Here is a 115,343-nt window from a genome sequence, read left to right as displayed (position 1 = left end):
GTACCCTGGTAAGCTACTTCCACGGCTCCAACGACGGGCAGAAGGGAGTGGGGCTGATTATGCTGGTGTTGATTGGCATTGTGCCTACCTACTTTGCCCTCGACCATAGCAAGAACCCTCTGGACATGCGCGATTCGCTGGTGAAGATCGAGCAGGTGATGCAGAAGGTAAATGCGGCCGAGCTGAGCGCTAAGGACCGGGAAGCGGTAGCCAACATTAAGGTGCAAACGAATTCCCTGGACAGCATCTTCGCCGGTAAAACCCAGGTAGCCCAGTTGCCGCAAAACGCGCGTTTTGAAATCCGGAAGGCTATTCTGCTGCTGGGTAACCAAGCCAAAACCGTACTGGGCAGCGACAAAGTGAGCCTGAGCACCGCCGACCGGGAAACGCTCACCGCGGGCCTTTCCAACATGAAGGGCTTCACGGATTACGCTCCGTGGCAGGTGCTGGTAGCCGTGAGTGTGTCGTTGGGTCTGGGCACCATGATCGGCTGGCAGCGCATTGTGAAAACCATCGGGGAGCGTATCGGCAAGGAACACCTGACGTATGCTCAGGGCGCTTCCTCAGAGCTGATTGCCGCCGCCATGATTGGCGCCAATACCCAATTGGGCTTACCTGCCTCCACTACCCACGTGTTGTCGTCGGCTATTGCGGGCTCCATGGTGGCCAACCGCGGCATCAAGAACCTGAACCCCCAAATGGTGCGCAACATTGCCCTAGCCTGGGTGCTCACCTTGCCTGTAACCATGGCCCTGTCGGGGGGCTTATTCCTGCTATTCCGGGCCATTATGCCTTCGTAAACACTTCTTGGAATAAAACAAAAAAGCCACTCCGATTGAGGGGTGGCTTTTTTGTTTTCTACTTAAGGATCAGGGCATTCACTTGCTAGTGGTTTTAGCTCTCAAAGTGGGAAAGGTTGTTGAAAACTCCCGGCAATGAGCACCTTATCAACTTATCCACACCAATTTCTTGCGTTTTTGTGGATAACCTAGCGTTAAGCGGGCCACTGCACCTCTAAATCATCGTTGATAAACACGCCGAAGTTGACAAACTGCAGTTGTTCCTCGTCGAAGTAGAGGTCAATCATTTCCTTTTCGTAGGAAAGGCGCATCTCGCCAGTGTCCATTTTCTCGACTTCGCTCTGCTCGTGGCCGTGGCGCTTCATCAGGTCCTGGATTTCTTCCGGGCTCTTGCCGTGAATAGCTTCCCCGTACAGGCGAATGCCAGGGTGGTCCGTTTCAATGCAGCTCAGGCGGTAGTCGTCTTCCCGGTCGAAATACAGGGAGTAACCTTCTTCGAGGTAGTTCCAGGCCTGGTGCTCAAACTCATCGTCGTCTTCCGACTCCTCAATTTCTTCGGGCTCTCCCATCAGGGCGCGTACTTCGTCCATGGAGGCGCCAAACTTAAGCGGCCCCATGCCGATGCCGAGGGTAATTTCGTTTTCGTCGGTGCTGGAGGATTGGGCTGGTGTCTGCATAGCCGTCTGGGGTTCAAAAGTGAAGAAGAGTTCAGGGAAAGTAAAGGTAGGGGTTCTCGGGGGTCATTTGCCGTAGCGAGCCTCAAATTCGGCCCGCTGCTGCACGTAGCTGGGGTGTTGCTTGGCCTCGTCCCACTTGCGTTTGAAGATGGCGGCAGCCTCTGCTTTTTCCGGGTCTTCGGGGGTGCGGGGCAGTTCGTCGCGGCCGTGGGCACCGCTCTGACCTTTTTTGTCGTCGGGTACGGGACCGTCGTACTTCTTGCCGCCCTTGTGATTGGCGTAGCGCCGGGCCCGGGTAAAGCCCATCTGGAGGAACTTCCGGGCCATATCGGCTCCCACAAAGTCCTGCTCTTTTAAATACGCCTCAAACAGCGCGTATATCTGCTCCGAAGACTCCCGGGCCAGTTCTGGCGTGCGGAAGCGCCAGTGGGGCAGAATCTCCCCTTTATAGGGCTGTACTAATAGTACGCCCTGCTCGCCTTTGCCCACGCGGTACAGTTCCGGGTGCTGGCGGAAATCAACGGTTCGAAAATCCAGGGTGTAGTCGAACGGCATAAGAACTAGCAGCGCGCTTGCGGGAGAGTGGGCCTCTCTATACGCCACATCGGGCCCGGCGGCTGCATGTTTTCCCCAAGCACAACAAACGGTGTGGATAAACGCACGTTTTCGGTGGATAACTGCCTGATTATAAACACTAGCTGTACCCAAAAAGTAATTTCCGCTGGGTCCAGGGCCTAAATTTTCCTTTTGCGCTAAGAAAAGCGACCGGCAGCCTTGCTACATACTTAACCGAAAAATGCACCGCTAAGCCAGCCAAAGCACCCTGCCCAGCCCGCCGTGGGACGCTAACTCCTGCCTCGCTTTTTTGCCCGCTGCATTTTCTGTACTGCTCAGCTACCCGAAGTTCCGACCTGCTTGTTTTCTGCCCTTGCTCCCGAACAGGGAAACGAGAGCACCGGCTCGCTTTTCCACAGGGTTAATAACTTTTAAAATTCTTCTTTAAATAAATTCTCTTTTGTTATCCGTCGTTAGGGCTGTGCATAAGTGGATAAGAAAAAGGGGTTATGCACACCGGGGATAACATGTGCACAACAACCCAGTTATGCACCGTCTATCCACAGGGTGTGTTGATATTAAATGTCTGATTATTAGATACATATGTGAGTTTTTAACAATCCATATAGCTTGTGCACAAATCCACAATTCACATCCACAGCCCTGTGTGGATTGTGCTTTTTTCGGGGGATAGTTATCCACCCTTATCCACCGACTTTGCACTGCGCCAAGGTGCTGCTGTGGGTTGACCACATCCAAAAAAACTTTTCCGCAAGTTCTCCACGGGTTATCCTCAGGTTTCCCCACTATTATCCACAGGTTACGCGTGCTTCGCTTCAAGCAGTGGAAAACTATGTGGATTGCAAACTAGCAGGGCGCAAAACAGGCCGCTCCAGTAAGTAGGCCCATATTCAGCCTGTGGATATCTATTCAGGCCGGATTCTATATAGTAGGAAGCATAAGTTTAAGCGCGCTACTCAGCGCTAGACTTGCTTACCTCCGGCCGAGATTACCTCAGCCTTGCAGGTTAGGCCATGCGGTGCTTGCTACTCATTATATACAGCAACGCCCAACTCCGGCATTGGAGTTAGGCGTTGGAGCAGTGCATTGGGGCTATAGATAGGCTAGAAGCTAAGCGTTTCGACGTTATCAAAGTTGGAGCGAACCTGAATGGCCTTTGGAAACAGATAAACGGGTTCCGGCGGCCGGCGTAACTGTGGGTCGCCGCCCTGCCAGCGGCCGTCTTGGTTGGTATCAATCAGCACCCGCACCCGGTAGGTGCCTGGCTGCAGGTTATCAAAGCGGTAGGTACCTCGTGGGCTGTCGAGGGTAGTAAGCACCTGCCCATTGGATTCCAGGAGCTGAACCCAGTAACGAGTGGCCTTGGTTTGGAGCGGACCGCTGAGCGTACCCGTAGCAGTCTGTTCGGACACGCGCAAACGCAGGGGTTTCAGCCCCAACCGCTGCCCGCTGATGCTGCTGATAACCGTGCTGTCGAGCAGGAACGTGACTGTTTTGCGAGCATTGGTATTTAGGTTCAGCGCCAACGTAGTTCGGTCAGGACTCAGGGTTCCGTCCTGGGGTAAGCGCAGCGGCCGGCGTTTCACGGAGTCCTCCACCAGCGTACCTACGGGCTTATTGGGCGCCAAGCGCACGGGCTCAGTGAATACAAACTTCACCTGGCCCTGCCGATATACTTCCCGCGGGCTGCCCTCCACGGTATAGGCTGCCCCCCGCCGGGCGGGCGGATTACCTTGGAACCGGACGTTAATTGTGTCGCGGCCCACGTTGCCGGCGCTATCCGTCGAAGCCAGCAAATAGCGGCCTTCCGTGAGGGCCGGAGTGCGGTAAAGTAGCGCGGTGCGGCCTTTTTCCGTGAGCTGAACGGCCTCGCTCAGGGCTGGTGAAACCGGGGCCGTTCCCAGCGGGGCCAGCGTTATGCGTTCTACACCCTCATTAAAGCTGATGCGAAAGTCCGTTGGGTTGGTCTTCTGGGTAGTTACGAGGGGGCGGCGGGCATCGGGCCGAGTGAGCAGAAACTGAAGGCTGTCTAGGCCGGGTCGCACGGTGAGTAGTTCGGGCAGGTAGCCAATTTTTTCGCCCTCCTCATAGCGGTTGCTCTGGTTTTTATCGGCCAGGGCAAACGCCCGGTAGCGACCTTCCTTCAGGTTTTGCAGCTCAAAGCCACCCTGCTTATCGGTGCGGGCCAGGTAGTAGGGCCGGCCCCGCCGAATATTGGCCGTATCCGCTTCCGGGTACAGCACTACGGCCGTATTCTCGGTGGGCTGGCCCGTGAGCAGGTCGCGCACCACCCCCGGACCGAGCCGGAATCGAGGCGGGCCCCGGTGCTGAAGCTCAGCACTACTTTCTGGGCCGGGTTGCTTTCGGTAATGTCGCTGATCGAGTTGCCGAAGTTAAACGAGTAGGTAGTGTTCGGGGCGAAAGGCCGGTCGAAGGTCAGGGTAATAGCTGAGCGGTCTTCCCGGATTTTGTAGGTGTCCTTGTCGCCGAGCACCGGGGCCACAATCAGGTTTTTCTGCAGATCCTTCAGCTGCACCTGCTCCGAAAACTCCAGCCGCACCGACTGCCCCGTTACGTTGCGGGCCCCGTTGGCGGGCGTGGTGCTCACCAGCTTAGGCGGGATGGTGTCACGGGTCCCGCCCTCGGGCGAGCTAATGGCCGCGCAGCCACCCAAGCCCGCCGCAGCCGTTATTAATAAAAAGATACTCGCTCGGGCAGGTAGGGCCATAGAGAAATAAGTCGGGAGAAAAAGCAGCATCGGCCAAAGCAGATTACGCCAGCCGAAGGTACAATGCACAACGCTGGAACAGCCAAAAACTGTCATTCCGAGCCCGGCACGAAAGTGGAGTAAGCCTCGCGGCGCTACTTCAGCTTTCGTGCCGGGCTCGGAACAGCAACTTCTTTGCTATAAGAACACTAGCCTCTCCCCTACCCCACTGACTAGCGTTTCTGGGAAACGTAAATCAGGCTGGAGTACTGGCCTTCGTGGCTGGCGGCGTAGCGGTTCGACTGGTAGCCCGCCTTGAGCACGGTCAGCATGCCGCCGCCCCGCTCGGCCCGGTGCTTTTCGCTGAGCATGCTCACGTAGTAGGCATCCAGGGGCATGGGTAGCACTTCCTTGACCTGCATCTTGTGCTTTTTGAGCAGCTGGGTCATGGTTTTGGGGCTGAAGTGATACAGGTGGCGCGGCACATCATAGGCGGCCCAATCCTGGCGGTAGTGCTGGGCATCGAGGCTGTCGACGTTGGGCACGGCAATGATGAACACGCCGTCGGGCTTCAATAGCCGGATGAGCTGCTGCAAGGTATCGTTCAGCTCGTGAACGTGTTCCAGCACGTGCCAGAGCGTAATGGCCTCAAACGATTCGGCGGGTAGCTGGCTAAGGTTGTCCAGGTCCAGGGGCTGGCCTACCCGTTGGGAGGCGTCCTGCCGGGCCCGGGGTTGGGCTCCCAACCCGCCACCTGCCAGCCGTTGCTCTTAGCCGCGGCCAAAAAATGCCCCGTGCCGCACCCGTAATCAAAAAGGCGGCCTTTGCGGGGCGCCAGCTTGTTCACGAGCCCTACCTTGCGGCGCATGGTGAAGAAACGGGCCACCTTGTAGGCCTGGTTGATCATGCCCCTGCCCCGCTGTTATGCGACACGTACTCCTCCGACTCGTAGTAGCGGCCAATGTGGTCGGCATCAGGCCGGGGATTGGTAAACTGAAACGAGCAGGCCGCGCACTGCTGAATGGCAAAACTCTCCTTGCTGACTGACTTGTCTTCTACAACCAGTTTATTGCGAAACTCCGTTTTCCCGCACACCGGGCACTTCTCAAGTCGCTCGTAAATCACAGATGCTCGCTTATTATATTGATTTCGCTGATTGCGACGATTGACCTGCGCAGAGAAGCCAGCCGCAAGGCGAAGGTACAAAACGAAGCTGCCACAAATTCACGGAGAATTCGGGGCAGATGTCAGGCAACAACGATAAAACCATAAATCACGCGGCCACTACTAACGCAAGCACGTCATCCTGACGAAGGAAGGACCTTACCACGCCAGAACGAGTACCCTTAGTACCGCTCGTGCTTTGTGATAAGGCCCTTGCTCCGTCAGGATGACGTGCTTGGTTGAAAGGATATGCGTCTTCTTACCGACCCAGGTACACCATCAGCACCGACACGTCGGCCGGCGAGACGCCGCTGATGCGGGAAGCTTGGCCTAGGGTTTCGGGCTGAATCTTGAGCAGCTTTTCGCGGGCTTCGTGCGAGAGGGCCGGCATGGCCTTGTAGTCGAGGCGGCCCCGGATCTGGAAGTTTTCCAGCTCCTGCACCCGGGCGGCCTGCTGGTGTTCCTTCACCAAATAGGACTCATACTTTACCAGAATTTCGGCCTGCTCCAGGGCCTCCGGACCGTAGGGCGCCAGGGCCAACGTGAGGCCGGGCAGCACCCGCGTGAGGGCCGGCAAGTCCACGTTGGGACGGCGCAGCAAATTCACGGCGCGCGTTTTCTCGTGGATGATGGCCGAGCCTAACTCCGTCAGCCAGTCGTTGATTTCCTGGGGCTCGATAGAGTAATTTTTCAGCAGCTTGGCTACCTCCTGGGTCTGGCGTTCTTTCTCGCGCACCAGCTCCATGCGCTCGTCGGAGGCTAAACCTAGGGCATGGCCCAGGGGGGTAAGGCGCAGGTCGGCGTTGTCCTGGCGCAGGAGCAGGCGGTGCTCGGCGCGGCTCGTGAACATGCGATAGGGCTCGTCGGTGCCTTTGTTGACCAGGTCATCAATGAGTACGCCGATGTAGGCTTCGCTCCGCTTCAAGATGAAGGGTGGATTGCCGTGCACCTTGTTGTGGGCGTTGATGCCGGCCATCAGACCCTGACACGCTGCTTCCTCGTAGCCCGTGGTGCCGTTGATCTGGCCCGCGAAGTAGAGGTTCTGGATGCGCTTGGTTTCCAGCGTCAGGTGCAACTGGGTGGGTGGGAAGAAGTCGTACTCAATGGCGTAGCCGGGGCGGAACATCTTGGCGTTTTCGAAGCCGGCAATTTTGCGCAGGGCGCGGTACTGCACATCCTCGGGTAGGCTGCTCGAAAAACCATTCACGTACACTTCTACCGTGCTCCAGCCTTCGGGCTCCACAAAAATCTGGTGACGGTCCTTGTCGGCGAAGCGGTTGATTTTATCCTCCACCGAAGGGCAGTAGCGCGGCCCCAGCCCCTTGATGCGGCCCTGAAACATCGGCGACTTCTCGAAGCCTTCCTTCAGGATTTCGTGCACCTCAGGGTTAGTGTAGGTGATGTAGCAGGGGCGCTGCTTAGTTAGGGCGGGCGTATTGAGGTAGGAGAATTTGCTGGGCACCTCGTCGCCGGCCTGCTCCTCCATTTTGGAGTAGTCCAGGCTGCGGCCATCTACGCGGGCGGGGTGCCGGTTTTCATGCGGCCCGCCTCGAAGCCCAACTCTATTAGCTGCTCCGTAATGCCCGTGCTGCGGCTTTCGGCGGCGCGCCCCCACCAAACTGCTTCTCGCCAATGTGGATAAGGCCATTGAGGAAAGTACCGTTAGTGAGTACTACCGCTTTACCGCGAAACTCAATGCCAAGCTGGGTCTTTACCCCTACTACCGTGTCGTTTTCAACTAGCAAGCCCATTACGGCTTCCTGCCAGAAGTCCACGTTCAGGGTTTGCTCCAGCGTATTGCGCCACTCCTCGGCAAAGCGCATACGGTCCGATTGGGCCCTTGGGCTCCACATAGCGGGACCTTTGGAGCGGTTCAGCATCCGAAACTGAATCATGGTTTTGTCGGTGATGATGCCCGACTGCCCGCCCAGGGCATCTACCTCGCGCACAATCTGGCCTTTGGCTACCCCACCCATAGCCGGGTTGCACGACATCTGGGCAATGGTGTTCATGTTCATCGTCACGAGTAGGACCTTGGAGCCCATGTTGGCCGCGGCCGCGGCGGCCTCACAGCCCGCGTGGCCGGCACCTACTACAATAACGTCGTACTCTTCTTGCTGAAACATGAATCACGGATTTAAACGATTGTGACGGATGACGCGGATTGTGGGCGGCTGCCTAACGTCTACTGGAAGGTAGCCGCCGCCGGCGCTGACCGTTGGAAGGAAACAGGAACTAGGAAGGGGAAAGTTCGCAGCTTCTCAAACAGAAAACACCCGCAGTTAAGCGGGCGTATCTGTCAGGCAATGCTCTTCCACAACTCGGGCGCAACCCGCTCAAAACGTGCGCAAAGATAGGCACTTGTCTTCTTTTTTACCTGGCCTCGGTGCCTATAAGCTCCCAAGGCTGCCCCGGAAGCTTGTCCGCTGGCGGGCCGTTTGGCAGCTGAGCTGCTTGCTTAGCTAAAGTTGTCCTCGGCCAAGTCTTCCGGGGCCAGCCCGTCAGTAGCTCCGCGGAATGGGCCGCAACGGTGTTCCAGTTAAAGGGTAGCCAGCCTCCGTTCAGGGCATCAAACACCTCCGTAGCCGCCAAGCAGGGGAAAAGCTTGTAATCAAATTTGGAGTAGCCGTGCACCAGGTAGCCGGGGTAGTAGTACGTCTTCTGATGCAGGCGGGCGTAGTTAGTTTTTAGCAGCATGAGGTACTTTCCCAGGCTGTAACGGCGGTAGGCCGGATGGTAGAAGTTCATGATGCCCGCCAAGCTGCGGGCCCCACTGTCGAAAATGCCAACGGCAATTAGCTGCTCCTTATCCCGCACCTCCAGTACGTGGGTGCTGAACACGTTGTGCGTGGCTCCGGCCAGCAAAAAGGCCTCTACCGTTTCGGGGGCATCAAACGTAATAGTGCTGCGGTAGAGGGCGTACAGGGCCTCATACTCGGCAGTGAGCTGGAACGGGCGGATGGTTACGATGAACGGCTCGTTGAGGCGCAGAAGCCGCCGTTGGGCCGGACCGTAGTGCACCGCAGCCAGCCGCAGCCGCAGCCAGTGCACGGTATACAAGTCGTCGTCGAGGGGTAGGAAGCGGCAGGTAAATAAATCCTGATGCATCCGGTAGTAGCCCTGACTCAGGTAAAAATCCAGCGCATCGCCTCGAATAATAGGATGTTGCGGAGGGGTAGCGGCCATTATGGGAATATACTAGGATGTGTAGGTAAGCAATATTACCTATCTGGTAAGAATATTATTCCGAGCTCCGCCCAATAAAAACGGTCATTCCGAGCTTGTCGAGGAATGACCGTTCTTTTGTTATAGCCGCGCGGCACATGGTCATTTACGACACTATTCGCCTACTCCCTTACAAGCTCCAAACGTCAGCACCGTTAACCAAATAGGTGTCTCCGGCGTTGAAACGGGTCAGGAAGCTGCGACGCAAAAACGCCCGCTCAGAGGCGGGCGTTTCAGTGATAAATGGCAAACCTGCTCTGCTTAAAAAGTACGCAGGAGCAGACAGTCGTCCTCTTTCTTGCGCATGGCAGTCTGGCTGAGTAGGTCCTTATCGGCGTAGCCCAGCAGGTGCAGTACGCCGTGAATCATGACGCGGTGCAGCTCGTCGCGGAAAGGAACACCCAATTGCACGGCATTTTCCCGCACCCGTTCTACCGAAATGAAGATGTCGCCTTCGATGATGTCGGCGTCGTCAGCATTATCAAAGGTGATGACGTCAGTGTAGGTATCGTGCTCCAAGTACTCCAGATTGACCTTGTGCAGGTACTCATCAGAGCAGAAGATGTAGGTAAGCTGCACAATTTCGTGCTCATGCACTTCCGCCACCCGCTCAATCCAGGAAGTCAGGTCTTGGGCATCGGCCAACTCAAAGTCAACATCCTCCACCAGAAACTCAATGCCTGGGCCTTCGTCGCGGCCAAAGTCATCTTCTTCCTGATCATCGTGCTCGGGGGCAGGTCGCTCATGGTAGCAAAAGCAACTAGTGAATGGCTGTTTCGGCACCGTTAATGGTAGCGCCAGACTCAGGAGCCGAGGGCGTAGGCAGCATGAACGTCAGCTGCACGTTGCGGCCATCCTTGGTGAATTCCACGTCATCGGCCAGGTGCCGAATCAGGAAGATGCCGCGGCCACCGGGGTTTTCCAGGTTTTCGGGGCCGTGGGGTCAATGAGGTTGGTGTAGTCGAAACCGGTGCCTTCGTCCTCGATTTCAAACTTTACCCGGTCTTGGTCTACGAACAGCGACAGAAAGACATTCTTGTCTTTGTCAAACTTGTTGCCGTGGCGGATAGCGTTGTTGACTGCCTCCGTGACGGCCACCATGATGTTGCCGTAGATGTCGTCCTCGATGTGAAACGTATCCTTCGAGTTGTCGATAAAGCTCTCCACTACGCGGATGTTCTCGACCAGGGAAGGAATCTGAATTTTAACCTGCTTCATAGGAATTGAAAGGGAAGGCGGCGTAGGGGCGGTAAAAGTAGCTGAACGCTACTTCATTTTCTGAAAATATTCACTCACCTCGCGCTGATAGTAGGGCGTGAGGGCCGGCGGCACGGTGCGAAGGAGCTCCGTCTGCCGGTTTTGCTGGCGCTTATACTGCTGAAACGCCGGCGGAAACACGGGCGGACGGTTCTGGGCCGTCTGCGCTTCGCGCTTCTCGTCCTGGTCCCGCTCCCGGGCCGACTTCTCGGCTTCCAGCAAGCGCGTCAGGATTTGACGCTGGCGCATAATGGTCTGCTCCGTCAGCCGCTTATTTACGAGGTCGGTTTCGGTTTGTTCCATCAATTTTTTCACATCTCCGAGGCCTCCGGCACCGTCCTGGCCTTTGCCATCTTTGTTATTTCTGGGTTTGCCCCCGCCCTTCTGCTGCATGCGCTCCAATTCTTGCATGGCCTGCCGGAGCATTTGCTGCTGTCCGGCTAGCTTGGCCAACTCCTCCGACAGGGCCCTTCCTTGCTTGCCGCTTTGCTGGAGCTGCTGAATCTGCTGGTTGAGCTGCTGCTGCATGCGGCCCAGTTGGCCTTCGCCGGCGGAGCTGCCCTTCTTCTTTTTGCGGCCCGACTTGCCCCCGCCCTGCTGCTGCTGCTGGCTCTGGCTTTGGCGCTGCTGCTCCTGCATTTGCTGCAAGGCATCGTTCAGCATGAGGGCCAGATTGTTCATGCTGGTCATGGCTAGCTGCTGAGAACTGGTAGCCCGCCCAATATTGCGCTGCCGGATCTGGTCGAGGCTTTCGTCCATGCGGCCATTCATTTCGCCTACCTCCCGGGTCACGAAGGACTTGATCTGGAACACGCGCTTGGCCAGGGCATACAGTGAATCCTGCACCACGCGGGCGTCGTCCTTGAGCTTGCGCTGAGTCTGGCCGAGCTGCACGAAGCGCGGGTCTGACTGGTCCACGGTGCGGAATTGCTTCATCAGGTTTTCCTCGTCGAAGCTCAGCTTGAGCAGGTTTTCCAGGATGTCGCGCAGGTCGTCGATGTTTTCCTGCTGCTGGTCCTGCTCCTCCTCGTTCATTTGCTGCTGCATCTTCTGGGCCATCTGCTGCATTTTTTGGGCGGCTTGCTTCTGGCTCTGGCTGGCTTTCTGGTTCTGGTTTTTGCCGAGCTGCTCCTGGCTGTCCTGCTGCTGCTCGTCTACCTCCTGCTGTTCCTGCTTCATCTCGTCGGCGCCGTTTTCACCGTCGAGCTGCTTGTCCAGCTCCTTCATGTCCTTGAGGTCTTGCTTCAGCTCCTCAAATTTCTGCTGCTGCTCGCTCTGCTGCTGCTTTAGGTCCTGCTGCTTTTGCTGCTGCTGGTTTTTGTCATGGGGCGCTTGGGGCGAGTTCTTATCGTTCTTCTGGGTTTCGTCGGCCAGCTTTTGCTGCTCCTGGGCTAGTTGCTGCAGCTTTTCCAGGGCCTGATCCTGTTTCTGCTCAAACTGCAGCTGCTTGAACATTTCCAGGGCCCGCTCCAGCTCTTTCTGCAAGGTGTTTTCCTTGTTTTCAAGCTGTTGGAGCAGCTTCTGCATGTCGGGCTGGTTTTGGTCCTGCTGTTGTTCCAGCAGCTTCTGCAGCTCTTCGTACAGCTTCTTGGTTTCCGGGTCGAGCAGAGTTTCCATGAGCTTTTTCAGCTCCTCGGCTTTCTGAGCCAACTCCTCGTTTTTCTGCGGATCGAGCTGGTTTTGCTGCTCCTGCAACTGCTCAAACTGGCGCTTCAGCTCATCCAGGGCCTGGTCCATCTGCTGTTTCTGGTCCAGCATGTCGCGCAGCTGCTTGCGGTCCTGGAAGTTCAGGTCGCGCTTAACTTTCAGCTTGTCATCGGCCTTGGCCAGCTCCCGCTCCATCTTCTTGCTTTGCTGGGCGACCTGGCTGAGCTGACTTTGCACGGCTTGGCTCTGGGAGGCCAGCTGCTGCCGCAGCTCCGTGCGCGAGGGCAGGCGGAATTCGGCGGTGCGGCTCCGGGCTGACTTCGGCCCGTGCACCCCGTCGTTGTCCCAGACTTGCACGAAGTACTCCAGCCGGTCGCCGGGGCGCAGGTTCAGGGGGCGCACGTCCCACTGGTAGGCGTAGCTCTGGCTAGGGCCGCTGCTCAGGGGTAGGGCGCGGGTTTGGTAGGCGGCGTTGGGCCGAGCTTTGCTCAGCACGCGGTAGTGTAGCTGCAGGCGCGAGAGGCCGTAGTCATCCCGAACATTACCGCCCAGGGCCAGGTAGCGCAGGGAGGTAGTATCCTGAAAAGCTTCCAGCGTTACGTCGGGCGCCTGGTCCGGAATAACGGTGAGCTGATATTCGATGGGGTCCCGGTTGGGGCTGTTGGCGTTGCGCAAATGCACCGAGTACTGCTGGCTGCGCAAGGCCCGGCGGGACAGGCGGAACTGCTCGTCGTCGGGTTGGGCAGTTACTACCTCATCGGGGTTGCGGAACTTGAGTTGCAGTTGGTCGGTGGCTTCGGTGGCAAACTCCCAGCGCAGGTCTGAGCCTTCGGGCACGGTCAGGTTGCCGGTGTTGCGAATGGTTTCGGCGGGTTTGCCGAGGTAGGCGGGGTAGGAAACGCGCACGGCAAAGTCGCGCAGGTTGGGCCGGGCCTTCACCGTCAGGTCGTACTCTGAAGAGGTGAAGCCAGCGGCAGCCAACTGAAACTCGACGTTTTGGCGGAGCTGCCGAAACTCGTAGCGAAACCGGTTGCCCGATTCGCGCACCAGATGCCGCTCCCGCCCGTCGTAGACAATGCTGATTTCGTTGGGTAGGGCTTCGCCTTCTACCGTCACGTTCAGCGTGTAATCTTCGCCCTTGAACGCCGTGAGGTTTTTGTTTTCCACCACGAACCGGAAGGGCGCGGGCGGACTGTACTTCCGGTCGTAATTAAGAATTCGCTCGGTGCCTTGCACAAACAGGCTGGGGTAAATCAGCAGCACCAGCACCACTACGGCGGCCGGAATGGCTACGTACTTCCACAGGGGCTTGCTCTGGGCCTGAATGTTAATGCCTTGGGTAAATTCGACGCCGCGCAGCTGCCCGGCGCGCTGCTCCAGGCTGGCGGCCAGCAGGGCATTTTCCTGGGCCTGCCCGCGCAGCTGCAGGGCGTTCAGGAGCTTGTCCTGCACATCCGGAAACAGCTCCCCTACCCGGCGCGCGGCCTGCTCATCGCTCAGCATCCGGCGCAGGTTGATAAGGGCCGCCAGAGGCTGCCAGATCCAGCGCCCAAAGGCGTAGAGCATGCCCGCCACGAACCCGAACAACAGCCCCGCCCGCACCCAGGTGGGCAGGTACAGGAAGTATTCGAGCAGGTTGAACACCAGAAATAGGCTGAGCAGCAGGCCGCCAGCCACGAAGGCCCCGCGAACCAGCAGGCTCAGGTAAAACTTACGCTTGAAAGCATCGAGGCGGGCCAGCACATCGTCCAGAGCCCGAGTCGTTGCAAGATCTTTCTCCACTACCATAGGTTTGCCGCCTCATATGGGCTTGGGAAAGATACGTATTTCGCCCGGCGGCTGCATGTACGCTACACGCGGAACTAGGCAAGAGGTTCCGTAAACCAACAAGGCACCCACTGGTGGGTGCCTTTGACGGCTGCGCTACCCAGCGCAACTACCGCTATGCGCCTTACTACTGCGCTAAGGCATGGTACCACGGGCGGGGGCAGCATCAAAAAAAGCCCGAATCCAATGGATCCGGGCTTTTGAGTAGGATGGAAAAGCGAGGATTACTTAGTGTCCTCTTTGTCCTTCTTGGCTTTGCGCTTTTCCTTTTTACCGTCGGCGTCTTTGGTCTTGATTTTCATCTTCTCATTCTCGGCCGGCGGGGTTACGCTAACGGCTGGCGCAGCCGGGGTAGTGGCGGCGGGAGCCGCCACGCGGTTGCCATCGGCATCCAGTTCTACTACCTCGTAGCCCAACTCCGAGAGGCCGGGGAAGGACTTCGCCCGGTCGCCTACTACCACGATGTACATGTTATCGGCGGGCAGGTACTTCTGGGCAATGCCTTGCACATCCTCCTTCTTAAGGTTTTTGAGGATGGTGCTCTGCTGCTGCACGTAGTCTTTCGACAGATCGTACTCCAACAGGCGCGAGAGGAAGGCCGCTTTTTGCTGGCCGGTTTCGTAGCGCAGGGCGTCGCTCTGGCCCACGGAAGCTTGCAGGAACTGCAGTTCTTCGTCGGTGATGCCGTTGCGGTAGTTCTGGATTTCCTTCATGAACTCCTTTACCGAGGCCGCCGTAGCATCGGCGCGCACGCCGGCGCTGGCTGTGTACGGGCCCACGTAGCGCGAGCCCTGGAAGCCAGAACGCGCCCCGTAGGTGTAGCCCTTGTCCTCGCGCAGGTTCAGGTTGATGCGGGAGTTGAAGGCCCCACCCAGGATGTAGTTGGAGAGGTAGGCGCGGTAGAAGTCGCCGGTGGCATCATAAGTGAGCGGGGTAAGGTAGCCCACCCGAATTTCCGACTGCGCAGCTCCGTCCTTGTTCACGAAGTAGATGCGGGTTTTATCGGGCTGCGTGGCCTGGGCGCTGGCGGGCAGACGAACATCCTTTTTCTGCCAGTTTTTCAGGAAGGCCGTCTGGTTGGTGAGCGTCGCCTGATCCACGTCGCCCACGGCCACCAGGTAGCTCACGTTGGGCGCGTAGTTCTGCTGATAGAACTGCTTCACGTCGTCCAGGGTCAGGCCAGTAACGGTGGCCGTGGTGCCGCTGGAAGGCACGTTCATGATGTTAGCCGGACCGTAAATCAGGCGGGCAAACGTTTTGTCGGCAATAACCACCGGCTGGGTGCTCTGGTTGGCAATGCCCTCCAGGGTCTGCTTCTTGATACGGGCGAAGTCGGCGGCATCGAAGCGCGGGCGGAGCAGGCGCTCTTCCAGCAGCTTCATGGTAGCGGGCAGGTTCTTGGTCAGGCTCTGCACGTAGATGGTCGTGTTGTCTTCGCCGGCCGAAACGCGGATGGTGCTACCCAGCTTATCAAGCTCAGAGCTAAACTGCTCCGACGTGTACTTCTCCGTGCCTTCGTTCAGCATGCTGGCCGTCAGGGCGGCAATACCGGCCTTGTTGGGGTCGGTTTGCTCCAGGCGGTGGCCACCCCGGATGGTCAGCAGAATCGTTGCCGTTGGAATTTCGGCGTTGCGGGTGCCCATCAGGCGCAGGCCGTTATCCAGGGACGACTGCCACACTTGCGGCACTTGCACCACGGGGTTAGTACCCGCTTTGGGCTGCTTGCTCCGGTCGAAGGTATCGGTTGGCTTTACGTAGGTCAGGCCCGCGTAACCGTAGTCGGGGCCTGGTAGCCTTCCTTCGATACCGTGTAGTTGTCGGGTTTGGCCGGGGCGCCGCCCGTCTTGGGCAATACGCTCAGAATCACGGCCTTCTTGCCTTTGATGTACTGGTTGTACACCCGGTTTACCTCGGCGGGCGTCACGGCGCGCAGGCGCTTGAGCTCCTCGGGCAGGCGGTTGGGGTTGCCGAAATACGTCTGGTTGGCAGCTAGCTGGCTTACCTTGCCGCTCACACTAGCTAGGCTGTTCACTACCTGCGCCTCGGTGCTGGCCTTGAAGCGGGCTACCTGCTCGGCAGTGGCGCCGGTGCGCTCAAACTCGGCCAACGTGCGACGCACCTGGTTTTCCAAGCTGTCGAGTCCTTTGCCGGGGAAGGGCAGCGTCACCATCGTAAACTCGCCGGAAAGCTCCGAGGAGTTGTTGTAGGCCTGGGCCTGCAAAGCCTGCTGGGGCTTAATCAGGTTTTTGTAGAGCAGGGAGTTTTTACCCTGGCCAATGATTTCGGACAGGGCTTCGAGGGCGTACTCATCGGGGTGGCCGTTGGGTACTGTCGGGAACACCATCTGCAGCATCGGGAAGCGCACGTTGTCCGTGTAGCTTACGTAGCGGTCCTGGGTGAGCTTGGGAGCGGGCAGCTTCTGGGCGGCCACGGCCGGACCTTTGCTGATGGGACCGAAGTACTTCTCGGCCAGGCGCACCACATCCTGGGGCTTCACGTCGCCGCCCACGGTGAGGGTCGCGTTGTTGGGGCCGTACCAGCGCAGGAAGAAGTTTTTCAGGTCGTCGACGTTGGAGCGGTCCAGGTCTTCGAGGTAGCCGATGGTCATCCAGGAATACGGGTGGCCGTAGGGGTAGAGCGTGCGCGACACGTTTTCCGACGCCAGGCCATAAGGCCGGTTATCGTAGTTCTGGCCCCGCTCGTTTTTCACCGTGGAACGCTGGTTTTCGAACTTCGGCTGCGTTACGGCATCCAGCAAAAAGCCCATGCGGTCGGCTTCCAACCACAGGGCCGTCTCTAGCTGGTTGCTCGGTACGGTTTCGTAGTAGTTGGTCCGGTCGCGGTTGGTGGAGCCGTTGAGGGTACCGCCGGCGGCCGTTACCGTTTTGAAGTGCTGCTCGTCGGCTACGTGGTCGGAGCCCTGGAACATCATGTGCTCAAAGAAGTGGGCAAAGCCCGACTTGCCAATCTGCTCCCGGGCCGAACCCACGTGGTAGGTCACGTCTACGTGCACCAAGGGGTCGGAGTGGTCTTCGGTCACGATAACCGTCAGGCCGTTGGGCAGCACGTACTTCTCGTATGGAATTACCACCTCGGAACCTTTGCGGGTTACTTTCTCCACGAGGCGGGCGCCGCCAGCCGTAGCTGCCGGAGCTTTGGTAACGGTAGCGGGCTTGGTGGCAGGCTTCTGCTGCGCCTGAGCCGACTGGAACGCCAGCGAGGCCCCCAGGCCAAGCAGCAACAACTGGTTGCGAGTCATTAAGAAGAAAAAAGGAGTGAGATGAATGCGAACCGTAAGTTACGCGCCGAAAGACAATTTCAGCGCGAGCGGGCTGCACGAAAAAAGCCGGTGCTGCTCCGGCCGCATCTGCACCAAACCATTGCTCCGCCCGAAGCTCCGACACGGTAGGCTCCGGCAGTGACTGCGCCAAGGCCCGTTGCAGCTCTAGCGCCACATCGTTCTTGCATCCAACACGGCGGGTATATAAGAACTCCTATCGGGTGGGCACTTCCACATCAGTACTAGTAAAGCTACCCAGAACCAACCCGCGAAACCAGTGGAGCCGGCAAGCCCAGTGAGGCCGCTAGCCGCCGGTGTAGGCGGACTGGCGGACCTGCCGCATGGGCAAACAGAAGCCCACAAAGTTGGTTAGGTAAAGTGCCGGTTTGCCCTGGCGGCAGTACCTTCGTTTCTCTTCCCCTCTGTATGCTGCTCACTGAAACCGACTACCTCCGCCTGTCCTACCGCTCGGACTTGCGCCTGCTGATTATGCGCTGGACGCGGGCCGCTACCTCCGCCGAGCACCGGGCCGGGTACCAGGCGGCGCTGGGGCTGGCGCGGCAGCACCAGGCTGCGCACTGGCTGATTGATTTGCGGAGCCGGGGGTTGGCAGAGCCGGCAGATTTACAATGGGTGCTGGAAGATTTTCGGGCGCAAATGCGCAGTGCCCTGCCCGGTGTCACGCGGCGGCTGGCTTACCTGACTACCCCCTTCCACGCCGACATCCTGCGGCCACGCCTGATTGAGTTTGCCCAGACAGGCCAAGACGATGCGCAGGTAGAGGTATTCACCGAGGAAATGCCCGCCCAACAGTGGCTGCAGTCCGGTCAGTAAGCCCCTACCCTTCAGCCCAGCGGTAACGCCGCTCCTTCCACTGAATAGCCGATGGCCACCAGGTGTACACCAGCACCGCCAGCGACATAAACAGCAGATACACGTCGTAGAGCACCAGCACGGCCAAGTTCTCGCGGTGCCCGGCTTGGCGCAACGTAATGGCCAGGTAAAGCGTCTGGCACGCCACTTTCGCCGCGTACAACGCCCCCACCGTACCCAGGGGCAGCAGGCCCGGCCACCCCAGTACCGTATAAAACAGGCTGTAGGAGCTGAACAGCAACGTGAGCTGCCAGGGTAGGCGCACGGCTCCCTTCATCCAGCGCTTGCGCTGGTGCAGCAGGCAATGCAAGGTGGGTTGGGCCACCGAAATACCCAAGGCGCTGGGAGCAATGATGTTGCGGTAGCCCCACCCCTGCGCCACTACCTTCTCAAACAGCTGCAAATCTTCGGTGATGCTGAAGGCTAGTGCCTCGTACCCACCAATAGACTCATAAGCGGCCCTGGTCACGAGCATGTTGTTACCTACGGCCGTGATGGGTAGCCCCATATCCGTCAGCACCCGAATCAAGCTCAGGCCAAACAGCCAGTCCAGACCCTGCAGGCGCCCGAAAAGGTTGCCCTCGGCGGTGGTGATGCCCGTTACAATACCTACGCCCGCGGGCGCGGCGGCCAGCATGGTTTGGACCCAATCGGGGTGCAGAGCCATGTCGGCGTCGGTGAACAGGAGGTAGTCGGCGGTGGCAGCGCGGCAGAGGTGGGCCAGGGCGTTGCTCTTGCCCCGGGCCATGCCCAAGCGGTGCCGAACAGAAAGGAGCCGAAACTGGGGCTTGTCGGCAATGAATTGCTCGATGATGGCTGCCGTGTTGTCCGTCGAAGCGTCGTCGCCGATAAGAATTTCGAGCTGCTCGGCCGGGTAGTTCAGCTTGGTTAGGGCCGTAAGGCAGCGAATGATGGTAGCTTCTTCGTTGCGGGCGGCAATCAGGATGCTCACGCGCGGACGGTCAGCGGGCGGTACCAGCCGGCGGCGCGGCCACACCAGCAGCACTAGTATAAAGGCGTATATCCCGAAAAACAGGCCGAAGAAGATTACAGGAAACACCATACGCAGCGAGAAGGTCAGGGCAAGCCACGGGGTTGGGAAAGGAAATGCAAAGACGTGGCGCGACTAAGGAATACGACAAGAGGCTGGGTAGCCGTTGCCGGTTAAATGCGGATTTTTGCGTGCGGCCAGTTGCGTACTAATACGGAGACCCTGGCAGCCGAATCAGCAGCCCCTAAAAGGCAGCAGCCCCCGCCGGTAAGGGCGAAGGCTGCTGGTAAGAAACGAGCCAGGTGGGGTTACACCCGCGGGTCGGTTTCTAGGGGCGCATCGTAGGCAGGCGAAGGAGCCCGTAAGTCAGCGGCGTCAGCGGGCAGGCGTACCTCGTCGGAGTCGTGCACAATTAGCGTCAGCACCCCGGCAATAATCATCGAAACGCCCCCTACGATAAGCGTGTACACGGATTCGCCGCCAAAAATGTTCTTGGTGAAGAAGCCTAAAATAAGCCCCGCCACTACCTGTGGAATAACGATGAAGAAGTTGAACACGCCCATATAGTAGCCCATTTTGTTGGCGGGCAGGGCCCCGGCCAGCATAGCGTATGGCACGCTCAGAATGGAAGCCCAGGCAAACCCCACGCCTACCATAGACAGCAGCAGCAGCTTGGGGTCCTGAATAAAGTAGATGGAAATCAGGCCCAAACCGCCCGCCACGAGGCACAGCAAGTGAGTAACCCGGCGGCTGGTAGCGCGGGCAATAACCGGCAGCAACAAGGCCGCCACTGCCGATATGCCGTTGTACACTGCAAAGCAAACGCCTACCCAGTCGGCGCCTTCATTATAAACCTTCGAGGTAGCATCCGTGGTGTGGTAGATGTGGCTAGTAACGGCCGGCGTGGTGTAAATCCACATCGAGAACAGCGCCAGCCAGGAAAAGAACTGTACAATAGCCAGTTGGGCCATTGTTTTGGGCATGTGGAAGATGCCGGCAAACGACTCCCGGAATCCGTTGGCAATGCCGGCCGTGCGGCGCTTCTCCGCCTCAAACTCGGCTAGGTCAGCCGGGGGATACTCTTTAGTGGTAAGCACCGTCCAGAGCACCGCCGAGAAAAAAGCTACTCCCCCAATGTAAAAGGAGTATTTCACGGAAGGCGGAATTTGGCCGGCGGGGCCGTATTAGCAATGCCAAACCAGTTGGTAAACATCCAGGGCAGCGACGACGCTACCACGGCTCCTACCCCAATAAAAAACGTTTGCGCTGCAAAGCCCGTCGTGCGCTGGTCGCCGGGCAGCAAGTCGCCTACCAAGGCCCGGAAGGGCTCCATGCTGATGTTGATGCTGGAATCCATGATCCAAAGCATGCCTACTGCCATCCACAACGCCGACACATTGGGCATCACAAACAGGGCCAGGGAAGCCAGAATAGCCCCGATCAGAAAGAACGGCCGCCGCCGGCCCCAGCGCGGGCTCCAGGTGCGGTCCGACATGTAGCCGATAATGGGCTGAACCAGCATACCCGTTAGGGGGGCGGCCAGCCAATACAAGGCTATTTCGGTGCCGCCCAGCGTTTCAAAAATGCGGCTGACGTTAGCGTTCTGGAGAGCAAAGCCAAACTGAATGCCCAGGAAGCCGAAGCTCATATTCCAGATTTGCCAGAAGCTCAGGCGGGGTTTTTCGTGGGTGCCGGTGGGAGCGGCCGCTACGCTGGTAGCCATACGGTGGGAGGTTAGAATAGGTAGTAAAGACTTAGAAATCAGAACTTAATGCTTAGAATGTTAGAAATATTTCTAAGCTCTACAAGCTACGTTCTGAGTTCTACTTTTTCGGCTTGATTTCGAAGATGTAGGCGCTCTGCGGGGCCAGGGTCAGGTTGAGCGTTTCCACGGGTGGGGCCTGGTTGAGTAGCTCAGTGTAGGTGTAGAACTGCGAGGCCTCAAGGCCCATCAGCTGCAGAGCTTCCTTGGGCAGGCGCAGGGTAGGCCGGTAGGTTTTGTCGGGGCTGAAGTTGGCCACGATGAGCAGGCGCTGCTTGTCGGTGAAGCGCAGGTAGGTGTAGAGCTGGCGCTGGTTGTACTGGGCATCGAGGTTGTTGGCGTCCTGTAGCTCATAGAAACGGCCCCGGCGGATGGCCTCGCTCTGGCTGCTGAGGGTAAGCAAGCGCACGTAAAAATCCTGCAGCTGCTTCTGCTCGGTGCTGAGCTTGCCCCCGTCGAACTTGCCGCCGTTCATCCATTTCTGGTGCTCCGGTACGCCCCAGTAGTCGAAGATGGTCGTGCGGCCGTCCTCGCCCGAGAAGCCTTCCGAGCCGTGGGCCGGCTCGCCCACATCCTGCCCGAAGTACAGCATTACCGGGCCCGTAGCCAGGGTAGCCGACACCGTCATGGCCGGAATGGCAGCCCGGGGGTTGCCGGCAAAGTCTTTGGAGGCAATGCGCTGCTCGTCGTGGTTTTCCAGGAAGCGCAGCATGTGGCCCGAGAAGCCGCGGCTTTCCTCCTTCCAAACCTTGGTGATATCGTCGGTGGTGCCCTCGCCACGCATGAGGCGGCGCAGGCCGTCGTAAAGGCCTACTTTATCATACAGGTAGTCGAAGTGGCCCTGCTCGATGTACATCCGGTAGGTTTTGGCGTCGTAGGCTTCTCCGATAAAAATCAGGTTGGGGTTTACCTTCTTCAGCTCCGGAATCACCCAGGCCCAGAACTCTACGGGCACCATTTCGGCCATGTCGCAGCGGAAGCCGTCCACGTTCTTCTTGGTCCAGAAGACAAGGATGTCGCGCATTTTCAGCCAGGTATCCGGGGTAGGCGTGAAGTGTTTGGCGCGGCCGTTCTGGTAGTCGACGCCGTAGTTGAGCTTGATGGTTTCAAACCAGTCGTCCACCTTGGGCGCCTCCGAAAACACGTCGTTGCCGGTAGCTTTGGCGGGCACTTCCTGAAACTTCTTGTCTTCGCGCGGGCCGGTTAGCGGGCCCAGCGGATTGTAGCCGGCCGGCACCACAAACGACTTGCCGGGCAGGTAGTAGAAGTTGTTATTGGGTAGGAAGGCCTTGGTCTTATCGTCCTTCTCCCCCAAATCAACCACGCCCTTGGGCCGCGCATCCGACTTGTAAGTACGGGCTACGTGGTTGGGAATGAAGTCGATAATGACTTTGAGGTTGTTGTCGTGGGTGCGCTTGACCAGGGCCTCGAACTCCTGCATGCGGTTCTTGACGTTCACGGCCAGGTCGGGGTCCACGTCGTAGTAGTCCTTGATGGCGTAGGGCGAACCGGCTCGGCCTTTCACCACGTCGGCGTCGTCGAGGGCAATGCCGTGCTTGGTGTAATCGGTCATGGTGGCGTGCTCCAGCACGCCGGTAAACCACACGTGCGAGGCCCCATCTTCCGGATGGCCTGCAGGGCCGTGTTGTTGATGTCGTTGAACTTGCCCACGCCGTTCTCCTGGAGCGTGCCGTAAGGCTTGTTCACGGCCGTTTTGTTGCCGAACAGGCGCGTCATCAACTGGTAAATCACCAGCTTATGATCCTGAGGTTGTTCGTCAGTGGTGTTGGGGTCCGAAGGAGGAAGAAGGTCAGCCACGGGCACAGGGGTAGGCGCAGTCGAAAGAGAAGGCGAAAGAAAAGCCAGCCCCGCGGAAAGGGCCGCCACGGGAAGTAGCAGTAGTTTCATACAAGAGCAAGGTAGGAAATGGTGAAATAGTGAGCTGGTGGACTAGTGAGTTTAATGTTCTATCGGTGCACCAACGCGCCAGCCGAACATTAAACTCACCCGTTCACCAGCTCACTATTTCACCACTCCTGAGTTATGGGGTGTAGCATCAGCTCGTCAACCACCACGTGGGCCGGAGCTTCCAGCACGTAGCGCACGGCTTGGGCCACGTCGGAGGGCTTGAGGTGGGTTTTCTCCGCTTCCACGCCGCCGGGCTTCGACTCGTTGAAATAAGTATCAACCAGGCCGGGGTAGATGGTGCTGACTTTCACGCCGTGGGGCCGCACTTCCTTGCGCAAGGAGCCCAGCAGCGCATCTTGGGCCGATTTGCTGGCCCCGTATACGGTGCCGTGCTCAAAGGTGCGGCGGGCTACATCAGAGGCAATGGCTACCACGTGGCCGTGGCCCTGGGCCTTGAAGTGGGGCACCACGGCCTTGCACATCAGGAAGGTGCCCTTCACGTTCACATCAAATATCCGGTCCCACTCCGCCGACTCCATGTTTTCCAGCAGGTTAAACGAGCCTACACCGGCATTGCACACCAGAATGTCGAGGCGGCCGAAGCGGCTCAGCGTTTCCGCCACCACGTGGTCGGCGTCGGCCTCATCGGCCACGTCGGCCGGAATGGCCAGGCCCTGGGTTTTGGTGTTAAGCTCTTCCAGTTCCTCGGCGCTGCGGGCCACGGCCACCACTTTGGCACCCTGCAGGGCCAGCAGCAGGGCCGTAGCGCGGCCGATGCCGCGGCTGGCACCCGTAACAATGGCTACTTGATCGGTCAGGTCGGTCATGATATCAGTCAAGTTTAAGCTGAAAATAGTACCAGGTAGTACTGCATAAGTAGCGAGGGGCACCGGTGGTTCCCGGTGCCCCTCCCAAAGCTTACTTTTTCAGCTCCACCACCCACGCCGTGCGGGCCGGAATCTTGAAGCTGCTGAGGCTACCCAGGGTGGCGCCGGTAGTAATTTCGGTGCCGGAGCTGAAGCCGTTGGTGCGCTCGGCAAACCGGGCGCCATCCACGGTTTTCTCGTCCTTGCTGCCGTTAAGCATCACCATCACGGCCTGGCCCTGGTCGTTGTAGCGGAAGTAGGTGTACACGCCGTCCTGTGGGATGAACTGCATGAGCTTGCCGGTAGCTACTACCGGGTGCGTTTTGCGGTAGTTGGCCAGGGTGCTCAGGTAGGTAAAGGCCTCGCCGGCTTGGCCCGTGCGGCCGGCCGCCGTGAAGTAGTTCTTCTGGTCGCCGGCAAAGCCGCCGGGGAAGTCCTCGCGCACCAGCCCGTCGGGGTTCGAGAAGTTCTTCATCAATACCTCCGTGCCGTAGTAGAGCTGGGGAATACCGCGGGTAGTTAGCAGCCAGGCCACGCCCATTTTGTACTTGGCGAAGTCCTCCCCTATCACGGAGTAGAAGCGGCTCATGTCGTGGTTGTCGAGGAAGGTCACGTTGCGGCTCGCGTCCTCGTACATCCAGTCGCCCTGCAGGGCTTCGTACAGGCGGTTCATGTTGCCATTGTCGCCCCGTAGCGCGTCGTGAATAGCCCCCTGCGACTGAAAGTCAAATACCGATTCCAGGTTGGACTTGAACCCATCTACGGGCTGGAAGATGTTGCGGGCGAAGAAGGCCTGCTGGGCCGTGCTACCCACCCAGGCCTCCCCAAACTTGAACAGGTTGGGAAACTCCTCGTTCAGGGCCTGGCCCCAATGCATCAGGAACTTGGGGTCGGAATACGGGTAGGTGTCGATGCGGTAGGCGTCGAGGCCAGTGTACTCCACCCACCACAGGAAGTTCTGAATCAGGTAGGTAGCTACCAGCGGGTTGCTCTGGTTCACATCGGGCATGGTGGTGTCGAACCAGCCGCGGTTGTAAAGGCTGCGGTCCAGCTCCGAGCCGTAGGGGTCGTTGAGGGCCGAGGAGTTGTAGTTGCTGCGCGTAAACTTGGGCCACTGGTTAAACCAATCCTTGGCGGGCTGGTCCAGGAACAGGTAGTTTTTGCTACCCATGTGGTTGAGCACCACGTCGTGCACCACTTTCAGCCCGTTCTGGTGGGCCCGGTCCACGAACTGCTTGTACTCCTGCAGGGTGCCGTAACGGCGGTCCGTGTTGTAGTAGTCGGTGAGGGCGTAGCCGTGGTAGCTGGCCTTGGGCATGTCGTTTTCCGTCACCGGCGTCATCCAGATGGCCGTGGCGCCCAAGCTCTTAAGGTAGTCGAAGTGGTTTTCGATGCCTTTCAGGTCGCCGCCGTGGCGGGCGTACATGGAGTCGCGGGCCACTTTGGGGGCGCGCATGTCCTTGAAGTAGTCGTTCTTCGGGTCGCCGTTCGAGAAGCGGTCCGGCATCAGGAAGTAGATGAAATCCTGCTGGGTCAGGCCCTGCACTTTGGATTTGTCGCCGGGGGTAGTGCGCTGGCGCAGCTCGTAGCTGTAGGTCTGCTTTTTGTCGCCCTTGAACTCCAGCTGCAGCTTACCGGGCTTGGCCGCGGGACTGATGGTAAGGTTCAGGAGCAGGTAGTTGGGGCTTTCCAGCTTCTGCACCCCGTCCAGGGTTACGCCCTCATAGGCCTTGAGGGTAGCAGTGCTGCTGGCAATGCCGGGGCCGTGCACCAACAGTTGCAGCTTAGGGTTTTTCATACCCACCCACCAAAAGGTCGGGTCAATGCGCTGAATGCCGGCGGCCTTAGCGGCCGGGGTGGCGGTAGCAATGGGGGCGGCGGGCGCGCTGGCCAAGGCCGGGGCAGTGGTGGCTAGCAGAGTGCCAGCCAGCAGGGGCAGGAATCGGGCAGAAATCATACGCGAGTGGGAACAAGAAACGGAACAGCCAAGGTACGCACCCCCGCGCCCGTACGCTACTGCTGAACCTGCCCGAAATGATGATGTATTGACCGGTTTTCGGTGTGGTATTGATGGGTTTTGCTACTCGCCAAGTTTTAGGGTAGCAATGGGGTTGTACAGGCCCTGTTGAAGTGAAAGTAGAAAGCAGCAAAAAGCCCCACCGTCGGCACGTGCCGGCAGCGGGGCTTTTCGAGGAATGAGTGCTCAGCAACAAGCAAGCAACCGCAGTCAGTTTACTGCAGCTTCGCCAGCCACAGCGAGGCGTTCAGGTGCAGGCGGGCATGGCTGACGTTCTCATTCCAGCCGTCGTACACGGTGTTACCGGGCGAGCCAGTACCGTCGTCGGCCGGGGAGGAGTCACCCACAATCACCACGCGGCCCGTGCCGAAGGTGCTGCTGGCGGCCATGGTCAGGCTGTTGCCCTGGGTAGCCGAGGTGCGCCACACCAGGCCCTGCACCGTGCTGTTGGCCGTGGGCGAGAGGGTCATGGTAGCGCCATTGTGAAAGGACAGCTGCGACACCCGGCCCTGGGAGCCGTTCATGATGGGGTTAGTGGTAGAAGCCAGCGCGTTGGTGCTGTTTTCCACGATGTTGTCCAGGTTCACGCTGAAGCCGAAAGGGTTGGCCTTCACCGAGTTGTTCTTCATCAGGTCGTTCCAGATATCCGGCGAATCCCAGCCGTCGTTGTTGCGGTCCGAAATGTCGTGGTCGGAAATCATGAACAGCCCGCCCCCATTCTGCACAAACTGCAGAATGGCCGTTTTCTCGGCCGCCGTAAATACAATGTTCGGCTCATCCACCACGAACACGCTGTAGTTGCTCAGGTCCTGGGGGTTGCTGGCGTTGCCGTAGCTGATGGCCGTGCCCGTGGGCAGTTGCTCCACGCTGTGGCCCAGCTTCACCAGGGCCACGCCCCAGGCCGAAACGGCACCCGTCCAGTAGGTTTCCGGAGTGGTGCTGGTAATGCCGCTTTGGGCCGGCGAGGGGTAGCGCGGCGTCAGGCCACCATCCACGTCCAGTACCCAGTCGGCGTTGCCGGCCAGCTCCCCGTGGGAAGCATCGAACAAGAACTTCTTGCCCTCGGTGGTGGGCGGCGGGGTAGTCGTGCCGGAGCCGTACTGCTCCATCGTCACGTTATCAATGTTGATGCGGTTGGTGCCGCCGGAAATCTTGCGGATCTGCAGGCGGATGGTGCCACTCAGGTTTACCGTGAACGAGGCGGTGCTCAGGGTGGCGCTGCTGCTGGTAATGGTGCTGCCCACTTTGGTGTAGGAGGAGCCGCTGTTCTGGCTGACCCACAGCTCCCACTGCGAGCTGGCATCGGTGCCGTACACGGCGTGCTGCACGGTTACTACCCCGGCGCCGGTGGTGGCATTGAAGTTCATCGTGAGCGAGCCCACGTTGCGGATGCGGGCTGATTGAGCGCCCGTTTTGGGGTCGGCGGTGGTGTTGCCTAGCAGGGCATCGTTCAGAGTCCAGGAGCCGGAACCCAGGGCCACGGAGCCGGTGGTGTAAGCAGTTTTGGTGCCGGTGTCAAAGCCTTCAGGGAAGCCAGCGCTGCTTACATCGGCCGCGGTTACTGCTGTTAAGGTGGGAGCAGGAAGGTTTTCCTGCTTAGCGCAGGACAGGACGGAGAGGCTTAGCAGGGAGGCCGCCAGCCAGCGCAGGGGGTAGCGCATAGAAAGGTGTTGGTTGTGAAAGGTGGAAAAGAACTGACTTTCGAGCCGCAAAGCTACCGCGGGGCTACTCCACAACTCGGCTGCTTAATATTATGTAATTGTTACAAAAGCGTCAGAAACAGAAAGGCTTACGCCAAAATTGTATTCAGCTTGCCGAGCAGGAGCCGCTGGGTTTATTTCAGCATAAGCACCTTCTGGTGGCAACGGGCTAATGATGCTTTTTTGCTTATTACTAATGGCTGATTTGCATTTTGGCCTTGTCGGCCCCGTCCGGCCCGCAGAGTCCACACTTTTCCGCTTTTTTTGGGTGCGAATTCGTACGCTTACTCGCCCGGGCGGACCTACCGCTCGTTCTCTCATTCAGCCCCCTCTTGCTTTATGGCATTTGACTTTCAGATGTACACCCCGGCCCCCGAGTTTAGCACGCCGGCCGCGTATTTTTCCATGGAATTTGCGCTCGACCAAGCGCTGAAAACCTACTCCGGTGGCCTGGGCTTTCTGGCCGGCTCCCACATGCGCTCCGTGTATGAGCTCAGGCAGAACCTGGTGGGTATCAGCATCCTGTGGTCGTTTGGCTACTACGACCAGGGCCGCAACGAAGACCAGAGCATGCGCGCCGATTTCCGCCTCAAGCACTACAGCTTCCTGCAGGATACCGGCCTGACGTTCCCCATCGAGATTCACAACGCGCAGGTGCTGGTAAAAGCCCTGTACCTGGCCCCGACACGTTCGGGACGGCCCCCATGTTCTTCCTGACCACTGACATTCCGGAGAACGACTACCTCTCGCGCACCATCTCCCACCACCTCTACGACGCCGACACGGCCGCCCGCGTGGCCCAGAGCATTCTGCTGGGCGTGGGCGGCGGCAAGCTGCTCGACCTGCTAGGCCGCCAGACGGAGGTGTACCACCTCAACGAAGGCCACGGCCTGCCCCTAGCCTTTTACCTCTACGACAAGCACGGCCGCAACCAGGACGAAGTACGCAAGCGCCTGGTTTTCACCACGCACACCCCCGAGCTGGCCGGCAACGAGGAGCACCCCGTGAAGCTGCTGCACAAAATGTCGTTCTTCGGCAACGTGCCCCTGGAGGAAGTACACCGCCTTGGACTGGTGGAAAATGAGCAGCTGAACTACACGCTCACGGCTCTGCGTTTCGCGCGCATCAGCAACGGCGTTTCCAAGGTGCACGGCGAGGTAGCCAACGACATGTGGGGAAGCTATCAGGGCATCAGTCCCATCATTGCCATTACCAACTCCCAGAACGGCACCTACTGGCGCGACAAGGCCCTGCACGCCGCCCTAGAAGCCAATGACGATGCAGCCTTGAAGGCCCGGAAGCGGGAGCTGAAAAAGCAGCTGTTCGACATCGTGGCCGACCAGACCGGTACCCTCCTCGACCCGGAAGTGCTGACCGTGGTGTGGGCCCGCCGCTTTGCCGGCTACAAGCGCGCCGACCTGATTCTGCGCCACTTCGAGCGGTTCCTGAGCATTGTAAATAACCAGGATCGGCCGGTGCAGGTGATTTGGGCAGGCAAGCCTTATCCCAAGGATTTCGGTGCTATTGGCTTGTTCAACGACATCATCAGCAAAACCAAGAACCTGAAAACCTGCGCCGTGCTCACGGGCTACGAGCTAGGACTGTCGGCGGCCCTGAAAAAGGGCTCCGACATCTGGCTGAACACCCCGCGCTACCCCCGCGAAGCCTCCGGCACGAGCGGTATGACGGCTGCCATGAACGCCTCGGCCTCCCTGAGCATTGCCGACGGCTGGATTCCGGAGTTTGTGCGCCACGGCGAAAACGGCTTCATCATTGAGCACACCGACATCAACCAGCCCGACCACGTGAAGGACGACATTGAGGCCACCAACGTGCTGGACGTACTGGAAAACGAAATTATCCCGTTGTACTACGCCCAGCCAGAGAAATTCCTGGAAGTAGTAAAAACCGGCATGCGCGAGGTAGAGCCCGAGTTCGAGTCGCACCGCATGGCCACCGAGTACTACGAGCGTATGTACAAAGTGAAATAGGGATTGAGTAGATGAGTGAAGTGTAGTCATGGCGAGGAGGTACGACGACGCCATCCTTCCTGACCAACGTGCTACCCCCTAATAATGTGACAAGCCCTTGACATCCGCGCTGGCGTCAAGGGCTTGTCACATTATTAGGCTTATTACAAAGGGAGGAAGGATGGCATCGTCGTACCTCCTCGCCATGACTACACTTCACTAACTCACCGAATCATTACTTCACTCAATCACCATTTCACTGAATCACTTTTTCCAGCACTGCCCATACGTTGTTGGCCAGAATCTTCTGGCCTTCGGCGTTGGGATGCACGCCGTCGGGGAGGTTGAGGTGGCGCTGGCCGATGACGCCGTGAAGCAAGAAGGGCACAAAATCGACCTCATTTTTTTCGGCTAGCTGGCGGAATAGCGCCTTGAATTCCAGGGCGTAATGACCCATGCGGCCGCCCCCCAAGGTAGCCAGCGGCCCCAAGTCGAAGGGAAATTCCAGGCCTACCAGCACCACGCGGGCTTCGGGATGGGCGCGGCGCACTTCATCCAGGATGTACTGTAAATTCTGGGTGGTTTCGCGGACGGGAATGCCCCGTAGGCCGTCGTTAGCACCTAACTCTAGCACGAACACGTCAATCTTCTCGAAGCGGCTCAACACAGAGCTAATGCGCTGGCGGCCCCCGGCAGTGGTTTCGCCGCTGACGCCGTAGTTGTAAGCTTTATAAGGCAAGTGCAGGGCGTCAATTTTTTCCTGAATGCGGGAAGGAAACGACTCGCTGGCGCGGAGTTGGTAACCGGCCGTGAGCGAGTCGCCGAAGAAGAGAATGGACTGCATGCGGAAGCGGAAAAGAACACGTAAGGGGTAGATTCCTAACGAAGTTGCTGGGCCTTGGTTCCCGGTAGCCTAGCACCAGAATGCTAGCCTGCTGAGTTGCGGCAGCCTCAAGTGTTTGGCCACTAGACAACTAAACGAATGGCGTCTCTGCATGACGGTCTTATACAGGGTAGCAGAAGCGCTGACTGTTCACGCAACCTAGTAACCGGTTGCCGCCTGGGTTATCAATCAGTTCACCGGCTCTTGCCGGCTTTGTGTAGTGGCTGATGAGCCGGGGCTTCGCAGCCGCGTTCGGCGGGAGTAGATGCAACCGCGTCCGGCGGGAGGTAGTAGATCCTAAACTTTTTTATCGAATTCGGGCTTTACCTTTGCCAGCAGATAAGAACCATTCTTATCTGCTGATTCCGTTTTGTCAACCAATATTTCAGATAATGCCCGTAACGAAAGCCACCGACGCTGATCTCCAACAACTACTGCAGGATAACGAGAAAGTAGTGGTGAAATACTACGCCGACTGGTGCGGTAACTGCCGCCTGTTTTCGCCCAAGTTCAAGCGCCTCTCGGAGGCTGAGCAAAACCAGGACATTGCTTTCCTGGACGTAAACGCCGAAACCAGCCCTGAAGCCCGCAAGCTGGCCAGCGTCACCAACCTGCCCTTCTTTGCCGTGTTCCGCAATGGAGAGCTGCTGGAAACCGTAGCCGCCAGCAAGGAAGAGGCCGTAGCCAGCCTGATTTCCCGCCTCAACTAGGTCCGCTGCGTCATGAAAATGCCCATAATCAAGCGCCTGGTGGAAACTCAGACGCTGCAAAGCCTAGTTGCCGCAGAGCAAGCCCTGCTGGAAGAGCAAACCCCCGCTTTTGAGGTAGAAGGGGAAGATGAAGGCGAGCAGCTTACCCACGTGTTTGCCGCCATCTTCATCCTCAACCACATGCAAGACCACGGCACCGAATTCAAAACCGCCCTGCGCGAATACACCGCCAAAGTGCGCGTGTCCATTAGCTAAATGGATACAGTGAGATGGTAAGTGAGTGACTAGGTGAAGTAGTGCCGTCCTGGCGAAGGCACCGACCCCATTCCTCTCATTTGCCTTAAAACCTAGAAACGTGACAAGCCCTTGGCGCTATCATACGTCAAGGGCTTGTTACATTCTGAAGGGTAGCAAATTGGTCAGGAAGGATGGCATCGCGCTGCTTGCCATGTCATGCTTCAGGATGAGGAATATTAGTGTCGCTCAGCCTCCGCGCCCTAGCACTGCCTCACTTAGTCACTCATTCCCTATCTCACCGCTATACTCGGGCGAACTGGTGGCGGACCAGGCGGGCGCCGGCATCGGTGCAGAGGCCGCGCACGTAGGGAAAGAACAGGTTGCGGTACACCTCAGCAAGGTTGGTGTAGTCGGGGGGAAGAACTGCTCATTTACCAGCAGATTGAACTGGGCCAGCAGCAGGTGAGTGATGAGGCGGGCATTCAACTCCGCCCGGAACTGTCCTTCCTGAATGCCGGCCTGCAACAGCTGCACCAGCAGCGGCGCGACGTACTCCGTCAAGTAGCTCTGCATTAGGGTCCATGCTTCCGGATACTCCTCGCGCAGCACATGATAGTCGTAGTGCGGGGAGCGGCGCATTTCCTGGAGGCTATGATGCAATAAGGCCAGCAAACGCTCCACGGGAGTAGCCAGGTTGGCTAATAGCTGCTCGTGCTCTGCCCGCTGCCGGGCAAAGTTGTGCTGAATGGCTTGGCATACGAGTCCGGCTTTGGAGCCAAACAGTTCCCGGAATGTAGCGGGGCTAACATCGAGGGCAGCAGCCAGCTGCTCCTCGTGCAAAATACCTACCCCTACTTCGTGGAGCAGCGCCAGAGCGCGGTCGAGAAGTTTAGAGAGTACAATTTCCTCCATCTGAAGGGCAAGAAAATAAGGGATGAATTCTATCCGCACTGCCCAGCGGCCCTCCAACGCGGTAGGCGCCTAAAATAGCATGCCCAAGCCGAAAAAAAATAGCAGCTGAAGCAGATACACGAAAGGAACCAGCGGATTACGCTTGACAAAATCGACCCGGTTAAAGTATACCTGCAAAATCAGGCTGACGGCAAACCAACCCTTGAAGTTGAGCAGCGGAATAACGTCGTACTGCCAGCGCCAGAAGTCGTACCGCACGGCTACTGGCTCCAGGCACACATCCAGGCCTACTAGTAGCAGGGCCGCCACCACCGCCCGCAGAAAATCGGGAATGGGCAGGTAGCGGGCCAAAATACCGGCCGAATACGTGAGCATCAGCCAGTTAACGCCAATCATCAGCGGCACGTTTAGCCACTTCACCCCCAGAGTAGCACCATAGGTGTACTGCCCGAATAGCAGGCCCGTACGCACGCCTACTACCTCTACAAAGAAGCCTACTAGCATGGTTACCACGCAGAAGCTCCAGAAAGCCGGCGTGCGGCGGGGCTGAAAGGCCAGCAGCAGGCCCACAGTCAGCAGCAGGTTCAGGGGAACAAATTGCAGGTAGAAGCTGGGGTCTTGGGAAAACGCCAACCCAATGAATCCGGTGACGTGGAAGAGCAGCAACACGCCCTGGGCCCAGCGCAGGCGCCGCCGGTGCGCATCGGCAGTGACCAGGGTTGCGGCGGGAAGTTGTTGCGTGGGGTCAGTCATGAGGGGAAGGAATTAAAAACTGGGATATAGAAGGTCAGGGCTCTGAACTGCGCTTTCAGCTGTAGGATACGGGCCGCATATCACTTCTTACCTCGCCATTTTTAATTGTTAATTAAGTCAGAGACAATACGGGCCGAGAGTAAACACAGCGGGATGCCGCCGCCCGGATGCACCGAGCCGCCGCAAAAGTACAGGCCTTCCAGTTGCCCCGAAAAGTTCGGGTGCCGCAGAAACGCCGCCAGGGTGTTGTTGCTAGAGCTACCATACAAGGCCCCACCAAAGGAAGAAGTTCGGGCGGCAATGCCCGGCGGGTCCCACACGTGTTCCGCCTGTATCAGGGGGCCTACCTCGGTACCCAGGGCCCGGCTGACCCGGCGGAGCACGGCTTGGCGGGTGCGCTGCACCAGCGCGGCCCAGTCCTGGCCTTGGTCATGAGGGACGTTTACCATCACAAACCAGTTTTCGTGGCCGGGGGGGCATCGGTGGGAGTGTGGCCAGAGGTGATATTGACGTAAACCGTGGGGTCGTCGGCAATGGTTTTCTCCTGGAAGATGGCCTCAAACTCGCGCTTATAGTCCTCGGAGAAAAAGATGTTATGAACACCGAGCTCCGGAAAGCGCCGCGCAATGCCCCAGTAGAAAATCAGGGCCGAAGAGGACCGGGGCTGGCGAAGGGTGCGCTCCGGAGCGGGCTGCCGGGGTAGCAGGTGGCGGTAGGTGGGCACCACATCCATGTTGCTGACTACCAGTCCGAAGTCGTACACGTCCTGGGCCGTGCGTACTCCGGTTACCCGGCCCGCCGCCGTCAGGATTTCCAGCACCGGCTCCTGGTAGCGGAACCGCACGCCCAGCTCCTCAGCCAGCCGCACTAGGCTTTGGGCAATGGCATAAATGCCGCCCTCGGGGTAGTAAGCGCCCAGCCCGTGCTCCAGGTGCGGAATCAGACTGAGGGTAGCGGGGGCCTGGTAGGGGTCGGAGCCGTTATAGGTAGCAAACCGGTCGAAGAGCTGCACCAGACGCGGATCCGAGAAGGCAGCCGCGTGGCGCTGGTGCATGGTGCTGGTTAGGCCCAGCTGGGGAAGAGAAGTAAGAGCCTTGAGCACCTCAGGGCTAAGGTAGGTAGCCGCTTTGTGCAGGGACTTTTGCAGGAAAGTACCGGCTGTGGCTTCGTACGCCTGCCCACTGCGGCGCAGGAACCGCAGAACCTCAGTGGCTGGCACGCCTAGCTTCTCCTCTACTTCCTGAGCAAACCGGCCTTCGTCGGCCCAGGCCGTGAGGCGGATGCCATCGGCAAAGAAATACTGCGTAATGGGGTCGAGACGCTGGTAGCGAAAGTAGTCCTGGGGGTTGCGGCCTACCAGCTGAAACAGCTCATCAACTAAGTGCGGGAGCGTAAACAAGGATGGGCCCCCATCAAAGCGGTAGCCCCCAGGCAGTTCCAGCTGGTGCATCTTCCCCCCAAACGATTCCTGGGCTTCGAACACTGTTACGCGGTGCCCATGAGCAGCCAGGCGCACGGCCGTAGCAATGCCGCCAATGCCCGCCCCAATAATGGCAGTAGCTTGTTTGGGAGCGGCAGTTTTGGAAAGCGGCACAGGCAAAAGGTAAAAGAAGGCGCACAGCACCCAAAGCAGAAGAGACGAGCTACCCCGCCGAGGAAGTAAGAACAGGCAGGCCAGCGTGTCAACACAAGGTACGGCGGAGAAATGTTTCGGTCGAAAGCTCTCCAACGCTGGTTGCTGGGGAAATGGGAAAATATTTCGCTGAAACAGGTGCTTTTTTCATTGTTGCGTAGCCGTGCCAGCACTTAAACAGGCGGCATCACATAAGGGCAGCGGTTGCTTTTTTGCGTGTGCAGTAAGCGTATAGGCCCACGTGTGTACTACGGGTAAAGCCGCTTTTTCGGATTGTGAGCAGGGTTTTAACGCTTGGTATTCTAAAATGGATGCTGATATATTTGGTTATAGCCTCGGCGCACTCTGGTTGGCCCAGCAGCATGCCGGGCCCGAAAGCGGCTTCCATCCCGGTACCACGCTGTACCCTTCTGCCCGCCGCTTCTGCCCAGGAAACGGCTGCCTGCTGCCCCTCCCTACCCCAAACCCCACCCAACTCATGCAAACACGCTACGCTTTGCCGGGCCGATAACTCGGGTAGTTCGCACGCAGAACCCATCTGGGGCTATACGCGCAATGCTCTGGCCTCCTCACCGCTTGGTCGGTTGCAAGGGGCCGCTGCGGTGCCAGCGGCACTAACGGCACCTTGCCTGCATTCTACTCGTCATTAGGCGAAAGGTCCTGTCGTAGTTAGGCAATCCAAATACCCCCGCTTTTCCGAGGTCATGTACTAGATACCTGCTCATGGGTAGTACCGGGCAGCATACCTAGGCGAGCCTAGCAGCGCCATGATGACGTGCCAGTAGATAGCCATACGCAACGGGCTGATAGTGTGAATGGTAAGGTGTGATACTGACTGCATTTTCGCTCTGTTTCGGCGGCTTATGAAGAACAAACAAGACATGTGAGTGAGAAAAATCGGAAACGGGGCGGGGAATCTCCGCCCTGTTTTTTTCTCTGCTATTCTGTCGAAAATTCTTTTCTACCTCTCTTTATGCACATGAACTGCCTATTTATGCTGCCGGACCCCTGGCGCAGAGGCTGTAGGGGCCTTGGTTTTCGCCTGGGGCTGCTGCTCATGCTGCTGGGCTGCTCAGTTGGCTCCAGCACAGGCCAAAACCTAACGATGCTACGGGCCGCCGGGCCAAAAACGGTGGACGCTCAGGGCCGCGAAGTGGTGCTGCGCGGCTACAACGTGGGGGGCTGGCTCCTCCAAGAAAGCTACATTCTGCAAACTGATACGCTCAACAGCCAATGGCGCATCAAGCAGGGGCTGCTCCGTAGTATGTCGGAGGCCCAGATGGAAGAATTTTACCGCCAGTACCGCCAGAACTTCATTACTAAGGCCGACATTGATTTTCTGGCCAAGCAAGGCTTTAACGCCGTGCGCCTCCCCTTTCACTACGACTTGTTTCTGACGCCGGCGCAGCGCCACGCCCGCACCGAGGTAATCCGCGACCCGAAAAATCCGCAGAAACTCACGGCCTATGTGGAGCAGCTCAGCCGCTGGTACGACGAGAATCAGCTCTTCGCCGAGCCTAAAAAGCTGGAGGGCATCCGCTTTATTGATGAGGTAGCGCGCTGGTGCGCGGCCAACAACATGTACGTTATTCTGGACCTGCACGCGGCCCCCGGCGGCCAGGGCACCGACCGGAACATCAACGACAACTTCCAGCCCTTGGACCTGTGGAAGCGCCGGGACGCCAAGGGACGCCTGATTTATCAGGATATGACGGTGCGCCTGTGGGAAAAGCTGGCGACCCGCTACCGCCAGGATGCCCGTATTGCCATGTACGACCTCATCAATGAGCCCCACAACCTGAACGCCGCCAATGGGTTGTCGGCTGATAATCAGGAACTCAGTGCCTTCTACGCCCGCCTGATAAATGCCGTACGAGCCCAAAACGACCAGCACCTACTTCTGCTGGAAGGCAATGGCTACGGCAACGAGTACACCAACCTTACCCCCGACAAGCTGGCTATTCAAGACAAAGGAAACCTGGTATATAATGCCCACCGCTACTGGTGCCCTAACACGCCAGACGCATCTGACCCCAACCCTAATCAAATCAATCTGTTCCGTAACCTAGCCGCTTTCCGCGACCGGTGGCAGGTGCCGGTGTGGGTAGGCGAAACGGGCGAAAACTCCAATGAGTGGTTTGCTGCTGCCGTGCAGGGCCTCAACGCTCAGAACATTGGGTGGTGCCACTGGAATATTAAGCGCGTAGATTCCGGCGCCGGCCTGTTGCGGGTGCAGCCCTACGGCAGCATTCTGACGGCGCAGGGCCGCGCGGCCCTGCTGCGTAATGTGCAGTTTGCCAACTGCCAAGTAAACCGCGACGTAGCCACGGCCCTGACCAAACCCAGTGACTTCCGGGCTCCTTTCGCGGCCCTCACCATTCCCGGCACCATTGCCGCTGCCGATTACGACCTGGGCCGCGACGGAGTGACTTACCACGACGACTTCTCGGCCCGCACCGACTACCGTGACCTGACGCCCACCAACCACGGCGGTGCCTACCGCAACGACGGCGTGGACATCAGCGCAAGTAAAGACGTAAATAATGGGTTTGTGGTGAGTAAGTTAGCTGCCGGCGAATGGCTCACTTACACCGTAACCGTGGCTTCGCCTGGGTCCTATACGGCTGAGTTGCGCCTGCAACCCGGCACCGCGCCCGGCCGCCTCACCCTGCACCTCGGCAACCAGCCCTTGGGCACTGCTACCGTGGCGCCCGGGCAGCAGTGGGCCACGGTGGTCCTTACCACCCCTACCCTGCCGGCCGGACAGCACATTCTCCGCCTTGTTGTTGAAGAACCCGTAGGGCAGCTGGGCTGGCTACGCTTTGCTCCGGCAAAAGCCGCTAGCAGTGCCAGTGGCCAGTAGGCAAAGCCCCGAGGGTTTCGTACCTTGAAGCCACCATGAAGCTCGTGAATTCCCACTTCCCACCGCGTCGGGCTATCTGGTTTTCTTTCCTGACGCTGAGCATCCCCCTGCTCCTGTGCCTTTCCTTGGTCAGCTCCCCGGCCAGCGCGCGCCCCACCGATACTCTCCGGGTGCGCGCCGGTCTGGAGGAGCTGTTTGTTGACCCTTCCCTGTATAGCGTGCTGGAAGACCCTTCCGGTAAGCTAACCCTGACGGATGTGCAGCAACCCACCTGGGCCAGCCAGTTCCGGCCCGGCAACACCATTCCCACCACCATGGACCACCCCGGCTCGGCCTATTGGCTGCGCCTGGTAGTGCAGGCCCGCGGTCCACTCAGCCAGCATTGGTACCTGGAACTATTTGATTCTCACCTAAATGGAGTGCAGTTTTTTCCGGCTGATGGCAGCGCCCCCACCCGCACCGGTTCCGATTATCCGCTAGCAACCCGCAAGTTTCCTTATAAAAACTTCCTGTTCCGCCTACCCCTGCAGCCCGACCAGGCCCAGACCTACTACCTGCGGCTGACATCCAACTCCAAGACTACCTTCCTTAGCCGCCTGCGTACCGAGCAGCCTCTGGCGGTGCACTTCCAGACCGAGTATGGACTGCTAGGTGCCTTTTATGGGGTGCTGCTGATTATGGTAGTTTATAACCTCTGCCTTTACCTGTTTATTGGGGAGCAAACGTACCTGCGCTACGTGCTGTACGTGCTTAGCTGTAGCCTGGTATTTCTTTCGGAAGACGGGCTGGGGTTTCAATACATTTGGCCTAGTTATCCGGCTCTAAATGAGCTGATTATTGCGGGTTCCCCGATTCTGCTGCTGCTCACGTTCAGCTATTATGCCCGCCAGTTCCTCGACACCCCCAGCGCCTGCCTACCTATGACCCCTGGGTTAGGGCCATTGTGCTGCTAAGTGTGCTAGGGCTGCTGATTGACGCCGTATGGTTGAATTCGGGGTGGGGATTTTGGTTTTACCTGCTACCCTACTGCATGATTTACTACGCGGCCTACCGCGTGTGGCAGCGGGGCAGCGTACGGCTCGGTTCTTTCTGCTGGCTCACGCCCTGGTTGCCATCAGCGTTGGCTTCCTGATTCTGCGCAAACTGGGTATTAACACCTTCACGACTACGGCCACGGTATACAGCATGAACGTGGCCTTCGTCATTGAGGTCGTCGTGCTGTCGTATGCTCTCGGCGAAAAAATCAAGAGCATCAAGGATGCTACTATCCGGGCCCAGGGCAAGCTGGTAAAGCAGCTGCGTAAAAAGCACGAGGTGCAGGAGCAACTGGTTGAGCAGCTGCAGCATAATCAGGACCTCAAGGACCAGCTGAACTCAGAGCTGGAAAGCCTGGTAGCGCAGCGTACCGATGAGCTGCGCCAGCAAAGCGACACGATTGCCGCCCAAAACCGGGAGCTGCTCCAGGCCAACGGTTTGCTTGCCTTGCAATCGGCGGCTATTGAGAAGCTCAACACGGACTTGCAGCGCGACCTGCAGGAAGCCAAAACGGCTCGAGTGCTTTCCAAGGAGGTGAACTTCGGCGAATTCAGCCAAATCTACCCTGACAAGGACGCCTGCTTGGTGTACCTAGCCAACCTCAAGTGGGCCGATGGCTACCAGTGCCGCAAGTGTGGGCACGAGAAGTACTGTGACGGCCGGGAGCCTCATTCGCGCCGTTGTACCAAATGCCGCTACGTGGAGTCAGCTACGGCTTATACCTTGCTGCAAAAGTGTAAGTTCTCGATTATCAAGGCTTTCTACGCAGTATTTCTGATCTATACGCATAAAGGCAACTACTCGTCCCAGGAGCTTTCCCGGGTGTTAGATCTGCGCCAAGGGACCTGCTGGAGCTTCAGCCAGAAGGTGCTGGAAGCCATGCGCCGGCGGCGCCACGCCCCCGATTTCGATGAAAACGAAGGGTGGACCCACGTGCTGCTCGATGCCACGGGTACTGAAACAGAAGATGCAGTAATGGGTGTTGGGGAAGAGGCCTCTTCCACTCGGGGCTAATGCGCAGGTGATTCGTTCTAGTGTTTTTGAAGAGCAGGAGGCGGGTAGAAATCATACCGTAGCCTCTTGCTCAAACCTGCTACCGTATTGCAGCTACAAGTAAGGGCCCACTAACTCGAGCTAGTTTAGCGCAGTATCGTCCAATGAAATCTAGTAACTATAGTATATAGTCAGCTTTTAAGACTGCAAGAGTTATTCCGTAAGTGAATACTCACCCGCCATGAAAAGCGAAAAAAGTTGATCAAAACGCCTGTTTTTTTGATTGTTTTTTACGTGGTGCAGCGCCTATAATAAAAGCCTGAACTGGTTGCTATAAGGCCTATACTACCCAAGTTAGCGTGTGCTGTAAGTGTATAATATAATTGTGCGTTAAGGTGAAAATGCCTTTTCATGGCATTTTGAGGGGGTTTTGGTATTGCTTTTCCGAAACACGGTCGGATATATTTGGGCATTCCGCATAGCCCTTGGCGGCAGTTTAAGTCAGGTCAGCAGCTTTAGGGCAACCTATTAGGGTGCTCTTTGAACTCGACTTATCCGTGCGGCTTCACTTTCCTGATTTTAATTACCCCTTGCTCTTTTCCGGCGCTGATACGCCGGCTGACCCCGCTCCGGTTCGCTTTTTTCGAACCGCTACTTCAGGTGCACACAGCTTAAGTAACAACTTCCAGGTAGCCACTCCTTCCCAGGGCTCGGCAATGTAGGAGACAACTACCCTGTATTTACTTCCCTCAATTCCCACACATCAATGAACCAACACCTCTACCCTCAGGCGCTGCTGCGCCGGGCTTTGTGGCTTACGGCGTGCGGCCTGCCTGCCCTTCCCACCCTGGCGGCAGCTCCCGCCTCTCCCGATGGGCTTCCGGCCCCCGCCACCAACCGGAACCTTCTGGCCGATGTGCCGGTGTCTGGCCGAATCACTCAGAGCAACGGTGACCCGTTGCCAGGGGTAACGGTCATCGTGAAGGGTACCACTATTGGGGCTACTACCGATGCCGATGGCCGCTTCTCCCTGAACGCCCCAGAAAACTCTACCCTAGTCGTGAGCTACGTAGGGTTTGCTCGGAAAGAGGTGCCTATTACAGGCGCGTCCTCATCCGTTAACGTAACCCTAACGGAAGACACCCGGGCCCTCAGCGAGGTAGTAGTAGTAGGCTACGGTACCCAGGAGCGCGGCAGCGTAACGGGTGCTATTTCATCGGTTAGCAACCAGGAAATAACTCGCCAGCCCGTGTCTGACGTTACTCAGGCTATTCAGGGCAAAGTGTCGGGCGTTACTATTACCTCTAACGGGGGGGCCCCGGGTGGGGCCGCTGGTACGTCGGTGCGGGTGCGTGGTATAACGTCGGCAGGTAATAACAAGCCGCTGTATGTGGTAGACGGTTTTCCGCTGCCTGATGGTGACCCCAACAGTGAAAATCAACTCAATGCCATCAGCCCGAACGACATTGAAACGATTGACATCCTGAAGGACGCTTCGGCCACGGCTATTTACGGGGTACGGGCCGCCAACGGGGTAGTAATTATTACCACGAAGCGAGGCAAAGCTGGGAAAGCAACCGTGAACCTGGACGTGTATCGCGGGATACAAACCGTTGCGCGCAAGCTTGATCTGCTGAACGCCGAGGAGTATGCTACCATCAATAACGAGTCGCTGATTGCGGCCGGTAAGCCGATTGCGGTAAAGAAGTTACGCAACCCCGCGGCCTTGGCTGACTCCATCGGTGAAGGCACTGACTGGCAGGATCTGCTATTCCGCCGCGCCAAAATTCAGAATTATTCACTTTCGGCCACTGGCGGCAGCGAAAAGGCTCGTTATGCCCTGTCAGGTACCTATTTCCAACAGGATGGTATCATTGTGGGCAGCAATTTTGAGCGGTTCACGATACGGGCTAACGGCGATGTGCAGATCAATAAAGTGTTCAAAGTTGGCAACAGCATTTCTCTAACTCACATCAATGACCGACAGGTTACGACCAACAACGGCGAGTACGGAACCGTGCAACAAATGCTGCGCATACCGCCTAGCGTGCAGGCGTATCGGCCGGATGGCTACTGGTTTCAGCCGGATGGGGTTTCGGATAACTTTACGGAGGAAAACCCTCTGGCCGCTGCTCAGCGAACCAACCAGAAATTTACCCGAAACCGGGCTATTACTACGTTTTTCGCCGAACTGGAACCGCTTAAAGGGTTGCGCTTCCGCACCAACGTTGGGGTGGACTTCATCTTCGATAACTTCAATAGCTTCTCGCCCCGCGCCCCCGAGCTAGCCGGCTACACTACGCGTCCGGCCTACCTTACGGCGGGTGCCTCCGCTACTTCCAGCTACGCGCCTACGTATCTGATTGAAAATACGGCTACCTATGATCGTCTGTTTGCTGATAAGCACCAAGTAACCCTGCTGCTGGGGCAGTCTGCCCAGGAGTTCAACTATAGCAATGTAGAGGCCTACCGTACGCAGTACCTGCGCAACGACCTCCAGACAATCAACGCGGGGCCTCTGAACACGCTGGTGAGAAATGCGGGTACCGTTGACACCCGTCGGCGCCTAGCAAGCCTCTTTGGCCGCCTGAACTACGAATTTGCGGGTAAGTACATCCTCCAGGCCGTGGTACGGCGTGATGGTTCCTCGCGCTTTGACACAGGCCGGAAATACGGCATCTTTCCCGGAGCCTCGGTGGGCTGGCGCATTTCGGAAGAAGATTTCCTGAAAGGTAATAGCCGCATCAGCAACCTAAAGCTACGGGCCGGTTACGGCCGGGTAGGCAACGAGCTGAACGCCGGACGCTACGCCTACCTATATACTATCAACCTCGGAGCTAATTACCCCTTCGGGCCCGACGGAACCATCAACGCAGGCGCGGCGCCAACTCGCCTGCGTAACGACGAGTTGCGCTGGGAAAACAACGACCAAACCAACTTAGGCCTGGATGTGGGTTTTCTAGACAACCGCTTTGAGGCTACCATTGACCTTTACAAGCGTAACTCGCCTAACCTGATTGCTCCTGTGCCGCCCTCTTTGGTGTCTGGCACATATGAATCGGTAAACCGCAACGCTGCCTCCGCCTACAACAAGGGTATCGACTTCGGCTTTACCTCGCATAACTTCACGGGGTCCGGCCAAGGCTTCAATTGGACGACAATCTTAAACGTATCAGCGTATAAAACGCGCCTGGAATCACTCGGAGCGGGCATACCCTACAACGGGCCAAGCTATCTGAGCGGTGCCATCGTGCGCTACGACGTAAACCAAGCCTTTGGCTCCTTTTATGGCTTTGTGGCCGACGGCCTAATCCAGACTCAGGAAGAGCTAGATGCTCTCAATAAGCGCGCCACGGAGCTTAACGGTGGCAAAGAAGCCTTCTACGTCGATCGTGCGACGGCTCCCGGCGACATCAAATTTCGGGACGTAAACGGAGACGGAGTTATCACCGATTCCGACCGGACGTTCATTGGTAATCCCAACCCGAACTTTACGTTTGGTATTACCAACAACTTGAACTTCAAAAACTTTGACCTGAGCTTCTTCATCCAGGGTGTACAGGGCAACGACGTGTACAACCTTAATCGCTACATCACGGAAAGCGCCTTGTACAGTACCACTAACGGTACTACCCGCATCCTTAACCGCTGGACCGGACCCTACACCAGCAATGATGTACCGCGCGCTATCAACGGCGACCCCAACCGAAACTTGCGGGTTTCTACCCACTACATTGAGGACGGCTCCTACGTGCGTCTTAAGAATCTAACCCTCGGCTACACATTGCCTCAGAGCATTATGAGCCGCATTTCGGCCACGCAAATTCGCGTGTATGTCACGGCGCAGAACCTAGCCACACTAACTAAATACAGTGGCTACGACCCAGAGGTAAGCGCCAGCGGCGTCGACTTAGGTATCTATCCTCAGGCGCGTGTGTTCATGGGCGGCCTGAACATCGGGTTCTAATCCTTTCTACTCCCACCCCACGTAATCATGACCATCTCAAAATTTACTTGTGGCGCCTTTCTGCTCTCGTTAGGATTATTCACGAGTTGCACGGAGAAGTTTCTGGAAGAGGCACCCGCCGACCAGGTAACGGATGCTAACTTTTATAAAACTCAGCAAGATGCCATCCAGGCTGTAACGGCTGCCTACAGCGAATTGACCAAAGAAGGCCAGTACAATCAGGCCTTGTGGGCCTTCGACATGATGGCTGATATATCAGTTTCGGGCGGCGACGACGGAAACGATGCTGTAGAGTATAAACAACTAGAAGCCTTCAGCATTCCCTCAACCAACGCAGTGGCTAACCGCTTATGGGGCGGGTGCTTCATTGGTATTCAGCGGGCTAACCTGGTGTTGCAGAAGGTGCCAGACATTCCAGGTATGGACCCTGACATCCAAAAGCGTTGTCTGGGCGAAGCACAATTCCTGCGGGCCAAGTACTATTTTGACCTTGTGCGAGTGTACGGCGATGTGCCCCTGTTCACGGCCCCGCCCTCTGGACCAGAGGCAGTAAACATTCCGCGTACTCCGGCGGCCGACGTGTACAAGCAAATTGAAAAGGATCTGACCGATGCCATCGGCAACCTGCAACCTTCCTACAGCGGCGCCGACTTAGGGCGGGCCACTAAATGGGCTGCTACTGGTCTGCTGGCCAAGGTGTACATCACGCAAGGCAAGAAAGCGGAAGCCGCTCAACGGGCTCTAGAGGTAATTAAGGGCTCAAATAAGACCTTGTGGGCTGACTATGCCGACAATTTCAAGGTGGCCAACGAGAACCGTAATGATAAAGAGTCGCTTTTTGAAGTACAGTACGTGAATGGCCGTAACGAGTACGACCGCAACAACGTCGGCTCGGCCATGAACGAGTTCTTCGGACCGCGGGGAGAAAACCAAACGCCTGGTAGCGGATACGGCTTTAATGTACCAGAGCCTGATTTTGTTAACGGCTACGAGGCGGGTGACACCCGCCGGGCAGCCACCGTTTGGTCGCCTGGTGATCTATACCCAGATGGAAGCAAAAAAACTGCCCGGCAAACTGGTTCCCCGTTTGGCTACAGCTGCAAAAAGTGGTTCGTGGGCAAGGTAAATACTAACATCTGGGATTCGCCCCTCAACGTACCAGTGTTGCGCTTAGCCGAGATGTACCTGATTCTAGCAGAAGCAGTTGGGCCAACGGCTGGCCCTGATGGCGGCTTAGAAGCCATTAACAAAGTACGACGCCGCGCCTTCGGCCTTGACGTAAATACACCCTCACCAGCCCGCGACCTAACCGCCACTACCCCTGATTTCACGGGAGCTGTTCTGCGGGAACGGAAGTACGAATTAGCCTTTGAGTTCGACCGGTGGTTTGACCTAAAACGCTACCATGGCACTCAATACGGTCTGATACCGGTAATGACAGCCCAGGCTGCTTACCTGCGCACGCTAGGTATAACCCAGCGCGGCATCCCAACCGAGAGAAACCTAGTGCTGCCCATTCCGCAGTCGGAGCTGGATGCTAACCCTGGCCTGACTCAAAATCCTGGCTATTAATTCTTTATTTGCGAACGACTACAACCTGATTTTACAATGAAAAATGTTCGAAATAAAGCAGTCTGGTTTCTGCTAAGCAGTTCACTGGTAGTAGCATCCTGTGATAAAGATGATACCGGCGAGTTGGCTGGTAACGTTCCACAGCCGTCCTTCACAGCTAGCACTCCCAGATCCATAGGCTTGACCACGGAAGTAATCTTCACCAGCACCGGTCCTGAAGCATTTCTCTACCAGTGGGACTTCGGTGACGGCACAGTGGCTACGGGCAAAACAGTGACGCACATTTATAAAAAAAGCGGTACTGTAAAAGCCCAGCTAATTGCTTCCTACCGCGAAGGGACGGGCCTCTCGGAAGTAAAAGATGTAGTGCTGCCTCAGAATGTGGCCTTTGTAAAACAGTTGCTAACAGGCACCACGGGCACCAAAATCTGGATGCTGGATAATACGGCAGATGCTCCCATTATCGTAGGCACCGAAAAAAATCCTGCAGAGTATTACGCAGGCGGCAAAGCCGGCACCTTGCCCGCTTGCCAGGCCGATGATGAGTTTACCTTTACTAGCGCGGATGTTTTTACTTATAACGCTAAAGCCGAAACATATGTGGCGGCAACCCCGGCTACGGCTACCTCTCCGGCCGTACCCGCTGCCTGCGGTGCGCCTCGGTCAGGCAACTCCGATTTTACGTTTGGACCGGCTGTGGGCGATGGATTTGCCATGCTTGAGTTCAAAAAAGCAGGTACGTTTATCGGCGTAACAGATGCACCAGACCTAACCTACCGCATCATTGATATTACAGCTGATCGTATGATTTTGCGAGCAGGTAAACCAAACGGTACAGTATTCCAGATGAAGCTAGTAGCTAAACCATAACTGCTTACTCTTTTTCATCAACTATCTTGAAGTGAGAAAAGTCCTCCTGTCTAGTACTCAAAGTCTACGGTTTAGGGCCTGCATAATGCTGGCCCTGGGCCTAACTTTCTGTACCGAAGTTAAGCCTAAAGATATACCAGCGCCTATTCCCATAGTCAACGAGGAGAAGCGAGAGTATGACCAGTACACTGAATTGAAATGGAGTGATGAGTTTAACACCTTAGCTCTTGATCAAAGTAAGTGGGTGCTGGAGCAGGGCGGTGGCGGTTGGGGCAACAACGAGCTGCAGAACTACACCAGCTCCCCCGATAACGCCTTTATCAATAGCAGTGGCAACCTCGTCATTAAGGCAATCAAGCAGCAGTTGGGGAGCAACGCCTACACCTCTGCCCGCCTGATAACCAAGGGCAAGCAGAACTTCCAGTACGGCCGCATTGATGTGCGCGCCAAAATACCTAAGGGTAAGGGCGTGTGGCCTGCCATTTGGATGCTTGGGGCCGACATCGATCAGAACAACTGGCCGAAATGTGGAGAAATCGACATCATGGAATTGCGCGGCAGTCGGCCCATGGAGTTGATTTCCACTATGCACTACGCCAACAGCACGGGCGCATACGAGTACATAGGCACCACGGAAAAGCTCACGGTTGATTTGTCAGCCGACTTCCATACCTATAGCGTAGTCCGGAGCAAGAACATGACCCGGTTCTACTTGGATGGTAGCGCGGAGCCGTACTACACCTTCACGGGCACTAGCGCCAACCCCTTTCCATTCAATAATCCGTTTTTCCTGATTCTAAATGTGGCCGTGGGGGCAACTTCGACGGCAACCCGGACGGCACGGCTACCTTCCCCCAGCAAATGGAAGTCGATTACGTTCGCTATTTCCAGTACAAGTAAGAAAAGCCAGCGCCGTGGTCAGCCTCTGGGGGTGGGAAACGAACCAGGTATGACCCGGCTTCCGGGAAACTTCCCGCTGGCCCGGGTGGGGGTGGTGCTCAGTTGTGGTTTTCTGAGCGCTGCCACCCCCGGAAACCGGAACGCATACGCCATTCAGCCTTTTGCTGGGTAGAGTGATTAATCCGCCTTACCTGATTCAGCCTTTTTGAGCCGAATTGGTACTTCCGGGGCCGGTCCGCCTGTTAGGGGTGCGGGCCGGCCTTTGGATTTTAGTAGGGCTGAAAACAGTAGTAGCCCGCTGGGTTTTGCACTTGCCTGAAATCAGGTAAGCGCTAGGTCCGGCGGGCTACTGCGTTGATGCAGGAGGTAGTTATTCTACGGCTAGCACCAAGCCTTTCAGGTACTCACCTTCGGGATGGAAAAGGCTCACGGGGTGGTCAGCGGGCTGAGTGAGGCGGTGCAGGATGCGGGCCGGCCGGCCAGCCTCAATGGCGGCGGCCAGTACGGCTCCCTCGAATAACTCCATGCTGACCACCTGCGAGCAACTGAAGGTAAAGAGCAGCCCACCCGGGGCAATCTGCCGAATGCCGGCCGCGTTCAGGCGCTTGTAGCCCATCAGGGCATTGTGGCGGGCGGAAAGGTGCTTGGCAAAAGCGGGCGGGTCCAACACAATCAGGTCGTAGTGGTTGTGGCGGTCTTTCAGGAAGCTGAACACGTCTTGGGCGTAGGCCTCGTGCCGGTCTTGGTGGCCTGTGAGGGAGGCGTTGCGTTCCGTTAGCTCAATGGCTTTCTTGCTGGAATCCACGGAGTGCACCAGCTCAGCCCCGGCCATGAGGGCATAGGAGCTAAAGCCCCCGGTGTAGCAGAACGTGTTGAGCACCCGCCGGCCGGGAGCGTAGCGTGCTAGCAGGCTGCGGTTGTCGCGCTGGTCAATGAAAAAGCCCGTTTTTTGGCCCGTCTCCCAATCAACAGCAAACGGATGACCATTCTCCTGCACTACGTGCTCAGCACCGTTGCTCCCCCGAAAAGGTACCCGTTCTGGGCGTCGGGAGCCGCCTTGGTAGGTACGGTTTCCGCACTCTTGTCATAGATGGCCCGCAAGCCGGGAATAACCCCCTGTAAGGCCTGGGCAATAAGCGGCCGGGCCTTGTACATGCCGGCACTGTGCGCCTGAACCACGGCTACGTCGCCGTACACATCAATGATGAGGCCGGGGAGGCCGTCACCCTCGGCGTGGGCCAGGCGATACACGTTGGTGGTGCCCTGCCCCGTGAGGCCCAGGCCCTGCCGCAGCTGATAGGCATTGCGCAATCTGTTTTCCCAGAAAGCGGCATCAGGAAGCTGAGCATCAGGACCAAAGGCGAGCATACGCACGGCAATGGAACCGGGAGCGTAGTGGCCCACGCCCAGCAGCTCGCCGTTCGAGGCGTGCACCGCTACCACTTCCCCCTCCACAACTTCGCCCTGCATCCGGCCGATGGCTCCGGAAAACACCCAAGGGTGCAGGCGACGGAGGGATTGGTCTTTACCGGGCTTGAGCGTGACGGCGGCGGAGTTCATAAAGGCAAATTCAAGAAATGGACTGCAAAGGTAACCTAACCCGCCGAGGATACGCGACCAGCCTGCCCTACCGCTGCCGAATACCTGCGCGGCACCGAGAACTATCTGATAGTTCCATCTGCGTAGCGTACTAAAGTTACGCGACCAATGATGCCCGCTAGCTTAGGCAAACGGGTCGAGGTAGGCAACGAGCACCGCCAGGGCAGCCAGCCCCGCCAGAATGGCCCACACCGGCCCTCCCCAGATAAGCAGGCCCAGCAATGCCAGCGGCAGCACCACCAAGCCCAGCACGCCCAGCACGGTAGTGCCCAGCCCTACCTCCGTGCCGTGCGCAGGCGCGGCCACCCGCCGAACCTTCTGAATTGATGTCGTTTTCGAGGGCAGGCGTATCCCGGCACGCGCGGCCTGGGCATACATGTTGCGAAGCTGGGGCGGGCGCCGCGCCACCAAGCCCCGGACCAGCCGCAGCTTGGTGGCCTGCTTGGGAGCCAGACGCACGGGCGCTGACACGGTTGTTTCAGGGGTGCTGCTGGCAAGGCCGCCGGCTTGGGCACAAGGTGAGCTGAGTGGCTAGGAGGCTGAAACAAATAGGCCGGCTGAGCGCTCCGGCAGCTGGCAGCTACACTGAAAAGCACCAGCAATGTCAAGAGCTTCCGAAGGCGCTTGGTGGCAGCGGATAAAAACGGGGTCATGCAGTCAGGATAAGTTGCGTCAGGACAGAAACAGGGTCCGCAGACTTATACGGGCCGCGCCCGGCGGTGGCGCTTTCAGTGGTTACTTGCGTGGCAACCTCAGGCTGGGCCGGCCAAAGTAGCGCCGGTATATGGGGCGTCGCCAGGCAAATTGGGCCCACATGGCGGGGTACAGCAGGGTGTCCAGGGGCCGGAAGCCAGTTTGATATTCCAAGTCCTCTATAATATACGTGCCGCCGTCTGGGGCTGGCTGTAGCAGATGGCGGTGCCGCCAAAACCGGAGCGGCGGCGGAAGCACCTGACCCTCATCCACAAAGTAATACGTACCGTCGGGGCTAATGCCGTGGTCGGTAATCAAAGAGGTCCAGGGGTAGCGAAGCGGCCCGGCGCCCAGTTCAATGTGCACCTCGTCGCCGCGGTGGCACCCATCAAAGCGGAGCAGCCGAAACGGTGGAAACGGCGGAGCCAGGGCCAGGAACAGGTCACGGGTGAAGCCCTGCCATACTTGGGCTGGCGCGGCCGCCACGTGGGTGCGTAGAATGAGGTGCATGCCTGACATACCTCATACCCAGGAGCTTTGTTTCTGACACCGGTTCGGCGTGGCTTCATCCTCCTTGTTAGCCCCATAAAAATACTACCCCGCCGCGGCGAAGCTACGGCGGGGTAGTCGGGGGTAAGCGGGGCAAACTGTTACTCAACAACCAGCCGTTGAGCTGTTTCTCCCACTCGAATGATGTAAACTCCGGCTACTAGCCCACTTAGGTTTACTGTGGCTTGAGTGGCGCGGGCAGGCAGCAACTGCCGGCGTACTACGCGGCCTAGTCCATCGAGCACTACTAGGGGATGGGCCTGGGGCTGGGCCTCAACCCACGTCAGGCTTACGTGGTGGCGGGCTGGGTTTGGAAGCAGGGCCAGGGAGGCGACTATTCGCTTCGAGGTAGTGGCAGTGGTTAGCCCCATTAGCTTAGCAATAAAGGCCGAACCGGCGCTGTTCAGGCTAAGGCTACCGAAAGTAGCCGGGGAACTGTTCAGGTTGCCGCCTACCACGGCATTGCCGCTGCCATCGAGGGTGAGGGCGTTGGTGTAGTCGTCGCCGACGCCCCCGGCGCGCAAGGCCAGGTTCCAGACCCCCGCGCTGCTGAGGCGGCCAACCAAAATATCGAAGGTTGCGCCCGTGGGATCGGCGTTGGGCAGGGCAATGGTACCAAACGTAGAGGTAGCGCCCTGGAACAACCCGCCCACGCTGGCACTGCCGTTGCCATCCACGGCCAGCGCATTGGCATAGTCGTTACTTGCGCCCCGGCGCGGGCAGCCATGGTCCAGGCATTGGCGCTGCTGAGGCGGGCCACGAAGATGTCGGAGGTATTGCCGCTGTTGTCGGCGTTGGCAAGCGAGGTAGCCCCGAAGCTTACGGCCGGGCTAGCGAAGTTGCCCGCCACGTAGGCGTTGCCGCTGGCATCCAGGCCTACCCCCGGGCGTAGTCGTTGCCTGGTCCGCCGGCTTGCAGGGCCTGGGTCCAGGTGCCGGCGCTGCTTAGCCGGGCCACGTACATGTCGCTGCTGTATTGGCCAGGGTTGGCGTTGTTCAGGACCGTGCTGCCAAACGTAACGGTAGCGCGGGCGAAGTGACCGGCCACAACGGCGTTGCCACCCGCATCCAGGGCCAGGGCCTGCACAAAATCGTCGCCGGCGCCGCCACCCCGCACGGCCTGGCTCCAGTCGCCGGCGCCACTTAAGCGGGCCACAAACACGTCGTTGCTGCGGTCGGTGTTGCCGTTGGTTAAGGTAGTCGAGCCGAAGCTGGCTGTGTTGCTAGAAAAGTTGCCGGCTACCACGGCTGCCCCGCCGGCCTCTAGGGCCAAGCCTGTGGCACCGTCATTATCGGTGCCGCCCATGCGCACTGCTTGGCTCCAGGTTCCGGCGCTGCTTAGGCGTGCCACGAAGCCATCGGTTGTGTTGCCTGTATTGTCGGCGTTGGTAAGGGTAGTGCCCCCAAAAGCAGCCGTAGCTCCCTTAAACGACCCGGCCGCAACGGCATTACCCGCCCCGTCAACGGCCAGGGCCAGCGCTACATCGTCGCCGGGGCCGCCCGCCCGAACTGCCTGAGTCCAGGCACCCGCCGCGTTAAGACGCCCCACAAAAACGTCGGTTCCCCCGGCACTAGTTAGGGTAGTGGCCCTAGGGTAGTAGTACCTGAAAACAGGCCCGCTACCACGGTATTGCCAGCGGCATCTACGGCGGCGGCATAAATAACGGAGCTGCCGGTGCTGCCCGCAGCATGAGCGGCGGCCCACTGCCAGGTTTGCGCTGATAATTGGGTAGGTAGGGCCATGCCAGCCGCCAAAGCGCCAATGCGTAGCCAACGTGTAGTACTTGCAGTCATGGGTAGATGAACTAAACCGTGTGAACTACAGGTAAGATAGTGGGTAAATATTTATATTAATAATTAAAATTATGCTACTAGATAAATCGGGTAGGAACTAGCTCAACTCAATCAGCGCAGGCAGAGCATTCATGGTGAGTTAACCGACGTTCACTTAGGCATAAACCAGTGGATATAGCCACAATTGTCGCACTCGTAGCATACAGCACTGGGATTGGCCCATTCCACATCGAAAAACGTAGCCGCAGCCGAATGCAGCTGCGCAGAGCGCCGCCAAAACTGGTCGTGGCGGCAAACAACGCAGTGCAGCACGTTTCCTTTTATTTCAACTCCTACCGGCTTCGGCGCGTCGAATAATCCCATGCAAGGGTGAAATTTATAACTAAGCCTATTGCCGTATTTCTACCCCAGCAGCTCCTCAATGTCTTCCTTGGTCAGGCTCTTGATGATGGCCTCGTCGGTAGTAATCAGGTCCGTGACGAGCTGAATCTTCTTGTTTTGCAGGGCTAGGATCTTCTCCTCCACGGAGTTCTGGGTGATGAACTTGTAGGTGAACACCGTGCGCTGCTGCCCGATGCGGTGGGCGCGGTCTACGGCCTGGGCTTCCACGGCGGGGTTCCACCAGGGGTCCAGGATGAACACGTAGTCGGCGGCGGTGAGGTTCAGGCCTACCCCTCCGGCTTTCAGACTGATGAGGAACACGCGCAGCTCGTCGTTTTCCTGAAAGCGGGCTACCTCCTTATGCCGGTCGCGAGTATTGCCATCCAGGTAAGCGTATTCAATTTGCCGCTCATCCAGCGAAGCCCGCACAATATCCAGGTGCTTTACAAACTGGCTGAAGATAAGCACCTTGTGGCCTTCCGAAACCACGCTTTTCACCATCCGAATTACCTCACGCAGCTTGCCTGACTCGTGGCTGTACTCTGCGTCGGCCATGCGGGGGTGGTTGGCAATCTGGCGCAACTTGGTTAGGCCCTGCAACAGCATGAACTGGGTGCTGGCCGTGCCGTGCTCCTCAATGCTTTGCAGAATCTTGTTGCGGTAGTAGCTCTTGGTTTCCTCGTAGCAGTGCTGCTGCTCCTCGGTCATGGGGCAGTAGCTCAGGTTTTCAATTTTGTCGGGCAGCTCCCGGGCCACCTGGGCCTTGTGGCGGCGCAGGATGAAGGGCTTGATGAGCGTGTGCAGACGGCGGGTTTTGGCCTCGTCCTTGCCCTTTTCAATGGGCTTCAGAAACTCCTTGCGGAAAAAGGCTTGGGAGCCCAGCAGCCCGGGGTTGATAAACGACATCTGCGACCAAAGGTCCATGGTGCTATTTTCCACGGGCGTACCCGTCAGAATCAGGCGGTGGCGGGAGTGCAGGCCACGTACGGCCTGGGAGGTGGTGGAACCCGGGTTTTTGATGGCTTGCGACTCGTCCAGAATGACGTAGTCGAACTTGTAGGTTTTGAGCAGCTCCGCATCCAGGCGCACAATGCCGTAGGACGTCAGCACCACGTCGTAATCAGCAAACTGCTCCACGTTTTTGTCGCGGTACGTGCCGGTATAAATGAGCAGGCGCAGGGTAGGCGTGAACTTAAAGGCCTCCGTCATCCAGTTGTACACCAAGGAGGTAGGCATTACCAGCAGAGAGGCTGCACCCTTGGCAGCGCCGCTTTCCTTGCGTTGTAGCAACATGGCCAGGGTCTGCACGGTTTTGCCCAGACCCATGTCGTCGGCCAGGCAGCCGCCGAAGTGGTAGTCCTGCACGAAGTGGAGCCAGTTGTAGCCCGCTTTCTGGTAAGGCCGCAGTTCGCCTCGGAACCCAGCGGGTAGGGGCCGGTCTTCTACGGCTTCAAACTCGCGCAGCTTTTCTAGCTTCCGGCTCATCACCACGGTAGCCAGGTTGCCGTTCTGCAGGTCCGATACCAAAGCCAAGTGGTGCTTGCGCAAGGTTAGCATCTGGTGGTGCTCCTCCACGAAGGCAAACAGCTCCAGGTACTGCGTAAACCATTCCTCCGGAATAATGGCAATCTGGCCGTTGGGCAGGCGGTACTCGGGGCGCTTGTTCAGGATGTAAGGCCGCAGTTTGATGAAGGGCACGGCAAACTCCCCGAAATGCACCACGCCGTGCACGTCAAACCAGTCGTTGGATTCCGTGATGCCTACCTGCACCGTTACGGCTCCAATAAAGTAGTCTTTGCCCGAGGTAGGGCCTTGCTGCACCGTGAAGCCCAAGCGGGCCAGCTCGTCGGCGTGGTGGTGCAGCCAGCGGAAAGCCGTGGCTTTTTCCAGCACGGCCCGACCGTTGCGCACCTCCAGGGCCCGGTCGCGCAGCTCACTGATGATTTCCTGCTCCCGGTCGAGGTTGCGAATCAGGCGGTGAAAAATGTAGTTGTCTTCCTGCTTTTCCAGCTTCACGCACACGCGCTTGTTGTGGGCAGTGTGCACGGTATGGTCGCCGTAGCGGAAGCTCAAATCGAAGTGAATGTGCTCGGAAACAGCAGCTTCTGCCGTTATCTGGGTTGTGGCGGTACTACCCCGCCGGGCCGGCGCGGCCGCGCGGGTGACGGGCGCCGCTACTACGGTAGCGCCAGGCGCATCCGAGAACGTAAGCTGGGGCCGGGCCACGTAGCGCTCCGAGCGAATATCGAAGCCGCGGGCGTGCACATCAAACGATTCCACCAGGGGCGCCACAAAGCGCTGGAAGTAACTGTCTTCTACCTGCCGGGGAATTACAATGAATTTCTTGTTGAGGAAGGGCTTGATTTTTTTGCCGTCCACATCGTTGTGGAAGTTGTGAAGCACATCGTCGAGCAGCAGCCAGGCGGGCTGTTCGCAAACGATTACGGCGTTCTTGTACTGAAAGTCCAGCTTCTGGCCTTGGTACTGAATAGTAGGGAAATAATGCGTGCTATCCTCGTTGCGGCGGAAGTGAAACAGCACGGAAGCCCGCTCCGGAGCCACGCTGATTTCTCGCCACGTCGGCTCGCCATCCTTGCCCATAATGAACACCTGCTTGCCCTGGAGGCGGTCCAGAATCTGGGCCATGCGCTCCTGCACGTAGTAGCAAATGGTTTCCTGTAGGTTCTTGTCGCCTTTCTCGGCGTCGTAAATCTTCAGGAAGAAATCAGCCGGGGTAGTCTTCTTGGCCCAGAACTCCTTAATCACCGCGTCCTGCTGAATCTGGTCGGTGAGGGCAATCAGTTCAAAATCAAGCTCATCCAAGCCATCGGCAAACTCCGGGGCATTCTTAGCCGATACGGTTTGGTGCTGAAGCGTGAGCTGACCCCGCTGATTCCGCTGCACCACATACGATTCAAAGAGGTATCCTAGATACTCGTGTTCGAGCAATGAATAAACAATTTGAAAAGGCTGTGAAGTGGAAACCTTCATAGTCGACGACAATAATGCAGCGTTGAAAGTAGTAACAAATGCTAAATACCAGTTTTTTTACTAAAAAGTAAAATTAAATCAAAGAATAGTAATATTATTAAGATGAACGTATGCAAATTAGGTACCCAACCGGGCTTTGGCGTCTACGAAGGTAACAGTCTTCTCTTTTCAGAATTATAAAATCTGGCTTATGCACAACGCAAACAGGCAGCCCCATGCGGGAACTGCCTGTTTGCGTTGTGCTGATGAATACAGAGGAGCTGCAAGGCTACCATTTACGCTCCACGCGGCCGGCAGCGTAAGCGTAAATCCGGTTCAACTTGCCGGTTATACTGAGTGTAAGCAAAGCAACTCATCCGCATCGTCTGGCTGATCAGGCAGAACGGGCATGATGCGTGAGCTACGCTTTTGCCTAGCGCTTATATTAAACCAGAGGATTATGGGGCTCAGCCGGGTAGGTAGTAGGCTATAGGTTCTCGCGCAGGTCGAGGCTAGCGGCGTTCAGGGCTGGCCTAATGGATACGGCAATGGTAATCAGAATGATGGCCATGCCGGTCAGGGCAATGTCGGAGAACTGCATTTTGACCGGGTAGGAGTCCACCACACTGGTAGCCATGCCCATGCCCACCAGATGGAAGGTTTGCTGAAGCCAACAGATACCCACGCCCAGCACTAGGCCCGTCAGGGCGCCCACCTGAGCCACAATAGCGCCTACCAGCAGAAACACATTGCGGATGGTGCGGGAACTGGCTCCCATGGCCATCAGCACGGCAATATCCTTGTGCTTATCGATAACGAGCATCGAGAGCGAGAAGAAGATGTTGATGCTGGCAATAAGCAGGATGAAAGCAAAGGTGATGAACACGAACATCTTCTCCACCTTAATAGCCTTCAGCAAACTCAGGTGCTGCTCATCCGAGTCCAGAATTTTGAAGCCCTTACCCAGTTCCCGCTTCAGGTCGTCCTTTACCTGCCCAATATCCTGGCGGTCTTTTACCTTAACCTCCAGGGCCGTGCGACGGTTTTCGTAGTGCAGCAGGTTGCGGGCAAACTCCAGGGGCACGAAGATGTAGCTGTCGTCGACGTGCTGCTCAATCAGAAAAACGCCCCCGGCCAGAATGTTCTGCTCGTTAAAGGCCGTTTCGGGGTTCATGGAAAGCGTCTTCTTGCCCGTGTTGCGCGGGTAAAGCAAGCGCATGGGCGAGAAGCGGTTGTCGAGGGCAATGCTGAGCTCGTGCTGCACGCCGGCCCCAAGCAGGGCATAGTCCATGCCGTCGCGGTGGAGCTTGGAGCTACCTTCCACCACGGCCGAGTCGATGTTGCTTTGGCGGTAGTAGTTATCCGAAACGCCCTTCATCTTCACCACCATTTGCCGGTCGCGGTACTGCAACAAAGCGTTGTCCTCGATTACTTCTGTAACCAGGGCCACGTTGGGCAGCCCCTGGATGCGCTTGATGAGCGGAGGGCCTACCTCAAAGGATTTACCCTGCACGGCGGTAATCACCAAGTCGGGGTCCGATTTGCCATAGAGGCTGCGCGCCACTTCCTCTAGCCCGTTGAACACGGACAGCACAATGATCAACGCCATCGTGCCTACCGCCACGCCTACCATGGAGATATTGGAGATGATGCTAATAATGTTGCGCTTCTTCTTCGAGAGAAAATAACGCCGGGCAATGAGCAAGGGTACGTTCACGTGCGGGGCGCGGAGGGGCGAGAGGTAGGGTAGGGGTAGAGTAGAAAAGGCTTAGCTAGCACGACGCATAAATTCCTCCAGCCGACGCAGGCGTTCCTCGTGGTTGTTTAGCACCACTTCTTTCAACTCCCGGACGTCCGTCTTAATCGTGCGAAGCTCACCCAGAATAGCTTGGTTGACTTCCTGCTGCTGGGTGTTGAACTGCTGTTGCTCGGTATTGAAGCGTAACTGCTGGGTATTGAACTGCTCCTGCCGAGCATTGAACTGAATTTGCTGGGCGTTGAATTGTTGCTGATCCGTGTAGATCAACTCAATCTGATGCAGCATTTTGCCTTGCACCTCCGCTACCGTGCGCAGAATGTCATTGGTCTGCTTGATTTCGCCCTGCTGACGATCCATGCGAAGGAGCATTTCCGCTAGCAGTTCAGAAAAATCATTTTTATCAGCCATGGCAAAGGAAGATAGAGGGAAATGGTGCAGCTACATAATAGCAGCAAGATACGCCACCGGGCGGAAAAGGTCTATTTCCAGGCTTTCACAATCAGGCCAGTGCCAGAATCATGTTTGCCGTTAGCGTCGAACCAGTTCAGAATCAGGCAGAACGGGAACGTAATCAGGTAGTAAAACGGCAACAGCAGGAAGAATAGCTTGGATTTGCCCAGCATCAGGATGGGGTATTTCATGCTCAAACGCCACGATACCTGGCCCGGCTCCCCGTAGCTGTAGCGCGCCTCAATGCGTTCAAAACCGGCGGTGCGCAGCTTCTGCTGAATCTCGTGAATGTTGTAGCCGTCGCGCACGTGCTCCTCAATAAAGGAGGTTTCGCCGTCGGCGTGCACATCGGAGCCACCTTGGTCTGAAGGGGTAGAGATGAGCAGCATACCGCCATCTTTGAGGGAGGCGTGAATGTTGCGAAACACTTCCACATCTTCCAGAATGTGCTCCATCACGTCCACGGATAGGGCCAGGTCAAAGGAATTGGGTTGCTGGTACAGCACTAAATCCTGAACGGCGAATTGAGCATTGGTGCGCCCGATTTGCCGGAAGAACTGATTAGAATCGGCCACCTGCTCATCTTTCACATCCACGGCCAAAATCTGCCACTTGCGGCTCAGGCCCGACATCCAGTAGGTGTACTGCCCGTAGCCGGAGCCAGCATCCAGAATGTTCAGGCTTTCGTCGGTGCGGCCCTTGGACCACTGGCGCAACTCCCGGTGCACGTGCCAGGTGCGCAGCAGCAGCAAATCGAGCAGGTGATAGAAGAGGCGGCGCAGCAGTGGCGTACGGTTGAAGACTTCGCCAAGCGACTTCTTAATCGGGTCGTAGTACAAGGGGAAAAGGTGAAGTTGAGAAGTTGAGAAGTTGTGAGGCTGAAGAAAGGGAAGAGCATTTCTGCAACTCACCATTCCACAACTTCACAAATTCGCCATTTACTCATCGTCGTCGGCGAAGAGCTTGGGGCGTTTCGGGCTGCTGCCTTCGGTGTCGGAACCGGGCGTTTCGTTATCGGCTGGGGCGGGCGGAATGTGCAGGTCGCCGAATACCTTGTCCATGTGGGCGGCGTAGGAAGCCGAGTCATCGACGAAGAACACGAGGTCGGGCACGATGCGCAGCTGCTGGCGCACGCGCTTGGCCAGGGCCTGCCGGATTACTTTCACGTTATCCTCGACCAGGGTCTGCTGCTGCTCCGCGCTGGCGGTATTGGAGGCAATGAGTAAGCTCAGGTACACGCGGGCTATTCCCAAGTCGGGTGACACGCGCACCAGGTTGATGCCGGCGGCAAACCCGGAAACAGGTGCGGCAGGTCGCGCTGAAATACGGCGGCTAACTCCTGTTGGAGCAAGCTGGCTACTTTTTGCTGTCGTTTACTTTCCATAAGAATCGGCAAAGATACCGGTTGAGGGTGATTAAGTCAGTAGGTAATTGGTGATGAGGGCGGAAGGAGCTGAAAATAGTTAGCTAGGCTAGCACCGCGGCAGTACTGTGAGCTTAAGGCAGGTAGAAGCCACGTTACTGACGCAACACCGGGCCCGTGCCTAGCGCGACGCCGGATGCCGTACTTTTACTTTTCGCTTCGGTTTTCTCCGCCTACGTCTCAGGTCTTACTTCCTTGCTGCAATTCTTTAAAAGCTCCCTGCCCACCCGCCTGTTCGCCTTGCTGCTGCTGCTGCTGGCGCTCCGGCTGCCGTTGCTGTGGCTGGGCATTGCCCTTACCCCCGTGGAGCTGCGGGCCCTGCTGGTGGGCGAGCGGCTGCACGAAGGCGCCCTGCTCTACCGCGACTTATACGATAGCACCGCGCCCTTGTCGGCAGCGTTGTTTGGGGCGCTTGATTTTGTTGGAAGCCGGCCGGTGTGGCTCTACCGCATTCTGGCCCTGTTGCTGCTGGCGTTCCAGGCCCTGCGCTTCAACTTCGTGCTGAACCGGGCCGATGTGCACCCGAGCGTGGCTACGTGGGGGCCCTCACCTACCTGCTCATCGGCAGCCTGACCACCGACCTGGATACCATGTCGCCGCTGCTGCTGGGCCACTCCTTTCTGATTGCTGCCCTGAGCGCCCTGCTGCCTACCTCCCGGGAAGGCTACGATAACCGCCGACTGTTTCGGGCTGGCTTTCTGGTGGGCGTGGGGGCGCTGTGCTACCTGCCGCTGGCGCTGTTTCTGCTGGTAGGCTTGTTTGCCGTCATCGTGTTTGCGGCCAATTCCTTCCGTAGCTTTCTGCTGCTGGTGTGCGGCTTCCTGTTTCCGTACGCGGTAGCCACCACCTTTTTCCTCTACACGGAATCCTTGCCCGATTTTGCCCAGTTTCATTTGCAGCCTACCCTGCAGGGGCGGGTGCACGAAACCGACGGGCTCCCGCTCTGGGTGCTGCTGCGCCTGCTGGTACTGCCGGGGCTGCTGGTGCTGTTGGGCATCGGGCGCAGCTTCACTACTTCCCTGGGCCTAGTGTTTCAGGTGAAATTCCTGCAGCTAATGCTGGTGTGGCTGGTGGTGGCGGTGGCTATTGCGGCAGTGGGCCGGGGCATGGCTACTGGCACGCTGGTGCTGCTGCTACCGCCACTCACGTACTTCAGCTTGTTTCTCTGGCAGAAAGCCCAACGGCGCTGGCTACCGGAGCTGCTGCTGCTGCTGGTAATTGGAGCCGTGGTGGTGGTGCGCTACCGGGCCGTGCTGCACCTAGAGCAAATTGTGCAGATTCCGGCCGAGAGCCGCTACGCCGTGCAGCCCAATCCGCGCTACGACTTCCTGCGGGTCAGCGCCTGCTCGTGCTCGGCCCCGACCAACGACCCTACCTGCACAACCGCCTGGCGACGCCCTACCTCGACTGGGGCTGGCCCAGGTTGACTTCGGGCACCTGCGCGAGTACGACGCCGTATTCCGGCTGGCGCACAACTTCCACGCCGCCCCGCCCCAATACCTCATCGACCAAGCCGGGCTGCTGCCGGAGCTGCAATACAAAGTGCCCGGCATCTTCAGCCACTACCAGCCCACCAACACCCCGGCGTCTACCGCCTGCAGCGGTGAGATGGTGATTGAGTGAAGTAGGACATTATCATGGCGAGGGTACCGACACCATCTGTTTTATCCAGGGTGCTACCCCTTCTAATGTGACAAGCCCTTGACGTCCGTGCTGGCGTCAAGGGCTTGTCCCGTTTCTAGGCTATTCACAGATAGGGAGGAAGGATGGCGGCGTCGTGCCTCTTCGCCATGACCTCCACTCATTCACCAACTCACAACTTTACCCTCTCACAAGTTGATTTTATCAACGCGGGTTTGGTGGCGGCCACCTTCGAAGGCGGTGTTCAGGAACTGGCTGACGATGGCGCGGGCGGTTTCTGCGTCCACGAAGCGGGCCGGGACGCACAGCACATTGGCGTTGTTGTGCTGGCGGATGAGGCTGGCTACCTCCGGCTCCCAGGCCAAGCCGGCCCGGATGCCTTGGTGCTTGTTGGCCGTGATGCAGACGCCGTTAGCCGAGCCGCAGAGCAAAATGCCCTGCTCAAACTCGCCGCGCTCCACGGCCGAGGCCAGCGGGTGCACGTAGTCGGGGTAGTCTACGGAGTCAGCGGAATGCGTGCCGAAGTCCTGAACTTCGTAGCCGTTGTCGCGCAGCCATTGCAACAGCATTTGCTTCTGCTCGAAGCCGGCGTGGTCGGAGCCGATGGCAAGTTTCATATACTATCAGAGAAAGAGTGGAAATGAACAGGGCGCCGGTACCCAACCGGCTCAAACGAAACATGTGCTGATGCAGCCATTTTCAGAGCACATCAGCACATGGTAGCCACTAGCTTATGATGGGTTACGCTACCCCGTGGTTTTCGGCTAACTGGGCATTGAGGGCCGCCGTACGGCCCCGGCTTACAACCCGGGCAATGTTGATGCTCAGCTCGTAAAGCAGAATGATGGGAATGGTTACAATAATCTGGGCCGACACATCGGGAGGCGTGATGACGGCCGCAATTACCAGGATGACCACAATGGCGTGCTTGCGGTACACGCGCATGATTTCGGGCGTAATCAGCCCGGCCTTGGCCAGGAAGAACACAATCATGGGCAGCTCGAACACGAAGGCGCAGGAAAGCGACATGGTCGTGAGCGTACTGATGTAGCTCTGCATGTCCATCTGGTTTTCAATGGTAGGGTCTACCACGTAGTTGGCCAAGAACTGGATGCTCATGGGCGCGGCAATGTAGTAGCCGAACAGCAGCCCGATGGCAAACAGCACCGACACAAAAAACACGGCGCCCTGGGAGTTTTGCCGCTCGTGCGGATACAGGCCCGGCTTGATAAAACGCCACAGCTCCCAGAACAGGTAGGGAAAGCCCAGCACCAACCCCACGATAAAAGAGGTGCTGATGTGCATGGTCAGCTGCCCGCTCATTTCGCGGTTCTGAATCACGAAGCCAATTTTATCGATGCACAAGCTGGGCGCGTGCAGCCACTCGCCGGCCCGGCAAAACATCCGGTAGGTCCAGAAGTCGGCGCGGGAAGGCCCCAGAATCAGGTCGTGAAACAGGAAGTCTTTGGAGAAGAAAGCCACCAAAGCAAAAAGCACCACCGCAATAGCCGCCCGGATGATGTGCCAGCGCAGGGCTTCCAGGTGGTCGATAAAAGACATTTCCTGCTGGTCGCCCAGCGCGGGTTGAGTTGGATCCACTGAGTGAAATGGTGAATAGTGAAGTGGCGAAATGGTGAGTAAACCAGCCGGCTCGGAACAAGCGGCAAGAAACAAACGAAAAAACGGGGCAAGAAGATGGGTTCAGCCTGATTTCCCGGACCGAACCCACTACCTCACTATTTCACCATTTCACCGCTAAGCGAAAAGCGGATACTGCTGCATCCACTCGTTGATTTCGCCGCGCACCCGGGCCAGGCGGGCATCGTCGGCGTTGTGGGTCAGCACCTCATCAATGAACCCTACAATACGGGCCATGTCGGTTTCCTTGAGGCCACGGGTAGTTACGGCGGCCGAGCCGATGCGCATGCCGCTGGTCACGAAGGGCGACTTGTCATCGAAGGGCACCATGTTCTTGTTGATGGTGATATCGGCCTTGATAAGAGTGTTTTCGGCCAGTTTGCCGGTCAGGCCCTTGCTGCGCAGATCAATGAGCATCAGGTGGTTATCGGTGCCGCCGGAAATAATTTGGTAGCCGCGCTCCACGAAAGCGCCGGCTAGGGCCTGGGCGTTCTTGATAACCTGGTGGGTGTAGTCGGTGTAGGCGTCGCTCAGGGCCTCGCCGAACGCTACCGCCTTCGCCCCAATAACGTGCTCCAGGGGGCCGCCCTGGGTGCCGGGGAATACGGCGCTGTCGAGCAGGCTGCTCATCATCCGGATTTCGCCCTTGGGCGTTTTCAAGCCGAAGGGGTTCTCGAAGTCCTTGCCTAGCAAAATCAGGCCGCCGCGAGGGCCGCGCAGGGTTTTGTGGGTCGTCGTCGTTACGATGTGGCAGTAATCGAAGGGGTTATTCAGCAAGCCCTTGACAATCAGGCCGGAGGGGTGCGAAATATCGGCCAGCAGTAGGGCGCCTACCTCGTCGGCGGCTTCGCGCAGGGCCTGGTAGTTCCAGTCGCGGGAGTAGGCTGAGGCCCGCAAATGATAAGCTTGGGCTGCTCCCGGCGGGCGGTTTCCTTTACCTTGTCCCAGTCGATGAGGCCGGTTTCGCGCTCTACTCCATAGAAGGTAGGCTGGTAGAGCTTGCCCGAAAAGTTCACCGGCGAGCCGTGGGTCAGGTGGCCGCCGTGGCTCAGGTCGAAGCCCAGAATTTTGTCGCCGGGGTTGAGCACGGCCAGCATCACGGCCGCGTTGGCCTGGGCCCCGGAGTGGGGCTGCACGTTCACCCACTCTACCCCGAACAGCTCCTTGGCCCGGTCGATGGCCAACTGCTCAATCTGATCCACGATTTCGCAGCCGCCGTAGTAGCGCTTGCCGGGCAGGCCCTCGGCGTATTTGTTGGTGAGAATGGAGCCCTGGGCCCGCATCACGTGCTCCGACACGTAGTTCTCGGAGGCAATGAGTTCAAGGCCGTGGGTTTGGCGCTCTTTCTCCTTCTGAATCAGGTCGAAGACGGCGGTATCGAGGGCGAGGGTAGGGGCTTGCGTTTCCATGGCTTCAAAGGTAAGCGTAAAAGCTGATGAGGTAATGAGGTTGCCGAGCAGGGTAGCCCAGGCCCTTGGCTGCTCGGGGTGAAGCGACCGGCCAGTAGGTACAAAATTTAGGCATGTGATGGTGAGGTAGTCGGCTCATAACGTGTGCAGTAACTGCAATTTTGGGCGTGCGCTTACGGCCCACGGCGCAAACAGGACGCCCCGGCTATGTGCCCTAACGGCAGGCGTAGGTGCGCAGTAAGCGTTGCAGGCTCGGTAGGCTGGAAAAAAGGGCGTTGTTCTTCCCTGCAAAACCCACCTACATTGCCATTGTCCTAATGCCCCGGAGGCACTGTCAACTCTGGGTAGTGGCGCCTAACGCCCGGACTCTCTCCCGCTCCTGTTCTGCTCTTACACACCTGCTTGCCGCCTACCCTTTCAACGGGTGGTCGGGGCCGGTGTGCTTGTTTCTCTCTTCCCACCACAACCATTTCATCTATGAAAAAGCGTACTCTCTATTCCCTCATTTTGCTCTGGCTGAGCGCCTTACTGCCCTGCGGGGCCTGGGCCCAGGGTAGTATTCCCTTTACCATTGCCAACAACTCACCCTTCCCCGACTCGGACCTGTACGTGGCCATTGTGGGTATTGATGGGCCGGCAACCACGTCTGGATAAATGCCGCCAACAGCCAGGTGCTCCCCATGAACTCCTCCTACAATACCGTAACGGGCCCGACGTACAACGGCAACACCGGGCCTGGCAGCAACTCCAAGTACGCGGCCTGTTTTACCCGGCTCAGCAGCATTCCGAATAAGACCTTTACCCTGCCCTACATTGCGGGGTGCCGGGTGTTTATCTCGCGGGGGCAGCAGCTCTACCTGTACTTCTTTGGCTCGTCGGGGCGCCCTCAGGCTACGCGGCCCCTAACTCCCTGAACCCGAACGACCCGAACCGGGACATCATGTACGAGTTTGTGGAGCTGACCAACAACCAGTACGGATTCTTCGGTAACACTACCCGCGTGGATGCCTTCCGCTACCCCATGGGCCTGGAGCTGTTCGGGGCGGGCGGCTACCAGAAGCGCACTGGGGAGCTAAAAACGGCCGCCGACATTGTGGCCGCCTACAAAGCCAACGTGCCCGCTGAGTTTCAGGGCACGGTGAACAACGCCACCGGCGAAATCACCTTCCCAGCCAAAACGGCCGCCTTTGCCGATGGCACCAACGGCACTACCCCCGGCCCCTACGGCAACTACTTCAAGAGCTACATCGACGCCATCTGGAACAAGTACAAGACCACGGACCTGATTTTCTACGCCGGCAACGCGGGCGTGTTCAAGGGCCGCGTGGACGCCAACGACCGGCTGACGGTAGTGGGCCAGTCGGGTGCTTTTGCGGGCCGCACGGGCATTATCAACGGCCGCCCCACCACCCAAATGGCCTTTGAGGGCAAAGGCTTGCTCGACAACCGCGTCGGCGACGGGGACTGTGACCTAGTAGTGCAGGCCCAGATGACGGCCGCCATTAACCGCCACGTAGTGGACGTAACCACCGCTGCCCCTGGCCAGCAGAACTGGTACGATGCCAGCAAATACTACCAGGCCGCCCCAGCCAACTACTACGCCCGCTTCTGGCACCTGCCCGGCATCAGCGTGGATAACCTCAGCTACGGCTTTGCTTACGACGACGTGAACGACCAATCGGCGACCTTGCACACGCCCCAGCCCACCAAGGTTGTTGCCACCTTCGGCGGTTACGCCGGCACCACAACCACCCCACCACCCGCTACCGGCGTGGCTACCGTGTACAAGGACTGCAACTACACGGGCACGGCCGTGGCCCTGCCCGCCGGCAACTACAACCTAGCCGCGCTGCAAAGCCGGGGCATCCTCAATGATGACGTGTCTTCCCTGAGGGTAAATGCTGGCTACGAGGTAGTACTATATGAAAACGACAACTTCACGGGCGGCACCCTCACGGTGGGTAGCGCCGGCAACGCCTGCCTAGTAAATAACCCCCTGGGAACCAGCAACTGGAACGACAAGACCACCTCCTTGCGGGTGCGCGCCACTACCACTTCTACCTTTAGCGTACTGCTGCAGGCCGAAGCTGCTAACGTGAACAGCGGCATGACGGTAGAAACCACCACCGATACCGGCGGCGGACAAAACATGGGCTTCGTAGATGCCAATGACTACCTGGTATTCAACGCCATCAACTTCCCAACCACCGGTACCTATACCATTGAGTACCGCGTGGCCAGCCCCAGCGGCGGTACCGTGTCGTCAGACTTAAATGCCGGTGCTATTCAGCTGGGCAACACCACCATTCCGGCCACCGGCGGCTGGCAGAACTGGACGACCGTATCGAGAACCGTAACGGTGAATGCCGGCACCTACAACTTTGGCGTATTCGCCCAGACTGGCGGCTGGAACATTAACTGGATTCGGATTACGCGGGCCACGGCAGCCCGCCCCGCGACTATAACCGCGGCAGCGCCCGAAGCCGCTACGGCCGGCACCCAGCTCTACCCCAACCCGGTAGTAAACCGCCTGCGCCTAAGTGGCGGCAATCTAAGCCTAGCTGGCAGTCAGTACCGCATCGTAGACATGCAGGGCCGCACTATAGCTACCGGCGCCTTCGACGAAGGAACGGCCGAGGTTAGCGCCCTGCGGGCAGGCATGTACCTGCTGGTGGTGCGCACGAAAGACCAACAGACAATTACCCACCGCTTCGCGAAGTAAGGGAGCTTTGCGCTTCGGTACAGAAGGCTACCCGGGTGGGTAGCCTTCTTTTTTTCCGGGAAAGGGGTACCCACCGGCAGCCTCACTAGCAGCCAGAAAACTCAGCTATTACGGGCCGAGGGTAAGTGCTCCGGCAGATCGGCCTGCCCACGCTACTCCCTACCGAGTTGAATTGGTCCGGTCATTTTGTCGTAGTGCTTGCGCCGTGTGGCTACTTACGTGTTACTTGCCGAATGAACTCGCCCCAACAGCTTGCCGAAGTCCTGACCAGTCTGCGGATTGGTAATCAGTCGTACCTGATTACCTTCTATGAGCAGAACCGCGACTTATTCGCCCGCTGGGCCCGGCGGCAGCACCAATTGGCACCCGCCGCGGCCCACGAGTTGCTGCGCGCGGTGCTAGTTACCTTCTACGACCAGGTATCCGATGGGCGCCTGACCAAGCTACCCCCGGATGTGCGGGCCTACGTGTACGGACTGGCCGACGAGAAAATCCGCTCGGCCCATACCACCGAAATTCTGCCCAAAAACGAGGCCAGCCGGCGCCAACAACTGTTGGCGCTGTTTCAGCAGCTCGGCCTCGACTGCCAGAAAATGCTGATGTACTTTTACTTCCGGGGCTACAACTTCGAGAAGGTGGCCGGTAAGATGGGCTTTGCAAACGCCAACGTGGCCCGCCTGCAGAAAGCCGCCTGCCTGCGCAAGCTCTACGAGCTGCGGGTGCGGGCCGAAGCGGCGGGTGCGTAGCCGCGGGCTGCCTGCTTCTGCGTAGCTTAGCCCCCGATTCGCCAACTTTGTTTTTCTGCTGACGCGCCGGCGGTTGTCTCTGGTGCGTTTGCTTCCCGGTTTTACTTTCCCATGACGCCGCCTGCCTTCGACCTGCGCCCTTACCTGGAAGAGCTGGAACGCTTCGCCGATGGCCAGATGACGCCCCCTGAACAGGCCGCCTTTGAAAAGCGCCTTGAGCAGGACCCCGACCTGTACCGGGCCTACCAGGCCTACGAGCAGTTGGCGGCCGACTTGCGCTGGGTGGCCGGCCACGAAACCCTGCACCAGCGCCTGCTAGCCCTCGACCGCCGCCTGGACCAGCGCCAGGATGCTTTAACCCGCATCCGGCGGCGCCAGCGCAAAACCCAGCAGCAATGGGGAGCCGTTGTAGTGATGGGCGTAGTGGCTTTACTGGCCCTGTGGCTGGTGCTACGACCTAGTGCTCCTTCAGCCGAAGCATCCTGGGCCCGATACTACGTGCCCGAAGCCGGCCTGCCCGACGACGTAGTAAACGAGAGCCGCCGCCCCTTGCTGGCCGAGGCCATGCGCCAGTACCGCGACGGGCGCTACACGGATGCGTTGCACGCCCTGCGCCGGGTGCCTACCAGCAGCCTGGGCCAAGATACCCTGCTTTACTACAGCGGCATTATGCTGCTAAGCCAGGAAGGAACAGAAGAAATCCGGGCTGCCCAGCCCTTCCTACGGCGCGTAGCCATGCAGTCTAGCTCCCAATTAGCCGGCCGGGCCCGCTACCACCTGGGCATGGCGTACTGGCGCAACCAACAAATTACCGCCGCTCGCAACACCCTGCGCGCCGTCGCTAACGATACCCGCAACCCCTACCAAGATGCCGCCCGCCAGCTACTGCGCTCCGCAGCGCTGCCGCAGGAGTAAAGTGAGTGAGCGAAGCAAGGCTACAATACTTATATAAAAATCATCTGTCATCCTGAGCAGCGCGAAGGACCTTGTCACGCCTGAACGAGTCGTTGTTACGAAGTCGTGCTGACGTGATAAGGTCCTTCGCGCTGCTCAGGATAGCAGATGATTTTTAAGCTTATCAACTACTAAATCACCCAATCACCCCACTTCACTGCCTCACCTTACTCCAATGGGATAGTCGGGCTCTATGTTGGGTTGCAGGTGTAGCTTGTCGGCGTCTAGGTCCAGCGCGGCCAGGTGGCGTAGCTCCGGGTTGTGGCGGTACACGCAGCCGGTATCGAGGCCGATGGCTCCGGCGCGCTGCTGAACCCGTTGCTCTACCTCAGTGGTAGGGGTAGGAACGTGGCCGTGCACCAGGCGGCGGCCCCAGTACGGGAGGCATCGAACACAAACTCCTTGATGTTGAGCATGGTGTGCCAGTCCTGGCGCATCTGGGCGGGCGGCAAGTGGAAGTTGAAACCCGCGTGCACCAAAATAAAGCCCGGAATTTCAAACTGGTACGGCAAGTCGTTGATCCAGCGTAGGTAGCGCTCCGGAATATCCTCGGGTTGCTCCACCCCAAAGCTGCGCAGGGTCAGCTCCCGGTCGGCCACGGAGCCCCAGGTTAGCGTCACTTGGTCTTGGGCCGCGTGCAGCAGGTCTTGGTCGTGGTTGCCGCGCAGGCACACCACCCGGTAGCCCCGCTCCGGCAGCTGCATGAGGTAGTCCAGCACGCCCCGGCTATTAGGACCTTTGTTTACGTAGTCGCCCAGCACATACAGCTCATCCTGAGGGCGGAGCTTGAGCTTCTCTTCTACTAAGTGCTGGAAGGACAGGAGGCAGCCGTGTAAATCGGTCGTGACGTAGCGGGCCATAACAATGGGGTAGCAACTGATTGATCGACAAATAAAAAGCACCTGCCCGAGGCAGGTGCTTTTCTTAAAGAAATAGGTTTGGCTACGCGTAAGGCGGCTTGCCTAAATCGGGTTTTTCCAGGTTGCGGTTGGGGTGGCGCTGGGGCGCATCCTGCGCTTCTTGCTCCAGTTGGTCTTCTACCTGCTCATCCCGGTCGTTTACGGGTAGGTTGCCGGCGCCTTTGGGCTGCTCGGTTTGGGTAGGGCTGCCCGAGGGGCGCTTCGACTGCTGGTTGGTGTTATTGCTTTTGTACGGCATGGCGTTCGAAATTCAAGTTTGCTTTCGGAAAAGGTAGAGCGGAACATTCGAGAGCCGGGCTGGGCCCGGGCCTGCGCTACTGCACAATGGCCGTATCGGAGGCGTTGGGGTCGGTAAGGTCGGCGTTGGTGCCTTGGCGGGCCAGCTCGTCGTTGTTGGGCTGGCGCTGCTCCATCTGGCCCATACCCACGCGGGAGTTGGGGTTGCGCATTTCGTCGCGGCCAGGACGGTCATCATCGGCATCCAGCTCGTCTACGGGGCGGCGGGGCTGCAAGTCCGGGTCCCGGTCGTCGGGCATGTCGTTGTTTGGTTGGTCTTGGCGGCCTTCTTCGTTGCTCAGAAAGGTCTCCTGCCCGATGCGCTGGTTGTCGTCGGCATTTTCATTCACAGAAACGGCCGTGATGCCGCCGCTGCTGTCGGTGCCGTAGCCCTGGGGGCCGCCCATCCGGTCGCCGAAGCCGCCGCGGGCTTCTTCGTTCTTGGGCGGATTAGCTCCCGGAATGATATGGCCAGCAGCCAGTTCCTCTTCGGTGGTATCGTCGTTGATGACGCGGATGGGGCGGTCGTTCGGGTCAATTGCCATGGTAAGGGTAGGTAGTGGGTTGGCAGAGAGTATAAGGCATTGTACTAGGGTTGATGCGTTTGGGTTTAGGTGTCGGCCCAGGCAGCAGGTGGCTTGTGCATCAACCAAGCATGTGAATCCTTCAAGGGCACAATTAGTCAGCAGGCGCTTTTCCCGCTGAGTTCCCGCTGACTTCCTCCGTATTTACCCTCATCTTACTAGGGTATAAATACGGGTTTATATTGGATTTACCTCAGGGTGGCAACCTTGAACATAGAGGTCAGTACTACTTGAGGCCGCTGCCCGGCGCCTTTCCAGCCCACCCCTAACCTGGAAAAGCGCGGGGTAGCGGCCGCCACATCCCACCTGAACCTTAACGCAGGATTCCTATGCTAGCAATGGACTACCGGGGCCCGAAACGGGTCCGCGCCACTGAAAAACCAATGCCCGAAATCAAGCATCCTCAGGATGCTATTGTCCGGGTTACCCGCTCTTGCATTTGCGGTTCTGATTTGCACCTATACAACGGCAACGTACCGGACACGCGGGTTGGGTCGACCTTCGGGCACGAATTCACGGGTATCGTGGAGGAAGTGGGCCCCGATGTAACCAAGATTAAAGTGGGTGACCATGTGTTGGTGCCCTTCAACGTAGCCTGCGGCGAGTGTCACTTCTGTAAGCAGGGCATGTTTGGCAACTGCCACGAGTCGAACACTCAGGCCAGCGCCGTGGGCGGCATCTTTGGCTACTCCCACACGGCCGGCGGCTACAATGGCGGCCAGGCCGAATACGCCCGCGTACCCTATGCCAATGTGGGTCCCACGGTAATTCCGGAAGGCATGGACCCCGATGATGCTGTACTGCTCACGGACGTAGTACCCACCGGCTACCAAGCCGCCGAAATGGCTGGTATTCAGCCTGGTGATACGGTAGTAGTGTTTGGGGCCGGACCGGTTGGCATTATGGCCGCGCGCTGCTGCTGGCTCTTTGGCGCGGGTCGGGTCATCATCATCGACAAAGAAGACTACCGCCTGGAGTTTGCCAAGAACTACGCCAACTGCGAGGCGTACAACTTTGAAAAGGACATGGACGACCCGGTGGTATTCATCAAGAAGGCCACGGACTTCATGGGGGCCGACTGCGTGATTGATGCCGTAGGCGCTGAGGCGGCTGGCAACGCCATGCAGACCATCACGGGTCGTAAGCTGCTGCTGCAGGCGGGTTCCGCCACGGCCCTGCACTGGGCAATAAACTCGGTGAAAAAAGGCGGCGTAATCTCCATTGTGGGTGTGTACGGCCCAACGGATAACCTGGTGCCCATTGGCAACGTGCTTAATAAAGGCCTTACCATTCGGGCCAACCAGGCCTCGGTGAAGCGCCTGCTTCCCCGCCTGATTGAGCACGTGCAGAATGGCGTCATTAAGCCCAAGGAGCTCATTACGCACCGCATTCCGCTGGAAGAAGTAGCCGATGGCTACCGCATGTTCTCCGCCAAGCTGGACAACTGCATCAAGCCGCTGCTGGTTTTCCCCTCTGCCAACATCTAACGCCGACTGACCATGGAAAATACCACCATTGACCCCAAGAAGCTACCCGGCTGGGGCATAGATGCAAATCCGGAAAACGACCCCACTTACCCCCTGCGTGTGCCGCGCATGAACGTGTCGCAGGACCCCGACCACAAGCACCGGCCGGCCTCCTCGCAACCGGTAGATGTAGAAGTGCTTAAGTCCATTGAGCGCCCGAACGTGTCGGCTGTGTTTGGCGAGTCGGCACCGCCGGTGGGGCTGAGCGGTGCCCTACGGCGCATGGCCTTTAAGTACAGCGAATCGCACTACGGGCACTGGCTGCCCCTGCTGCTCGCCGACCGTGTGAATGTGGTAGAAGGCATCATTGAGGACTTTGCCCACGGCAAGGTGCCCAACATTTTCGCCGAAAAAGGCTACGCCGTGGAGTGGAAGCACAACCGCTCGGCTTTCGTAACCAAAATGGCCACTATTGCCTTGGTAACAACGGGTGCCATTTTGCTACTCACCCGCGACAAAGACAAGAAGCGCAAGAAGTACCGCTACTAGCGCCTGCTTGCTAACCGCATAGCCCTGTAAACGACAACGCCCCTGCTGCACAAGTCAGCGGGGGCGTTGTCGTTTTTGAGTGAGTTTCGGGCTTTAATGAACCAGCACCCCCGCATCTTCGGCGGCGGCTACGGGCTGCCCGATAACTCGGCGGCCAACCACCTGAATCAGCAGGGCCAGTATGGCCGAAGCTGCCATGATGGCCACCATGGGCACGGCCGTGTGGGTGTTGAACATGCTAACCCCAAAAGAGGCCAGGGCTCCCACGGCCATTTGGGTGGCGCCCATCAGGGCGGCGGCGCTGCCGGCATTCTTGGAGAACGGGGCAATGGAAAGCGCCGCCGCGTTTGGGTTGGCAAAACCTAGGCAGCACAAAAACAGGAACAGCATAACTACGGTAGCTTCCATCCCGAACCAGCCCAGGCTAGTGCCCAGCAGAAACACCAGCCCAATAACGGATTGGCAGATCATGGCCGCTAGCACAATTTGCTCGCTGCGGTAGTAACGCAGCACCCAGCTGTTCACCTGGCTGGAGCCGATAAAGCCCACCGACAACAGCGCGAAAATCCAGCCGTAGACCTTTTCGCTGGCTCCAAAAATGTCCATGAACACCAGCGGGGAGCCCGAAACGTAAGCCAGAAGTCCACCGAACGTCATGGCGCCGGTAAGGGCGTAGGTAAAGAACTGGGGCTCGCGCAGCACCGACCAGAACGTGGTGAGAATGGGCCGGGGGTGTAGGGAGTACGTCGGGTCGGGCTGGTAGCTTTCGGGTAGCCAGAAGATGCTGGCTAGCAGCATTAGGGCTCCCATGGCAAACAAAACCAGGAACACCGACTGCCAGCCGTAGGCGGCTATCATGTAGCTCCCAACGGTAGGGGCCAGCATGGGCGAAACGCTGATAACCAGGGTAAGCAGAGAAAACACCTTGGGCGCATCCTGCACCGGAAATAAGTCGCGCACCATGGCCACGGCCGCCACCGTGGCGGCGCAGCTGCCCAGGGCCTGCACAAAGCGCAAGGCAATCAGGCTGTCGATGCTAGGAGCCAGGTAGCACCCCACCGAAGCCAACACGTAAAGCAGCAGCCCCACGTACAGCGGCTTCTTACGCCCGAAACGGTCTAGCAGCGGCCCGTAGAGTAACTGCCCCGCCGAAACCCCAATAAAGAAGCTCGACAAGGAAAGGGATACATCGGCTACCGTGGTATGCAGGTCCTGGGCAATGGCCGGAAAGCCCGGCAGGTACATGTCGATGGAAAAAGGACCCAGGGCCGACAAAGTGCCCAGGATCAGAATCAGAAAAAAGTAGCGTTGCTTACTCATGCGAATAGGTAGGACAGGCCGCCGGATACGGGCAGCTGTCCAAGAAAAAATCAGAGTTTCGGAAGCGGTTGGGGCTCTAAACCAACGAGAAGCCAAAAAGATTACCGGCCCACCCGGTATAGTGGTTCACGGCCCTACAATGCCCCAAAGGTAACGGGTGAAGGCCGGAGCCGCCTGGTTGGCCTGGCTAGTTGACGCCGGTCAGTCGTTGAATGACAATTTGCGGCGGGTGAAGACTACCTTGCGCTACCGCCTTTACCTGCCTTGCTTATGTGGACTGAACAAGACAACGCCCTTACGCGCACCTTCCGCTTTCAGGATTTCAAGATGGCCTTCAGCTTTATGAGCGACGTGGCCGAGGAAGCGGAGTACCAGGAGCACCACCCGTGGTGGAGCAATGAGTACAACCTCGTCAGCTTCCGCCTGCGCACCCACGACGCCGGCAACACGGTAACGGAAAAGGACCGCAAACTCGCCGAGGCCATCGACCAGCTAGCCGCGGAGTATGGCGGCACGGCGCAGGAGGGGTAGAGAAAGAAGTAGGAGTGAGAAATGACGCATCATGCAGCAGTAGAGCGGGGTGCCTGCCGCGTCCTGCTTGGCGTGCCGGCGGCTAGGTGGTTGGGCCCTCAACACGCTACTAGCAACCGGCAACTACCAACCGGCAACCTCCTGCTACCTTTGAGCTATGGCTGAACCCCAAGAAAAAACGCTTTTGTACCTCGTGCCCACGCCCATCGGCAACCTGGAGGATATTACCCTGCGAGCCATCCGGGTGCTGGGCGAGGTAGATACGGTGCTGGCCGAAGACACCCGCACCAGTGGCCGCCTCATGCAGCACTTGGGCCTGAAAAAGCCCATGCTCAGCTACCACCTGCACAACGAGCACCAGCAAGTGCAGCGCCTGCTCGAACGCCTGGAGAAGGGCGAGACCATGGCCTTGGTGTCGGATGCCGGCACGCCCGGAATTTCCGACCCCGGCTTTTTGTTGGTGCGCGAGTGCCTAGCTCGGGGCCTGAAAGTGGAGTGCCTGCCCGGTGCCACGGCCCTAGTGCCGGCCCTGCTAAAATCGGGGTTTGGGGCGGAACGGTTCACCTTCGAGGGCTTTTTGCCGGTGAAGAAGGGCCGCCAGACCCGCCTCAAGGAGTTGGCTCAGGAAACCCGCACCATGATTTTCTACGAGTCGCCGCACCGCATTGTGAAAACCCTGGAGCAACTCGCCGAAGTCCTGGGCCCTGAGCGTCAGGCTTCTGTGAGCCGGGAACTGACCAAGCTGTTCGAGGAAACCGTAACGGCCCCGCTCGCCGAGCTGGCGGCCAGTTTCGCGGCCCGCGCGGCCATTAAAGGAGAAATTGTACTGGTAGTGCAGGGCCACAAGGAAGAACGCACCAAGGAAGACCGTTATACCGAAGAATAAGACCATAGTGCTGACGAAATCATCGAATCCCGTGGCCGGCGGCACGCCCGCAGCGGCACCTGCCCTACCCGTTGCGGGACTGAGCTACTGGCTGCCGAGCCTGCTGGCCTTGTTGGGGGCGGCGCTGCTGTGGCTGGGCTGGCCGGTGCACCCGGCCCCGCTGGCCCTGGTACTGTTGGTCGCCTGGGTGCCCTACCTGCGCCTGGAGCAGCTGCTAACGGCGCGCGGAGCCAGCGGCTGGAAGGTGTGGCGCTACAGCTACCTGCTGCTAGTGCTCTGGAACCTGTTCACAACGTACTGGGTGAGTTACAGCACGTTGGCCGGTGGCATTACGGCCGTTATCTGCAACGCCCTACTGATGAGCTTGCCCCTTACTGCCTTCTACCACACCAAAAAACGCTTCGGCCCGAAGCTGGGCTACCTCTCCCTACCCATTTATTGGATAGCCTTCGAGCAGCTCCACCTGCACTGGTTCCTGACCTGGCCTTGGCTGACCCTCGGCAATGGCTTTGCCCAGGCCAACCAGTGGGTGCAGTGGTACGAGTACACCGGCTTTTTGGGCGGTTCCGTCTGGATTTGGCTGGTGAACTTGCTGGTGTTCTTTGCCATTACGAAGTACCAAGCCTCCACGGCAGCAGGCGCGGTGCCCTTGGCGCGGGTACCGCTTCAGCGCCTGCTGGTGCTACCCCTACTGGCTGCGCTGGTGCCCATAGGAATATCCAAGCTCATTGCCAGTCAGTATCAGGAAAAAGGCCCCACGGCCGAAGTGTTGGTGATTCAGCCCAACGTAGACCCCTTCAATGAGAAGTTTGAGGGCGGCGCTAACTTCATTTCCCATGACCTGCAGCTGCAGCGCCTGCTTACCCTCACCGAGCAGAACCTGACCCCGCAAACCAAGCTCGTCCTCTGGCCCGAAACCTCCCTCGATGAAACCTACTTCGAGGCTGCAATTGAAACCTACCCCAAAATTCAGCGCCTGCGCCAGTGGCTTAGCCAGCACCCCGGCGTGGAGCTGGTAACTGGCCTGACCACCGTGGGCCAATACGGTCCGGATAAAGGCAAGGCCAGCCCCACTGCCCGTTTCCGCGACGACCTAGGCTACTACGACATCTTCAACGCCTCCCTGCACCTGGGCAGCGCCTCCGGCCCGCCGAATTCTACCATAAGTCTAGGCTAGTGCCGGGGGTAGAGGGCGTGCCGTCGTGGCTGTCAGCCTTCGTGATTGATTTGGGTGGTACGGCCGGCGGCCTGGGCTCCCAGCCCGAGCGCACTGTGTACCGCACGGCTACTCCCGGCCTAAGCGTAGCCCCCGTAATCTGCTATGAGTCAGTATATGGCGACTTTGTGGGCGACTACGTGCGGCAGGGGGCTTCCCTGATCGGCATCATCACCAACGACGGCTGGTGGAGTGACTCGCCGGGCCACAACCAGCACCTGCAGTACGCCACCCTGCGCGCCATTGAAACCCGCCGCGACATTGCCCGTTCGGCCAACACCGGCATTTCGGCCTTCATCAACCAGAAAGGTGAAATCACGCAGCAGACGGGCTGGTGGGAGCAGGCCGTGAGCCGCGCCACCGTGCACCTGAACACCGAGCAAACCTTCTACGTCCGTCACGGCGAGCTAATTGGCACCACCTGCCAGGTGCTGGCCGTGCTGCTGCTGCTGCTAACGGTGGTGCAGGCCGTAAGGAGCCGAAAACAATTGACTGCTTAATATCGTCTGTCATCCGGAGCCTACGCGAAGGACCTCTGCCGCCGTGCTACTTCCCAGAGGCAGCCCGCGGTAGAGGTCCTTCGCGTAGGCTCCGGATGACACTCTTTTTCTGCGGATACTACCTTCGTTTCATGGATTACAATCAACTCAGCTTTCAGCTTGCGGCCGTCACGCGCCACGCGGGCCAGTTTATTCGTCAGGAGGCCGCCACTTTTGACCGGAGCCACATCGAAAGCAAAGGCGTGCACGACCTGGTGTCGTACGTAGATAAGGAAACCGAAAAGCTGCTCGTGGCCGGGCTGCGCGAGGTGCTGCCTGAAGCCGGCTTCATCACGGAAGAGGGTACCGAGGGCGCCCACCGGGCCGAGGAGTACAACTGGATTATCGACCCGCTGGACGGCACCACCAACTTCGTGCACGGCCTGCCAGTGTACTGCGTAAGCGTGGGCCTGATCCACCACGGCGAGCTAGTGGCGGGCGTGGTGTACGAGGTAGTGCGCGACGAATGCTTCCGGGCTGCCAAGGGGGCTGGGGCCTTCTGCAATGAGGAGCCCATCCACGTTTCCGATGTGCCGGACCTGAACAACTCCTTGATTGCCACCGGCTTCCCCTACACCGATTTCACCCACCTCAACGAGTATCTGCAGCTGTTGAGCGCTTTTATTCAACGCTCCCACGGGGTGCGCCGCGTGGGGTCCGCCGCCGCCGACCTAGCCTACGTAGCCGCCGGCCGCTTCGAGGGCTTCTTCGAGTTCAACCTCAACTCCTACGATGTAGCCGCGGGCATTCTGCTGGTGCGCGAAGCCGGCGGCCGCGTCACGGCTTTCCTGGAAGAAGGCGACCCGCTCTTTGGCCGGCAGGTAGTAGCTAGTAACGGCCACGTGCACGAGGAAATGCAAACCACCATCCGGGAAACCTGGAAGTAAAAAGTCTAGCAGTTATAGCTAGTTCCCCTCCTTGGAAAGGAGGGGAACTGGTTGTTGGCTCCATAGCATAGGTAGTAGGGGCGCCCCTGTATATACATCCAGCCGCAAACTTTTCCTGGCGCGTCGTAGTTTTGTGACCATCATGTGGATACAGTACCTCATCATCGCTTTGCTCTTTGCCGGAGCTGTGTTCTACGTCGGGCGCATCTTCTGGCGAGCTTTCTTTTCCAAGGATCAGGCGGGCTGCGCCAAGGGCTGCGGCGGGGCCTGCTCCGTGATTGATGTTGAGCGGCTGCAGCGCACCATTGAGCTGGCCGCCGCCCGCGAAGGCACCGGCCGCTAGCGGCGCAATATTCTTGCTACGGGATATAACCTGCCCCCGTGCTGGCTACGTATAGCCGGCACGGGGGCTTTCCGTTGCTGGCCCTGCCTACCCCCGGAACCTTCCCCTTCCCCGCTTACAAACGCCCCTCATTATGCAAGACAAAGAAGAAGAACGCTCGCTCGTTAACGTAGAAAGAAAACTCAACGAGGAAGGCTTTACGGCTGATTTTAGTGTGCAAAATGGCCGCCTGTACGCCATGAGCGACGAAAAGAAAACCTACGGTCCGGAAGACGTAACGATTGTGGACTTCTACCGCTTCGAAGGGGAAAGCAACCCCGATGATATGTCCATTCTCTACGCCCTGGAAACCGCCGACGGTGTGCGCGGTACGATTTCCTCGGCCTACGGTACCTACGGCGACTCTGATGCCCTGGAGTTTCTGAAGCAGGTAGAAGACTTGGGCAAAAACTTGAGCAAGCGCTTCAAGTAAGCACTGCCACCCTACCTATTCCTTCCCGGAGTGCGCCGCAACTGCTGTTGCGGCGCACTCTTCTGTTTCTGCCCCACCCAATCTCAACGCTATGAAAACTCCCTTGCCTACCCACCCGCTCCGTTCGGCACCCGACCTAGACCCGCTGTTGGATGCCATCGGCGACGCCCGCATTGTCTTGCTGGGCGAGGCCTCCCACGGCACCTCTGAGTATTACACCTGGCGCACGGCTCTTTCCAAGCGGCTAATCCAGGAGAAAGGCTTTCAGTTTATTGCCGTGGAAGGCGACTGGCCCGACTGCTTCAAGGTAAACGCGGCCATTAAGCAAGACGAGCCTACCTACGGCAGCGCCGCCCAGCTGCTGAGCACGTTTAACCGCTGGCCCACCTGGATGTGGGGCAACTGGGAAATTGCGGCCCTTGTGGAGTGGTTGCACCAGCACAACCGCCAGCAGCCGCTGGAGCAGCGCGTGGGCTTCTACGGCCTGGATGTGTATAGCCTCTGGGACTCCCTGCAGGAAATCCTGCGCTACGTGGAAAAGCAGGGCGATGGAGCCGTGCACGCTGCCCACCAGGCTTCTCAGTGCTTTGAGCCCTACGGCGACGACCCCCAGGAGTACGCTCACGCCGTGGCCTTCGTCTCGGATGATTGCCAGGATGAAGTGACGGAAATGCTGCGGGCCCTGCGCAAGCAAGTAGCCGCCGAGCATCCTGATGGCCTGCTGGCGCGGGAGCAGCAGTTCAACGCCGAGCAGAACGCCTTGGTAGCCGTAAATGCCGAGCGCTACTACCGGGCCATGATTAAGGGCGGCTCCGCTTCCTGGAACGTGCGCGACACCCACATGATGGAAACCCTCACCCGCCTGCTCGACCTGCACGGGCCTGATAGCAAAGCCATTATTTGGGAGCACAACACCCACATCGGCGACGCGCGCTACACCGACATGCGCCGGGAGGACATGGTAAACGTTGGGCAACTTGCCCGCGAAGCGTACGGCCGCGACCAGGTGTTTGCCGTGGGCTTTGGCTCCTACCAGGGCTCCGTTATAGCGGGTAAGAAGTGGGGTGCTACCCCCGAGCGCATGACCGTACCGGAAGGCACTCGCGGCTCCTGGGAAAACCTGCTTCACCAGCAATTGCAAGGAGAAAATGCTTTGCTACTGTCCCAGGAGCTGCGCGGCCACGAGGCCTTGCAGAAGTCCATCGGTCATCGGGCCATTGGCGTCGTGTACCGGCCGGAGTTTGAGCGGTTTGGCAACTACGTTCCCTCCGTCATCCCGGACCGCTACGACGCCTTTCTGTTCTTAGACCACACCCGGGCCCTGCACCCCCTACCTACCCCCAAGACGAGCACACCCCGCCCGACCTGTACCCCTGGAATTACTAGAGCAGAGTTGGCAGCAGAGCATACTACCTTCATAAGCGCCTCTGCATAACTACAGTTGTTGATGCACCCGATAACAGCTTGAACATTACTTCACGGACGGTACTTGGTCTGGTGGGCTTTCACCTACTGCCACACTACCCCGAAGCGTCCGCCCCGTACGTCGAGGATGATTGTTTGCTGGCTGAAAGGCTCGTTACCTAGCATGCCACCCATACCGGAAAAGCGCATCAGCAAGTTTTCCATCAGGCTAGTGCCTTCCACGTAGGTTACCGTGCCCAGAGGAATGGCGGCCTTACTCAGTTGCACGTCGGCTTCCGTGGCGGTTGTGTAGGTAGTCAGCTGCCGCCCCATGGAGTTGGAAGCAGCCGTTTGGACGGGCGCCTGCGGGCGGGCCATCTGCTGCCAGACAGCCTAACTGGTGAGTAGGGCGAAGGCGCTGCTACCGGAGTCGAAGAGCAACTTCTCAGTTTTGCCCAGCACCTGAGCTGTGAGCAGCACGCGGCGGCTGGCGTAGTCGAGGGGTACGAACTCGGTGCGGGGCAGGAGGCTGTCGGGGGCTTGGGTGCTGAGGCTGAAGCGTTGGCGGGCGTAATCCAGAACCATCACCCGGCCATCAAGCACATCGGCCCCTAGCGTACCAATGATAAAAGGTGCGGTGCTGTCGGCGGGCAACTCGCTGGCGCCGTACGGCAGGGCCCGCAGGCGACGGGCTTGCACCCGCGCTTGGCCCAAGGTAAAGGCAACGTTATGTAGGGTGTCGGCCCGGGGTAGCAGTGTTTGGGCCGTGGCCGGGTAGTGCCGCCGAAGCACTGCTAGGGAGTTGGCGTAGAGCAGGGAGGTAGGGGCACCAGTATCAAACTGAAGGTAGCAGGTGCGCGGGCAGCCAGGCAGCGTTACGGGCACCAATAGCGCCGCATGAGGCACCACGGGGCGGGCTGAGCCGGCGTACCATACGAAGGCGCTGGTAGTAGGCAAGCCCGTAACGGCCAGCTGGTTGGCGGCTGGCTCAAACTTCTTGCGCATATAAAAGTAGCCCCAGCACCACTAACCAGAAGCAGGGCAAGTACGGCGAGCAGGATGTTGCGGAAGAGTTTCATGGCGCATGAAGTGGAGGTGAGTTAATGAGCCAAAGGTGCCCGTTTTCCTACCTGGGTCCGTGCGTCATCTACCCGTCATTTGGCCGCCATTTGAAGTAATGAACTGTAAGTCATCAGGATACATCTAGTGCCTCACAGCCGTATCCGGTATAGATCTAGCTGGCCCTGGCGCAACTGCCAGCTGTTGTAGCCGATTGTCAGCACGTTCAGGCCGTAGGTAATGGCTACCACGGCCACGTAAACTCCGGGCAGCACGGGACGGTAGTTGGGGGCTACGCTCAGGTGCACAATTAGCACCAGCAGGAAGACAAAGAAGCTGCAGACCTGCCACAAAATCTGGAAGCCCAGCACGCGCCGCCCTACTTCTGCCGCGTGCTCCACGGAGTAGCGCCGGGTCCGCCAGAGCCACCAGGGTACTACCAAGTTGAGAAGGGGCACCAGCAAAAAACTCAAGGCGCTTAGGTTCAGCAGCTGCAGAAAGTCGGGGTCGGAGCGCAGCTTTGGGCTAGGAGCCAGTTCCGGTTGGGCCACTAGCACCGGCGTAGCAGCCGCAACGGGCGGCCCAGCATGGGGCCGCCCGCTGCGGCTGCTACAACCAGCTCCGCGGGCTCCGTTCGGAAGGCTTCCAACGGTACTTCCAGGGCCGTAGCCAGTGCCTGCAGGGTAAAGCCGCGTGGCACCGTGTCGCCCTGCTCTACCCGCTGAATCGTGCGCAAACTCACCCCCGACTGCTCCGCCAGCACTTCCTGCGAGAGGCCTTTACTTTTCCGAATAGTAGCAATGCGGGCGGCCGAGAACATAGGAATCAGGTAGGAGAAGGACTGCCAGCAAGATAGACTTCTCTTGTTATAGTCAGAACTAGGCTTATTGAGTCAAGGCAGAGCATCTGGTTCGTAGTCGTCCGGTTACTACTGCACCGTCAGCTGGCAAAACGCATGGATGTGCTCAGTCTGACCTTGTTCTGCCCGTGTTACATAGCTCTACCTCAGAGAAGTCTGCTGCTTCCCGGTCCTTCCGCTACCCGGCCGACCCAGAAGTAAGCCGCTACCACTACGTCTGCCGACTCACTAGTGCCTCAGGCCCCACCCGTTCACCACTTCACAAGTTCACTGCTACCCCCACACTTTGGTGCCTTCAGTGCAGTTGCGGCACATCTCAATTTGGTCGCGGCCTTTGAGCAGGGAGGCGCGGAAACGCTGGTACTTAGAGCCGTGCCAGAGCTGGCGGAAGGTTTGCTGCTTCAAGTCGCCGAGGCGGTACTCGGCGTCTTTATCGAAGCAGCAGGGCACTACCAGCCCGTCCCAGGTGATGACGCAGCTGTGCCACATTTTCCAGCAGTGGTTCACCAGCTTGTTCTTGATGCTCCAAGTGCCATCGGCCGCGTTGTTCTCGTAGCGCGAATAGTAGTCGATGGTCGGGATAAGGGGGGAGCCATTGTGGTAGTCGTAGATCTGGGCGGTTTTAAACCACACGTCATCCACTCCCAGCTCCTTGGCCAGGCGTTTGGCTTCGTCAATCTGGTGCTCATTGGGGCGTACCACCAGAAACTGAAACACCACCCGCGGCGTCTGCGACTTTAGCTCCCGCCGCCACTTAATCAGGTTCTTGGTGCCTTCCAGCACTTTATCCAGCTTGCCGCCCACCCGGTACTGCTGGTACACGTCCTGGGTAGTGCCGTCCAGGGAAATAATCAGCCGGTCCAGTCCGCTTTCTACCGTGCGGCGGGCGTTGGTATCGTTGAGGTAGTGGGCGTTGGTGCTGGTGGCGGTGTAAATGCCTTTGCGGGAGGCATACTGCACTAGTTCCAGGAAGTTGGGGTGCAGGTAAGGCTCGCCCTGGAAGTAGAAAATCAGGTACCACAGCCGGGAGGCTACCTCATCAATAGTCTTGCGAAACAGCTCGTCGGGCAGCATGCCGGTGGGCCGCGTGAAGGAGCGCAGGCCGCTGGGGCACTCCGGGCAGCGCAAGTTGCAACTGGTCGTTGGCTCGAAGCTCAGGGCTACCGGCAGCCCCCAATGCCGGGCTTTGCCTGTCAGCTTGCTCAAGATGTAGCCTCCTACTACTTGCGCTCCGTTCCAGACGCGGCCGGGGGTAGCTTTGGAAAAGAAGTTGAGTCCGTCGGTGAGTAGGGAAGCCATGCGGGAAGTAAAGGTACGGCGCCTCGGCTGAGCCGGAAGCAGAGACAGAACAAGCAACCTCTGAATCTGGCTACAATCAGCAGAAATAAGTAGCCTCTCAAAGCTCTTACCACACTACAGGCGCTATCCTAAGCCTGACATCAGCATCATTTCTGCGCTACCTGATTCTGGTGCCGTTGCTGCCGGCTAACTGCTTAATAAATTGATCTATGCGTGTCTTATTGGAATACTGTATGCTACGGCTGAATATTGACTTTAGCCAATATAATTAGTTGTATAACCTAAAAATATTGGCCTGCGTTAAAGGGGTATCATCACTTTGCTATTCGCCATGAAAATACCAGTTGAAGCAGGTCAGGAAAAAGGCTTTCTACCCGATGGCCGCCATACGGTTGAAATCACCGATATCCAAGAAGGCACCAGTGAGCACCAGAACGTGCCCTTCTTCGCCGCCCGCATGGAAAATGAAGATGGCTTCATTACCCAGCGTTTTTATACCTCTCCTAACGCCATGCCTATTTTACTTTCCCTGTATTCCGTGGTAGGCATCCAGCCCGAGGCCGGCAAGGATTTAGATACCAAGCAGTTGCTAGGCAAGAAGGTGTCAATTGAGGTAGGGGAGCATAGCTACGCTGACCCGGCCTCTGGCAATGAGCGCACCATCAAGCAGGCTACCGGCTTCCGCACTGCCTAATTGCTTGAACCTCCCTAACACAACAGCGCCGCCCGAATCTCCTTCGGACGGCGCTGTTGTGTTAGGGAGGCAGGAGCTATTTGCCCGTTGGTAGCGTGCTGCTGTAGGTGTTGGCCTTGCCAAAGGACTCCTTGATTTCGTCCACGGCGGCGCGGCTGCTCAGGCGCTTGGGCTTGGTGTTAAGAAAGGTGCCATCCTCGGCCAGCAGGAAGTAGCTGGGCACATCCTGAACGGCGTAGGCGCGGGCAATGGCTGAGCGCAACCCGCCGGCCGTGCGCACGTGCACGCCCGGCAGCCGCTTGCTGACAACTAGCTGCTTCCAGGCGCCCTCGTTTTCGTCCAGGGCCACGTTCAGAAACACAATGTTTTTACCCTCAAACTTCTTCGCTAGCTCCGCCGCGTAGGGCAGGTCGCGCAGGGCCAGGCCGCTCGTGGTACGCCAGAAATTTAGGTACACCAGCTTGCCAGCAAACTGCTTCAAACTCACAGTGTCACCTTTGGCTGAAATCAGCTTAAAATCGGGTGCTGGGGCCCCAATGGCAAACGCCTTGTGCGTATCGAAGTCCTGACGCAGCAGGGGATAGTAGTGGTTCTTCGCATCAACGGAGCGGAAATCCTCCAGCATAGCCGCCGACTGCTTCACGTGACCGAAGCGGAAGGATTCCTTGAGCACTCGGCCCATAATGATTGGTTTTACCGGGCCATCGAGCTGCTTCTTGGCCAAGTCGTAGCATACCTGGTAGAAGTCAGGGTCGGAGCGGAGCTTGCCGTTGCTGGTGGCCAGGTAGTGCACGTAGTTGAGCAGAAACTCCTGGTACTGTTCGCTTTGTGCCGCCGCTGGGTTGTTAATCAGGGCCTTGTCGTTGAGGAAGTCGTAGTACGTAGGCGACATTTTCAGGCGGCCCTCGGTGGCTACCACCTGCTCGCGCAGGTCCTGGAAAGTCAGCCGGTCGTTGGCGTAGCTGTAGGCGATTTCGGCCTTTAGGTATTCCTTGAACGCCGGGCTTAAGCCGTCCGTGCCACCTTCCACAAACTTCTGCTCCTCTTTGCGGCGGTAGTCCAGGAAGGAAAGAAAGCCGGGCTCATACAGCATGATGTTATCGGGAAGGACCTGAAAACCATCGTTTTCCACGAACTTCTCATCCATCTCCGACATGAATGTATTGGCTTCTGCGCCCCGGCCTTTGTAGCGCACGGTGCTAGCCAAGTCAGAGCCCTTGAAACGTACTTCCAGTTGGTTGCCGGGCTCCAGAAACAGATCCGTTACGTCGTCGCCGTACACAAGGTCGGCGCGGGTAGGGCCGTTTACCGTCAGGGCTAGCCGAAACTCGCCTTTGTCATCGAGCCGAGCATAGGTAATCTGCTCTTTTACATCGAGCGGATTCTCGCGCACCGACACGGCCACTGTGTCGGCCGTGCGTCCGCTGACCTTACCGGTCAGAACCACGGTGCCTTGGGCCCGGCCCAGCAGGGGGCGGCTAGCACGGCTGCCCACAGCAGGGCGGCGGCGAAAGTAGATCTATTGGGCATCAACAAGGAGGCTACATCAGGAATAGACTGCTAAAAACGTTCAACACGGAAGTTGATTTCAGGTTCCCGTGTCAGGTGTTTCGCGGTAAAAGTCAATTTCTATACCGAAGATACGGCGGAAAGGTTGAGAAAGTCCAATCCGCTCGGTTACTTTTTTCGTAACCACGTACCCAACCCCAAAGTTTTGTACACTCCAAGGAGCCCGGCCACGAAGGTATGCTTTTAGCAACTTTCGTGGCCGGGCTTCAAAATGAGTAGGTTACCTGGCAGCATACTGGTTATTAAGCTGCTTTTAGCCAAAAAGACCCGTCAGCACCTCGTCGAGGCGCCCGGCGGGGTGCACCCGAATGCCGTAGCGGGCCAGGTCCAGCCCTTTGGCGTTGAATTGCGAAATGTACATTTCGGCGAAGCCCAATTTTTCCGATTCACTCAGGCGCTGATCTAGCCGGCTCACGGCCCGAATCTCCCCGCTCAGGCCCACCTCCGCCGCCAGGCAAATTTCGTTGCGAATGGGCACGTCATTAAGCGAACTCACTACCGCCGCGCACACGGCTAAGTCCAATGCGGGGTCTTCGAGGCGCAGACCGCCGGCAATGTTCAGGAACACGTCATGCTGACCTAGGCGCAGGCCGCTACGCTTCTCTAGTACCGCCAGCAGCATCTGCAGGCGCTTGCTGTCGAAGCCCGTGGAGGAACGCTGAGGCGTGCCGTAGGTAGCGGGCGTCACGAGGGCCTGCACCTCCACCAGCAGCGGCCGGTTGCCTTCCAGAGTAGCCCCAATGGCAATGCCGCTGAGCTGCTCCGTGCGCTGGCTCAGCAGAATCTCGGAGGGGTTGCTTACCTGGCGCAGCCCCGCGCCCTGCATTTCGTAGATGCCCAGCTCGGCAGTGGAGCCGAAGCGGTTTTTGATGGTGCGCAGAATCCGGTAGGTCAGGTGCCGGTCGCCCTCAAACTGCAGCACGGTATCCACCATGTGCTCCAGGATTTTGGGGCCGGCAATGGAGCCATCCTTGGTGATGTGACCGATGAGCAGCACCGGCACACCCGTATCCTTGGCGTACTTAAGTAGCTCGGTGGTGCACTCGCGCACCTGGCTCACGGAGCCGGGCCCGGCCTCCACAATGGTGCTGTGCAAGGTCTGGATGGAATCGACGACCACCACGTTGGGCTGGAGCTGGTCAATCTGGCGGAAGATGTTCTGGGTGTTGGTTTCGGTGAGGATGTAAAGGCCCGGGTGCTGCTGCCCGAGGCGTTCGGCCCGCATCTTGATTTGCTGCTCGCTTTCCTCGCCCGATACGTACAGGATGCGCAGGTTGCGCAACTGCATGGCAATCTGCAGCATCAGGGTACTTTTACCGATGCCCGGTTCGCCCCCGATCAGCACCAGGGAGCCGGGCACTAGTCCGCCGCCCAGCACCCGGTTCAGCTCCGCGTCGTGGGTGTTCAGGCGTGATTCTTCCTCGTAAATAATGTCGCCGAGGGGCTTGGGCTTGGCCGCTTTGGTAGTGGAGCCCACGGAAGTAGAGGCCTTCCAGGCGTTGGCAGCCGGGTTAGCGTCGGCCTTTTCAATAACTTCCTCCACGTAGGTATTCCACTCCCCGCAGCTGGGGCAGCGCCCGATCCACTTGGCTGATTGCGCGCCGCAGTTCTGACAGAAAAATAGGGTTTTAACTTTGGCCATGCCGCAGATGTAAGAGCTAGGGGAAAACTAAAGAATGCAGCTAGAAGCCAAAAAGTTTGGCAAGAAACATCTTTTATAGCCTCCGGTATATACTTGGGAGGCTCCCGCGCGCTGCCCGCGTATTTCCCCGTCGCGCCCCTACCTTTCATGGGTTGTCCTGCCTGCACGTTTTACTACCTCCGTTATGCTACCCCCTGATCTTGCGCCCCTGGTTGCCTTTGCCGGTCTGCCGCCCGCTACCCTGGAGTGGCTGGCGCAACACGGCGAACAGCGCACCTTTGCCCCCGGCGAAACCATTATAAAGCCCGGCGATGAGGCCGAGTACATGATGGGCGTACTGGCCGGCGGACTGCAGTTCTACGCCGTGCGCAACGGGAGTCGGGAGCCGGCTTTCCGCATTGATGCGGGCCAGATTAGTGGGGTGCTACCCTACTCTCGCCTCCGGACAATCAGCGGGCACGGGGTGGCCGTTGGGGAAACAACCCTGTTTCTGCTGCACCGCAATCTGTTTCCGGAGTTGGAGCACGTGAGCCCTGAGCTGGTGCAGCGCCTGGTGGGCCTGATGAGTGACCGGGCCCGGCTGGAAGCCCGCACCCAGGAGCGCGACGACAAGCTGCGCGCCCTGGGCAAGCTCTCGGCCGGCCTGGCCCACGAGCTCAACAACCCCGCCGCGGCCATCATGCGGGCTGCCGAAACCCTTACTAACCTGCTGCAAGCCAAGCCGGCCCTACTGCTGGAATTCGTCCGCCACTGCCCTTCGCCGGAGGCACTGGCCGCCCTGGCGGCGCTGGCTACGGCCCCCGTTACGGCGGCCTCGCCCGCCGGCTCTGCGTTGGCGCGCGCCGATGCCGAAGACGAGCTGGCCGAGTGGCTAGAAACCCAGGGCGTGCCCGATGGCTACCAGCTGGCCGCGGGCCTGCTCGACGCCGGCCTGACCCTGGCCGCGCTGGCCCCCGTTGCCGATGCCTTGCCCGAGGCGGCCCGCCCCGCGGCCCTGAGTTGGCTGGAAGGGCAGCTCACCACCCGCCGGCTGGTGCTAGACGTGCAGGAAGCCGGCACGCGCATCACTACCCTCGTGGCTAATGTGAAGACCTACAGCCACATGGACCGGGGCGGCGACTTTGCCCCCTGGACGTGCACGCCGGCCTCGACAGCACCCTCAACATGCTGAGCTACTGCCTGCGCGAAGAGAAAGTGCAGGTACTCCGCGACTATGCTCCCCAGCTTCCCCTAATCAAAGGCCAAGTCAGCAGCCTAAACCAGGTGTGGACCAACTTGCTGGATAACGCCATTGACGCCCTGCCGCCGGGCGGCGAAATTACGGTGCGCACCCGCCAGGAGGGCGACTTCGTGCGGGTGTTCATCATTGATAATGGGCCCGGTATTCCGCCGGAAGTGCTACCCCGCATCATGGAGCCGTTCTTTACCACCAAACCCGCCGGCGAAGGAACCGGCCTTGGCCTCGACATTGCCCTGCGGATTGTAGAGCAGCACGGCGGCCGCCTGGAAGTGCAGTCGGGGCCCGGCCACACGGAGTTTGGGGTGTGGCTGCCGGTGCTGGCGCCCGCCGAACAGCACTAGGCTTACCCTGAAGCTGACCTATACCCTACGTTAACTACCTGCCTTTCTAGTCCTTGCCTTCATGAAAAAACCTGTTCTGCTTTGTGTTGACGATGACCCGCAGGTGCTCAGTGCCATCGACCGGGACTTGCGCCAGGAGTTTCGGCGCGACTACCGGGTGCTGCGGGCCAGCTCTGGGGAAGAGGCCCTGGCCACCATGCGGGAGCTGAAGGACCGGGAGGAGCCGCTGGCCCTAATCCTGGCCGACCAGCGCATGCCCGGCCTGGAGGGCGTGGAGGTGCTCAGCCAGTCCAGGGAGTTGTACCCTGATGCTAAGCGCGTGCTGCTCACGGCTTACGCCGATACGGAAGCCGCCATCCGGGCCATCAACTCCGCCCGCCTCGACCACTACCTGATGAAGCCCTGGGACCCGCCCCAGCAGCTGCTGTACCCTACCCTGCACGACTTGCTGCGGGCCTGGGAGGCTACCTACCGGCCTCCCTTCCGCGGCGTGCGCCTCATCGGGTTTCAATGGTCGCCCCGCTCCCACGACCTCAAGGACTTTCTGGCCGGCTACCTCATCGGCTACCAGTGGCTCGACTTCGAAACCGACTCGGAAGCCCAGGCCTTGCTGGCGCAGAAAGGATTCACTCCGAGCGACTTGCCAGTGGTAGTGCTGGAAGATGGCACAGCCCTGGCGAACCCCTCGGCCACGGAAGTAGCCCTGCGGGTGGGCCTCACGGTGCAGGCCTCCCAGGAGCTGTATGATGTGGTAGTAATTGGGGCCGGTCCGGCGGGGCTGGCGGCGGGCGTGTACGGGGCCTCCGAGGGGCTGAAAACCCTGGTGATTGAGCGTCAGGCTCCCGGCGGCCAAGCGGGCACCAGCTCCCGCATCGAAAACTACCTGGGCTTCCCGACCGGCCTGAGTGGTAGCGAGTTGGCTCACCGCGCCTGGTCCCAGGCCGTGCGCCTTGGGGCCGAAATTCTGGCGCCCCAGGAAGTAACGGACCTGTGCGTGCAGGATGGCTACAAAGTATTGACCCTCAGTGATGGTAGCAAAGTGCAGACCCGCGCCGTGGTGCTGACCACCGGCGTCAGCTACCGCACCCTGGAGGCGCCCGGCATGGACCGGCTCAGCGGAGCCGGCGTGTACTACGGGGCCGCCCGCACCGAGGCCCGCACCTGCCAGGCCCAGGACGTGTACATTGTGGGCGGCGGCAACTCCGCGGGGCAGGCGGCCATGTACCTGGCTACCTACGCCCGCCGCGTGTTCATCGTCATTCGGGGCGAAAGCCTGGCCGCCTCCATGTCGGCCTACCTGATTGAGCAAATCGGGCAGACGCCTAACATTGAGCTGCTACCCTTCACGGAGGTAGCGGAAGTGTGCGGGGCCGACCATTTGGAGGAGGTCATCATCCGGCGGCAGGGGCAGCTAGAGCGCCACCCGGCCCGGGCCTTGTTCGTGTTCATCGGGGCCAAGCCGAGCACGGAGTGGGTGTGCAACACCATCGTCTGCGACGGCAAAGGCTTCGTGCTCACGGGCCGCGACCTGGTAACGGACCCACGCTACGCTACCTCCTGGAAACATCCGCGCCGGGAACCCTACCTGCTGGAAACCTGCGTGCCCGGCGTGTTTGCCGCCGGCGACAGCCGGGCCGGTGCCATGGCCCGCGTGGCCTCTGCCGTTGGTGAGGGCAGCATGGCCATTAAGTTTGTGCACCAATACTTAGATGAGTAGGAATAATTTCCGGGAATAGGAACACCTCTTTTTTCCGGAAACTCGCTTTTTCTTCGGAATGCCTTTAGAATCAGTTTTGGCCTCGTAAGCGCTGCGTAAGGGGTTTAACCCGGAAACGCACGCTCGAAAAGCGCTTTAGGGTAGCACACAACGCCTTTTCAGGCTTAACCAACCGCGGGCTTCAACTGTATATAGCGCCATGACTATTCCGCCGGATAGTCAGGCTTTTTGTCTTTTTGTGTCGAGGCGTATGCGCTCAATTTTCCGAAACTTTCCCCTTCGTACGCTCCTACCCGCTACGGCCGCGCTTCTGCTCGGCGGCTGCGAGCTGCTGGAGTTCAGCCCCAACGATCATCGCTCCTCCGACGAGCAGCAGGACCTCACGGCCAAGAACTTGGCTCGTTTGGCCCAAACCCCGCTGCCCGCTGGCGACACGCTGCGCTTTGTGTTTACCGGCGACTCCCAGCGCTTCTACGACGAGGCCGAGGACCTGGTCAAGAGCGTAAATCATCAGGCCGGCATTCAATTTATGCTGATAGCCGGCGACATTTCCGACTTCGGCTTTGGCCGCGAAATGCGCTGGGTTGACGATCATCTGCGCAAGCTGAAAATACCCTACCTCACCGTAATCGGTAACCACGACTCCGTGGGCAACGGCCGGAAGGCGTACGAGAAAATCTTCGGGCCTCTCAACTACTCCTTTATATACGCCGATACCAAGTTCATTCTCACGGACACCAACGGCCGCGAGTACAACTTTGATGGTAAGATTCCGAACATGCCCTGGGTGAACCAGGAGCTGCGGGATACCTCTACGCGCCGCCACGTCATCATTTCCCACATTCCGCCCCAGGATGAGGACTTTGACCCAGCCGTGCGCGAGGCCTACGTCACGGCCCTGCGCAACGACCCGCGTCTGGCTTTCGAGATGAACGGCCACCGCCACGATTTCAGCATTGGCGAACCGTTCAATGATGGCGTTACCTACATCAACTCCTACGGCTTCGAGAAGCGGCAGTACCTGATTGTGACGGTGTGGGGCGACAAGCAGTTTCGGCTGAAAAAAGTGACTTTCTAATGGTACAGCGACTACTACTGGCCGCCCTGGCGGCCGCGCCGCTGGCCGCTGTGGCCGGCCCCCACGGCTCCACTTCCTCCCCCGACACCACAGGTGCCACCCCTGCCCCCGGTCTAACCCAAACCACCGCCCGCTCCGCCGATGGCCTGCCTTGGTACCGGCCCCGCCACGCGGTGGTGCAAACGGGCGGCGGCCTTGGCATGGTAGCGGCCGGCGTGGGCTACTCCCTGCGCGACCGGCTGGACTTGGATATTCTGGTGGGCTACGTACCCAAAAAGTACGCCGGCTCTACCCTTTCCCTGGCTTCGGCCAAGCTACTGTACTCGCCCTGGACGCTGCCAGTGGGGGAGAAGTGGAGCGTGAAGCCGCTTTCGGTGGGCGTTTACTTCAGCTACACCCACGGCACGCTCAACGACGAGGAGCCCAACCAATACAGCCGTGGCTACTACTGGTTCTCGACGGATACCCGCGTTGGCCCCTTGCTGGGTAGCCGCCTGAGCTACGCCCTGCCGCCTACGGCCGCCGGCCGCAAGCGCAACCTGTCGGGCTACTATGAGCTCGGTACCAACGATTTGTATCTGATCAGCTACGTGCAAAACACCAAAGGCCTGTCACCAGCCGATATCCTAACCTTGAGCCTAGGCGTGAAGGTAGACTTCTAGCCGCCTGAGCTACTGCTCATGCGCGTGCCTCCTAGTGGCGAGAGGCAGCAATTTGGTGCAGTATTGCTGAACCGCCTGGCGCAAATAGCTTCTTTCATTTAGATAAACCGTCTGTCATCCTGAGCCCAGCGAAGGACCTTATCACAGTGGCACGACATCGTAACAACGACTCGTTCTAGTGTAGTAGGTCCTTCGCTGGGCTCAGGATGACAGGCGGTTTAAGTGTATTAGGTATGTGTTTACACGTAAGCTCGCTAGGCTGTGTGGATAGTAAGAACTTTTGAGTCAAAATAGCCCGTCATGCAGAGCCGAAGGCGAAGCATCTCGCGTGCTGACGTTGCAGTGCTAACTCAACGATTCGAGCGAGATGCTTCGGCTGCGCCTCTGCATGACGAGCTCTAAATTCGCTATCCACACAGCTTGAGTCACTACTTCACTCAATCACCGAATCACCACCTCACCGCTGGGCTAGGTAGGTAGTGCGGGCTTCGCGTAGTAGGCGCAGCAACTCGGTGCGCTGGCGGAGCAGCTTTTCAATAACCGGGCGGTTCTGCCGGAATAAGCGCAGCACCCGGAGGCGGCGGAGTCGTTCTTCTAGATTGCCCCAGTAGCTGAGGGCGTAGAAGCCGGAGAGCGGCAGGCTGATAAAGTAGAGCAGGGTCCAGCCCCAACTTTGGGTGAAGTGGTGTACCAACGCGCACTGGCCCAGGTAGAACAGCGTGAAGGTGAGCATGCCCGTGACCAGCATAATGGGCGCCACGAACTCCACGTCCTTGGTGGCCCGCCGGGCAATGACCGACGGAATGATATAGGGTAGGTAGTTATTAACCGCGCCGTAGAGGTAAAGCGGGGCGCCCAGCACCAGCCGCAGCCCGGCCGAAATGGCGCGTTGCAGACGGCTGCTCTCGTTGTTGCGGGTTTCCAGGGCGTCGTCGGTGAGGCGCAGTTCTCGCAGGTGCTGGTGGTAGGCGTGCAGCTTTTCCCGCAGGTCGCCCAGGCGGCCGGCGTCCAGCTCCTCGAAGTAGCGCACAGCTTTAAGCAAGGTCTGGCTGAGCTGGAAGTTGTCGTAGAGCGTTTCCTCATCGTCCTGGATGAGGTGCTGGCCGAAGGTGCGCTCCACCTGCGTAACCAGCTCGTCTTCCTCGTCGGTGCGAGTAATGACCAGTCGGGACTCCATGCGGCGACGAATTTCCTCGGTCAACACGTCGGCGGCGCCTTCCGGGTCCTGGCGGTAGTGCTCGGCGTAGTCGGCTACCCGAATGGGCTCGGCTAGGTCCATGAACACGTCGGAGCGGAAGCGTTGCGGATCGAAGTAGTTGATACCCAAGGGCAGAATGTGCAGGCCCAGCGTGAAGTTGTGCCGGGCCTCGGCGCCCAGGGCTATGCGGGCGGCGCCGGTTTTCAGGGGCCGCAGCCGCCGCTCCGATACGCTGGTGCCTTCAGGGAAAATCATGATGGTGCCGCCCCGGTCAAAGTAGTCGTAGCAGCGGCCGAAGGCCTTTTCGTTCTGAGCTTCTAGCTGGGCGGGCGTCAGGGTTTCGGCCCCGTGTCCAGGTCCTGGCGGCGGTAAATCGGGATGGAGTTACCCGATTCCATGATGGCCCGCGAAATAGGGTTTTTGAAAAAAGTGCTCTTGGCCAGGAAGGCAATGGGCTGGCGCCGGTTCACGGCCGCTACCAGCGGATCCATGAGGGTGTTGGGGTGGTTACTGGTGATGAGCAGGGGCCCGCGCATGCGCAGCCGCTCGGGGTGGCGCACCTCTAGTTTCCGAAAAAACACGCGCAGGGCCACCTGCACGAGGGGCTTCATCACAGTATAAAAGAGCATGGGCGCAAGAAAGCGGTTTTGAGTGGGTTGGGAAGTGTACTGCCAGTGCGGGCCGGAAGTTGTTGGGCTTAAGCCAGCCAGGAAGCAACTTGAGTTTTTCGGATGGAATAGCCATGCCAAAATAGCTTGGTGTCAGACTTTACAGGACACTACCCGCACCTTGCCGCGCCCCACACCCGCCCAGCTACCGTACCAGAATAGGGGCTGTTTCCGTTACGGGTTGCTAGTACCGTCGTCTGCCTGACCGGCCCGCATCCTCGCAAATTCCGGCATCTTTGGGGCAGGTTCTACCGTTGCCGTTGTATGCGTCCGTTTATCTTGTTGCTGCTGTTCTTCTTGCTCGCTCCCTGCGTGGGCCGGGGCCAAACCACGGCCGCCGCGGAAGCCGCAGCCCAAGCCACGGCCCTGCAGCGGGTGAATCAGCTGGTGCTGGAGCGGCGCTACGAATCGGCTTGGAAGCTGCTCAAGTTTCTGGATCAGATGAACACCGACCCCGCAGTAGCCCTGCAGAAAACAGAGGTAGCCCTGCACTACTACACGGCCACCGACGAGCTCAAGCGCTTTAACTTCCGCGACTTAAAGCTGCTGGACCTTTCGCCCGACAGCCTGCGCCAGCTTGGGCAGGACTCCGTGCGCTACTCTTTTCCGGTGCGCCGGGTGCTAGAAAAATTGCAGAAGCAGTACCCCGACAACTACAAGCTCGACCGGGCCCTCGGCGACTATTACTTCACGGTGCAGCAGTGCGACTGCGCCGAATCGGACTTGAGCGAGGATGAGGTTTTCCGGCGCACCATCCGGCACTACCAGCAGGCCCACGACCACGGCCAGGGCGACTACCTCTCGTATTTTGCCCTGGGCTACTCCTATCAGCGGCTAGGGCAATTCAAGGAGAGTCTGGCTCCCTTTGAGCGCTCCATTCAGCTGCGCAAGAATTATCCCACGGCTCACCTCAACCTGGCCTTTGTGTACCTGGAGCTCAAGGACTTTGAAAAGGCCCGTAACCACGCCCGCCGCGCCGTGGAGCTGTTCCCCGACGATGCCCACAAAGAGGACGCCGCCTTCCTGCTCAGCCAAATTGAGGAGCGAATGAAAACCGCTACCGCCGCCCAGCCAGAGTAAACCCCATGTCATTCCGACGCAGGAGGAATCTGGGTTAACTCACCCCAGCTATTCAGGAAGCCAAAAGAACGTCATGCAGAGGCGGCGGCGAAGCATCTCGCTCGAATCGTTGAGTTAGCACTGCAACGTCAGCACGCGAGATGCTTCGGCTACGCCTCTGCATGATGGACGTTATCTAGTCTTTTGCTGCTCCCTTTAACGGCTCAATAAGTTAACCCAGATTCCTCGCTCCGCTCGGAATGACACGGAACTGTTTTACAGCGTGGTGCCGGCTTTGAACGTGCCGTCATTCACCGACTTCAGGAAGCGGGTGAGGCCGCGGAAGTAGGTTTGCTGATCGTCCCACATGCTCATGTGACTGCCTTGGGGCAGAGCAGGTAGTTGCCTTGCTTCACTAGCCGGCTCATCTCCTCCATTTCCTTGGGGTTCATGGTGTCGAATTGCCCGCCTATCATGAGGGTAGGTACCGTAATCTGGTCCAGGTCGTTCCACCGGTCCCAGGTGAGGAGGCGGCCGGCGGTTTTGAACTCATTCGGGCCCTGCATCAGCTCGTACACGTGCTGATTGACGTGCTTGAAGGAGCGGGCCACTGGGTCAGGCATTTCGGGCAAGCGCAGCAGGTGCCGGGAGTAGTAGTTCTTGAACACCAGCCCTTCGTAGGTGGGGTTGTGGTAGTCTTTCACGGCCTCGAACTTCTCCAGCGAATCCAGCAGGGTAGGGCGCAGCTGGGCCCGCAGGGTTTTGTTGTAAGCATCGTAGCGCGGAATGCTGGCCACCATGTTCGAGATGATGAGGCCCGCGAGGTGGTCCTGGTGCTTGAGGGCGTACTCCAGGGCCAGGATGCCGCCCCAGGAATGGCCCAGCACGTAAAACTTATCAATGCCCAAGGCCTGCCGCACCTGTTCCACTTCGTCCACAAACCGCTCGGTGCGCCACAAATCGTCGTCCTGGGGTTGGTCGGAGTAGTAGGAACCGAGCTGGTCGTACTCGTAAAACTCGATGCCTTCCTGCGGGAAGAAGCTCTCGAAGCACTCAAAGTACTCGTGAGTCATGGCCGGCCCACCGTGCAGGAGCAACACCTTAATCTTGCCCGTCCCAAACCGCTTCGTCCACACGTTGAAGGTGCCCTTGGGCGTCTTGATGGGAATCAGCCGCACTCCCCCGCTGCGAATACCCGATTCAAAGGGTTTCAGATACGCCGCGGAGGTAGTGTCCGGCGTGTCGTTGCCGGGGGCTGAGGCGGCGTCGGGTTTCTGCTGGCAGTCGGTGATAAGCAGGGTAGCGGTCAGCAGCAGGCCGGCGGCGCGGATGAGGGTAGGCAGGGGCATAGGGCGGGGTAGTTGGTTTTTCAATAGTAGAAAGAACTGACCGAAACCCTGCCAAGCCTGTAAAGCAAACCTGTTAAAAATCAGAACGTCATGTCGAGCCCCGCGAGACATCTCGCGTGCTGACGTTGGATTAGCATTGCAACATCAGCACGCGAGATGTCTCGCGGGGCTCGACATGACGTTCGTTTACCATATTTTACCCCATCAGCTCTTCACTTCATCACCTTCTACTCCAGATTCTCGCGGTTCATCACGCGGTTCTGGCGGTTGATGGACTCCAGATGCACGGCGTCGAAGTACTTCAGAATGAAGTCGCGGGTGAGGCCGAGCTGGTTGCCCTTCTGGATGCCGCGCTCCAGAATCTCGTTCCAGCGGTTGGTTTGCAGGATGGTAATGTCGTTGTCCTTTTTGTACTGCCCGATGCTCTCGGCTACCTGCATGCGGCGGCCCAACAGGTGCAGAATCTCGTCGTCGAGCTGATTGATTTGCTCGCGCAGCTTGCTGAGCACCGTCAGGAACTCTTGCTGGTCGGTGGTTTCGTGGCGCCAGGTCAGGCCGTCGAGCAGCTCCGCCAGGCGCTGGGGCGTTACTTGCTGCTTGGCGTCGCTCCAAGCGTTATCAGGGTCAATGTGCGACTCCAGCATTAGTCCATCGAAATCCAGGTCGATGCTTTTCTGGGCCACGCTGGCCAGGCCCGTGCGGTTGCCGCAAATGTGGCTCGGGTCGCAGATGATGGGCAAATCGGGGAGGCGGCGCTTCATTTCAATGGGCAGGTGCCACATGGGCGCGTTGCGGAACTCCGTGTTGCCGTAGCTGGCGAAGCCCCGGTGAATCAGCCCGATTTTCTGGTTGCCTACCTTGGCCAGGCGCTCTACGGCCCCCATCCACAGCTCCAGGTCGGGGTGCACCGGGTTCTTGATGAACACCGGAATATCCACACCGCGCAGGGCATCGGCCACGGCCTGCACCGAGAAGGGGTTCACCGTGGTGCGGGCCCCAATCCAGAGCACGTCCACGTCGAAGGCCAGAGCATCTTCTACGTGCTTGGGGGTAGCCACTTCTACGGTGGTGGGCAGGCCCGTCAGCTGCTTGGCGCGCTGCAGCCAGGGTAGGCCCTTGGTGCCAATGCCCTCGAACAGACCAGGTTTGGTCCGGGGCTTCCAGATGCCGGCCCGCAGCATGTCTACCTTGCCAGTAGCGGCCAACTGGGTGCAGGTAGCAATGAGCTGTTCCTCGGTTTCCGCCGAGCAAGGCCCGGAAATAATAAGCGGCTTTTTAGCGAGGAATTTCGGGTGTTCGGCCGCGTCGGCGGGGGAAGTGAGAAGCTGTTCCATGAGGTATGTTGAGTTTGCGTTTTCTGTGGTTGAGGAAGGGAAGAAGTTGTCTGGGTGTCAGAACAATGTAGAGACGCGACACTTCGCGTCTCAATCGTTGCTGACGTTGTTTAGGCGGCGCGGTTCAGTTCGTTCTAGCGCCGAGACGCGAAGTGTCGCGTCTCTACATTGTTCTGGTACTGGCGGCCGGCGTTACTTCAGAATCTTCTTGATCAGGTTGGCTTGTTGAATTTGCTGGTACACAGCGGGGTAGTCTTCCTGGGCTAGTAGCTCGCGCAGGTGCTGGAGCTGGTGGATGTGTTCGTCGAGCACGTCGAGCACGTTCACGCGGTTTTGGCGGAAAATGGGCACCCACATGTCGGGCGAGCTTTTGGCCAGGCGCACCGTCGACTCAAAACCGCCGCTGGCCAGGGCAAAGATCTGCTGTTCTTCCTTTTCCTTCTCTAACACCGTGAGGGCCAGAGCAAAAGAAGTAATGTGCGAAATGTGTGAAATGTAGGCCGTGTGCAAATCATGAGCGGCGGCATCCATGTACACCAAGTGCATAGTCAGGCGCCCAAACACGGCTTCAATCCGGGCTACGGCGTCTTCGGCGCTCCGGGCGGCGTCGCAGATAACCAGGGTTTTGCCCTTGAACAGGCCGGGCACGGCAGCCGACGGGCCGGAGTACTCGGTGCCGGCCATGGGGTGCACGGCCACGAAACGGGCGCGGTTGGGGTGCCCGTCTACGGCGGCCAGCAGGGTAGCTTTGGTCGAACCCACATCCATCACCACTTGGCGGTCGGTAGCGGCGTCGAGTACTTGGGGCAGCACGCCAAGCATGGCATCCATGGGCACGGCTACTACTACTAGGTCGGCGCGGGTGACGGCAGCGCTCAGCTCGTTTTCTACCTCATCTACCAGGCCCAAGGCTACGGCCTGGCGCTGGTTTTCCGGGCTCCGATCCACCCCAATGATGTGGTGGGCGAGGCCGGTTTCCTTGAGGCTCAGGGCGAGGGAGCCGCCAATCAAGCCAATTCCGATTATCGTGACTACCATTTGGTGGGGTGGTGAAATTGAGAAATGGTGAGTTGGTGATTGAGCGAGTTTAAAAGGCACTTCATCCTAACTGTTAGCCCGTCATCTGGAGCTTTAAATGGCCTTAACACGCCCGAACGGCTAGCAGCGGAGCGAGCAAGGCAACAACGACTTGCGCGGTCGTGATAAGGTCCTTCGTCGCCGCTTGATGCGCGGAGTGCTCAGGGTGATGGGCTGATTGAAGCGTGACGTGTCAGGTAGTAGAGGACGGGCTAGGAGTAGCCGGTAGTTGCCGGGCGGCTTTGATGCGGCCCAGGGCAGCCTGCAGCACCTCCGTGGTCTGGCACAAACTCACCCGAATGAACCCGTTGCCGTTGCTGCCGAAGATGCCGCCCGGCGTGATGAACACATTCGCGTTATACAGCAGCTCGTCGCTGAGGGCGTAGCCATCGGCATAGCCGGCCGGAATAGCAGCCCACACGAACAGGCCCACTTGGTTGTGCTGGTACGTGCAGCCGATGGTATCAAGCAGTTCGAACACCAATTCGCGCCGAGTGCGGTAGTGGGCGTTCAGCTCCTGATACCAGGTGTCGTCCAGGTTCAGGGCTTCCACGGCCGCCAACTGCACCGGCAGGAACATGCCAGAATCGAGGTTGCTTTTGAAGCGGAGCACTTCCTGAAGCAAATCGGCGCGACCCGCCAGCAAGCCCACGCGCCAGCCCGCCATGTTGTGCGACTTGCTTAAGGAGTTCAGTTCCAGCACCACCTCCCGCGCCCCCGGCACGGCCAGCAGGCTCTGCGGCTGCTCCGTGTTCAGGATGAAACTATAGGGATTGTCGTGGACCAGCAGGATGTTGTGGGCGGTGGCAAAGGCCACGAGCTTGGTGAAAAACGCAGCATCGGCGGCGGTGCCAGTGGGCATGTGGGGGTAGTTGACCCACATGAGTTTCACCCGGCTCAGGTCGCGCTGGGCCAGGGCGTCCAGGTTGGGCAGCCAGTGGCTCTCGGCGGTTAGGTCGTAGTCGATGGGGGTAGCGCCGCTGAGGTGGGCCGCGGCCCGGTAGGCGGGGTAGCCCGGGTTCGGAATCAGCACCTCGTCGCCAGCTTCCAGAAAGGTCATGCTCACATGGATGATGCCTTCCTTGGACCCCAGCAGGGGTAGGATTTCCGCCTCCGGGTCGAGCGTTACGCCGTACTGCCGCTGGTACCAACCGGCCATGGCTTGGCGTAGGGCCGGCACGCCCTTGTAGCTCTGGTAGGCGTGGGTATTTGGCTGCTGCGCAGCCTGCGTAAGAGCCGTTACCACGCGGGGGTGGGGCGGCATATCGGGCGAGCCAATGCCCAGGTTGATGATGTGCTTACCGGCTTTATTCAGGCCATCAATTTCGCGCAGCTTCTGCGAGAAGTAGTACTCCTGGGTGTGCTGAAGGCGACTGGCGACGGAAACGTGCATGAGGTAGGATATTTGTCCTTCCGAGCGGAAGCGAGGAATCTGGGTTAGCCACTGATGAGTAACTCAGATTCCTTCTGCGTCGGAAGGACAGTTCGGGTTGATTTTATTTAGTGGGTGTCGCCTTTGTGGTAAACGCCCAGCACTTCCAGTCCTTCCGTGAGCGGGGCAATGGCTTGGAGGGCGGCTTGCAACTGTGCGGGCTGGTCGAATTCCAGGTCGGCGTGGAAGTAGTAGTGCCAGGTGCTGCCCGGCTTGGGGCACGACTGCAGCTTGGACAGGTTGATGCCCAGGTCGGCAATACGTACCAGCACCCGGGCCAGGCTGCCCTGGGTGTGGTTGGTATGAAAGTACAGTGAGGCCTTGTTGGGTTGGGCAACCTCTTGGGCATTTTCGGGCCGGGCTACCACCAGAAAGCGGGTGTAGTTTTTCTTTTCGGAGTGAATGTCGGCTTCCAGAATATCCAGCCCGAACAGCTCCGCGGCTAGGGTGCCGGCTACGGCCGCTACGCCGGTCCGCTGGCTTTCCCGAATGCGCTGGGCGCTCAGGGCCGTGTCCTCGGTTTCTACTAGGCGCCAATGCTTGTGGCGGCTCAGGTAGTCGGCGCACTGGAGCAAGGCCATGGGGTGGGAGTGCACTTCGGTAATATCCTCCACTTGCTGCCCGGGTAGGGCCATCAGGTGCTGGCGGATGTGCAGGTAGGTTTCGCCCATCACCCGCAGGCCCGACTTCCGCAGCAGAGTGTAGTTAGGCAGAATGCTGCCGGCAATAGAATTCTCAATGGCCATAACGGCCGCCCCGGCCCGTCCTCCCACCACCGAATTTACTACCTCCCCAAACGTGGCGCACGGCACTACCTCCACCGCCTCAGAGCTAAAGTAGCGCCGGGCGGCTATCTGGTGGAAACTGCCTTCGAAACCCTGAATGGCAACGGCTGGGAGCATGGTACTGGTGATGAAAGGGTACTAAAAAAGGCCTCCGGAGTGCGGGGCCTTGGTTTGCTGTGGTGGCTGCGCTTCGGTCAGCTTCGGCAAATCAGGCCCGGCTTCTTCGTGAAAAAGAAATAATAGTAGCCGTAGTAAAAGAAAGCCGAGGTGAGCATGAGTAACTGGAGTGTAAGCGTAAAAAAAGCGCCTCCCGAGGTTGTCGAGAGGCGCTGAGCGTTTCGGTTTGGAAAGCTACAGGAGGGCCGCTCGACTACGTGGTGGCGTAGTAGAAGTAGTAGCTAAAAAAGAAGCGGCCGGTGTGCTGAAGCATGAGAATCAGGTGCTTTACGCTGGCAAGGTGAAACGCATCAGTGGCAATTCCAAATAATTTATTTGGAAAGATGTACGAACAACCGTTCGGTCGCGGCTTGATTTAAAAGAAAGTTACTACCTCTTATGTGCTGTAGTAGCCACCAGGTGAATATAATGTGATGCGCTAGGATGCAAGATGTCACCACCTGTCATTCCGAGCAGCGCGAGGAATCTGGGTTGTCCTCTGGAAGCTACCCCAGATTCCTCGCGCTGCTCGGAATGACGGTCCTTTTGCTATTTATAAGATCTTACTGGTAACGCAGCATATGCTGGAGTAGAAGCCAGGACGGTGGAAGGAAAGCAATAGAAGGTTAGGGTAAGCGGCACCTGCTTAGGTTGAGAAAAGGCCATTTGCTTACGCCATATGGCCTTTCGATGCTGAAAAGAAAAGTTGGCACGGTTTTGTAATACTACCCATCCGAAGCCGGCAGCCACCCGCTGTGCATCCTTGGTAGCCGGCCCTTCCTTCCAACTCTTCCTGCCATGAATACGAAGCGACTTTTCGGCCGCCTGGCCGCTGCTACCCTTTTTGTTACGGCTTTTGCTACGGCTTCCGAAGCTCAGATTCAGCCCCACCGCGTGCCCGCTTACACCGGCAAAGCCCAGGCCCGCCCGGTGCGTTCTACGCCTTCCTACTCCACTTCTTCGGCTACGGATGGCGTGAAATTCGGTATCCGAGCTGGCGTAAACGTGGCCGACTGGTCGGGTGATGCGGTAAGCAGCGTGATGGACCTGGCGGAGTACACCAACGGGGCCGTGACCAAGGAAATGAAGACGGGCTTCCATGCCGGCCTCTACGCTACCCTGCCGCTGGGCCCGCGCTTTGCCATTGAGCCGGGTGTTGCCTACTCCGAGAAAGGAACCGCCCTGACCGGCCGCATTCCGCTGGAACAGTTCGACTTCCTGAATGCCAAGGTGAAAGCCACGGCCCGCATGGCCTACCTCGATATTCCGCTGCTGGCCAAGGCCTACCTCACCGATGGATTCTACCTGTACGCTGGCCCGCAAGCCTCCGTGCTGCTCTCGGGCAAGGCCCGCGTGAATGCCAGCGCCTTGGGCTTCTCGGCCTTTAACAAGGACTTCGACATCAAAGAACAGTTTCGCCCCGTGGACTTCTCCGTGACGGGCGGCCTGGGCTACCAGTTCCAAAACGGCTTGGGCCTGAGCGCTGGCTACGACTACGGCCTCTCGTCCCTGGATAAAAACAACAATTTCGACGCCCAGAACCGCGTGATTAAGGCGTCCGTGAACTACTCGTTCTAATTCTCTCTCCTCCCACCTATTCCCCACACAAAGGCCCCACCGAACTTCGGTGGGGCCTTTTTTATCTACACTAGGAATAGCGCGAGTAACCATAAAGCACTTGAATCAGGATAAAGCCGAAGTTGCTCCAGCGGCGCATGTGAGGTAGTGAGGCTGCAACCAACACCGCCCGGCCGCAAGTGAGTGAAGTAGGCGCAGGCTTCGGAGGTAAGGAAATAAGTGGTTAGGGAAGCACAAGTGAACTGGGTTGCGCCGTGGCCCAACGGCGCAGTTTTCTCTCGCGGCGGTGGGCTTGGTGGGGCGTGGAGTGGGCTTCTGCGGTCCGCATGGCGGCACACTCCTGGGTAGTGGTCAGCCACTAGGGCAGAGCGGAGGAAGGCGGAGCCGTGGCCGGTGGCGGAGCCGCAGCGTGCAGCGTATCAGCGGGGTAAGAAGCTGAGCCTGTGCGGAGCGGCTGCCTAGCAGAGCCAGTGTTGAGCCAAACAGGAAAGGGAAAGAAGGCGACATAACCGGGGCGTTAGGAGAGCAGCTTTTCTTGTAGATGCGCCCCGCTGCCGGATTCCACACGCGCCGTGAAAAATATTTTTCTGGCTTTTCTTTCCGCCTTTCGATTGGAGATGTTGAGGAGGCAGCTCCATGCTTTTCCGGCCCGAAAGTGTAGCTTTCGGTTCTGGCCTTTCGCCCTGATATGTTCTTTCGTCGCTCCCGCCGTCCTGCGCCTGCTGCCGAGCTCTCCGATGCGGAGCTGCTCCGGCGCTACCACGCCCAGGGCGACGTGCACGATGTAGGCGCGCTCTACGACCGGCACATGACCCAGGTGCTGGCCATCTGTCGGCGCTACCTCCGCGACGAGGAAGATGCCAAGGACGCCGTAATGCAACTCTTTGAGCAATTGGTAAGTAAGTTGCGTCAACATGAGGTAGAGAACTTCGCGCCCTGGCTGCACGCCACCGCTCGCAACCATTGCCTGATGGTGCTGCGGGCCCGGCAGCGGGCGGGCCCCGCGGCGGGTGGGGCGCTGGTGGTCCACTTTCCCGATGCCGCCGGTATGGAATTGGCCGCGGCCCGGCATCTGGTAGAAGATGACTCTACCGAAGCCGACCTCCACGAACAGCAGCTCCAACAGCTAGAACACGCCCTGGCTGAACTACCTCCCGGCCAACGACAATGCCTGGAGCTGTTTTACCTCGAAAAGAAATGCTACCGCGACATTGCTGACCTCACGGGCTTCGACCTGAACGCGGTTAAAAGTCACCTCCAAAACGGCAAGCGCAACCTGCGCCGCTACCTCGAAACCACTGCTGCTTCCAATGCTTCTCCCTAATGCTGCTTCTGAGCCCACCGCTTCCCGGCACCTGCCGCTGGAAGTGCTGCGCCGCTACGTGGCCGGAACACTGGAGCCCTTGGAGCAGCACCGCGTAGAAGCCCATACCAGTACCTGCCCCCGCTGCGCCGACGTGCTGGAAGGCCTGGCGCTGCAGCCCGCTGCCGTTACCGATACTAGTCTGGCTGACCTGCGCCAGCGCCTGCATGCCCGCGTAGAAGAATTAGCCATGGGTTCGAAGCCCAAGCCGCCCCTGGGTTGGGCCTGGCAACAGCTAGCGGCCGCGGCGGTGCTGCTATGTACAATAGGTGCTGCCTTGGTATGGTTGACTGCTAATCGTTTACAGAGCAGAGCTACTATAGCCGCCAAGCCCGCTGCAGAAGCTGTTGCATCTGCCTCTACTACTCCCGCACCCGCGCCATTACGCACTGCAGAGCCCGCCGTGTCTGCTTCCTCTGCTATAGCAACCGTATCGTCAGTTGCGCCAGCTTCGTCGTTGCGCCGTCGGCAGCTGGCGACAAGGCGCCCGTCTTATTTGGCGCGCTCGGTGCTGGCCGATGGGCCGGCAGTGGGTGAGCCCATGGAACAGGTGCAAAGTGGGGTTGCACCACCTGATGCCTACGTTGCAGCTGCAGCAGCGGCCTCCGCAGATTCAGTGCATGCTGCAGGAAAACCACCGGTCACTGCCGATGTAGCTGCAGCCTCCCTGGCGGTTAAAGCCAAAAGGCGTGTTGCGGAAGGTTCAGCTTCAGCTCCGCTCTTACCGCAGAATCTGCGTACTATCCAGGGTCGCGTGACGGACGCCGCTGGGGTGCCGCTGCCGGGCGCCACGGTGCTGGTGCCTGGCACGCAGCAGGGAGCCGTTACCAATTCCAATGGGTCTTTCTCCCTGCAAGTGCCTACTGCTACTGAGCAGCTTACGATTAGCTCCATCGGTTACACCGCCCAAACCCGCGCCCTGCGCCCTTCCGACTCCACGCTGGCCTTGGCCCTTTCGCCCAGTTCTAGTGCCCTGAGTGAGGTAGTCGTAGTGCGCCGCGATGCGCCGCCCGCGCCTATGTTGGTGGGGGCCATGCCGGCCGGGGGCTACACTAGCCTCAAAAAGTACCTGCGCGACAGTCTCGACTACCCGAAAAAGCCCTGGAAGCTCGGCAGGAAGGCAACGTAAAGCTGCGCTTTGTGGTAGGCGTTGATGGCAAAGTATCAAACATTAAAGTAGTCAAGAAGCTGTCTGAGGAGTGCGACGCCGAAGCTATTCGCCTGCTTCAGGAGGGTCCGGCTTGGTTTCCCGCCATTCAGAACGGCCGCCGCACCGCCCGCACTGTCGAAATCACCGTGCCCTTTAAGATTGAGCAGCGGTAAAGTATACTGGTCATGGCGAGGGCACCGAAGCCATCCGTCCTGACCAACGTCCTACTCCTAAAACGTGACAAGCCCTTGACGGATAGTAGCGTCAAGGGCTTGTTACGTTAGGAGATGTGTCACAAATGAGAGGAAGGATGGCTTCGATGCCCTCGCCATGACACCTTATCAATTCTCTCTACCCACTGTAACCACCGCCGCTTTCGGGTTCGGTGGCGCTACCGCCGGGCGTTACTTCGCGGGGCAGGTCGGGTTCGGTTTTTATTTCCACCTGGCTGTAGTCGGGGGCACCGTTGCCAGCTACGGGTACTGGGGTTTCGTCAGTGTTAGAGCTGGTGCTGGCGGTGGAGGCTGAAGGGGCGTAGGGGCCGTGTTTTCCTGGGCGGGTGGCGTTACGGCGGAAGGCTGGGCCGTGGTAGGTGTTTCAGACTGTACGGACAGGGCGTCGGATTCAGATTCGAAGGTCTTTTTCATGACGTAGAGTAGCTAGTAAGATGCTTGAGCTATCCTATACGTAGGCAGCGGGCAGGCAGCCGGGCGAACCTGGGGCAGAATTTTGGGGTAGCGGTGCGGGGCCGTACGCCGTTGCGTACTTTTGCGGCGTGCCGGCTTGCCGCGCGCTTTCTTGTCACCTTATTCTCTTCTCACCCACTAGAAGCATGACTCAGTTTCGCACCGAGAAAGACACCATGGGCACCGTGCAGGTGCCGGCCGACGCCTACTTCGGCGCCCAAACCCAGCGCTCCATCGATAACTTCCAGATTGCCCAGGACATCAACAAGATGCCCAAGGAAATCATCCGCGCCTTTGCCTACCTGAAGAAAGCCGCCGCCCTTACCAACCGCGACGCCGGCATCCTGTCGGCGGAGAAAGCGGAGCTGATTGGCCGCGTCTGCGACGAAATTCTGGAAGGCAAGCTGGATCAGGAGTTCCCTTGGTGGTGTGGCAAACCGGCTCGGGCACTCAGAGCAACATGAACGTGAACGAGGTAGTGGCTTACCGCGGCCACGTCCTGAACGGCGGTCAGCTTTCCGACGAGAAGAAGTTTCTGGCCCCAACGACGACGTGAACAAGTCGCAGAGCTCGAACGATACCTTCCCGACGGCTATGCACATTGCGGCCTATAAGATTCTGGTAGAGAAGACCATACCCGGTATTGAGAAGCTGCGCGACACGCTGCGCGCTAAGAGCGAGCAGTTCATGCACATCGTGAAAATCGGCCGCACCCACCTCATGGATGCTACCCCGCTCACGGTGGGTCAGGAGTTCAGCGGCTACGTGTCGCAGCTCGACCACGGCCTGCGTGCCATTAAGAATACCCTGGCTCACCTTTCGGAGCTGGCTCTGGGTGGTACGGCCGTGGGCACCGGCATCAACACGCCTCCCGGCTACTCCGAAAACGTTGCCAAACATATTGCCGACCTCACCGGCCTACCCTTCATCACGGCGGAAAACAAGTTTGAGGCCCTGGCCGCCCACGACGCCATTGTGGAAGCTCACGGTGCCCTGAAAACCGTGGCTGCCAGCCTGATGAAGATTGCCAACGACATCCGCCTGCTGGCTTCGGGCCCGCGCGCTGGCATCGGCGAGCTGCACATCCCCGACAATGAGCCCGGCTCCAGCATCATGCCTGGCAAGGTGAACCCCACCCAGTCGGAGGCCATGACCATGGTAGCGGCCCAGGTGATGGGTAACGACGTAGCTATCAACATCGGCGGCATGAACGGCCACTTCGAGCTGAACGTGTTCAAGCCCCTGATGATCTACAATTTCCTGCACTCGGCCCGTCTTATCGGCGACGTGTGCGTGTCGTTCAACGACAAGTGCGCCGCCGGCATCGAGCCCCTGGAAACCAACATCAAGAAGCACGTAGACAGTAGCCTGATGCTGGTAACGGCCCTGAACCCCCACATCGGCTACTACAAAGCCGCCGAAATTGCCCAGACGGCCCACAAAAACGGCTCCACCCTCAAGGAAACCGCCCTCCAGCTCGGCTACCTCACCGAAGAGCAGTTCAACGAGTGGCTCAAGCCCGAGGACATGGTCGGCGAAATCAAGAAGTAAAAGCTAGAAAACTAGCTCCCCTCCTTATCCAAGGAGGGGAGCTAGTTTTCTAACCGTAGTCTCAGCTGCGCGCTACAACCCTAGCATCCTGCTTTACGAACAACGGGCAGCCGGCTACCATGCGGGCTGCCCGTTTCTATGCCCGCTTATCCGCAATTTGTGGCGCCCTTCCGGGCCTTTCTGGACCAGGTTCCGGCCGGCGGCCGCGTGGTGGTGTTCTGTCATTTCGATGCCGATGGCCTAGCCGCCGGGGCGCTCTTCGGGCGCGGCTTGAACCGCATCAACCCGAGCTGGCAGGTGGAGGTAGTGCCTTCCGGCAAGGGCGAAAACGCCTTCCTGACGCCTGGTGCCCACGAACGGCTGCTGGCTCTGAAGCCGGATGCCCTGATTGTGACGGACCTCGGCGTACACGCGCACGGTACCTTGGAAGTGCACGGCGTGCCCGTGCTCTACGTCGACCACCACATTCCGGAAGGTGAGCCACCGGCTGGCGGTACCGTGCTAACCGGGTACGGCTTGGAGCCGGTGCCCTGCTCGGCCTGGCTGGCTTATGAGCTGCTGGCCGCCGAAGCCGATATGGCTGACTTACAATGGGTAGCGGCTATTGGCGTGCTGTCGGACCTCGGCGACCAAGCTGCCTGGGCCCCGCTGGCCGCTGTCAAGAAGCAGCACACCGCCAAGTGGCTGAAGGAGGCCGTAGCCATGTGTAACGCCGCCCGCCGGGCCGGCGAATTCGACCTGAACCGGCCCCTGCGCTACCTCCTCCACGATGACAACCCCCGCGGCCTGGCTCAGGATGAAGTGCTGGCTGGTTACCGGGCCGAAGTAGCTGCCGCCTTGGCCGCGGCTCGCAAGCTACCCCGAAGTTTCCGCCCAAAGGCCCCGATGCTGCACCCGTGGCCATCGTCACCATCGATTCGCCCTGCCAGATTCATCCCCTGATTGCCCAGCAGTGGATTACGCGGCTGTCAGACAGGGTAGTGCTGTGCGCCAACCTGGGCTACCTGCCCAATGGCATGGTGGCTATATCCGGGCGAGCGGCCGGCAACCTGCATATTCCGGACCTGCTGCGGGCCGCTTTTGCTAGGGTCGGCGCTACCCCGCCCGCCAACTTCGCCCACGGCCACCCCCAGGCCAGCGGCGGCCACCTTTCTGCCGCCGACTATGCCGTGTTGTTGCGCGGGCTGGGCTATTGAGGCCGTATAGGAATCCGGGGAAGGATATAAGGCGGCCGCGTGAAACTCTGCTTTATCTTTGACGCAACTTCCTGCTCAATCTGCCCATGGATTTCGCCCGCTGCATTACCCTGGAAAATAGCCGCGTCCGCCTGCGTCCCCTTGAAGCCACTGATTTCGAGGATTTAAAACGAGTTATTTTCGACCCGGAGCTGTGGCAGTTCAGCTCCATTCCTTACCCGGTTGATGCCGTGGGGCTGGCAGCTTACTTAACCAAGGCGGCGCAGGACCGGGCCCAGGGCATCCGCTACCCCTTTGCCATCATCGACCGCGCTACTGGGCGCGTGGTAGGTAGCACCAGCTACGGGAGCTTTGCGTTGGCCGACAAGCGACTGGAAATTGGCTGGACCTGGCTGGGCAAGGACTTTCAGCGTACGGGACTGAATCGGGCGGCGAAGCATCTGCTGCTGAAATACGCTTTCGGAGAGCTGGGCTGCGAGCGGGTAGAGTTGAAGGCCGACGCCCTGAACCAAAAGTCGCGGGAGGCTATGCGCCGCATGGGCGCCACGGAGGAGGGCATTCTGCGCAGCCACATGGTTACCCAAAGCGGCCGCCGGCGCGACTCCGTGTACTTCAGCATTCTGAAGCCCGAGTGGGACCAACTGCGCCAAACCGTATTTCAGGAGTTCGACGCCCGTGGTTGAGCCCACGCCCCCACCTCCGCGCCGGCTGCCGGCCCTGGTGCGCCAGCGGGCCGCCAGCTTTGGCTACGCCTTCCGGGGTGTGTGGGCTGCCCTGCAAACCGAGGTGCACCTGTGGTTTCATGCGGCCGCTACGGTACTAGTTGTTGGGTTGGGGTTGTACTTCGGGCTGGAACGGTGGGAGTGGGCGGTGGTGGCCTTGGCCGTGGGCGCGGTGTGGTGCGCCGAACTAGTGAATACAGCCATTGAAGCAGTCGTGAACTTGGTGTCGCCGGACTACCACCCGCTGGCTGGGCGGGCCAAGGACGTAGCGGCTGGGGCCGTGCTGGTGATGGCCGTAGCTGCGCTGGCCGTGGGCTTGCTGATTTTTGGGCCGCGGGTCTGGGACTTGCTGGGCTGGTAACCCTAGGAGAGAGCAGAACCACTGGCGGCCACCTGCGTAACCAAGCTTTGTGTGCATATTTGCCGCCCCTTTAGCCCTCGGGTGCGGGGAAGTTCTACCTCTTGCCTTGCTCATGCGCTCTTCCCTGCTTCTGATTCCTACCCTAGCTGTGCTGCTCCATACCGCGGCCTGCCAGCGCAACGTGGCCGTCACGACGCCCACCGATGCTCCCCAGACCGGGCTGGCCGGAAGCGTGTCAACTCCCGCACCTACCAGCGCCAATACCATTGAGCCTACCCCTCGCCCCGATGCGGTATTCGACGCTACCAAGCGTCCGAAGTGGCTGGCCGACCGGATTCAGCAGCACAGCAACGCCGAAAAGCAGAATCCGCCCATTCATATTTATAGCTACCAGCTTGATGGGGCCACGGTGTACTACGAAAGCAGCCCCTGCTGCGACCAGTTCACCAACCTCTACGCCGCCGATGGCAAGTTGCTTTGCCACCCCGACGGCGGGCTCACGGGCAAAGGCGACGGTAAGTGCCCCGACTTTGTGAAAAACCGAACCGAAGAACGGCTGGTATGGCAAGACCCTCGATAGCGGCGAAGTGGTGAGAGGCTGAAACAATGAGTTTCACTCACGGCTTTGGTACTCCTTCCACCTTCCGCGCATTCCCCAGATTTCTCACCTTTCTTTTATCATGATCAACACCATTGAAAAGCTGGGCGCCTACACCGTGTGGGCAAATGCTACCCTGCTGCGCCACCTCGACGGCCTCGTGGCCGAAGGCGCGACCATTCCTGCCGGAGCCCTGCGCCTGTTTAGCCACGTGCTGAACGCCCAGGCCATCTGGCTTGGCCGCATGACCAACACGCCCAGCCCCGTGAAAGTGTGGCAGGAGCACGACCTGGCCACCCTGCACCACTGGCACGAGCAAACTTCCGAGCGTTTTCATCAGTACGGCATTCAGGCCGATGACACGGAAATGCAGCGCCTAATTACCTACACCAACTCCATCGGGGAGGGCTACACCAGCCAAGTATCCGACATCCTGACCCACGTGCCCGTGCACGGCAACTACCACCGCGCCCAGGTAGCCAAGGAGCTGCGCGCCGCCGGTCTGGAGCCCATTAACACCGACTTTATTACCTACTGCCGCGAATTGTCGGCTAAGGCGCAGGCGGCCGACGTGCCCAGCCTGTAACTTCCCTTTGCGTTTCCTTGTTAAACCCTTCCGCAGGCGGTTCGCCACCTCGCGGAAGGGTTTTTCGTTGTACTATCATCCGGCTTCCTACCCATCGTTTCCATGACGACTTCCGCCTCACCTTCCCCGGTCCTGAGTCCTGAGCACCTGGCCCGAGCTTACTCCTATAGTGCTTATCGCCAAATGATTACTACCCTCATGGCCGAGGGTAAAACCACGGGTACTACTCAATCGGAGGCCCTGACTGCCTACGCCCAGCTCAATATCCAGCGCATGGAGCGCCTCGACAAGCAGGTGCAGGTGCAGCCGGAGCTGCTGGCTGCGGTGCAAGGGTTACAGCAGCGCTACGTGTGGCTGGTCCTGACCGAAGGCTGGTGCGGCGACGCGGCCCAAATTGTGCCCGTGCTGGAAAAAATAGCCCAGGCTAGCCAGGGCCGCATCACTACCCACTACTTGCTGCGCGACGAAAACCTGGACCTCATGGACCGTTACCTGACCAACGGGGGCCGGTCAATTCCCAAGCTCATTGTGCTGCGGGCAGATACCCTGCATGAGGTAGCGCAGTGGGGCCCCCGGCCCGCGGCGGCGCAGGAGCTGTTTCAGGCCATGAAGGCAGCCGGCGCTACGCATGAGGAATTTGCCGAAAAGCTGCACGGCTGGTATGCCAAGGACAAAACGCACCACACCCAGCAAGAACTGCTTCGCTTGGTTAATGAAATGAGCTAAACGCAGCCCAGCTACGCCACTGCAGAAATCAGTTTTGTTACCTATCCGCTCTGGTAAAACGGGGTGGTGTAGGTAGCAGAACTGATTTTTTTATTTTTTAACACGTATAAATATAGTGCAATTTATCCTGGATAAGCCGACATCAACATAGTCTCCGAATTCCCACTCTTAGAAAAATGGTTCCTTTCTTGATTCATATTGAAATATACTTCCCTGTTAGGGAAAACAAACGGCTTAAGTTTATGATTTAGGCTAATAATTGATTTTAATCGTAGCTGAACCGTACAGGTTGGTGAAGTGGTAAAAATGGAAAAGTCATACAATGTGCGTTAAATTTGTTTTGCTGGCTGGCTCACCTGTGGGTAAGCTAGGCGCATTTAGCTCTTTTCTTTTTACTACTTTCTATGAAAACACATTTCCGCAATGCATTCCCCGCGAAGTGGGCAAGTCAGGTTCCGATTCGGAGGGTAGGGGGGCTGCTAGGAATGTTATTGGCGCTGCCCGCTACTACTTGGGCCGCGGCGCCAGTAGCAAATAATGATGCTGCCGTAGTGGTGATTACGGCTACATCAGCAACCATTAACATTCTGGCAAACGATACTCGCGGAGGCCTAGGCCTTGGCAGCGACGCCATTGACCCTGCAACCGTAAGGCTTATCGGAGCAACCGCCGGTACGAGCAATATTGCTGGTAGTAACGGCGGCTTGTTTTCAGTGAGCAGCTCCGGGGTTGTTACTTTCACGCTGCCTACGAATCCTAAGCCCAGCACCAGATTCCAGACGTCCATCCGGTATACGGTGCGCGACGTTACTGCGGGGCTCGGCGACGGCACCTCCAACGAGGCCACGCTCACGGTAACGGTGAGCAGCCCTCCTTTGGCCAGCAACGTGCGGGCGGCACTCATGCCCAGCAGCGCCGCTGCCACGCCTATTGCGGGTTTGGTGGGTAGTGTGGCCGCGGGCAACACGCTCAGCGGCTACACGCTCAAGAGCCTGCCCAACAACGGCACCTTATACCTGAACACAACGGCCATCGGCACCGCGCCGCGTACGCTCTCGGTAGCCGAAGCAGCCCAGCTACAGTTCGATCCGGCCGGAAATAAGTCGGGGGAATTCACCTTTACTTACACCGCTACCAACAACGACGGGCTGGAGTCGGCCCCGGCTACCTATACCATTCCGGTGGCCAACGTACCCCCGGTGGCTGTCAATGACCCCGCGGTAATCATTGCCCGCAACGGCATTGCTACCATTTCGGTGCTCACCAATGACACCGACGCCGACGGCTCCATTCTGGCGACTACCGTGGACCTGAACCCTGATCTGGCAGGTATTCAGCAGGAGCGTACGATGGCGAACCAGGGGAAATTTACGGTGTCGGCCCAGGGCATCGTTTCCTTTACGCCCGTGCTAGACTACGCCGGCACCAGCACCATCACCTATACAGTGGAGGACAACCTGGGGCTGACATCAAACCAGGCCGCCATTCGCGTTATCGTCAACAATATTACCTCTGCCTTCGATGACAGCAATGAGGTAGAAAAGGGCATGACCGTGTCGGGCAACGTGATTCTGAACGATACCGATCCGCAGAACACGGGCTTCACGGTGGCCCTGGTAACGGGCGTGAAAAACGGCAGCCTGGCGTTAAATGCCAACGGCTCCTACACCTACACGCCTACCGCCGGCTTCCTGGGGCAGGATAGCTTCGTGTACAGGGCCTGCGACAAAACGGGTACTCCGCAGTGCGCTACTGCCACGGTGCACCTGAATGTATACGACCCGGCCGTGCAGTGCATTGCCGCCACCGGCCCAAACCAGCTGGTGAACCCGGGCTTCACGAATGGCAACGTTGGCTTTAACACCAACTACGAGTACAAGGCCGACGATGCGGCCGTAGCAACGGAGCTGACCCCGGAAAACACCTATGCCATTGGCCCCGATGCCAGCAAGTATCATGGCACGTTCCGGGGCAATGGCCGCGGGGGCGCCGCCGATAACTTCTTGATGATCAACGCTACCTCGGCCATCCGGACGCTCTACACCCAAACGTTCAAGGTTCAGCCCAACCGCTACTACACCTTCTCGGCCTTCTTCAACAACCTGATTCCGGCGAACATGAACATTGCCGACCCGATTGTGGGCTTCGTCATCAACGGCGAGTCGACTTCGGGGACTATCACGGTGCCGGAGTCGCCGGACCAGTGGGTGCAGTACTCCGACGTGTGGTATTCCGGCAATAGCACCACGGCTACCTTCGAAATTCGCAACCTGACCCTGGACCTGCAAGGCAACGACATTGGGATTGACGATCTGTACTTCGGTACCTGCAACGCCGTGCCCGTAGCCAACAACACGGCCGCAACTCCTTTGGCGGCTACGGCCACCGCTACAGCCCTGGCACCCATGGACGCCACGGACCCCGATGGCACCATTGCCTCGTTCACCATTACGGCCCTACCGCTGCCCGCGGCCGGCACGCTGTACGTGAACGGGGTAGCTGCCACGCTCAACCAAGTAGTGACGCCCGATGATAACAAGCGCCTCACCTTCGACCCCAGCGGCGCCGTGAACGGCAACGTCACGTTCACTTTCCTGGCCACCGACAACATTGGCTCTACTAGCAACACGGCTACTTACACCATTCCGGTTGGCAACACGGCCCCGCTGGCGGCCAACGTCCTGATGGCTCCGGCCATTCCGAATACGGCTGCGGCCACTACCCTCAAGCCGCTAGTAGCAACCGACGGCGACGGTACCATTGTGAAGTACATGGTTGTGACGGTGCCGAACCAGCAGGCCGGTACGCTGCTGCTAAGCGGCACGCCCGTCACGACGATTCCGCTGGAAGTGCAGCCCGCCCAATTAGGCCAGCTCGCCTTTGATCCATCGGGTGCGTATGCCGGTCCGGTTACCTTCAACTACTACGCTGTTGATAACCAAGGTAATACGTCTAACACGGCCATTTACACCATTCCAATCGGGAATGAAATGCCGGTGGCCAAGGACAAGTGGGCCCAGGGCATGCGCAACACCACCAACTCCACCCCGCTTAGCGCCCTGGAGTCGACGGATGCCGACGGCTGGATTGCCTCCTATACCATTGCCAACCTACCCTCCAGAGGCGCCCTAACGCTGAACGGAGTAGCGGTTTCGCCGGGGCAAACCATCCGGCCTGAGCAGGCTAGTGAACTGGCTTACGCTCCCCCGAAAACTGAAACCGGCCAGTATTCCTTTACTTACTACGCTACTGATAACCTGGGTGGTACCTCTAACCTAGCTACCTACGTGGTACCAGTGGCCGGGCCTCTACCCGTTAAAATGCTCAGCTTCACAACTCAACTTACCGGCACTACTGCTCAGCTTACCTGGACCACCGCCGCCGAGCTGAACAACGACCGGTTTGAGGTGGAGCGCAGCCTAGATGGCAAGCAGTTTCAGCGCATTGGGCAGGTGCGGGGGCTGGGCACCTCGGCCACCGGTGCTACCTACCGCTTCACCGATGCTGCCCTCCCGACTCCCGGAGCTGCGGCCCTGCTCTACTACCGCCTCAAGCAAGTAGACGTGACCGGGGAATCAGCCTACAGCCAGGTGCGCACGGTTGCGCTTGCAGCTGGTGGCTCCTTTGTGGTAGCGGTAACGCCCAATCCGTTCAGCTCTGAAGCTAGCCTGAACCTGCTGGCACTGCCTACTGCGGCTTACCAGGTAGTTGTAACGGATGCCACGGGCCGCCAAGTGTACGGCGCTACGCTGGGCGGCGGGCAGGTCTGGCCGCTGGCTGTAAGCAGCTGGCCCGCTGGCTTCTACACGGTGGTGGTGCGGGGGGCTAACACCCGCTTTATCCAGCGCATCGTGAAACAGTAGATTACCCGCTTCGCTCCACCACAAAAAAGCCCTGGCTATGCAGCCAGGGCTTTTTTGTTACATATAAACGTAAGTAGGGCAATTAGTTGAGCGTGGTCTGGCCTAGCTCGCTCACTTGGTTATTGGTAACCGTAATGCCCGTGCGGGTAACTACCCGGTAAGCGGGCTGGCCGGTAGGCGCGGTGGTTGTTGGGAAGAACTCTACCCGGTAAGTACCCGAAGGAATGCCGCTAAGCTGAAACGCGCCCGAAGCATCGGCGGCCGTGCTGAACGTATCGGGTACGGTGATGGACGAGCGGATGGCTAGCACCTGGGGCAGAGCCGCGGCGGGTGTTACGGTGCCGCGCAAGCCGCCGGCAATGTCCTGGGCCACTACCCGAATAACGGGCTTGAGCAAGTAACGCTCCTTTTTGTCGTTGCCGGGCTTCCAGTTGCCGCGCTCTACAATAGACTTGGCCACATCGAAGTCCAGCAGGAGCTGGAAGGTCTGTCGGGCCTGCAGGGAGGCTTTGTCCAGCTTGAGCTTTACCCCGGAAGTCTGGCCGCTGGGCGTTTTCAGGTCGTAGCGCTGGCCGTCGCGCCCAATCACGTAGCTGTCCGGGCCGAGCTGCAACCGAATTTCCGATAAGTCGCCAGGGGTGAAATCGGTGCTGACCAGCAAGGCCGACTTGCCGTTCACGTAGTCCAACACGTTAATCGTCTGGGCCTTGAAGGGTAGCAGCTGATATACGGCCGGATCCTTCTCTTCTTTCAGATGAACCTCAATTTTCTGCACGTCCAGCACCACTGTGCGGAAGTCGCCGGGGGCGTCCATCAGCCGTACTTCCAGCTTGGCGGAGTTGGCTGAGTCTGAGGAGTCATTGTCGTTGCTGCAGCTAGCGAGGGCCAGAGGGGCTAGCAAGGCAAGGGGTAGTAAACGAGCGAATTGCATGAATGAGTGGTTGTGGGAAACGAAAACGGGAAAGTCAGCCTACTACGTAGCTCTGAAGGCGACGTTCGGGCAAGAAGTTAGCCAACTTTTGCCGTTCCTGAAATAAAAGAAGTTCTACC

General features: G+C 58.7%; 108 protein-coding genes and 5 pseudogenes (1 of these 113 only partly in view). 50 read left to right on the top strand and 63 right to left on the bottom strand.

Going from position 1 to position 115,343, the window contains the following annotated elements; all coding sequences use genetic code 11:
* Positions 1-800 carry the 3' portion of an inorganic phosphate transporter gene (locus tag MUN84_RS11785; protein ID WP_244694280.1) on the top strand. The gene continues 607 nt to the left of window position 1, outside the view, so the window shows 800 of its 1,407 coding nt (coding positions 608-1,407); its start codon lies beyond the left edge, outside the window; the stop codon is at positions 798-800.
* Between the two features lie 194 nt (positions 801-994).
* Here the strand turns inward: MUN84_RS11785 and MUN84_RS11780 are convergent, their stop codons facing one another.
* The 14 genes and pseudogenes from MUN84_RS11780 to MUN84_RS23800 all read right to left on the bottom strand — a co-directional run bounded on the left by MUN84_RS11780 (position 995) and on the right by MUN84_RS23800 (position 17,139).
* Entirely contained in the window at positions 995-1,477 is a 483-nt protein-coding gene (locus MUN84_RS11780) for a hypothetical protein (RefSeq protein WP_244694279.1), read from the bottom strand.
* Between the two features lie 63 nt (positions 1,478-1,540).
* On the bottom strand, positions 1,541-2,032 hold the full coding sequence (locus MUN84_RS11775) for a DUF4385 domain-containing protein (protein ID WP_244694278.1): 492 nt from the start codon (positions 2,030-2,032) through the stop codon (positions 1,541-1,543).
* 1,124 nt (positions 2,033-3,156) lie between these two features.
* Complete coding sequence (locus MUN84_RS11770; protein WP_244694277.1) at positions 3,157-4,344, bottom strand: hypothetical protein; 1,188 nt, start codon at positions 4,342-4,344, stop codon at positions 3,157-3,159.
* The gene (locus MUN84_RS11765; protein WP_244694276.1) at positions 4,296-4,811 is read right to left on the bottom strand and encodes an Ig-like domain-containing protein; all 516 of its coding nucleotides are present in this window, start codon (positions 4,809-4,811) and stop codon (positions 4,296-4,298) included. The genes MUN84_RS11770 and MUN84_RS11765 overlap by 49 nt, the downstream gene beginning before the upstream one ends.
* 182 nt (positions 4,812-4,993) lie before the next feature.
* The gene (locus MUN84_RS11760) at positions 4,994-5,506 is read right to left on the bottom strand and encodes a class I SAM-dependent methyltransferase (RefSeq protein WP_262920507.1); all 513 of its coding nucleotides are present in this window, start codon (positions 5,504-5,506) and stop codon (positions 4,994-4,996) included.
* Complete coding sequence (locus tag MUN84_RS22980; RefSeq protein ID WP_262920506.1) at positions 5,461-5,646, bottom strand: class I SAM-dependent methyltransferase; 186 nt, start codon at positions 5,644-5,646, stop codon at positions 5,461-5,463. Before MUN84_RS22980 ends, MUN84_RS11760 begins: the two co-directional genes overlap by 46 nt.
* A gap of 17 nt (positions 5,647-5,663) precedes the next feature.
* On the bottom strand, positions 5,664-5,885 hold the full coding sequence (locus tag MUN84_RS11755) for a hypothetical protein (RefSeq protein ID WP_244694275.1): 222 nt from the start codon (positions 5,883-5,885) through the stop codon (positions 5,664-5,666).
* A 298-nt stretch (positions 5,886-6,183) separates the two neighbouring features.
* Positions 6,184-8,050 (bottom strand): annotated as a pseudogene (gene mnmG / locus MUN84_RS11750) (tRNA uridine-5-carboxymethylaminomethyl(34) synthesis enzyme MnmG).
* 247 nt (positions 8,051-8,297) lie between these two features.
* Entirely contained in the window at positions 8,298-9,110 is an 813-nt protein-coding gene (locus MUN84_RS11745; RefSeq protein ID WP_317238915.1) for a GNAT family N-acetyltransferase, read from the bottom strand.
* A gap of 300 nt (positions 9,111-9,410) precedes the next feature.
* Positions 9,411-9,932, bottom strand: coding sequence for an rRNA maturation RNase YbeY (gene ybeY / locus MUN84_RS11740; protein ID WP_244694274.1), 522 nt, complete (start codon positions 9,930-9,932; stop codon positions 9,411-9,413).
* A pseudogene (locus MUN84_RS11735) lies at positions 9,910-10,367 on the bottom strand (ATP-binding protein). The gene ybeY and the pseudogene MUN84_RS11735 overlap by 23 nt, the downstream one beginning before the upstream one ends.
* Before the next feature lie 48 nt (positions 10,368-10,415).
* On the bottom strand, positions 10,416-13,841 hold the full coding sequence (locus tag MUN84_RS11730; RefSeq protein ID WP_244694273.1) for a DUF4175 domain-containing protein: 3,426 nt from the start codon (positions 13,839-13,841) through the stop codon (positions 10,416-10,418).
* Between the two features lie 263 nt (positions 13,842-14,104).
* Positions 14,105-15,577 carry a pitrilysin family protein gene (locus tag MUN84_RS23805; protein ID WP_317238914.1) on the bottom strand — a complete coding sequence of 491 codons (1,473 nt, stop codon included), beginning with the start codon at positions 15,575-15,577 and terminating at the stop codon, positions 14,105-14,107.
* Between the two features lie 62 nt (positions 15,578-15,639).
* The gene (locus tag MUN84_RS23800; RefSeq protein ID WP_317238913.1) at positions 15,640-17,139 is read right to left on the bottom strand and encodes a pitrilysin family protein; all 1,500 of its coding nucleotides are present in this window, start codon (positions 17,137-17,139) and stop codon (positions 15,640-15,642) included.
* A 447-nt stretch (positions 17,140-17,586) separates the two neighbouring features.
* On the opposite strand from MUN84_RS23800, the gene MUN84_RS11720 reads away from it, so the two are divergent.
* On the top strand, positions 17,587-17,994 hold the full coding sequence (locus MUN84_RS11720; RefSeq protein ID WP_244694272.1) for a hypothetical protein: 408 nt from the start codon (positions 17,587-17,589) through the stop codon (positions 17,992-17,994).
* A 4-nt stretch (positions 17,995-17,998) separates the two neighbouring features.
* Here MUN84_RS11720 and MUN84_RS11715 read toward each other — a convergent pair whose 3' ends face one another.
* The 8 genes from MUN84_RS11715 to MUN84_RS11690 all read right to left on the bottom strand — a co-directional run bounded on the left by MUN84_RS11715 (position 17,999) and on the right by MUN84_RS11690 (position 27,238).
* Positions 17,999-19,096, bottom strand: a complete 1,098-nt coding sequence (locus MUN84_RS11715; protein ID WP_244694271.1) for a glycosyltransferase — start codon at positions 19,094-19,096, stop codon at positions 17,999-18,001.
* A 236-nt stretch (positions 19,097-19,332) separates the two neighbouring features.
* Positions 19,333-20,178 carry an MFS transporter gene (locus tag MUN84_RS23795; protein ID WP_317238912.1) on the bottom strand — a complete coding sequence of 282 codons (846 nt, stop codon included), beginning with the start codon at positions 20,176-20,178 and terminating at the stop codon, positions 19,333-19,335.
* Positions 20,175-20,747 (bottom strand): MFS transporter, encoded by a 573-nt coding sequence (locus tag MUN84_RS23790; protein ID WP_317238911.1) that lies wholly within the window; start codon positions 20,745-20,747, stop codon positions 20,175-20,177. The genes MUN84_RS23795 and MUN84_RS23790 overlap by 4 nt, the downstream gene beginning before the upstream one ends.
* 100 nt (positions 20,748-20,847) lie before the next feature.
* Positions 20,848-22,392, bottom strand: coding sequence for an alpha-amylase family glycosyl hydrolase (locus MUN84_RS11705; RefSeq protein ID WP_410780044.1), 1,545 nt, complete (start codon positions 22,390-22,392; stop codon positions 20,848-20,850).
* A complete protein-coding gene (locus MUN84_RS24560) occupies positions 22,356-22,694 on the bottom strand; it encodes a hypothetical protein (RefSeq protein ID WP_410780043.1) in 339 nt (112 codons plus the stop codon). The genes MUN84_RS11705 and MUN84_RS24560 overlap by 37 nt, the downstream gene beginning before the upstream one ends.
* A 119-nt stretch (positions 22,695-22,813) precedes the next feature.
* The gene (locus MUN84_RS11700) at positions 22,814-23,533 is read right to left on the bottom strand and encodes an SDR family oxidoreductase (RefSeq protein ID WP_244694270.1); all 720 of its coding nucleotides are present in this window, start codon (positions 23,531-23,533) and stop codon (positions 22,814-22,816) included.
* Between the two features lie 79 nt (positions 23,534-23,612).
* Positions 23,613-25,517: a glycoside hydrolase family 13 protein gene (locus MUN84_RS11695; RefSeq protein ID WP_244694269.1), complete on the bottom strand. Its 1,905-nt coding sequence runs from the start codon at positions 25,515-25,517 to the stop codon at positions 23,613-23,615.
* Between the two features lie 275 nt (positions 25,518-25,792).
* On the bottom strand, positions 25,793-27,238 hold the full coding sequence (locus MUN84_RS11690; protein ID WP_244694268.1) for a hydrolase: 1,446 nt from the start codon (positions 27,236-27,238) through the stop codon (positions 25,793-25,795).
* Between the two features lie 378 nt (positions 27,239-27,616).
* On the opposite strand from MUN84_RS11690, the gene MUN84_RS11685 reads away from it, so the two are divergent.
* Both MUN84_RS11685 and glgP read left to right on the top strand, forming a co-directional pair.
* Positions 27,617-27,994 carry a hypothetical protein gene (locus MUN84_RS11685; RefSeq protein WP_244694267.1) on the top strand — a complete coding sequence of 126 codons (378 nt, stop codon included), beginning with the start codon at positions 27,617-27,619 and terminating at the stop codon, positions 27,992-27,994.
* Complete coding sequence (gene glgP / locus MUN84_RS11680; RefSeq protein ID WP_244694266.1) at positions 27,982-29,268, top strand: alpha-glucan family phosphorylase; 1,287 nt, start codon at positions 27,982-27,984, stop codon at positions 29,266-29,268. The genes MUN84_RS11685 and glgP overlap by 13 nt, the downstream gene beginning before the upstream one ends.
* A gap of 235 nt (positions 29,269-29,503) precedes the next feature.
* On the opposite strand, the gene MUN84_RS11675 is transcribed toward glgP, so the two are convergent.
* Positions 29,504-30,091 carry an arylesterase gene (locus tag MUN84_RS11675; protein ID WP_244694265.1) on the bottom strand — a complete coding sequence of 196 codons (588 nt, stop codon included), beginning with the start codon at positions 30,089-30,091 and terminating at the stop codon, positions 29,504-29,506.
* A 431-nt stretch (positions 30,092-30,522) separates the two neighbouring features.
* Between MUN84_RS11675 and MUN84_RS11670 the strand changes: the two genes are divergently transcribed.
* Positions 30,523-30,840: a thioredoxin family protein gene (locus tag MUN84_RS11670; RefSeq protein WP_244694264.1), complete on the top strand. Its 318-nt coding sequence runs from the start codon at positions 30,523-30,525 to the stop codon at positions 30,838-30,840.
* Positions 30,841-30,852: 12 nt separating this feature from the next.
* Complete coding sequence (locus tag MUN84_RS11665) at positions 30,853-31,095, top strand: DUF6952 family protein (protein WP_244694263.1); 243 nt, start codon at positions 30,853-30,855, stop codon at positions 31,093-31,095.
* A 261-nt stretch (positions 31,096-31,356) separates the two neighbouring features.
* Here MUN84_RS11665 and MUN84_RS11660 read toward each other — a convergent pair whose 3' ends face one another.
* From MUN84_RS11660 to MUN84_RS11650, 4 genes are all read right to left on the bottom strand, one after another.
* Positions 31,357-31,989, bottom strand: coding sequence for a TetR/AcrR family transcriptional regulator (locus tag MUN84_RS11660; protein ID WP_244694262.1), 633 nt, complete (start codon positions 31,987-31,989; stop codon positions 31,357-31,359).
* Positions 31,990-32,058: 69 nt separating this feature from the next.
* The gene (locus tag MUN84_RS11655) at positions 32,059-32,742 is read right to left on the bottom strand and encodes a carotenoid biosynthesis protein (RefSeq protein ID WP_244694261.1); all 684 of its coding nucleotides are present in this window, start codon (positions 32,740-32,742) and stop codon (positions 32,059-32,061) included.
* Between the two features lie 101 nt (positions 32,743-32,843).
* Complete coding sequence (locus MUN84_RS23785; RefSeq protein ID WP_317238910.1) at positions 32,844-33,194, bottom strand: hypothetical protein; 351 nt, start codon at positions 33,192-33,194, stop codon at positions 32,844-32,846.
* Positions 33,191-34,336, bottom strand: coding sequence for a phytoene desaturase family protein (locus tag MUN84_RS11650; protein ID WP_317238909.1), 1,146 nt, complete (start codon positions 34,334-34,336; stop codon positions 33,191-33,193). The genes MUN84_RS23785 and MUN84_RS11650 overlap by 4 nt, the downstream gene beginning before the upstream one ends.
* Positions 34,337-35,354: 1,018 nt before the next feature.
* On the opposite strand from MUN84_RS11650, the gene MUN84_RS11645 reads away from it, so the two are divergent.
* From MUN84_RS11645 to MUN84_RS11615, 7 genes are all read left to right on the top strand, one after another.
* Complete coding sequence (locus MUN84_RS11645; protein ID WP_244694260.1) at positions 35,355-37,238, top strand: cellulase family glycosylhydrolase; 1,884 nt, start codon at positions 35,355-35,357, stop codon at positions 37,236-37,238.
* Between the two features lie 35 nt (positions 37,239-37,273).
* Entirely contained in the window at positions 37,274-38,191 is a 918-nt protein-coding gene (locus MUN84_RS11640; RefSeq protein WP_244694259.1) for a 7TM-DISM domain-containing protein, read from the top strand.
* Between the two features lie 28 nt (positions 38,192-38,219).
* The gene (locus MUN84_RS11635; RefSeq protein ID WP_244694258.1) at positions 38,220-39,287 is read left to right on the top strand and encodes a 7TM diverse intracellular signaling domain-containing protein; all 1,068 of its coding nucleotides are present in this window, start codon (positions 38,220-38,222) and stop codon (positions 39,285-39,287) included.
* Positions 39,288-40,032: 745 nt separating this feature from the next.
* Positions 40,033-43,233: a SusC/RagA family TonB-linked outer membrane protein gene (locus MUN84_RS11630; RefSeq protein ID WP_244694257.1), complete on the top strand. Its 3,201-nt coding sequence runs from the start codon at positions 40,033-40,035 to the stop codon at positions 43,231-43,233.
* 27 nt (positions 43,234-43,260) lie between these two features.
* Positions 43,261-44,805, top strand: a complete 1,545-nt coding sequence (locus tag MUN84_RS11625; RefSeq protein WP_244694256.1) for a RagB/SusD family nutrient uptake outer membrane protein — start codon at positions 43,261-43,263, stop codon at positions 44,803-44,805.
* A 36-nt stretch (positions 44,806-44,841) separates the two neighbouring features.
* Positions 44,842-45,675: a PKD domain-containing protein gene (locus MUN84_RS11620; protein WP_244694255.1), complete on the top strand. Its 834-nt coding sequence runs from the start codon at positions 44,842-44,844 to the stop codon at positions 45,673-45,675.
* Between the two features lie 193 nt (positions 45,676-45,868).
* Positions 45,869-46,747, top strand: coding sequence for a family 16 glycosylhydrolase (locus tag MUN84_RS11615; RefSeq protein WP_244694254.1), 879 nt, complete (start codon positions 45,869-45,871; stop codon positions 46,745-46,747).
* 198 nt (positions 46,748-46,945) lie between these two features.
* On the opposite strand, the pseudogene MUN84_RS11610 reads toward MUN84_RS11615, so the two are convergent.
* From MUN84_RS11610 to MUN84_RS11560, 11 genes and pseudogenes are all read right to left on the bottom strand, one after another.
* A pseudogene (locus MUN84_RS11610) lies at positions 46,946-48,135 on the bottom strand (class I SAM-dependent rRNA methyltransferase).
* A 162-nt stretch (positions 48,136-48,297) separates the two neighbouring features.
* Positions 48,298-48,633 (bottom strand): hypothetical protein, encoded by a 336-nt coding sequence (locus MUN84_RS11605; RefSeq protein ID WP_244694253.1) that lies wholly within the window; start codon positions 48,631-48,633, stop codon positions 48,298-48,300.
* A 276-nt stretch (positions 48,634-48,909) separates the two neighbouring features.
* A complete protein-coding gene (locus MUN84_RS11600; protein ID WP_244694252.1) occupies positions 48,910-49,377 on the bottom strand; it encodes an SRPBCC family protein in 468 nt (155 codons plus the stop codon).
* A gap of 140 nt (positions 49,378-49,517) precedes the next feature.
* Positions 49,518-50,093: a T9SS type A sorting domain-containing protein gene (locus MUN84_RS11595; RefSeq protein WP_244694251.1), complete on the bottom strand. Its 576-nt coding sequence runs from the start codon at positions 50,091-50,093 to the stop codon at positions 49,518-49,520.
* A gap of 199 nt (positions 50,094-50,292) precedes the next feature.
* Positions 50,293-50,964, bottom strand: a complete 672-nt coding sequence (locus MUN84_RS11590) for a hypothetical protein (RefSeq protein WP_244694250.1) — start codon at positions 50,962-50,964, stop codon at positions 50,293-50,295.
* Positions 50,965-50,990: 26 nt separating this feature from the next.
* Positions 50,991-51,209: a hypothetical protein gene (locus MUN84_RS11585; protein WP_244694249.1), complete on the bottom strand. Its 219-nt coding sequence runs from the start codon at positions 51,207-51,209 to the stop codon at positions 50,991-50,993.
* Positions 51,210-51,611: 402 nt separating this feature from the next.
* A complete protein-coding gene (locus MUN84_RS11580; protein ID WP_317238908.1) occupies positions 51,612-54,497 on the bottom strand; it encodes a DEAD/DEAH box helicase in 2,886 nt (961 codons plus the stop codon).
* Between the two features lie 550 nt (positions 54,498-55,047).
* Positions 55,048-56,277: an FtsX-like permease family protein gene (locus MUN84_RS11575; protein WP_244694247.1), complete on the bottom strand. Its 1,230-nt coding sequence runs from the start codon at positions 56,275-56,277 to the stop codon at positions 55,048-55,050.
* Positions 56,278-56,328: 51 nt separating this feature from the next.
* Positions 56,329-56,727 carry a hypothetical protein gene (locus tag MUN84_RS11570; RefSeq protein WP_244694246.1) on the bottom strand — a complete coding sequence of 133 codons (399 nt, stop codon included), beginning with the start codon at positions 56,725-56,727 and terminating at the stop codon, positions 56,329-56,331.
* Positions 56,728-56,798: 71 nt separating this feature from the next.
* Positions 56,799-57,608 carry a class I SAM-dependent methyltransferase gene (locus MUN84_RS11565; protein WP_244694245.1) on the bottom strand — a complete coding sequence of 270 codons (810 nt, stop codon included), beginning with the start codon at positions 57,606-57,608 and terminating at the stop codon, positions 56,799-56,801.
* Positions 57,609-57,707: 99 nt separating this feature from the next.
* On the bottom strand, positions 57,708-58,040 hold the full coding sequence (locus MUN84_RS11560) for a ribosome-binding factor A (protein WP_317238907.1): 333 nt from the start codon (positions 58,038-58,040) through the stop codon (positions 57,708-57,710).
* 347 nt (positions 58,041-58,387) lie between these two features.
* On the opposite strand from MUN84_RS11560, the gene MUN84_RS11555 reads away from it, so the two are divergent.
* Both MUN84_RS11555 and MUN84_RS11550 read left to right on the top strand, forming a co-directional pair.
* Positions 58,388-58,765, top strand: coding sequence for a hypothetical protein (locus MUN84_RS11555; RefSeq protein WP_244694244.1), 378 nt, complete (start codon positions 58,388-58,390; stop codon positions 58,763-58,765).
* Positions 58,729-59,619 (top strand): hypothetical protein, encoded by an 891-nt coding sequence (locus MUN84_RS11550; RefSeq protein ID WP_244694243.1) that lies wholly within the window; start codon positions 58,729-58,731, stop codon positions 59,617-59,619. The genes MUN84_RS11555 and MUN84_RS11550 overlap by 37 nt, the downstream gene beginning before the upstream one ends.
* On the opposite strand, the gene MUN84_RS11545 is transcribed toward MUN84_RS11550, so the two are convergent.
* The 4 genes and pseudogenes from MUN84_RS11545 to glyA all read right to left on the bottom strand — a co-directional run bounded on the left by MUN84_RS11545 (position 59,591) and on the right by glyA (position 62,880).
* On the bottom strand, positions 59,591-59,755 hold the full coding sequence (locus MUN84_RS11545; RefSeq protein WP_244694242.1) for a hypothetical protein: 165 nt from the start codon (positions 59,753-59,755) through the stop codon (positions 59,591-59,593). The two genes, MUN84_RS11550 and MUN84_RS11545, sit on opposite strands and share 29 nt — an antisense overlap.
* Before the next feature lie 266 nt (positions 59,756-60,021).
* Entirely contained in the window at positions 60,022-60,450 is a 429-nt protein-coding gene (gene rpiB / locus MUN84_RS11540; RefSeq protein ID WP_244694241.1) for a ribose 5-phosphate isomerase B, read from the bottom strand.
* 124 nt (positions 60,451-60,574) lie between these two features.
* On the bottom strand, positions 60,575-61,432 hold the full coding sequence (tatC, locus tag MUN84_RS11535; protein ID WP_311136872.1) for a twin-arginine translocase subunit TatC: 858 nt from the start codon (positions 61,430-61,432) through the stop codon (positions 60,575-60,577).
* A 156-nt stretch (positions 61,433-61,588) separates the two neighbouring features.
* A pseudogene (gene glyA, locus MUN84_RS11530) lies at positions 61,589-62,880 on the bottom strand (serine hydroxymethyltransferase).
* A gap of 477 nt (positions 62,881-63,357) precedes the next feature.
* Between glyA and MUN84_RS11525 the strand changes: the two are divergent.
* From MUN84_RS11525 to MUN84_RS11505, 5 genes are all read left to right on the top strand, one after another.
* Complete coding sequence (locus tag MUN84_RS11525) at positions 63,358-63,534, top strand: hypothetical protein (protein WP_244694240.1); 177 nt, start codon at positions 63,358-63,360, stop codon at positions 63,532-63,534.
* A gap of 26 nt (positions 63,535-63,560) precedes the next feature.
* Positions 63,561-63,794, top strand: a complete 234-nt coding sequence (locus MUN84_RS11520; protein ID WP_244694239.1) for a hypothetical protein — start codon at positions 63,561-63,563, stop codon at positions 63,792-63,794.
* Entirely contained in the window at positions 63,701-65,602 is a 1,902-nt protein-coding gene (locus MUN84_RS11515) for a beta-1,3-glucanase family protein (protein WP_244694238.1), read from the top strand. Before MUN84_RS11520 ends, MUN84_RS11515 begins: the two co-directional genes overlap by 94 nt.
* Positions 65,603-65,835: 233 nt before the next feature.
* Complete coding sequence (locus MUN84_RS11510; RefSeq protein ID WP_244694237.1) at positions 65,836-66,348, top strand: hypothetical protein; 513 nt, start codon at positions 65,836-65,838, stop codon at positions 66,346-66,348.
* A gap of 111 nt (positions 66,349-66,459) precedes the next feature.
* Positions 66,460-67,263 carry a hypothetical protein gene (locus MUN84_RS11505; RefSeq protein WP_244694236.1) on the top strand — a complete coding sequence of 268 codons (804 nt, stop codon included), beginning with the start codon at positions 66,460-66,462 and terminating at the stop codon, positions 67,261-67,263.
* A 201-nt stretch (positions 67,264-67,464) separates the two neighbouring features.
* Here the strand turns inward: MUN84_RS11505 and MUN84_RS11500 are convergent, their stop codons facing one another.
* The 4 genes from MUN84_RS11500 to MUN84_RS11485 form a co-directional block, all read right to left on the bottom strand.
* On the bottom strand, positions 67,465-67,662 hold the full coding sequence (locus tag MUN84_RS11500; RefSeq protein WP_244694235.1) for a hypothetical protein: 198 nt from the start codon (positions 67,660-67,662) through the stop codon (positions 67,465-67,467).
* Positions 67,626-68,162 (bottom strand): metallophosphoesterase, encoded by a 537-nt coding sequence (locus tag MUN84_RS11495; protein ID WP_244694234.1) that lies wholly within the window; start codon positions 68,160-68,162, stop codon positions 67,626-67,628. The genes MUN84_RS11500 and MUN84_RS11495 overlap by 37 nt, the downstream gene beginning before the upstream one ends.
* Before the next feature lie 82 nt (positions 68,163-68,244).
* Positions 68,245-68,460 (bottom strand): hypothetical protein, encoded by a 216-nt coding sequence (locus tag MUN84_RS11490; protein ID WP_244694233.1) that lies wholly within the window; start codon positions 68,458-68,460, stop codon positions 68,245-68,247.
* Positions 68,461-68,536: 76 nt separating this feature from the next.
* On the bottom strand, positions 68,537-69,043 hold the full coding sequence (locus MUN84_RS11485) for a hypothetical protein (RefSeq protein ID WP_244694232.1): 507 nt from the start codon (positions 69,041-69,043) through the stop codon (positions 68,537-68,539).
* A gap of 368 nt (positions 69,044-69,411) precedes the next feature.
* Here MUN84_RS11485 and MUN84_RS11480 point away from each other — a divergent pair, with 368 nt between their 5' ends.
* Complete coding sequence (locus tag MUN84_RS11480; protein WP_244694231.1) at positions 69,412-70,569, top strand: zinc-dependent alcohol dehydrogenase; 1,158 nt, start codon at positions 69,412-69,414, stop codon at positions 70,567-70,569.
* Between the two features lie 12 nt (positions 70,570-70,581).
* The gene (locus tag MUN84_RS11475) at positions 70,582-71,097 is read left to right on the top strand and encodes a hypothetical protein (protein ID WP_244694230.1); all 516 of its coding nucleotides are present in this window, start codon (positions 70,582-70,584) and stop codon (positions 71,095-71,097) included.
* Positions 71,098-71,190: 93 nt separating this feature from the next.
* Here MUN84_RS11475 and MUN84_RS11470 read toward each other — a convergent pair whose 3' ends face one another.
* Complete coding sequence (locus MUN84_RS11470) at positions 71,191-72,417, bottom strand: multidrug effflux MFS transporter (RefSeq protein WP_244694229.1); 1,227 nt, start codon at positions 72,415-72,417, stop codon at positions 71,191-71,193.
* A 270-nt stretch (positions 72,418-72,687) separates the two neighbouring features.
* Here MUN84_RS11470 and MUN84_RS11465 point away from each other — a divergent pair, with 270 nt between their 5' ends.
* The 8 genes from MUN84_RS11465 to MUN84_RS11430 all read left to right on the top strand — a co-directional run bounded on the left by MUN84_RS11465 (position 72,688) and on the right by MUN84_RS11430 (position 78,726).
* Positions 72,688-72,948, top strand: a complete 261-nt coding sequence (locus MUN84_RS11465; RefSeq protein ID WP_244694228.1) for a 4a-hydroxytetrahydrobiopterin dehydratase — start codon at positions 72,688-72,690, stop codon at positions 72,946-72,948.
* Between the two features lie 157 nt (positions 72,949-73,105).
* Complete coding sequence (gene rsmI, locus MUN84_RS11460; protein WP_244694227.1) at positions 73,106-73,834, top strand: 16S rRNA (cytidine(1402)-2'-O)-methyltransferase; 729 nt, start codon at positions 73,106-73,108, stop codon at positions 73,832-73,834.
* A gap of 7 nt (positions 73,835-73,841) precedes the next feature.
* Positions 73,842-75,011, top strand: coding sequence for a hypothetical protein (locus MUN84_RS11455; RefSeq protein WP_244694226.1), 1,170 nt, complete (start codon positions 73,842-73,844; stop codon positions 75,009-75,011).
* On the top strand, positions 75,011-75,550 hold the full coding sequence (locus MUN84_RS11450) for an apolipoprotein N-acyltransferase (RefSeq protein WP_244694225.1): 540 nt from the start codon (positions 75,011-75,013) through the stop codon (positions 75,548-75,550). The genes MUN84_RS11455 and MUN84_RS11450 overlap by 1 nt, the downstream gene beginning before the upstream one ends.
* 131 nt (positions 75,551-75,681) lie before the next feature.
* Positions 75,682-76,476 carry an inositol monophosphatase family protein gene (locus tag MUN84_RS11445; RefSeq protein ID WP_244694224.1) on the top strand — a complete coding sequence of 265 codons (795 nt, stop codon included), beginning with the start codon at positions 75,682-75,684 and terminating at the stop codon, positions 76,474-76,476.
* Positions 76,477-76,618: 142 nt separating this feature from the next.
* The gene (locus tag MUN84_RS11440) at positions 76,619-76,819 is read left to right on the top strand and encodes a FeoB-associated Cys-rich membrane protein (RefSeq protein WP_244694223.1); all 201 of its coding nucleotides are present in this window, start codon (positions 76,619-76,621) and stop codon (positions 76,817-76,819) included.
* 133 nt (positions 76,820-76,952) lie between these two features.
* Positions 76,953-77,291, top strand: a complete 339-nt coding sequence (locus MUN84_RS11435) for a hypothetical protein (protein ID WP_244694222.1) — start codon at positions 76,953-76,955, stop codon at positions 77,289-77,291.
* A gap of 91 nt (positions 77,292-77,382) precedes the next feature.
* Positions 77,383-78,726, top strand: a complete 1,344-nt coding sequence (locus tag MUN84_RS11430) for an erythromycin esterase family protein (protein ID WP_244694221.1) — start codon at positions 77,383-77,385, stop codon at positions 78,724-78,726.
* A 74-nt stretch (positions 78,727-78,800) separates the two neighbouring features.
* Here the strand turns inward: MUN84_RS11430 and MUN84_RS11425 are convergent, their stop codons facing one another.
* The 5 genes from MUN84_RS11425 to MUN84_RS11405 form a co-directional block, all read right to left on the bottom strand.
* Positions 78,801-79,073, bottom strand: coding sequence for a hypothetical protein (locus tag MUN84_RS11425; protein ID WP_244694220.1), 273 nt, complete (start codon positions 79,071-79,073; stop codon positions 78,801-78,803).
* Positions 79,074-79,088: 15 nt separating this feature from the next.
* A complete protein-coding gene (locus MUN84_RS11420; RefSeq protein ID WP_244694219.1) occupies positions 79,089-79,700 on the bottom strand; it encodes a hypothetical protein in 612 nt (203 codons plus the stop codon).
* 206 nt (positions 79,701-79,906) lie between these two features.
* Entirely contained in the window at positions 79,907-80,311 is a 405-nt protein-coding gene (locus MUN84_RS11415) for a DUF4870 domain-containing protein (protein WP_244694218.1), read from the bottom strand.
* Positions 80,305-80,574 (bottom strand): helix-turn-helix domain-containing protein, encoded by a 270-nt coding sequence (locus MUN84_RS11410; RefSeq protein WP_244694217.1) that lies wholly within the window; start codon positions 80,572-80,574, stop codon positions 80,305-80,307. Before MUN84_RS11410 ends, MUN84_RS11415 begins: the two co-directional genes overlap by 7 nt.
* A gap of 312 nt (positions 80,575-80,886) precedes the next feature.
* Positions 80,887-81,912 (bottom strand): SPASM domain-containing protein, encoded by a 1,026-nt coding sequence (locus MUN84_RS11405; RefSeq protein ID WP_244694216.1) that lies wholly within the window; start codon positions 81,910-81,912, stop codon positions 80,887-80,889.
* Positions 81,913-82,243: 331 nt separating this feature from the next.
* Between MUN84_RS11405 and MUN84_RS11400 the strand changes: the two genes are divergently transcribed.
* Complete coding sequence (locus MUN84_RS11400; protein WP_244694215.1) at positions 82,244-82,606, top strand: hypothetical protein; 363 nt, start codon at positions 82,244-82,246, stop codon at positions 82,604-82,606.
* Between the two features lie 76 nt (positions 82,607-82,682).
* On the opposite strand, the gene MUN84_RS11395 is transcribed toward MUN84_RS11400, so the two are convergent.
* The gene (locus MUN84_RS11395) at positions 82,683-84,101 is read right to left on the bottom strand and encodes a TlpA family protein disulfide reductase (protein WP_244694214.1); all 1,419 of its coding nucleotides are present in this window, start codon (positions 84,099-84,101) and stop codon (positions 82,683-82,685) included.
* Positions 84,102-84,428: 327 nt separating this feature from the next.
* The gene (gene radA, locus MUN84_RS11390) at positions 84,429-85,817 is read right to left on the bottom strand and encodes a DNA repair protein RadA (protein ID WP_244694213.1); all 1,389 of its coding nucleotides are present in this window, start codon (positions 85,815-85,817) and stop codon (positions 84,429-84,431) included.
* Positions 85,818-86,001: 184 nt separating this feature from the next.
* On the opposite strand from radA, the gene MUN84_RS11385 reads away from it, so the two are divergent.
* From MUN84_RS11385 to MUN84_RS11365, 5 genes are all read left to right on the top strand, one after another.
* Positions 86,002-86,988: a cyclic nucleotide-binding domain-containing protein gene (locus tag MUN84_RS11385; RefSeq protein ID WP_244694212.1), complete on the top strand. Its 987-nt coding sequence runs from the start codon at positions 86,002-86,004 to the stop codon at positions 86,986-86,988.
* Positions 86,952-87,398, top strand: coding sequence for a sensor histidine kinase (locus tag MUN84_RS11380; RefSeq protein ID WP_244694211.1), 447 nt, complete (start codon positions 86,952-86,954; stop codon positions 87,396-87,398). Before MUN84_RS11385 ends, MUN84_RS11380 begins: the two co-directional genes overlap by 37 nt.
* A 61-nt stretch (positions 87,399-87,459) precedes the next feature.
* Positions 87,460-89,115 (top strand): FAD-dependent oxidoreductase, encoded by a 1,656-nt coding sequence (locus MUN84_RS11375; RefSeq protein ID WP_244694210.1) that lies wholly within the window; start codon positions 87,460-87,462, stop codon positions 89,113-89,115.
* Between the two features lie 250 nt (positions 89,116-89,365).
* Entirely contained in the window at positions 89,366-90,193 is an 828-nt protein-coding gene (locus MUN84_RS11370; protein WP_244694209.1) for a metallophosphoesterase family protein, read from the top strand.
* Positions 90,193-90,855, top strand: coding sequence for a hypothetical protein (locus MUN84_RS11365; RefSeq protein ID WP_244694208.1), 663 nt, complete (start codon positions 90,193-90,195; stop codon positions 90,853-90,855). Before MUN84_RS11370 ends, MUN84_RS11365 begins: the two co-directional genes overlap by 1 nt.
* A 457-nt stretch (positions 90,856-91,312) precedes the next feature.
* Here the strand turns inward: MUN84_RS11365 and MUN84_RS11360 are convergent, their stop codons facing one another.
* Both MUN84_RS11360 and MUN84_RS22975 read right to left on the bottom strand, forming a co-directional pair.
* On the bottom strand, positions 91,313-92,389 hold the full coding sequence (locus tag MUN84_RS11360) for a 1-acyl-sn-glycerol-3-phosphate acyltransferase (protein ID WP_262920713.1): 1,077 nt from the start codon (positions 92,387-92,389) through the stop codon (positions 91,313-91,315).
* Entirely contained in the window at positions 92,386-92,682 is a 297-nt protein-coding gene (locus tag MUN84_RS22975; RefSeq protein ID WP_262920505.1) for a 1-acyl-sn-glycerol-3-phosphate acyltransferase, read from the bottom strand. Before MUN84_RS22975 ends, MUN84_RS11360 begins: the two co-directional genes overlap by 4 nt.
* A 303-nt stretch (positions 92,683-92,985) precedes the next feature.
* Here MUN84_RS22975 and MUN84_RS11355 point away from each other — a divergent pair, with 303 nt between their 5' ends.
* Positions 92,986-93,801, top strand: coding sequence for a tetratricopeptide repeat protein (locus tag MUN84_RS11355; RefSeq protein WP_244694207.1), 816 nt, complete (start codon positions 92,986-92,988; stop codon positions 93,799-93,801).
* Positions 93,802-94,151: 350 nt separating this feature from the next.
* Here MUN84_RS11355 and MUN84_RS11350 read toward each other — a convergent pair whose 3' ends face one another.
* The 5 genes from MUN84_RS11350 to MUN84_RS11330 form a co-directional block, all read right to left on the bottom strand.
* Entirely contained in the window at positions 94,152-95,129 is a 978-nt protein-coding gene (locus tag MUN84_RS11350) for a proline iminopeptidase-family hydrolase (RefSeq protein ID WP_244694206.1), read from the bottom strand.
* 227 nt (positions 95,130-95,356) lie between these two features.
* Entirely contained in the window at positions 95,357-96,463 is a 1,107-nt protein-coding gene (locus MUN84_RS11345; protein WP_244694205.1) for a chorismate mutase, read from the bottom strand.
* Between the two features lie 192 nt (positions 96,464-96,655).
* Entirely contained in the window at positions 96,656-97,561 is a 906-nt protein-coding gene (locus MUN84_RS11340) for a prephenate dehydrogenase (RefSeq protein ID WP_317238906.1), read from the bottom strand.
* A gap of 172 nt (positions 97,562-97,733) precedes the next feature.
* Complete coding sequence (locus tag MUN84_RS11335) at positions 97,734-98,933, bottom strand: pyridoxal phosphate-dependent aminotransferase (RefSeq protein ID WP_244694203.1); 1,200 nt, start codon at positions 98,931-98,933, stop codon at positions 97,734-97,736.
* Between the two features lie 107 nt (positions 98,934-99,040).
* Entirely contained in the window at positions 99,041-99,874 is an 834-nt protein-coding gene (locus tag MUN84_RS11330) for a prephenate dehydratase (protein ID WP_244694202.1), read from the bottom strand.
* An 837-nt stretch (positions 99,875-100,711) separates the two neighbouring features.
* Between MUN84_RS11330 and MUN84_RS11325 the strand changes: the two genes are divergently transcribed.
* The 4 genes from MUN84_RS11325 to MUN84_RS11310 all read left to right on the top strand — a co-directional run bounded on the left by MUN84_RS11325 (position 100,712) and on the right by MUN84_RS11310 (position 104,177).
* Positions 100,712-101,491, top strand: a complete 780-nt coding sequence (locus MUN84_RS11325; protein WP_244694201.1) for a porin family protein — start codon at positions 100,712-100,714, stop codon at positions 101,489-101,491.
* 688 nt (positions 101,492-102,179) lie between these two features.
* On the top strand, positions 102,180-102,815 hold the full coding sequence (locus MUN84_RS11320; RefSeq protein WP_244694200.1) for an RNA polymerase sigma factor: 636 nt from the start codon (positions 102,180-102,182) through the stop codon (positions 102,813-102,815).
* Positions 102,802-103,983: a carboxypeptidase-like regulatory domain-containing protein gene (locus MUN84_RS11315; RefSeq protein ID WP_244694199.1), complete on the top strand. Its 1,182-nt coding sequence runs from the start codon at positions 102,802-102,804 to the stop codon at positions 103,981-103,983. Before MUN84_RS11320 ends, MUN84_RS11315 begins: the two co-directional genes overlap by 14 nt.
* Positions 103,984-103,994: 11 nt before the next feature.
* On the top strand, positions 103,995-104,177 hold the full coding sequence (locus MUN84_RS11310) for an energy transducer TonB (RefSeq protein WP_244694198.1): 183 nt from the start codon (positions 103,995-103,997) through the stop codon (positions 104,175-104,177).
* 300 nt (positions 104,178-104,477) lie between these two features.
* Here the strand turns inward: MUN84_RS11310 and MUN84_RS11305 are convergent, their stop codons facing one another.
* Positions 104,478-104,651 carry a hypothetical protein gene (locus MUN84_RS11305; RefSeq protein ID WP_244694197.1) on the bottom strand — a complete coding sequence of 58 codons (174 nt, stop codon included), beginning with the start codon at positions 104,649-104,651 and terminating at the stop codon, positions 104,478-104,480.
* Positions 104,652-104,836: 185 nt separating this feature from the next.
* Here MUN84_RS11305 and fumC point away from each other — a divergent pair.
* The 9 genes and pseudogenes from fumC (at position 104,837) to MUN84_RS11255 (ending at position 114,293) form a co-directional block, all read left to right on the top strand.
* A pseudogene (gene fumC / locus MUN84_RS11300) lies at positions 104,837-106,241 on the top strand (class II fumarate hydratase).
* A gap of 138 nt (positions 106,242-106,379) precedes the next feature.
* Positions 106,380-107,183, top strand: a complete 804-nt coding sequence (locus tag MUN84_RS11290; RefSeq protein WP_244698564.1) for a DHH family phosphoesterase — start codon at positions 106,380-106,382, stop codon at positions 107,181-107,183.
* Positions 107,138-107,437, top strand: a complete 300-nt coding sequence (locus tag MUN84_RS11285; protein ID WP_244698562.1) for a hypothetical protein — start codon at positions 107,138-107,140, stop codon at positions 107,435-107,437. The genes MUN84_RS11290 and MUN84_RS11285 overlap by 46 nt, the downstream gene beginning before the upstream one ends.
* Before the next feature lie 86 nt (positions 107,438-107,523).
* Complete coding sequence (locus MUN84_RS11280; RefSeq protein WP_244698560.1) at positions 107,524-108,120, top strand: GNAT family N-acetyltransferase; 597 nt, start codon at positions 107,524-107,526, stop codon at positions 108,118-108,120.
* A complete protein-coding gene (locus tag MUN84_RS11275; RefSeq protein WP_244698551.1) occupies positions 108,113-108,520 on the top strand; it encodes a diacylglycerol kinase family protein in 408 nt (135 codons plus the stop codon). Before MUN84_RS11280 ends, MUN84_RS11275 begins: the two co-directional genes overlap by 8 nt.
* A 112-nt stretch (positions 108,521-108,632) precedes the next feature.
* The gene (locus MUN84_RS11270; RefSeq protein WP_244698548.1) at positions 108,633-109,100 is read left to right on the top strand and encodes a DUF6970 domain-containing protein; all 468 of its coding nucleotides are present in this window, start codon (positions 108,633-108,635) and stop codon (positions 109,098-109,100) included.
* A 100-nt stretch (positions 109,101-109,200) separates the two neighbouring features.
* A complete protein-coding gene (locus MUN84_RS11265; protein ID WP_244698545.1) occupies positions 109,201-109,704 on the top strand; it encodes a DinB family protein in 504 nt (167 codons plus the stop codon).
* Positions 109,705-109,806: 102 nt separating this feature from the next.
* Positions 109,807-110,430: a thioredoxin family protein gene (locus tag MUN84_RS11260; protein ID WP_244698542.1), complete on the top strand. Its 624-nt coding sequence runs from the start codon at positions 109,807-109,809 to the stop codon at positions 110,428-110,430.
* 404 nt (positions 110,431-110,834) lie between these two features.
* Positions 110,835-114,293: an Ig-like domain-containing protein gene (locus MUN84_RS11255; protein ID WP_244698541.1), complete on the top strand. Its 3,459-nt coding sequence runs from the start codon at positions 110,835-110,837 to the stop codon at positions 114,291-114,293.
* Positions 114,294-114,375: 82 nt separating this feature from the next.
* On the opposite strand, the gene MUN84_RS11250 is transcribed toward MUN84_RS11255, so the two are convergent.
* Complete coding sequence (locus MUN84_RS11250; RefSeq protein ID WP_244698535.1) at positions 114,376-115,194, bottom strand: DUF4382 domain-containing protein; 819 nt, start codon at positions 115,192-115,194, stop codon at positions 114,376-114,378.
* Positions 115,195-115,343: the final 149 nt, after the last annotated feature.

The organism is Hymenobacter sp. 5516J-16 (assembly GCF_022919335.1).
Lineage (GTDB): Bacteria > Bacteroidota > Bacteroidia > Cytophagales > Hymenobacteraceae > Hymenobacter > Hymenobacter sublimis.
Note: the sequence above shows the minus strand (reverse complement) of the source record. Positions and strands in the feature narration are given on the sequence as shown.

Coding starts and splice junctions, on each gene's coding strand:
- MUN84_RS11780 (WP_244694279.1), bottom strand. CDS start 1,477: ATGCAGACACCAGCCCAATCCTCCAGCACCGACGAAAACGAAATTACC.
- MUN84_RS11775 (WP_244694278.1), bottom strand. CDS start 2,032: ATGCCGTTCGACTACACCCTGGATTTTCGAACCGTTGATTTCCGCCAG.
- MUN84_RS11765 (WP_244694276.1), bottom strand. CDS start 4,811: ATGCTGCTTTTTCTCCCGACTTATTTCTCTATGGCCCTACCTGCCCGA.
- MUN84_RS11745 (WP_317238915.1), bottom strand. CDS start 9,110: ATGGCCGCTACCCCTCCGCAACATCCTATTATTCGAGGCGATGCGCTG.
- MUN84_RS11730 (WP_244694273.1), bottom strand. CDS start 13,841: ATGGTAGTGGAGAAAGATCTTGCAACGACTCGGGCTCTGGACGATGTG.
- MUN84_RS23800 (WP_317238913.1), bottom strand. CDS start 17,139: ATGACTCGCAACCAGTTGTTGCTGCTTGGCCTGGGGGCCTCGCTGGCG.
- MUN84_RS11720 (WP_244694272.1), top strand. CDS start 17,587: ATGCTGCTCACTGAAACCGACTACCTCCGCCTGTCCTACCGCTCGGAC.
- MUN84_RS11715 (WP_244694271.1), bottom strand. CDS start 19,096: ATGGTGTTTCCTGTAATCTTCTTCGGCCTGTTTTTCGGGATATACGCC.
- MUN84_RS23790 (WP_317238911.1), bottom strand. CDS start 20,747: ATGGCTACCAGCGTAGCGGCCGCTCCCACCGGCACCCACGAAAAACCC.
- MUN84_RS24560 (WP_410780043.1), bottom strand. CDS start 22,694: ATGAAACTACTGCTACTTCCCGTGGCGGCCCTTTCCGCGGGGCTGGCT.
- MUN84_RS11695 (WP_244694269.1), bottom strand. CDS start 25,517: ATGATTTCTGCCCGATTCCTGCCCCTGCTGGCTGGCACTCTGCTAGCC.
- MUN84_RS11690 (WP_244694268.1), bottom strand. CDS start 27,238: ATGCGCTACCCCCTGCGCTGGCTGGCGGCCTCCCTGCTAAGCCTCTCC.
- MUN84_RS11685 (WP_244694267.1), top strand. CDS start 27,617: ATGGCATTTGACTTTCAGATGTACACCCCGGCCCCCGAGTTTAGCACG.
- glgP (WP_244694266.1), top strand. CDS start 27,982: ATGTTCTTCCTGACCACTGACATTCCGGAGAACGACTACCTCTCGCGC.
- MUN84_RS11675 (WP_244694265.1), bottom strand. CDS start 30,091: ATGCAGTCCATTCTCTTCTTCGGCGACTCGCTCACGGCCGGTTACCAA.
- MUN84_RS11670 (WP_244694264.1), top strand. CDS start 30,523: ATGCCCGTAACGAAAGCCACCGACGCTGATCTCCAACAACTACTGCAG.
- MUN84_RS11665 (WP_244694263.1), top strand. CDS start 30,853: ATGAAAATGCCCATAATCAAGCGCCTGGTGGAAACTCAGACGCTGCAA.
- MUN84_RS11660 (WP_244694262.1), bottom strand. CDS start 31,989: ATGGAGGAAATTGTACTCTCTAAACTTCTCGACCGCGCTCTGGCGCTG.
- MUN84_RS11655 (WP_244694261.1), bottom strand. CDS start 32,742: ATGACTGACCCCACGCAACAACTTCCCGCCGCAACCCTGGTCACTGCC.
- MUN84_RS11645 (WP_244694260.1), top strand. CDS start 35,355: ATGAACTGCCTATTTATGCTGCCGGACCCCTGGCGCAGAGGCTGTAGG.
- MUN84_RS11640 (WP_244694259.1), top strand. CDS start 37,274: ATGAAGCTCGTGAATTCCCACTTCCCACCGCGTCGGGCTATCTGGTTT.
- MUN84_RS11635 (WP_244694258.1), top strand. CDS start 38,220: ATGGTTGAATTCGGGGTGGGGATTTTGGTTTTACCTGCTACCCTACTG.
- MUN84_RS11630 (WP_244694257.1), top strand. CDS start 40,033: ATGAACCAACACCTCTACCCTCAGGCGCTGCTGCGCCGGGCTTTGTGG.
- MUN84_RS11625 (WP_244694256.1), top strand. CDS start 43,261: ATGACCATCTCAAAATTTACTTGTGGCGCCTTTCTGCTCTCGTTAGGA.
- MUN84_RS11620 (WP_244694255.1), top strand. CDS start 44,842: ATGAAAAATGTTCGAAATAAAGCAGTCTGGTTTCTGCTAAGCAGTTCA.
- MUN84_RS11600 (WP_244694252.1), bottom strand. CDS start 49,377: ATGCACCTCATTCTACGCACCCACGTGGCGGCCGCGCCAGCCCAAGTA.
- MUN84_RS11585 (WP_244694249.1), bottom strand. CDS start 51,209: ATGACTGCAAGTACTACACGTTGGCTACGCATTGGCGCTTTGGCGGCT.
- MUN84_RS11570 (WP_244694246.1), bottom strand. CDS start 56,727: ATGGCTGATAAAAATGATTTTTCTGAACTGCTAGCGGAAATGCTCCTT.
- rpiB (WP_244694241.1), bottom strand. CDS start 60,450: ATGAAACTTGCCATCGGCTCCGACCACGCCGGCTTCGAGCAGAAGCAA.
- MUN84_RS11525 (WP_244694240.1), top strand. CDS start 63,358: ATGAAAAAGCGTACTCTCTATTCCCTCATTTTGCTCTGGCTGAGCGCC.
- MUN84_RS11520 (WP_244694239.1), top strand. CDS start 63,561: ATGAACTCCTCCTACAATACCGTAACGGGCCCGACGTACAACGGCAAC.
- MUN84_RS11510 (WP_244694237.1), top strand. CDS start 65,836: ATGAACTCGCCCCAACAGCTTGCCGAAGTCCTGACCAGTCTGCGGATT.
- MUN84_RS11505 (WP_244694236.1), top strand. CDS start 66,460: ATGACGCCGCCTGCCTTCGACCTGCGCCCTTACCTGGAAGAGCTGGAA.
- MUN84_RS11495 (WP_244694234.1), bottom strand. CDS start 68,162: ATGGCCCGCTACGTCACGACCGATTTACACGGCTGCCTCCTGTCCTTC.
- MUN84_RS11490 (WP_244694233.1), bottom strand. CDS start 68,460: ATGCCGTACAAAAGCAATAACACCAACCAGCAGTCGAAGCGCCCCTCG.
- MUN84_RS11485 (WP_244694232.1), bottom strand. CDS start 69,043: ATGGCAATTGACCCGAACGACCGCCCCATCCGCGTCATCAACGACGAT.
- MUN84_RS11480 (WP_244694231.1), top strand. CDS start 69,412: ATGCTAGCAATGGACTACCGGGGCCCGAAACGGGTCCGCGCCACTGAA.
- MUN84_RS11475 (WP_244694230.1), top strand. CDS start 70,582: ATGGAAAATACCACCATTGACCCCAAGAAGCTACCCGGCTGGGGCATA.
- MUN84_RS11470 (WP_244694229.1), bottom strand. CDS start 72,417: ATGAGTAAGCAACGCTACTTTTTTCTGATTCTGATCCTGGGCACTTTG.
- MUN84_RS11465 (WP_244694228.1), top strand. CDS start 72,688: ATGTGGACTGAACAAGACAACGCCCTTACGCGCACCTTCCGCTTTCAG.
- rsmI (WP_244694227.1), top strand. CDS start 73,106: ATGGCTGAACCCCAAGAAAAAACGCTTTTGTACCTCGTGCCCACGCCC.
- MUN84_RS11445 (WP_244694224.1), top strand. CDS start 75,682: ATGGATTACAATCAACTCAGCTTTCAGCTTGCGGCCGTCACGCGCCAC.
- MUN84_RS11440 (WP_244694223.1), top strand. CDS start 76,619: ATGTGGATACAGTACCTCATCATCGCTTTGCTCTTTGCCGGAGCTGTG.
- MUN84_RS11435 (WP_244694222.1), top strand. CDS start 76,953: ATGCAAGACAAAGAAGAAGAACGCTCGCTCGTTAACGTAGAAAGAAAA.
- MUN84_RS11430 (WP_244694221.1), top strand. CDS start 77,383: ATGAAAACTCCCTTGCCTACCCACCCGCTCCGTTCGGCACCCGACCTA.
- MUN84_RS11425 (WP_244694220.1), bottom strand. CDS start 79,073: ATGGCCCGCCCGCAGGCGCCCGTCCAAACGGCTGCTTCCAACTCCATG.
- MUN84_RS11420 (WP_244694219.1), bottom strand. CDS start 79,700: ATGCGCAAGAAGTTTGAGCCAGCCGCCAACCAGCTGGCCGTTACGGGC.
- MUN84_RS11410 (WP_244694217.1), bottom strand. CDS start 80,574: ATGTTCTCGGCCGCCCGCATTGCTACTATTCGGAAAAGTAAAGGCCTC.
- MUN84_RS11405 (WP_244694216.1), bottom strand. CDS start 81,912: ATGGCTTCCCTACTCACCGACGGACTCAACTTCTTTTCCAAAGCTACC.
- MUN84_RS11400 (WP_244694215.1), top strand. CDS start 82,244: ATGAAAATACCAGTTGAAGCAGGTCAGGAAAAAGGCTTTCTACCCGAT.
- radA (WP_244694213.1), bottom strand. CDS start 85,817: ATGGCCAAAGTTAAAACCCTATTTTTCTGTCAGAACTGCGGCGCGCAA.
- MUN84_RS11385 (WP_244694212.1), top strand. CDS start 86,002: ATGCTACCCCCTGATCTTGCGCCCCTGGTTGCCTTTGCCGGTCTGCCG.
- MUN84_RS11375 (WP_244694210.1), top strand. CDS start 87,460: ATGAAAAAACCTGTTCTGCTTTGTGTTGACGATGACCCGCAGGTGCTC.
- MUN84_RS11370 (WP_244694209.1), top strand. CDS start 89,366: ATGCGCTCAATTTTCCGAAACTTTCCCCTTCGTACGCTCCTACCCGCT.
- MUN84_RS11365 (WP_244694208.1), top strand. CDS start 90,193: ATGGTACAGCGACTACTACTGGCCGCCCTGGCGGCCGCGCCGCTGGCC.
- MUN84_RS22975 (WP_262920505.1), bottom strand. CDS start 92,682: ATGCTCTTTTATACTGTGATGAAGCCCCTCGTGCAGGTGGCCCTGCGC.
- MUN84_RS11355 (WP_244694207.1), top strand. CDS start 92,986: ATGCGTCCGTTTATCTTGTTGCTGCTGTTCTTCTTGCTCGCTCCCTGC.
- MUN84_RS11350 (WP_244694206.1), bottom strand. CDS start 95,129: ATGCCCCTGCCTACCCTCATCCGCGCCGCCGGCCTGCTGCTGACCGCT.
- MUN84_RS11345 (WP_244694205.1), bottom strand. CDS start 96,463: ATGGAACAGCTTCTCACTTCCCCCGCCGACGCGGCCGAACACCCGAAA.
- MUN84_RS11335 (WP_244694203.1), bottom strand. CDS start 98,933: ATGCACGTTTCCGTCGCCAGTCGCCTTCAGCACACCCAGGAGTACTAC.
- MUN84_RS11330 (WP_244694202.1), bottom strand. CDS start 99,874: ATGCTCCCAGCCGTTGCCATTCAGGGTTTCGAAGGCAGTTTCCACCAG.
- MUN84_RS11325 (WP_244694201.1), top strand. CDS start 100,712: ATGAATACGAAGCGACTTTTCGGCCGCCTGGCCGCTGCTACCCTTTTT.
- MUN84_RS11320 (WP_244694200.1), top strand. CDS start 102,180: ATGTTCTTTCGTCGCTCCCGCCGTCCTGCGCCTGCTGCCGAGCTCTCC.
- MUN84_RS11315 (WP_244694199.1), top strand. CDS start 102,802: ATGCTTCTCCCTAATGCTGCTTCTGAGCCCACCGCTTCCCGGCACCTG.
- MUN84_RS11305 (WP_244694197.1), bottom strand. CDS start 104,651: ATGAAAAAGACCTTCGAATCTGAATCCGACGCCCTGTCCGTACAGTCT.
- MUN84_RS11290 (WP_244698564.1), top strand. CDS start 106,380: ATGCCCGCTTATCCGCAATTTGTGGCGCCCTTCCGGGCCTTTCTGGAC.
- MUN84_RS11280 (WP_244698560.1), top strand. CDS start 107,524: ATGGATTTCGCCCGCTGCATTACCCTGGAAAATAGCCGCGTCCGCCTG.
- MUN84_RS11270 (WP_244698548.1), top strand. CDS start 108,633: ATGCGCTCTTCCCTGCTTCTGATTCCTACCCTAGCTGTGCTGCTCCAT.
- MUN84_RS11265 (WP_244698545.1), top strand. CDS start 109,201: ATGATCAACACCATTGAAAAGCTGGGCGCCTACACCGTGTGGGCAAAT.
- MUN84_RS11260 (WP_244698542.1), top strand. CDS start 109,807: ATGACGACTTCCGCCTCACCTTCCCCGGTCCTGAGTCCTGAGCACCTG.
- MUN84_RS11255 (WP_244698541.1), top strand. CDS start 110,835: ATGAAAACACATTTCCGCAATGCATTCCCCGCGAAGTGGGCAAGTCAG.